This window comes from Rossellomorea marisflavi, from assembly GCF_022170785.1.
Classification (GTDB): Bacteria; Bacillota; Bacilli; order Bacillales; family Bacillaceae_B; genus Rossellomorea; species Rossellomorea marisflavi_B.
Genome location: NZ_CP081870.1, coordinates 2712247 through 2827589, shown reverse-complemented (window position 1 = coordinate 2827589; position 115343 = coordinate 2712247). Strand labels below are relative to the sequence as shown.

Here is a 115343-nt window from a genome sequence, read left to right as displayed (position 1 = left end):
CGCTGGAGGGGATCATTGTATCGACGAAGGCTGCTATGTGATCGATAACCATTGTGTGCGCACGATCCACGCAGAGATGAATGCCCTTCTCCAATGTGCGAAATTTGGCGTCGGTTCAGGACAGTCCGATATATATGTGACACATTTTCCTTGCCTGCAATGCTGCAAAGCCATTATCCAAGCGGGCATCACAACGGTTTATTATGCGAAAGATTACAAGAACCATCCTTATGCAATCCAGCTATTTGAACAGGCAGGGGTCAAGGTGGAAAAGGTTCAATTCGATGAAAACAGCATCGATGTGCACCACCGTGAAAAAGCAGACATGATCACCGGGATGATTGCAGATCTAAAAGCATGCGGAGCTGATGAAGAAAAAGTCAGCCACTATGAACAGGAATATATGAAACTATTCAATGAATAGAGTCGATAGGGAGTTCTTTCTGTACGGAGGGATCTCCGTGTTGGCAGGGACGCTTCTGGCACTTCAATGGGTTTGGGGTGCTTTCGTTCTTTCCCTTCTGTTTCTCTCCTTATTCTTGCGGAAATCCCCCCGGATCTTCTTTTGTTGCTTCCTTATCTTCCTCTCATACCTGAACGGACTCTACCAACAGAACAGCCGCTTCAGCATCCTTTCTCCAGATCAAACCAACTTCCTGATCACCTTCACGAACATCCCATCCATTGATGGAAACCGCTTTTCTTCTCCCGTTGACACAGGAGGGGAGTCGGTAGCCCTCACCTATTATTTGTCATCCCTATCAGAAAAAGAACTATTCTCATCGATATCCCCAGGAACATCCTGTACCGTGTCGGGAGAACTCATGGCCCCAAACGGGAGCGGGAACCCCAACTTATTCGATTACAAGAAGTATCTGTATCAGCAGAAGATCTATTGGACCCTTAAAGTCGATTCTTTCAGCACCTGCGTGCCAGCAAACAGTTGGAGTGACAAGCTTGTGCAGGTCAGGTCAGAGGGATTGAAGTTGATTGCTTCAGGCTTTCCCCCTGAAGCGGTCGGCATCACCCAGGCCCTGCTATTCGGGGAAACGGGGGAGATAGCAGAAGAGACTATGGAAGCATACAGGGCCCTTGGAGTTGTTCATCTCCTTGCGATCTCGGGCCTTCATGTTGGGCTCATCTCGGCATGTGTATTCTTCCTGCTTCTCCGTGCGGGACTGCGGAAAGAACGTGCAGGGTGGGTCGTGATCGTGTTCCTTCTTGGTTATATGGTACTTACGGGCGCCGCACCATCTGTCGTGAGGGCTTCGTCCATGCTCATCGTCATCCTCCTCGGGCAAAAAGCCTTCCTTGGAATCAAGACTCTCGATAGTCTCAATATCATCTTCAGCGTAATGGTCTTTTATGACCCCTTCCTCTTGTTTCATGCCGGATTCCAGCTGTCCTTCTTTGTCAGTTTTTCACTCGTGCTCTCCTCCAATCGGATCCTCTCGAGCTCTTCGACCCTTCTTCAGGCCTTTAAGGTGACCTACGTTTCCCAGGTGGCATCTTTACCTTTCATCCTCCATCATTTCTTTAAGTTTTCCATGATCGGATTTGTGACGAATTTATTGTACGTTCCACTCTATTCCCTCGTCATCCTCCCTGCGGCTTTCATTCTGTATGCTGTCACGATCATGGGCATTCATCTTCCTTTTGCCATGGATCTTTATCAATCCTTGCTTGGATGGACGGATCGATTCTCTTTGTTCCTTGCGTCCTTCCCGTTCAGTACGCTCATTCTTGGCAGGCCCCACGCAATCGTGACGGGCGGTTATTTCGGCATCATCTGGGTTGGTTTCATGCTCATGGAAAAGGGGAGACAGATCAAATCCGCTGTGATCCTTGTTTTGTTTATCAGTCTCCATCTCATGTGGAATACCTTTCGCCCGTACGGTGAAATCTCGTTCATTGATGTCGGGCAGGGGGATTCGATCCTTATCGATCTCCCTTTTAACCAGGGGACATACCTGATCGATACAGGAGGGAATCTGATGTTCCCTCAGGAAGAGTGGGAGGAGAGGAAGAAGACCTTCTCAACGGGGAAGGATATCGTGGTGCCTTATTTGAAAAGCAAGGGCATCGGGTCGATCGACAAACTGATTCTTACCCACGGCGATCTTGATCATGTAGGCGGGGCGGTGGATGTACTGGAAGGGATGAAAGTAAAGGAAGTGTGGATTTCTCCGGGAAGTGCTCAAAAGGAAGTGATGGAGGAAGTCATGTTGGCTGCAAAAGGAAGTGAAGTCCGGGAGGCGAAGATGGGAGACGAGTGGCAGGCGGGTGAAAGCTCGTTTTCGATCCTTTCACCCGATGACGCTGTGTATGAAGGGAATGATGACTCCCTTGTGATTTATGCCCATATCGGCGGGATGAAATGGCTCTTCACCGGAGATTTGGAAGAAAGCGGGGAACGGAAGATGATCCGCCGGTATAACGTTGAAGCGGACGTCCTGAAGGTCGGTCACCACGGAAGTGCATCAAGTACGTCGGTTGAATTTTTGGAAACGGTGGACCCAAAAGTAGCGATTATTTCAGCCGGCAAGGATAATCGATTCGGACATCCGCACCCCGATGTGGTGGCTCGCCTGGAGAAGGGGGGCGTAATAATCTACAACACAGCGGATGATGGGGCGGTGACCTATCGTTTTTGGAGGGGAAGCGGAACGTTTTCTGCCCACCGGCCATAGGATGGGAGTATGAAAAAAAGGCAGACCGGTAAAAGCGTCATGGAGCTTCAAGTCATGTGTAGGATACTTCGGTGAGTACCATATACGGGAATTGAAGAACCGTGACCCTTTTTGGTCTGCCTCCTTCCTGTTCTTTTATGAACCGATGAGTTTGATAACGGTTGCAATTACGAACATGACAGCGAAGAAGCCAAAAGAGACAACAAAGCCGACGCCTGAATCTACTGCATCATTACGTTTCGATTGTACGTTCTTTTCGAATTGATTCAACTTTTACCCCTCCTATTTCTATTTTAGTATAGAGCATCACCCGGTAAAAATCTATACTTTCACTTTACATTTTCCTTTACTGACAAGAGTTGTCACCCATAAGACCGAGGCATGGGGTGACACTAATCTACAAGAGGGAAATACCGCTGCAGCTCAAGGTTCCTAGGTCTTCTGCTGTCGCGTTAATATAGATATAGGGGGTGTCCTTTACGGCGGGCGTCCCCTTTTCCACTTGCCAAATGGGTAAAGCTTTTCTACCATAGAGGGATAGAAAGAAATATTGGAGAGTGCTGTCTTGGTTATCGATATCTGGAAGAAAATAGAGAATGCCCGATTCTCCCCGATTTACTTAGTTTACGGAAATGAATCATTTATTATTAACGAAACCCGGCAAAGGATCATATCCCATGCCATCACGGAAGAAGAAATGGACTTCAACTTTTCAACCTATGATTTGGAAGAAACACCGGTGGAAGTAGCGATTGAAGATGCCGAAACCTTTCCATTCATGGGAGAGAGGAGAGTCGTGATCCTTCAGAACCCTATTTTCCTCACATCTGAGAAATCAAAGGGGAAAGTGGAGCATAACGTAAAGCGCCTGGAAGATTACATACAGTCACCGGCCCCATACACGATCCTTGTCATCACAGCCCATTATGAAAAGCTAGATGAGCGCAAAAAGATCACGAAAGCCTTGAAAAAAGCCGGAGAGGTGGTCGAGGCAAAAAAACTGTCGGAACAGGAGCTGAAATCGTGGATCCGGGAGCGCGCCACGACGCACGGGGTCCAGATCGATGAAGAAGCAGTGGAACTCCTCATCAACCTTGCGGGGACCAATTTGATGATGCTCACTCAGGAATTAGACAAGCTGTCCCTCTATGCAAGTGACACGAACCTCGTTGATGCAGCCGTCGTAGAAAAGCTCACGGCCCGTTCTCTTGAACAAAATATCTTCGCCCTCGTCGACAAGGTCGTCCAAAGGCGTACCGATGAGGCACTCAGGATCTATTATGACCTCTTGAAGCAGAACGAAGAGCCCCTAAAGATCCTGGCCATCCTTGCCGGTCAGTTCCGCTTGATCTATGGAGTGAAGGAGCTATCGAGAAGAGGCTACGGCCAACAAAAAATCGCCACCAACCTAAAAGTCCACCCATTCAGGGTGAAGCTCGCCGCAGGCCAGGCAAAACACTTCGACGACGCGCAGCTATCCCGCATCATCGACCTCCTCTCACAGGGAGATTACGAAATCAAATCCGGAAAAATCAAAAAAGAACTCATGATCGAGCTCTTCCTCTTGAAGCTGCATGCGCTGTGAAAAGGAAAAAGCATGACAAGCACAATATGAATACTTAACACGATCCATTATTAAGACGCCAGTAAAAATGAAAATGAACGTACAAGAATTGAATGGAAGAATGTTTCATTCATGGGAAACCCCATCAACAATCACAGAGTGGATTGAAGCGGAAGGGGCATGACTCCGACGGGAAAAGAGAAATGATCGAGACCCCGGAAGCGCAGCTGAGGAGGCTCGACTTCCTCCCCGCGGAAAGTTGGCCCCTACAGCGGAAAGGAACGATCAATGTTCCAATGAGCCTCTCCTCATATAAAGAAGGGAACGTTCAAGACTCGAGGCAGGATGTTGACTTTATGGGGACCCTCATCAACAATCACAAAGTGGATTAAAGCGGAAGGGGCATTACTCCGACGGGAAAAGAGGAAAGCTCGAGACCCCGGAGGCGCAGCCGAGGAGGCTCGACTTCCTCCCTGCGGAAAGCAAGCGCCTGGAGCGGAAAGGAACGGTCAACGTTCCACCTCAATCCCCATCTTCACAAAATAAAAGAACATATAAACACAAAAAAACCATTCCGATCGTAAAACGGAATGGTTTTTTCATTAGTTCGCTTTTTTCATTAGGCGAGCTTTTTGGCGATCCGCAGTGTTTTTGTGGATCAAACCTTTTTGAGCTGCTTTGTCAAGCTGGCTCACGGCTACTTTCGCTAGTTCTTGTGCGTTATCTTCGTTATTAGTAGCTGCCGCTTCTGCTTTCTTGATCGCAGTACGCATTGAAGATTTCACAGCTGCATTTTTAACGTTGCGTTCGTTGTTTGTTCTCACGCGTTTGATAGCTGATTTAATGTTTGGCATTTCTGTCACCTCCTACAAAAGGTTCGAGATTCTATTTGACTCGTGTATATTCCTAACTAATAAGAACAAGTGATATTTTATCAAACGCACCGGCAGATTGCAATACTCAGGATGAATTTAAACGGGTGAATGAAGCGGCGGCCTTAAGGAAAATATAATAGCAAGAATCCAGACGTGGAGGTACGCGCGCATGAAAAAGGAAGAAAAACTCGATTTAAGCGTTTATGAAGTCCGAACTGATCTCGCCGTTGAAGCAAGGGAGATGGCACTCGTCGACCAGGGGGAGGATCAATCTGAAATATCCGGGGTCATTATCAAAGAAAAGGAAGAAGACGATGTGAAAGTCTCCCTCGTGTCCGTTTCAAAGGAAGGCGAAGAGAAGATCGGAAAAAAGGCCGGGAACTATCTGACCATTGAAGCCTTTGGCATTCGTGAAGAGGACACAGAGCTCCAGCAAAGGGTCGAGAAAATATTTGCAAGGGAATTTTCACGATTCATCGAGAACAAGAACATCGCGAAAGACGCCAGCTGCTTGATTGTAGGGCTGGGAAACTGGAATGTGACGCCGGATTCTCTCGGACCAAGGGTGTGCGAAGATGTCATCGTGACCAGGCATCTGTTCAGACTTCAGCCTGAATCCGTCGAGGAAGGGTATCGCTCCGTGAGCGCCATTGTCCCAGGCGTCATGGGGCTTACAGGAATCGAGACGAGCGATATCATCTTCGGTGTGGTGGAAAAGTCAAAACCGGACTTTATCATCGCCATCGATGCTCTTGCCTCGCGATCCATTGAGCGTGTAAATGCGACCATTCAGATCTCGGATACGGGAATACATCCAGGTTCAGGTGTGGGGAACAAAAGGAAAGGCTTGGATGAAGAGACGCTAGGGGTACCCGTCTTTGCCATCGGTGTTCCGACAGTACTCGATGCCGTCACGATTGTCAGCGATACAGTGGATTTTCTACTGAAGCATTTCGGCAAAGAGATGAGGGAAGGAGACCGGCCGTCCCGGTCCCTTGCCCCGGCCGGACTCAGCTTTGGCGAAAGGCGTAAGCTTACCGATGATGACCTGCCGGAGGAAGCTCACCGGCAAACATTTTTGGGAGTTGTCGGAAACCTCGATGATGATGAGAAAAGGAAGCTGATCCATGAAGTCCTGGCCCCGATCGGCCATAATCTCATGGTCACGCCGAAGGAAGTGGATGTGTTCATCGAGGATATGGCCAACCTGATCGCCAACGGGCTGAACGCCGCACTCCATGAAGCAGTCGACCAGGACGATACCGGATTCAAAACGAGATAGCCCCCTGCCCAGAGGGGGTTTTTTGCATGGGGGTTTAAATCCGAGGGGAATTCCCGATAATGCTACTAATTGCCGTTCTATCATCTCTATCAGATGAATAGAAATACTAGTGAGAGGCATGAAAGAAGGTGCCTGATGATGGTAGAAAGTAATCGGAATTGTTCTCTGATACGGTTTTTCAAAAAGCCTGCCCTACTCTTGTTTACCCTTACCCTCATCCCGGCCGGTCATTTCTACAGTCATTTGCCGGAAGGAAAAGTTTTCTTGTATTTCACCCATTCGGAGGAGGCCTATGGGGACGGAAGTACGGTCATGGACGCAGGGGTCATGATCAAGAAAGAGCTGGGAAAAGAGCGTGTCCAAGCGGAACTCGACCGTACGGATGTGATCCAAAAGCTACTTGAACAAAACATTCCGTACGGCAGGGCCTATGAAAAGTCGCGGGAGATCCTCATCCCAGTGATCCTCAGTCATCGACAGCCAGTCACACTCCTGGATATTCATCGTGACGCTGTGGGCCCTTCCGTCTCCACGGTCACCATCCATGATAAACCCTATGCGAGGATTGCTTTTGTCATCGGCCAGGATCAACCAGGGTATAAGAAGAACCTTGAATTTGCCCAGTTAATGGTCTCAGAACTTGAGTCTGCTTCCCCCGGTATCACCCGTGGGATCATCCTCAAAAGCGGTGCAGAGACAAACGGAGTATTCAATCAGGACTTGTCGGGTCACTCCCTTCTACTGGAGTTCGGAGGGGTAGATAATACGGCCGAAGAGATCGGACGGTCTGCCCGCGCTTTTTCAAAAGCATACGCTGATTACCTGAACGGTGAAACGAAAAGATGAAAGGAGAAGGGCGTTCATGAAGATGTTCACATTGAAATGTCTTGTTTTGGCGGTGGCCTTATTCCTCGGCGTGCTGATCGGAATGCAATATGCCAATGATGGGATCGTAGAAACGAAAGGCGCACAGCATGAGGATGCCTTCTCCGCACCGGTAAAGGTTTCGGAGGATAATGAAGGGAATATTGAAGCAACCGTATTGGGTAAAGATGTCGAGGGGAAGACACTAAAAGAAAAGAAGGAAAAGCTTGAGGAAATGAAGGCCTATAATTTCTTTTCGTCCATCGGTAAGACCATCGCAGGACTGGTGGAGGGCATCACCAATAAGCTCCTCGACTTCCTTAGTTCACTCATATAATCTGGCGGCTTCAGTTTACATTGAATATTGCAGATGGTACTGCTATAATTCAAACTAGTGTATATGTGTGGAATTTACAGGAGTTGAACATAGAATGAATCGTGAAGAAAAATTGAACAGACAGTCCAGGATCAGGAACTTTTCCATCATCGCGCATATCGATCATGGGAAATCGACCTTGGCTGACCGAATCCTTGAAAAGACAAAAGCGCTGACCGCCCGTGAAATGAAAGAGCAGCTGCTCGATTCCATGGACCTTGAGAGAGAGCGCGGAATTACTATCAAACTGAATTCAGTTCAGTTGAAATATGCGGCGAAAGACGGCGAGGAGTATATTTTCCATTTGATTGATACTCCGGGACATGTCGATTTTACATATGAAGTATCCCGAAGCCTTGCAGCGTGCGAAGGGGCCGTACTCGTTGTTGACGCAGCACAAGGGATCGAAGCACAGACCCTTGCCAACGTGTACCTGGCTTTGGACAATGATCTAGAAATTTTGCCGGTCATCAATAAGATCGACCTCCCTGCGGCAGATCCTGAAAGGGTCAGACAGGAAGTGGAAGATGTCATCGGACTGGATGCATCGGATGCGGTCCTCGCTTCTGCCAAGGCGGGAATCGGAATCGAGGATATCCTAGAACAGATCGTGGAGAAAGTACCTGCTCCACAGGGTGATCCCGATGCGCCACTGAAAGCCTTGATCTTTGACTCCCTCTATGATGCATACAGGGGCGTCGTCGCTTACATCCGTGTGATGGAAGGGAGCGTCAAAGTCGGGGATAAGGTCCGTATGATGGCAACCGGCAAGGAATTTGAAGTCACAGAGGTCGGCGTTTTCACACCGAAACCAACTGGACTAAAGGAGCTTACCGTCGGGGATGTTGGCTTCCTGACCGCGTCTATCAAGAATGTTGGGGACACCCGTGTGGGGGACACCATCACCCTTGCAAACAACCCGGCTGAAGAAGCACTTCCAGGTTACCGCCGCATGAACCCAATGGTTTACTGCGGTCTGTACCCGATCGATTCCAATCGATACAATGATCTACGTGAAGCCCTTGAAAAGCTTGAACTGAATGACTCGGCCCTGCAGTATGAACCTGAGACCTCCCAGGCACTCGGTTTCGGTTTCCGCTGTGGTTTCCTTGGACTCCTTCATATGGAGATCATCCAAGAACGTATCGAGCGGGAATTCAAGATCGACCTGATCACGACGGCGCCGAGCGTTATCTATCATGTACAACTGACAGATGGAGAGAGCCTGAGCGTCGATAATCCATCCATGATGCCGGATCCTCAGAAGGTTGATCATGTACAGGAGCCGTACGTAAAGGCGACCATCATGGTACCGAATGATTATGTCGGCGCGGTCATGGAGCTATGCCAGAATAAGCGTGGGAACTTCATCGACATGCAGTACATGGATGATACGCGCGTCAACATCGTCTACGAAATTCCGCTGGCGGAAATCGTCTATGACTTCTTCGATCAATTGAAGTCCAATACGAAAGGGTATGCCTCCTTCGATTATGAACTCATTGGTTATAAGCAATCCAAGCTTGTGAAGATGGACATCCTCCTGAACGGAGAGAACGTCGATGCCCTGAGCTTCATCGTCCACATGGACTTTGCCTACGAACGAGGGAAACTCATTGTGGAAAAGCTCAAGCAGCTCATCCCGAGACAGCAGTTCGAAGTGCCGATCCAAGCGGCGATCGGACAAAAAATCGTTGCCCGCTCAACCATCAAGGCCATCCGCAAGAACGTACTGGCTAAATGTTACGGCGGGGACATCTCCCGTAAGCGTAAGCTTCTCGAGAAACAAAAAGAAGGTAAAAAACGAATGAAGTCCGTCGGTTCCGTAGAGGTACCACAGGAAGCATTCATGGCCGTCCTGAAAATGGACGACACAGATTCGAAATAATGACCGACCCCCAACGTATGGGGGCGCACACATACAGGGGGAAGGGGGAAAGTGTCCGATGAATCGGCGCTTGCCCCCTTTCTCTATGAGTTGAAATAGGAGAGATATCAATGGCAAAATCAGCCTATATCCACATCCCTTTCTGCGAACATATCTGTCACTACTGTGATTTTAATAAGGTGTTCCTTGAAGGCCAGCCGGTCGATGAGTATTTGATGCGGCTTGGAGAAGAAATGAAACTGCGCAGGCAGGAAGGGAAGCTTGATACGATCTTCGTTGGCGGGGGTACCCCGACATCCTTGGATGCACGCCAGCTTGCATACCTATGCGAAAAAATCAATGAGCATCTCCCGTTCTCAGGAGGGGAGTTCACGTTCGAAGCGAACCCCGGAGATCTGGGGGAAGAGAAGCTGAAGGTGCTGAAGGACCATGGGGTAAACCGATTGAGCTTCGGTGTACAGTCGTTCAATGATGACCTGCTGAAGTCGATCGGGCGGACGCATAAGAGTGAAGATGTGTACACTTCCGTCAAAGCAGCTGAAAAAGTGGGCTTTGAGAATATTAGCATCGACCTGATCTACAGCCTGCCGAAGCAGACGGAAGAAGATTTTAAGGACACCCTGACGAAGGCCCTCGATCTTGGTTTGCCTCACTACTCGGCATACTCTTTGATCGTGGAACCGAAGACGGTGTTTTACAACCTCATGAGAAAAGGAAAGCTGTCACTGCCTTCACAGGAGCAGGAGGCCGCCATGTACGATGTTCTCATCCAGACGATGGAACGCTATGGCATCCACCAATATGAGATAAGCAACTTTGCCAAGGAGGGCTTTGAAAGCCTTCATAACCTCGTTTATTGGGATAATGAAGAATATGTTGGTTTAGGAGCCGGTGCACACGGTTATATAAACGGAGTGCGCTATTCCAACCATGGTCCATTGAAGAAATACATGGAGCCTGTGAGCCTGGGTGAGGTACCGACGATCCAATCCCATGATGTGACCAAAGGAGAAATGATGGAAGAAGAGATGTTCCTCGGTTTAAGGAAGACTGCAGGCGTCAGCAGGAAGAGATTCGAAGAGAAATTCGGTGCGGCAGTCGAAAGCATCTTCCCGGATGCACTGGAGGAGATGACAGGTAAGGGTCTCCTAGAGGTTGAAGGCGATCGGATCCGCCTCACGAAGCAGGGACGTTTCCTGGGGAATGAAGTATTTCAATCTTTCCTTGGTGTGATCTAAAATATTGACATCCCTATCATGATTTGATAATTTATTATTAGATTTAGCACTCAGTATCAAAGAGTGCTAACAGGGGTGATGAATGTTGTTAACAGATCGACAACTTCTTATTCTGCAAGTCATTATCGACGACTTTATCATGTCGGCTCAGCCGGTCGGCTCCCGGAGCCTGTCGAAGAAGGATGAAATCTCCTTCAGCTCGGCAACGATCCGGAACGAGATGGCTGATCTAGAAGAACTCGGGTTCATCGAAAAGACCCACACTTCTTCAGGCCGCGTCCCTTCCGAGAAAGGGTACCGGTACTATGTCGATCATCTTCTATCTCCGCAAAAGCTGGAGAAGAATGAAGTGAATGCACTGCGTTCGATCTTTTCCGAGAGGATTTATGAGCTGGAGAAAGTGGTTCAGAAATCAGCCAAGATCCTTTCCGATTTAACCAATTATACTACGATCGTCCTCGGGCCTGATGTGAAGGAGAACAAACTCCGTAAAATCGAGCTCATTCCGCTTAACCGTGAAACGGCGATCGCCATCATCGTGACTGAAAACGGTCATGTGGAGAATAAAACGGTGGCCCTGCCGCCGGGCATGGATGCAAGTGACCTTGAAAAGCTCGTCAATATCCTGAATGATCGCCTCACAGGCGTTCCCCTCAGTGAGCTGAACGACCGCATCTTCAAGGAAGTTGCCATCCTGCTGAAACGGCATATCGAAAGCTATGATAGCATCCTGCATTCCATGCTCGATGACTTCCATCTGTCAGGAACGGATAAACTGTTCTTCGGCGGGAAGACGAACATGCTGAACCAGCCTGAATTCAACGATATACAAAAAGTTAGGCTCCTCCTTGAGATGATTGATCAGGAAGACAGCATTTACGATCTGATCCGTCCTTCAGGGTCCGGGCTCAGCATCAAGATCGGGAAAGAGAATAACAATCTCGCCATGGAAAACTGCAGCCTTATCACCGCGACCTATTCGATCGGGATGGAGCAGCTGGGGTCGATCGCCATTATCGGTCCGACACGGATGGATTATTCCCGTGTGATCAGCCTCCTCGACTTCTTTTCAACGGATATGTCCAAGGTGCTGACCAAGCTGTATCAAAGCAAAAGCTAGTGGCTATATTGTAGAAGTCACATTTATTTTAAGGAGGTGAACGAATTGTCTGAAGAAACGAAGAATGATCAAGAATTGAACGAAGAACAGCCGAAAGTGGACAATGAAGAAACAGTGGAAGAGGTATTCGCTGAAGAAGCACCTCAGGAAGACCAAGCAGCTGATGAACTGTCCGAGCTCCAGGCGAAGCTTGACGAATCCGAAAATCGCTATCTTCGCCTCAGAGCGGATTTCGATAACTTCCGTCGCCGTATAAATGCTGAGAATGAAGCGAAGGAAAAGTATCGCTCGCAGGCATTGATCACTGAATTATTGCCGGCCCTCGATAACTTTGAACGCGCTTTGAATATAGAAGCGGATAACGATCAAACCAAAACCCTCCTGCAAGGGATGGAAATGGTCCACAGAAGTCTGATCGAAGCCCTCAAAAAAGAAGGCGTAGAAGCGATCGATGCTGTAGGACAGGAGTTTGATCCGCATATGCATCAAGCCGTCATGCAGACTGAAGACGAAGCATACGGCAGCAACGTGGTTGTCGAAGAGTTCCAAAAAGGCTACAAGCTGAAGGACCGTGTCATCCGTCCATCTATGGTGAAAGTGAATCAATAATACACTACATATGAATACAGGGAGGTTTTTCTACGATGAGTAAAATTATCGGAATCGACTTAGGTACAACAAACTCTTGCGTATCCGTACTTGAAGGCGGAGAACCAAAAGTTATCGCCAACGCTGAAGGTAACCGTACGACACCTTCTGTTGTCGCATTCAAAAATGGAGAAAAACAAGTTGGGGAAGTAGCGAAACGCCAAGCAATCACAAACCCTAACACCATCATTTCCGTTAAGCGTCACATGGGTACTGCCCACAAAGTGGAAGCGGAAGGTAAAGACTACACGCCTCAAGAAATCTCAGCCATGATCCTTCAACATCTGAAATCATACGCTGAAGACTATCTTGGTGAAACAGTTGATAAAGCGGTCATCACTGTACCTGCTTACTTCAACGATGCCGAGCGTCAAGCAACGAAGGATGCGGGTAAAATCGCTGGCCTTGAAGTGGAACGCATCATCAACGAGCCGACGGCAGCAGCACTTGCTTACGGACTCGACAAAATGGACGAAGATCAAACAATCCTTGTGTATGACCTTGGTGGCGGTACATTCGACGTATCCATCCTTGAACTAGGCGATGGAGTATTTGAAGTCCGTTCAACTGCAGGTGACAACCGTCTAGGTGGAGATGACTTCGACCAAGTCATCATCGACTATCTTGTAGCTGAATTCAAAAAAGAAAACGGCATTGATCTTTCAAAAGACAAAATGGCTCTTCAACGCTTGAAAGATGCGGCTGAAAAAGCGAAAAAAGACCTTTCTGGTGTTACGTCCACACAAATCTCCCTTCCGTTCATCACAGCTGGGGAAGCTGGACCACTTCACCTTGAAGTGACTCTATCCCGTGCGAAGTTCGAAGAAATCTCTTCTGACCTTGTTGAGCGTACAATGGGACCTACTCGCCAAGCGATGAAAGATGCCGGTCTATCTGCAAGTGAAATCGACAAGATCATCCTTGTTGGTGGATCAACTCGTATTCCTGCCGTTCAGGAAGCGATTCGCAAAGAAACTGGAAAAGAGCCTTCAAAAGGCGTTAACCCGGATGAAGTTGTGGCAATGGGTGCTGCCATCCAAGGTGGAGTCCTGACTGGTGACGTCAAAGACGTTGTCCTTCTCGACGTAACCCCACTTTCACTCGGTATTGAAACAATGGGTGGCGTATCAACAAAACTCATCGATCGTAACACAACAATCCCGACATCTAAATCACAAGTGTTCTCAACAGCCGCTGACAGTCAGACAGCCGTTGATATCCATGTCCTTCAAGGTGAACGCCCGATGGCTGCGGATAACAAAACGCTTGGCCGTTTCCAACTTGCGGATATCCCACCGGCACCACGTGGTGTTCCACAAATCGAGGTTAAATTCGATATCGATAAAAACGGAATTGTGAATGTAAGCGCGAAAGACCTTGGAACAGGTAAAGAGCAAAACATCACAATCAAATCATCAACCGGCCTTTCAGACGATGAAGTGGAACGCATGGTAAAGGAAGCAGAAGAAAATGCCGATGCGGACAAGAAGCGTAAAGAGGAAGTTGAACTTCGTAACGAAGCAGACCAACTTGTCTTCCAAACGGAAAAAACGCTGAAAGACCTTGAAGGTAAAGTGGACGAAGAAGAAGTGAAAAAAGCGGAAGAGGCGAAAGTTGAACTGAAGGAAGCGATCGAGAAGAACGATCTTGACCTGATCCGTGAGAAGAAAGATGCACTTCAAGAAATTGTTCAGAACCTTTCCATGAAGCTTTATGAGCAAGCCCAAGCTGAAGCCCAGGCTGCACAGGGAGCTGAAGGCGGAGACGCAAAGAACGATGATGTCGTAGACGCTGAGTACGAAGAAGTAGACGACGAAAAGAAATAAATTAACCATTGAAAAAAGTCAAAGTCAGGACGGTTCTTGGCTTTGGCTTTTTCTATGGGGAGGGATCCGAGGGTTTCTATTGATAATGGATCTCCCCCAATGTTAAAATAACCTTTATGCAAAGGATTCGGGAGTGGTGTTTGAATGAGTAAACGGGACTATTATGAAGTTCTCGGTGTCGATAAAGGCGCCTCGAAAGAAGAAATGAAGAAAGCATACCGCAAACTCTCCAAAAAATATCATCCTGATATTAATAAAGAAGCGGATGCTGCAGATAAGTTCAAAGAAGTAAAAGAAGCGTACGAAGTACTGAGCGATGATCAGAAACGGGCACAGTATGACCGATTCGGACATACCGATCCGAACCAGGGATTCGGCGGCGGAGGAGCAGGAGACTTCGGAGGCGGCTTCGGAGGCTTCGAAGATATCTTCAATACGTTCTTCGGAGGCGGCGGAGGCGGTGGCAGAAGACGCGATCCGAACGCCCCAAGGGCAGGAGCCGATCTGCAGTACACCATGACACTTTCCTTTGAAGAAGCGGTTTTCGGAAAAGACACGGAAATCGAGATTCCGAGGGAAGAAGAATGTGATACCTGCCATGGTTCAGGGGCGAAGCCCGGGACGAAAGTGGAAACTTGTTCCCACTGTCAAGGTTCCGGCCAGCTGAATGTGGAGCAGAACACCCCATTCGGACGGATTGTCAACCGACGCGTTTGTCACCACTGTAATGGAACGGGTAAACAGATCAAAGACAAGTGCAGGACATGTGGAGGAGACGGCAAAGTGCAAAAACGCCGTAAAATCTCCGTCAAGATCCCTGCAGGAATCGATGATGGACAGCAGCTGCGTGTGAGCGGTCAAGGTGAACCGGGCATCAACGGTGGACCGGCTGGAGATCTCTATGTTGTGTTCCACGTGCGGAACCATGATTTCTTCGAACGTAATGGAGATGACGTTTACTGCGAAATGCCGATTACATTCGCACAGGCAGCACTCGGGGACGAAATCGAGGTGCCGACATTGCACGGCAAGGTGAAGCTCAAAGTTCCTGGAGGCACGCAGACGGGGACCCGTTTCCGCGTAAAAGGAAAAGGTGTTCCGAATGTAAGGGGCTACGGCACAGGGGACCAGCACGTCCTGATCAAGGTCGTCACTCCGTCCAAGCTTACGGAAAAACAAAAACAGCTGTTAAGGGAATTTGCCGATATCAGCGGGCAGGTACCGGATGAACAGCATGAAAGTTTCTTTGATAAAGTGAAAAAAGCCTTCAAAGGTGAATAACTCAGAACGGAGTTGGTAGAGAAACATGAAATGGTCAGAAATCAGTATCCTTACAACGAACGAAGCAATCGAACCAGTTTCCAATATCCTTCATGAATCAGGCGCCAGCGGTGTCGTGATTGAAGATCCGATGGAGCTGATCAAAGAACGGGAAGACGTATTCGGGGAGATCTACCAACTCGACCCTGAGGATTATCCGAATGAAGGTGTATTGGTCAAAGCCTATCTGCCGGTCAACAGCTTCCTTGGTGAAACCGTTGAGGAAATCAAGCAGGGCATCACCAATCTCGTCACATATGACATCGATATCGGTGAGAACAAAGTGGAGATTTCCGAAGTAAACGAGGAAGAGTGGGCCACAGCATGGAAGAAATATTATCATCCGGTGAAGATTTCTGATAAGGTGACGATCGTGCCGACGTGGGAAGAGTATACCCCGGTCAACAGTGACGAACTCATCATCGAGCTCGACCCGGGCATGGCATTCGGTACGGGAACGCATCCCACCACGGTCATGTGTATCCAGGCCCTTGAGCGGACAGTGAAGGAAAACGACTACGTACTCGACGTCGGAACGGGATCCGGTGTGTTATCCATTGCTTCAGCCCTCATGAAGGCACAACGTGTGAACGCTTATGATCTGGATGAGGTAGCCGTGCGCTCGGCACGCTTGAATGTCAAGCTCAATAAGGTTCAGAACATCGTGACCGTAGATGAGAACAACCTGCTTGAAGGCATCACAGAAGAAGCGGATGTGATTGTAGCCAATATCCTGGCTGAAATCATCCTTCGATTCACAGAGGATGCCTATCGCCTCACGAAGCCTGGCGGAACGTTCATTACGTCAGGAATCATCCAGCCGAAGAAACAGCAGGTACGTGACGCCCTTGAAGAGGCTGGATTCCAAGTGGAAGAAGTCATGGTGATGGAAGATTGGGTGGCCATCATTGCGAAGAAGCCGGTGAATTGATATGCAGCGCTATTTTGTAGAGCAATCCTATCAGGATGGGGAATGGATCTCCATTTCAGGAGAGGATCATCATCATATCGTACGTGTGATGAGGATGCAGGAAGGCAACGAGATTTTCGTTGTTTTTCCTGACCAATCCTCTGCCATCGGTAAAATTGAAAGGATTTCCAGTGACGCTGTCGATGTATCGATAGTAGAATGGGAGTCGGACAAGAAGGAATTGCCAATTTCAGTCACCATTGCGAGCGGTTTGCCGAAAGGGGATAAGTTGGAATGGATCCTTCAAAAGGGAACCGAGCTTGGCGCCTCGGGATTTATCCCTTTTAAAGCAGAACGCTCCATTGTGAAATGGGATGAAAAGAAGGGGAAGAAGAAAGTCGAGCGCTGGGAGAAGATTGTCAAGGAAGCGGCCGAGCAGTCGCACCGGACACTGATTCCCGACCTCTCTTCCCCGCTTACGCTAAAAGAATTGCTTGTGGAAGCCGAGGGGTATGATTACAAGCTAGTGGCATATGAAGAAGAATCAAGAGCGGGAGAAAAAAGCAATCTTTCAAACGTACTCTCGAAGGTGAAGCCTTCACAAAGGGTCCTGATCCTATTCGGACCGGAAGGCGGTTTGACCGATAGTGAAGTGGAATTATGCAAAGAGAACGGGTTCATCCCATGCGGCCTCGGACCGAGGATCCTACGGACTGAAACCGCCCCTCTTTATGCTCTGTCCGCTATCAGCTATCAATTAGAATTAATGAGGTGAAGGCAATGCCATCAGTAGCGTTCCATACGTTAGGATGCAAAGTGAATCATTATGAAACAGAAGCGATCTGGCAGCTGTTCAAAGAAGAAGGATACGACAGGGTGGAGTATGACTCCATTTCAGACGTGTACGTGATCAATACGTGTACGGTTACGAATACGGGGGATAAAAAGAGCCGTCAGGTGATCAGGAGGGCGATCCGTAAGAATCCCGATGCGGTCATCTGCGTGACTGGATGCTATGCACAGACGTCCCCTGCAGAAATCATGGCCATCCCTGGAGTGGATATTGTAGTCGGTACTCAGGACCGCAGGAAGATGCTCACATACATTGACGAGTATAAAAAAGAACGCCAGCCGATCAACGGCGTGACGAATATCATGAAAAACCGTGTATACGAGGAGCTCGATGTACCGGCATTCACGGACCGTACCAGGGCTTCGCTCAAGATCCAGGAGGGCTGCAACAACTTCTGCACATTCTGCATCATTCCATGGGCCCGCGGACTCATGCGCTCCCGTGACCCAGAGGAAGTCATCCACCAGGCGCAGCAGCTGGTTGACGCAGGATACAAAGAAATCGTCTTGACCGGGATCCATACTGGAGGATACGGAGAAGACATGAAAGACTATAATCTTGCCATGCTTCTCACCGACCTCGAGAAGAAGGTGAAGGGGCTGAAGCGGATCAGGATCTCATCCATCGAAGCGAGTCAGCTTACGGATGAAGTCATCGATGTGATCGACCGATCCAATATGGTCGTGAGGCATCTCCATATTCCGCTTCAATCCGGTTCCAATACCGTCCTGAAGCGGATGCGCAGGAAATATACGATGGAATTCTTCGCTGAAAGGCTTGAAAAGCTCAAGAAAGCTCTGCCGGGCTTGGCCGTGACTTCAGACGTGATCGTCGGATTCCCGGGTGAAACGGAAGAAGAGTTCATGGAAACGTACAATTTCATCAAAGATCAAAAATTCTCAGAGCTTCATGTGTTCCCTTACTCTCAGCGGACCGGTACACCCGCTGCCAGAATGGATGATCAAATTGATGAAGAGGTAAAGAATGAACGCGTTCATCGCCTCATCAATCTATCTGATCAGCTGGCGAAGGAGTATGCTTCCCGTTTTGAAAACGAAGTGCTGGAAGTGATTCCTGAAGAACAGGTGGACGGGGATCTGTATGTCGGATATACGGATAACTACCTCAAAGTCATCTTCCCTGCTAGCGAAGAGATGATCGGGAAACTCGTGAAGGTGAAAATCACCAAGGCCGGTTATCCGACCAACCAAGGTGAATTCGTGAGGGTCCTCGAGGATCAAAAAGCTGCTATCTGATAAAAAGGCTGCCATTAGGCGGCCTTTTTTCATGGGTGAGGTATGGGGATTTCAGTAGGTATAAGCATATTTATAAATTAGATATTGATATGGTCCGTGGAAGAAGGTAAACTAAACGTAGCTGGAATAATCTCTTCCAGTACTTTTTTTCTTTGATTGTGCAAACGATTGCATATTAGATGAAAGCGTTTAATCTAAAAAACATAGATAAGGTGTGATGAGATGGAACGATCATGGCGTAAGGAAGCAGTGGGATATCAGATTTACCCCCGGAGTTTTCAAGATTCCAACGGTGACGGAATCGGTGATATTCAAGGTGTCATCCAACGGCTCGACTATATCAAGGACCTTGGTATCGATGTAATATGGATCTGCCCGGTATATGAATCTCCGAATGATGATAATGGGTATGATATATCAGACTATCAGGACATCATGAAGGATTTCGGCACGATGGAGGACTTCGATCAGCTCCTATCCGAGGTGCATAAGCGGGATATGAAGCTGATCATGGACCTCGTGTTGAATCACACGAGCGATGAACACCCATGGTTCATTGAATCCAGGAGCGCTGTCGATAGCCCGAAAAGGGACTGGTATATCTGGAGGGACGCTAAGGATGGGGAGGAACCGAACAACTGGGAAAGTATCTTCAATGGTTCGGCATGGGAATTTGATGAAGAATCAGGGCAATACTATCTTCACGTGTTCTCGACAAAGCAACCAGACTTGAACTGGGAGAATCCGGATGTCCGCGAAGCGCTGTATGATACGGTGAACTGGTGGCTTGATAAAGGAATCGACGGATTCCGAATCGATGCCATCAGCCATATCAAAAAGCGACCAGGTTTTCCGGATATGCCGAATCCTGATGGGAAGAAATATGTTTCCTCATTCGATATGCATATGAATCAGGAGGGGATCCACACCTTCCTCAAGGAATTCAAAGAAAAGACCTATGCGAACTATGATGTGTTGACGGTAGGCGAAGCCAATGGCGTAAGCGCAGATGAGGCAGGTCTTTGGGTCGGGGAGAAGGAAGGAAAGATGGACATGATCTTCCAGTTCGAACATCTTGGACTGTGGGATGCCGAGTCTGATGCCGATCTCGATATCGTGGAATTGAAAAAGGTCCTCAGCCGTTGGCAGAAAGGACTCGAGGGCGACGGCTGGAATGCCCTGTTCATCGAAAACCATGATAAGTCGCGGGTGGTATCGACATGGGGGAATGACACCGATCTATGGAGGGAGAGCGCTACTGCCATGGGAGCGATGTACTTCCTCATGCAGGGGACCCCGTTCATCTATCAGGGACAGGAAATCGGCATGACCAACGTCCAGTTCCCTAACCTCGAGGACTATGATGATGTGGCTGTGAAGAATCTGTACCGCGCCAAGCGTGAGGAAGGATTGGAGCATGACGCCATCATGGAGATCATCTGGGCTTCATCACGTGATAATAGCCGTACTCCGATGCAGTGGTCTGCTGCTGAACAAGCAGGCTTCTCCTCGGCGGAGCCGTGGATGAAGGTCAATCCAAACTACAAGGAGATCAATGTATCCGCACAGGAAAAGGATCCAGAATCAATCCTTTCATTCTATAAGAAAATGATCGCACTTAAGAAATCAGAGCCGGTGTTCACATATGGTGTCTACGAGCTGCTTCTTGAGGATCATCCGCAGATCTATGCGTATACCCGAAGCGTTGAAGACACTCGTGTCGTAGTGCTCACGAATTTATCGACGGAAGGTGCGGAAGTGGATCTTGGAGACATCCAAGTGATGTCCTCCCAGCTGCTCTTGGCCAATCATGAAGTGGAAGCGCATGAAGAATCGAGCACGATCACGCTCAAACCATATGAAGCAAGGGTATACAAGATCTAGAATGCAATGTCGGAGAAAACGGTCTCATCGTTATGATAGGTGGAATGGTGCGTGATCTTCCAACAAGAAATACTCGTCTTTTTCAGAGGATTTTGGTATGATGATGGAGGTACGGACAACTGCTTAAAGGAGAGATTGGAATGGCTCAACAAATTGCTAATATGATCGACCATACATTACTGAAACCGGAATCAACAAAAGAACAAGTCGAAATCCTCTGTCAAGAGGCAAAAGAATATACATTTGCATCAGTATGTGTGAATCCTACCTGGGTGTCATATGCACACGAACTGCTTGAAGGCACTCAAGTGAAGGTCTGCACAGTGATCGGATTCCCGCTTGGAGCTTCCACCCCAGAAGTGAAGGCATTTGAAACGAAGGATGCCATCGCCAATGGAGCGACGGAAGTGGATATGGTCATCAACATCGGCGCGCTCAAGAGCGGGGATGATGCATTGGTGAAACGGGATATGGAAGCGGTCGTGGCAGCTTCTAAAGGAAAAGCCCTGTCAAAGGTCATCATCGAGACATGCCTTCTGACCGACGAAGAAAAGGTTAAAGCATGCAAGCTTGCTGTTGAGGCAGGTGCCGATTATGTGAAGACGTCTACTGGATTCTCCACTGGTGGGGCAACGGTAGCCGACATCACCCTCATGAGGGAAACGGTCGGACCTGATATCGGCGTTAAAGCATCTGGTGGAGTACGCTCCCTTGAAGATGCCCAAAACATGATCGAAGCAGGAGCTACAAGACTTGGTGCGAGCTCCGGCGTGAAAATCATGCAGGGACTGGCAGCAGAATCGGACTACTGAGTTAATATGTAGGAACGAAGCTTGAACAAAAAAGTACAGTAAAACCCGAAAGAATCTGCCTATGATAAGGCAGATTCTTTCGGGTTTTTACTTTGTTTCATGAGATGCGATTGTTTCCAGCGGTTGCTTGGAGGGCAAGGCGATGACTCTAGTGGGAAGAGTAGCTCATGTGAGACCCCGCAGGCTTGCCGGGGAGGCTCTCACGGGCTACCCGAGGGGCGGTATAAACACTAATATTGATTGTGCTTTAATCGTATCTAATAGTGTCTTACCTTTTTTATTCTCATTCTTTAGGACCGTGAATTCGTTCAACAAATCGGGCAAATTTTCCTGCGAACGGAAGGACCATGAGCGAGCAGACAAGGTTGAAGATCACACTGGCATGGGCAAGCTGCATATCCCCTGAAGAAGCCAAAGCTTGGACGCCTCTCGTTAAAAGGGGGATAAGGGGAATGAAAAGTCCGACACCGATGACGTTAAGCCACACATGTGCATAGGCCGTGAGCTTTGCCTCCCGCCCTCCTCCAATGCTCGCCATGATGGCAGTGATGCATGTCCCCACGTTTGCCCCAAGCATCACTGCGATGCCCGTATCGATCCCGATTGATCCTGCTGCAAGAAACCCCATGGCCACTCCTGTCACCACCGTGCTGGACTGGATGATGGCCGTGAGAAGACAGCCGACCAACAGGGCGAGGAAAAGATGGCGATCCATGTTTTCCATGTATCCTTTCACCGCCGGATGATGGGTCAGGGGTTCAGCGAGGCGCTGGATGCCCATGATGGCGGTGAAGATCAAGCTGAAGCCCACCAAGGTCATCCCGAAGCTCCTGCCATTCGTAGATCCGAACAAGAGGAGGATGGCCCCCACGACGGCAGCAGGGATGATGAGCATATTCAGGTTGAGTGTGAACATCTCCAACGTGAAGGTGGTTCCGATATTTGAACCCAGCATGATCCCGATCGTCTGTCTGAAGGGGATCATACCCGAGGAAGCAAGTCCGACTGTCAACACCATGACCGCAGAGCTACTGTGAATCAATGCCGTCAGGAGCGTCCCGGTCAAAACACCCCTGAACGGTGTATGGGTCAGGTAGTGGAGCCATCTCCGGATATTATCACTGGCGAGGTTGAACAGGCCGGTCCTCAGCCAGGTCATGCCGAATAGGAAGCAAGCGATGAAAAGAATGAAAGCCAACATATATCCCATGATAGGATCGTCTCCCTTCCGCCTTGTATAGAAGAGCATACTCAAATCTATGGGGAAACCGCGGAGGACATGCCTATTTATGTCCTGATTCGGGATAAATTGTTGACCTATCACATAGGATATATTATAATGGCAAAGTACATGGATTCCTTTTAGTACTTTATGGGATTCATCCAAGAAAGACATACACTTTCTGTCCCCTTGTGACAATTCAGCAAGGGAAGATCTTAAGTAAAGGGACATCCAATGTCCTTGGATTTGGTACAAACCATTTCTGACTTGAACATGTAAGTGTAGTGTGTTCGGAGGGAGGGAAAGAGAGATGTCAAAAACAGTTGTTCGTAAAAACGAATCGCTTGAAGATGCTCTTCGTCGCTTCAAACGCTCAGTTTCTAAAACAGGAACTTTACAAGAGTTTAGAAAGCGCGAATTCTATGAAAAACCAAGCGTAAAACGCAAAAAGAAATCAGAAGCAGCAAGAAAACGTAAGTTCTAAGAGAGGGTGTAACCATGAGTCTTCTCGATCGTTTAAATGATGATATGAAACAAGCGATGAAAAACAAAGAAAAGGAGAAGCTGTCCGTCATCCGCATGCTGAAGGCTTCACTTCAAAATGAAGCCATCAAGCACGGAAAACAGCAGCTCTCTGAAGACGAAGAGTTGACAGTCCTTTCTCGAGAAGTCAAACAACGGAAAGACTCCCTCCAGGAGTTTCAAAACGCAGGTCGTGACGATCTCGTGGAGAAACTCCAAGCAGAACTGACTTACGTCGAAATATATATGCCTAAGCAGCTTTCGGAAGAAGAAGTTTCAGCCATCGTCCAAGAGACGGTAGCAGAAGTGGGCGCTTCATCTAAAGCTGATATGGGTAGAGTGATGGGAGCGATCATGCCCAAAGTAAAAGGGAAAGCTGATGGGGCTCTCGTCAATAAACTTGTTCTTCACCATCTATCATAGGAAAAAGCCGGGAAGCAGTTGCTTGCCGGCTTTTTTAGTAATTAGCATGCATCAACAGCCCCGCGGATCTCTCCTGCAGATGTGTGCCCGTCATACCGCCTAGCCGCCCTGAACACGTTCTGTTCTTTCAACCAGAATATTCCACATGGAAAAACTCAAAAAAGATGAAACCTGATCCCCAACTCAAACGTACATAAGTCAGGGAATCATTTTAATGAAACGAGGGGGTCTGTTTGAAAAAAGGATTATTGGTTTTGTTCCTGTTCCTTTTCGGTTATTCGCTGATCCAGCCGATGACAGGTGCCGCCGCCAAAGAGGCCTATGTGATACCCGTCCACAAAGAAGTGGAACGCGGTCTGCATGCTTTCCTTGAACGTGCCGTCAAGGAAGCGGAGGATGCCGGTGCCGATGTGATCATTTTCGATCTCAACACACCGGGTGGTCTTGTGGATGCCGCGGGTGATATCGGTCAGCTCATGGATGGAATCGATACAAAGACTGTCGCCTTCGTTAATCATAAGGCGTTGTCTGCCGGAGCGTTCCTGGCCCTTCACGCCGATGAAATCTATATGGTGCCGAATGGGCAATTCGGTTCTGCAGCTGTCATCGACCAAGAGGGGAACGCAGCAGATAAAAAAGCACAGAGCTATTGGCTGTCTTCCATGAAAAGCGCTGCAGAATCCAAGGATCGTGATCCGAAATATGCCATTGCGATGGCTGACGACTCTATGTCCATCCCCGAAGTCGACCTTGAAAAGGGTGAGCTGTTGACCTTGGGATCAAAAGACGCTGAGAAAATCGGATATTCCGACGGTACTGTAAGCACTATGGATGAACTGCTTCAAAAGATAGGCGCTGAAGATGATTCTGTTGTGAATGTGGAAGAAACATTTGCAGAAAAGCTTGCCCGCTTCTTGACGAATCCGGTAGTCGTTCCGATCCTCCTGTCACTTGCAAGCCTGGGATTGATTGTAGAACTTTATTCTCCGGGATTCGGGGTAGCAGGGACAGTCGGTATCAGCTCGCTCCTTTTATTCTTCTATGGTCATATGGTGGCGGGTCTCGCAGGTTATGAAACCCTAATCCTCTTCATCATAGGGATCGCATTGTTGATAGCAGAGTTTTTCCTCCCGGGAGGAATTGCCGGCACGCTCGGGGCCGCAGCCGTCATCGGCAGCATTTTTATGGCAGGAGGCGATTTTGTGCAAATGGGTTACTCGATTCTAATAGCCATCGCTGTAGCGATCGCCGCCATCATTCTGTATGTAAAGGTGTTTGGTAAAAAAATGAGACTATTCAATAAGATGATTTTGCGAGATTCAACATCCACGGAAAGCGGTTACGTTTCAAACGCCAACAGATTGGAACTCATCGGACGCGAAGGCATAACCAAAACGCCACTCCGACCATCTGGCACCATCCTCATCGACGATGAGCGGATCGATGCCGTCACCGAAGGAAGCTTCATCAAAGCAAATGAAAAAATCAAGATTGTAAAAGTGGAAGGTTCCCGTATCGTCGTAAGGGAAATCACCTAAATTATTGGAGGTTGTGTAAATGGTCATTGATACAAGTTCAATTCTCTTGATTGCCGCCATTGTGGTGGGAATCATCATCCTATCCATCCTATTCACGTTCGTCCCTGTGATGCTGTGGATTTCAGCACTAGCAGCAGGTGTAAGGATCAGCATCTTCACGCTGATCGGTATGAGACTGAGAAGGGTTATCCCGAGCAGGGTCATCAATCCGTTGATCAAAGCTCATAAAGCTGGTCTGCAAGTATCCATCAATCAGCTTGAGAGTCACTATCTTGCAGGGGGGAATGTCGACAGGGTCGTCAATGCCTTGATCGCTGCCCACCGTGCCAATATCGAATTGACATTCGAACGCGGAGCCGCCATCGACCTTGCAGGAAGGGACGTACTCGAAGCCGTTCAAATGAGTGTTAACCCTAAGGTTATTGAAACACCATTCATCGCCGGTGTAGCGATGGACGGGATTGAAGTGAAAGCGAAAGCGCGTATCACGGTGCGTGCCAATATCGACCGACTCGTAGGTGGAGCTGGAGAAGAAACCATCGTTGCCCGCGTAGGGGAAGGGATCGTATCAACGATCGGTTCTTCCGACAATCACAAAAAGGTACTTGAAAACCCTGATTTGATTTCGCAGACAGTCCTATCGAAAGGATTGGATGCAGGAACGGCTTTTGAAATCCTGTCCATTGATATCGCGGACGTGGATATCGGTAAAAACATCGGTGCCGAGCTTCAAACAGAGCAGGCTGAAGCAGATAAAAAGATTGCCCAGGCAAAAGCAGAAGAAAGAAGGGCAATGGCCGTAGCAAACGAGCAGGAAATGAAAGCAAAAGTCGAGGAAATGAGAGCGAAGGTTGTGGAATCCGAGGCGGAAGTACCACTTGCCATGGCAGAAGCTTTGCGTTCTGGCAACATGGGCGTCATGGATTATATGAATCTTAAGAATATCGATGCCGATACGGATATGAGAGATTCCATCGGTAAAATGACCGGGGACAAACACGATACGGATAAGTAAGTCCCTGAAGGAAAGGAGATGCCTTCATGGAAGGACTGATATTTGCGATCGTCATCGGTCTGATCTCCGCCTTTTTCGGCCGTAATAAAGAAAAGGGAAAGGATCAGACGAACAGACCCCGTACGCCGAACCCGGGCAGCAATCCTTCCCGGTCACCTGAAATCGAACAAACAAAAGCCAGAGTCGAAAAACAAGTCAAAAAGAGTGCTACAAACCTTCAGACTCGTTTTGAAGAGAAGAAGGCAACCGCTGCTAATACGATTACCAATACCTGGCAAGAAGAGGAAAAACGGTTATCGAAGCAGATGGAGAAAACATTGGCAAAGGCTGAAACCATTCGGAAGAAGCGCATCGACCTTGATTTTCACAGTCAGGATGATGTAGTGAAAGGGTTCATATACTCCGAAGTTTTCGGAGCGCCAAGGTCGAGAAGAAGACATCATCGAAAATAATAAACTGTGAACAGTGCGCCACCTTCATTTCGTTAGGTGGCAAGTTCAGAGTACGGGTCACAAGCGGTGGTCCACTTCATAGGAATCTCGAAAGGGTGAGGTGCAATATAAACCTCACCTTTTTCTTATGGCGAAATGACCTTGAGAATTTCTGGAAAACAATTGGTTCTTAAATGAGGGAGGGAGTGTGATTATTCTTATAATCGCACTCCCTTTTAGTATGAATGGAGGAGAACAGGAGGGATTACTAGGGCAAAATCATACCTTTACATGTTTTTGCTTTGCTGAAGAAGTTTCGATGCACCTGTTCGTTCCCATTCTTCCACCGTTTTATATGCTTTTTCTGGAGTGTACCCTTTTCCCACAAGGACGCCCATTAAAATGAATTCCTGAAGAATGTGGGTGGCATTTATTCCCCTTTTGACATCTTCCAGCCCTTCATTGACCAGAAAGTTCGTGTGAGTGATCCACTCATCAGGTGTTCGGCCGAAATACACGGCATTATTATTGCTGTTTTCATTCCTGTGTTCTATAGCCATGTCCCTTTCCGGCACAGGAACAGGTAGGTGGTAAGTGGTTGAGGCACTCATGGACGGTCCAGGGCCATAGTAGTGAAGAGGATGGGCGGGATCACCATGATGATGGTACGGTGGATGATATGTTCGTCTTTCTACAGGACCGTTCACATAAGAAGGAATGGACCCGGCATTCCAGGAGTAGACGTGTGTATGGTGGATCCTTTTTGGATCGTAATACATGTTTCTCAATCCCTTCAACGTTTTCGGAATATCCTATGCTATTCGATGGGTGAACGTACTTCATTCCGAAAGGCGGGGTGATCTTGGTTGAATTGGTGGTTCAACGCTTTTAGGAAACCCGGTTTTTATACAATGGCCATACATATATCTCCCGATTCATTCATACCTATGAGATGAAAGGGGGTTCTTTTTTTATGGCAAAAAACTGGCTCCAGGAGATGCGCAAATGGATGACGGAGAAGATGGATCTACCGGAAGATGTCATGATGGACCTACCCCGCATCACAATGATTGGACAAATCCATATTTATATAGAAAACCACAGGGGGCTCCTGACCTTTGCGGATAATGAAGTGAGATTGCTCCTAAAGCAGGGGCAACTTCTGATCAAGGGGGAACAATTTGTGATCAAAATCATCCTTCCTGAGGAAATCCTCTTACAGGGGAAAGTCGTTGAAGTAATCTATTTAGATGAGTAGGAGGAATGGACTTTGAAGAATCAATGGGTCACCTTTATCAATGGAAAGGTCATGGTCAAAATCGAAGGCAGGGTAATGGAGCCTGTCCTCAACGCCTTATTAAAGACGGGGGTCCCAGTGTGGGATGTGAAAAGGAAGACCCCGGAATCCATCACATTCCAGATTGCATTCAGTGATGTACATAAGCTGAGGCATGCTGTGCGACCGTTCGACTGCAGGGTTTCCTTCCTGAAAGGGGAAGGGGGGCCGTTCCTTTTGAAACGGATATGGAAGAACTCGGGTTTCCTCGCGGGAGCCCTCGCTTTCTTCGCCATCATCTTCGTCCTCTCGAATATGATCTGGGGAATCGAGATCAAGGGGGCGTCCCCGGAAGTCGAGCATCAAATGAGGAAAGAATTGAAGTCGCTGGGACTGTCTACTGGTAAAATGCAGTTTACCGTGCCGGATGTGGAAACCATCCAGAGGGAATTATCGTATCGCATGGATAATATCACATGGGTCGGTGTGGACCTTAAGGGGACAACCTTCCACTTCCAAGTAGTGGAGAAGAACGCTCCTGAGCCAGGGGAAGTAACGGGTGCACAGCACCTTGTGGCTAGCAAGAAAGCGGTCATCGTCCGTATGTTCGTCGAAGAGGGCGATCCGAAGGTGGCAGTCACCGATTATGTTGAAAAGGGACAGCTGCTTGTATCCGGCTTGATCGGTACTGAGGATAAACCAAAGGGCGTACCTGCTAAAGGCGAAGTCTTCGGGGAAACTTGGTATAAGACGAGCGTCGATCTGCCCCTCCATTCAACATTTTCCGTCTTTACAGGAAACGAGAAGAGACGTTTCCACGTGGGGATATCCGGGTGGAAGCTTCCTGTATGGGGATTCGGGGATCCGGAATATAAGGAATCCGTAAAAGAAGTGAATACAAAACGGCTCCGCTTTTTGAAGTGGGAAACGCCGATTGCCATAACCGACACTTCCATCAAAGAGAAAGAAGTGGTGGACCGCACATATACAAAAAAACAAGCTCTTGCAGAAGCAAGGAAGCTTGCACGGAACAACCTTCTATCCCAACTTCCGGACGATGCGGAAATAAAGGGAGAAAAAATTTTGCATGAGAAGTTCGAGAATGGTAAAGTTAGGGTAACCATTCACTTTAAGGTAATAGAAAATATTGCAGTAGGACAACCACTCATTCAAGGAGACTAGCGAATGTCAGACGAAATCTTAATGAAATTGCAGCTTGAGAACCCGAATGAAGCCGTCGCGCTCTTTGGGGTATCGGATTCACATTTAAAATTGTTGGAAACGGAACTCAGCGTTTCAATCGTCACCCGGGGAGAGGAGCTTCTCGTATCCGGTAAGGACGAAGAGGTGCGCCTGACGGTCGAAATTGCCGATCAGCTTGTTGCCATTATCCGAAAAGGCATCAACATCAGTTCAAGGGATGTGCTGTATGCCATTGAAATGGGGAAACAAGGGACGCTTGAGTATTTTGCAGACCTTTATCAAGAAGAAATCACAAAGAATGCCAAGGGTAAATCAATCAGGGTCAAGACCCTTGGTCAACGACAATATATCCAAGCAATCAGGAAGAAAGATCTTGTCTTCGGCATCGGCCCTGCCGGTACAGGGAAGACCTATCTCGCAGTAGTCATGGCCGTACATGCCATGAAAAACGGTCAGGTGAAGAAGATCATCCTCACACGGCCAGCGGTGGAAGCCGGAGAAAGCCTCGGCTTCCTGCCTGGTGACCTGAAGGAGAAGGTGGATCCCTATCTGAGGCCGCTCTATGATGCCCTTCACGATGTGCTGGGAGCGGAGCATACTGCCCGCCTCATCGAGAGAGGCACCATCGAGATTGCCCCCCTTGCCTATATGAGGGGGCGGACCCTGGATGATGCCTTTGTCATCCTGGACGAAGCCCAGAATACGACCAAGGCACAGATGAAGATGTTCCTGACTCGATTAGGGTTTGATTCCAAGATGGTCATCACGGGTGACCGTTCCCAGGTAGACCTTCCTCGTGGGAGTGAATCGGGCTTGATTTCGTCGGAAAAGATCCTTAAGGACGTCAGGGGAGTGGAATTCATCTACCTTGAGCAGGCAGATGTGGTCCGCCACCCTCTTGTGGCTAAAATCATCGATGCGTACGAAAAAAACGAACAACAAGGATAATACCAGGATTGATCTCGCGCGTCATGTCGCCATGCGCGGCGAGGATCAATCTTTTTTGTACCCTTTTATACATAGATAAATAAGTAAAAAACTGCTATCATTTTACATATGTATTTCCTGGACCGGCTGTATGTTGCCGGTAACCGTTACAACAGGGGGGTCACTATGCGCACGCACCCGTTATTGAACAAGATAAGAAGCATCCTAAGCTACAGACTATTCACAAATCTGCTATTCATCCTCCTGGGGCTCATCGTCTTCGGGGTCCTATATGGAAATGTAAAACCGAAAACCCTGGATATCCATTTGTATGAAGAAGCACAGACGACCATCAGGGCGCCGAAGAAATTCGTCGATGCCGAAGCGACGGAGAAAAAGAAACAAGAAGCGGAAATGGAGGTCGGGAAGGTGTATACCCCGAAGGAAGGGGCTATCGACAATTCCAATACTCTGGTCCATTCCATGATCGAGAGCGTCAAGGATGTGAAAAAACAATACGAGGAAAAGAACCAGGATGATCTGAAGCCTCCTTCCAAAAAAGAACTGAACGATCAGCTCAATCAGCTGAAAGAGAAGCTGCCGAAGGAAAACGATGCAGCGGATACGCTCAAGGATGATCGATTGTTGACCATGCTCGAAGCATCAGGCGAAGACCTTGACCGCGTCGAAACGGTGGTATCTACCCAGATGCAGGTGATCATGCAGGACCACGTCAAGGAAGAGGACCTGAAGGAAGCACGATTGGAACTCGAACAGCGGATTTCCAAATTTTCATTTAACGGCAATCTCCTTCAGGTGGCCATCGATCTCGGGAACCTGGCCCTCGAGCCAACGGAATATTATGATAAAGAAAAGACGGAAGAACTGAAGAAACAGGCGGTTGCCAATGTCAGCTCCGTGGAAATCATTGAAGGCGGTGTCATCGTAGAAGACGGAGAACTCGTGACGCCGAAAAAATACGAAATCCTGAAGGCGCTCGGGATGGTCGACAACAGTTTCTCTGTTAAACCATTCCTCGGTCTCGCGATCTTTGTGATTGTCATCATCGGGTCATTGTATTACTTCTTCTACACCCTTCAGATCACGGAAGAAAGAAAGCAGAATTATCTGTTGCTCACAAGCATCATTTTCGTCATTTCCCTGCTGATCATGAAGATTGTCGGACTTCTTGAGCAGCTTCAGTTCAATGATATTGCCTACATACTCCCTGCAGCGTTCAGCGGCATGATCCTCAGGATCCTGTTGAACGAGCGAATCGCCATGATGATGGTCTTCATCCTGTCTGCCTGCTCGAGTGTGATTTTCCACCATCCGTTCACGGGTGCAATCGATTTTGAAATCGCCATTTACACCCTGTTCAGCGGAGTTGCAGGGGTATTATTCCTTGTGAGTAAGAATCAACGGTCCAATATCCTCCGTGCCGGTCTTTTTGTTGCGCTGGTGAACGTCTTGGTCCTTGCGTTCCTGATCCTGCTTAGTGGAACATCCTATACGAATACGGAGTATCTCTACTACTTCATATTTGCATTGATCTCAGGAGTGGGTTCATCCATTTTCACAATCGGATTCCTTCCCTTTTTCGAAGCAGGCTTCGGAATCTTGTCTTCCATGCGACTCATGGAGCTCTCGAGACCGACCCAGCCACTTCTGAAGAAGCTGCTGACTGAGGCTCCTGGTACCTATCACCACAGCGTCATGGTGGCCAATCTCGCCGAATCTGCGTGTGAAGCCATCGGAGCCAATGGCCTTCTTGCACGCGTGGGATGCTATTATCACGATGTCGGTAAATCGAAGCGTCCCCAGTTCTTCATCGAAAATCAGATGAACCGGAAAAATCCCCATGACCGGGTATCGCCTGAAACGAGCCGGGATGTTATCATTAGTCATACGACGGACGGAGCAGACATGCTGAGGAAGCATAAGCTTCCTAAAGAGATTATTGATATCGCAGAGCAACACCACGGTACCACCCTGTTGAAATTCTTTTATTATAAGGCGAAGGAACAGGGGAAAGATGTGAAGGAAGAGGAGTATCGTTATCCTGGTCCGAAGCCGCAAACCATCGAGGCGGCGATCATCTCGATCTCAGATAGCGTGGAAGCTGCCGTACGCTCAAAGTCGTCTCCCACACAGGAGGAGATCAAGAACCTGATTCATTCCATCGTCCAGGACAGGCTCCAGGACGGGCAGTTCAATGAATGTGATATTACACTGAAACAACTGGAGCAAGTGAAAAGGGCCCTGTGCGAGACATTGAACGGGATCTTCCATCCAAGGATAGAATACCCGGAAGAACAAGCAAAAGGAGAATGAACATGATCTTGAATATTGATATGATAGATGAAACGGAAGAGATATCGGATAAGGATTCGGAGCTCGTCTTGTCCATCCTGGATTTTGCCGCCGGCAAAGAAGGGATCGAAGAAGGAAGTGAAGTGTCCGTCACCTTCGTGTCCAATGAACGGATCCGTGAAATCAACCGGGATTACCGAGAGAAGGATCAGGCGACGGATGTCATTTCCTTCGCACTCGAAGAGCTTGGAGAGGACGAAGTGGAAATCATCGGGGAAGGGATGCCGCGGATCCTCGGAGACATCGTGATATCTATCGAACGCACGCGTGAGCAGGCAGAAGAATACGGTCATTCTTTCGAAAGGGAACTGGGCTTCCTCGCCCTTCATGGTTTCCTCCATCTGCTTGGATACGACCATATGGAGAAAGAAGACGAAGAGAGGATGTTCCAGAGACAAAGGGATATCCTGGACGCATATGGACTCCAAAGGGGCTAAGGGCGGCTTCAAGAAGCTGATGAGGTCATTCGGCTATGCATCGGAAGGGGTGGTGAGCGCTTGGAAGTCCGAGCAGAACTTCAGAATCCATACATGCATGGGCATGATTGTCCTCGTCATGGCGGCGTTGCTCCACGTGTCAAAAGTGGAATGGATGGTCATCCTCATCTTGATCTTCCTGATGCATTCCCTCGAAATGGTGAATACGGCCATCGAGAAAGCGGTTGACCTTTCGACCCCGGATTATCATCCTCTAGCCAAGTTGGCCAAGGACTTGGGTTCGGGGGCCGTGCTGCTTTTTGCCATCTGTTCCGCCATTATCGGCTTGATCATTTTCATACCGAAAATAGTGGCGATTTTCTAAATCAATGTCCCCTTTTTGGGGACATTTGATTTTCCGGGCTGAAAGCGTTTTAATGGAGGAAGGGAAAAGAGAACAGAAAGAATAAGTTATTTGAATTATCTAACTATTTATTAACAATTTGATAACATCCCATGTCATTTCAGAAAAAGTGTAGTAAAATGAAGGGGTAAGGGAAAAAGGAGAGAATCAAACGAATGAATGTTGAACAAATGATAATAGAAGCAAAGGCAGCAAGAGAACTAGCATACGTCCCTTATAGTCGGTTTCAGGTAGGGGCAGCCCTCCTCACAAAGAACGGGAAGGTCTATCGTGGATGCAACATCGAGAACGCGGCATACAGCATGTGCAATTGCGCTGAGCGGACCGCCTTATTCAAGGCGTACTCAGAAGGCGATAAAGATTTCTCCATGCTTGCCGTCGTAGCGGATACGAAGAGACCGGTCCCTCCATGTGGAGCGTGCCGTCAGGTTATTTCGGAGCTTTGTCCGAAAGACATGCGGGTCGTCCTTACCAATCTGAACGGAGATGTTCAGGAACTGACAGTTGCAGAGTTGTTGCCGGGAGCTTTTTCACCGGAGGATTTACATGAGTAATCAATACAAATCAGGTTTTATTTCCATCATCGGAAGACCGAACGTCGGAAAATCGACATTCTTGAACCGTGTCATCGGCCAGAAAATTGCCATTATGAGCGATAAGCCACAAACGACCCGTAATAAAGTACAGGGAGTTTATACGACCGATGAAGCGCAGATGATCTTCATCGATACACCGGGAATCCATAAACCAAAGCATAAGCTTGGGGATTTCATGGTCAAGATCGCACAGAATACCCTGAAGGAAGTCGATGTGATCCTTTTCATGATCAATGTCGAAGAAGGCCTAGGCAAGGGTGATCACTATATCATCGAGAAGCTCAAAGGAGTCAAGACACCCGTCTTCCTCATTTTGAATAAGATCGATCAGGTTCATCCAGATGAGCTTTTACCGATCATCCAGAAATATAACGAACTGTATCCATTCGCGGCCACCGTGCCGATTTCAGCCCTTGAGGGGAATAATGTCGACCAGCTCCTTGGATTATTGAAGGACCGTCTGCCGGAAGGGCCTCAATTTTATCCAGCCGATCAGATCACGGATCATCCGGAGCGTTTCATCGTATCCGAGCTCATCAGGGAAAAGGTGCTGCATCTGACCCGTGAAGAGATTCCGCACAGCATTGCGGTCGTCATCGACAAGATGGAGAGGAAAGACTCCAATAACCTCATCGACGTCCTTGCCACGATCATCGTCGAACGTGATTCACAGAAGGGGATCGTCATCGGTAAACGCGGAGCCATGCTGAAAGAAGTCGGAAAGAGAGCCAGGATCGATATCGAAAATCTCCTGGGATCGAAGGTTTATCTGGAACTTTGGGTGAAGGTCCAGAAAGATTGGCGCAACCGTGCTTCGAACCTGAAAGATTATGGCTTCAATGATGATGAATATTGATCTCAGGATTAACAATATTTAGAACACATCAAATCTGCGGGAAATGCTCACTCTAATCACATGAAAGGTCTTACTAGCTTAAATCCAGAAAGGTGGGTTTTAAATGTTAGACTTAACCTGGAAGTTCTTTTCGCAAACAGGAAGTATCGACACGTATCTGCTTTTTAAAGAACTCGAAAAAGATTCAAGTGATGAAATAACAGGATTTGATGAGGAGAATTCAGAAGCGGATTTTCCCATAACGTAAACGAGTTTGTCATCACCCGGACAAATGGACGTCGGGAGGTGGCCTTATGCTACAGAAATGTGAAGGAATCGTCATCAGGACGAATGACTACGGCGAAACGAATAAAATCGTTACCGTCTTTTCAAGAGAATTCGGTAAGGTGGGACTGATGGCTCGCGGTGCTAAGAAGCCCAACAGCCGTCTTTCCGCCATATCACAGTTATTTACATATGGCTATTTCATGTACATCAAAGGAAACGGTCTCGGTACCCTCCAGCAGGGGGAGATGGTCGAGTCACTCCGTCATATCCGGGAAGATTTATTCAAAACCTCCTACGCCACATACATGGTGGAGCTGCTCGATAAGGCAACGGAGGACCGGAAGCCGAATCCTTTCCTGTTCGAGCTTCTCCACCAATCCCTGCATTATCTTGATGATGAAGTGGATCCAGAGATCCTCGTCCATATCTTTGAAATGAAGATGCTGCCGGTCTTGGGGCTTTATCCGAACCTCGATGGATGCTCTGTGTGCGGCGAGAAGGAAGGGACCTTCTCCTTTTCATTCCGGGAAAATGGTTTCATCTGCCACCGGTGCGTCCACAAGGACTCCCACGCCCTCCCTTTGAAACAGGGGACGGTCAAGTTACTCAGGGTCTTTTATTACTTTGATATCAACCGGTTGGGGAATGTATCGGTGAAGGATGAAACAAAGGCCGAATTAAAAAAGGTGATCCGGACCTATTACGACGAATACTCCGGTTTGCACTTGAAATCAAGAAGATTTCTGGACCAGATGGACAACCTGAAGGATTTATTCTAGTGTGATGTGAATAGAGTGAGAAGGACCGCCCCCTTTTGCCGGGAGCGGTCCTTTCTTTTGTTGGATTGGATAGAAAAGACCCCCATGCTCAGGCGTGGAGGTCTTGTTTCATTTAGAAGTTAATTTTACCATCCAGGAAGCTTTTTACTTCGCTGATCGGCATGCGAACCTGCTCCATTGTATCACGATCGCGGACCGTCACTTGGCCGTCTTCAGCAGAATCAAAGTCATACGTAATGCAGAACGGCGTACCGATCTCATCTTGGCGACGATAGCGTTTCCCGATGGAAGCCGTCTCATCGAAATCGATCATCAGGTCTTTGGAAAGCTCTTCATACACTTTGAACGCTTCATCCGATAGCTTCTTCGAAAGTGGAAGCACGGCAGCCTTGTATGGTGCAAGTGCAGGATGGAAGCGGAGGACGGTACGGGAGTCGTTTTCAAGCTCCTCTTCTTCGAATGCATCACATAGGAAGGCAAGTGTCACACGGTCTGCTCCGAGGGAAGGCTCGATGCAATAAGGCACATATTTTTCATTGGTTTGCGGGTCCATGTAATGGAAGTCTTCATTCGAATGCTCCATATGGCGCTTCAAATCGAAATCTGTACGGTCAGCCACACCCCACAGTTCGCCCCATCCGAACGGGAATTTGTACTCGATATCGGTTGTTGCGTTACTGTAGTGGGACAGTTCGTCTTCGTCGTGATCGCGAAGGCGCATATTGTCTTCGTTTAGACCAAGGTTCAGCAACCAGTTCTTACAGAATTCGCGCCAGTAAGAGAACCATTCAAGATCTTCACCGGGCTTACAGAAGAATTCAAGCTCCATCTGTTCAAATTCGCGTGTTCTGAACGTGAAGTTACCCGGCGTGATTTCATTTCGGAAGCTCTTACCGATCTGTGCAATACCGAAAGGCATTTTTTTACGCATGGAACGCTGTACGTTCTTGAAGTTGACGAAGATCCCCTGGGCCGTTTCCGGACGAAGGAAGATTTCATTCGTTGAGGATTCAGTTACACCTTGATGCGTTTTGAACATCAAGTTGAACTGACGGATTTCTGTGAAATCCTGCGCTCCACAGTCAGGGCAGACGATTTCATGTTCTTTCATGATCTCTTCCATCTTTTCGAACGGGAGGCCGTCGACGATCATCTCCATCCCTTTTGCTTCAAGGGCATTCTCGATCAATTTATCGGCACGATGACGGGTTTTGCATTTTTTACAATCGATCATCGGATCATTGAAGTTCCCAACGTGGCCGGAAGCTTCCCATGTTTTGGGGTTCATCAGGATGCTGGCATCCAGACCGACATTATAAGGGGATTCCTGAACGAATTTTTTCCACCATGCTTTCTTGATGTTGTTCTTCAGCTCCACGCCAAGGGGACCGTAATCCCATGTGTTGGCAAGGCCACCGTAGATTTCGGATCCTGGGAAGACGAATCCGCGGTGCTTGGCAAGGTTTACTACTTGTTCCATCGACATAATCTGTCACTCCTTTTTTGGATAAGGGTGCCGGCCAATAAAAAAAGCTCGTCTCCAGGCACTATAGGCCTAGGGACGAGCTTTGGCTCGCGGTTCCACCCTAGTTGATATGCAAAAGGCATATCCACTTTCGATTGTATGAGCTCGGGATCGCCGTTTCTCCGCTGTTCCGGGCTTCCACCATCCCCGGTCGCTTAAGGCTGCGGTTACTTATCTATCCGTCATTGCTTACGTTATGAATGTGTTAGCTATTTTATCATGGGATTTTCTTCTTGACAACCATTGTTCGCTCAAAGTGAAAAAGAGTTGATGTTTCCCTGGAAACAGGATACTCTTTTACAGGTCTAATATTCCGATATAGTTTACACATAAAGGGAAAAGATAATACTCTTTTCATTTTGACTCATTAGTATATAATATTTAGTATACAGTATAACATTTTGAAAAAGGGTCGTTAGGTGGTGAAGGAAAATGGAACTGAATAAACGTCAAGAAACGATTTTGCAGATCGTGAAAGATAATGGGCCCATCACGGGAGAACAGATCGCCGACCGACTCAACTTGACCCGTGCCACCCTGAGACCGGATCTGGCCATTCTGACCATGGCGGGTTACCTTGATGCAAGGCCCCGGGTGGGGTATTTCTATACCGGTAAGACGGGAACCCAGCTGCTGACAGAAAACCTGAAGAAAATCTACGTGAAGGATTATCAATCCATTCCTGTGGTCGTGAATGAAAATGTCTCAGTCTATGATGCAATCGTGACGATGTTCCTCGAAGATGTGGGGACACTGTTCGTAGTTGATGCGAATTCCTATCTGGTCGGGGTCCTCTCCCGGAAGGATCTTCTAAGGGCAAGCATCGGAAAGCAGGAATTGAGTACGCTTCCGGTGAATATCATCATGACGAGGATGCCGAATATCACGACATGCGAGAAGGATGATCCGTTGATCGGCGTCGCGAAGGATTTGATCCATAAGCAGATCGACTCCGTCCCTGTTGTCCGGAAAACGGATAATGGAGATCTTGAAGTAACAGGGCGGATTACAAAGACGAATGTCACAAAGGCGTTCGTTGCACTGGCAGATGAATATTAACAGGTGGTGAATGATCGTGAAAGAACCGATTATCTATGTGGTATCAGACTCCGTCGGGGAAACGGCCGAACTAGTGACCAAGGCAGCCATCAGCCAGTTCGATGGTTCTAAGAATACGGTCATTAAACGCTTCCCGTATATCGAAGAATTGGAAAATATCGATGAAGTAATCTCCCTTGCAAAACTGACGAAAGGGCTGATCGTCTATACCCTTGTGAAACCTGAAATGCGCGCCTATATCAAGGCGAAGGCGAAGGTGGAAGACCTCCATGCGTTCGATATCATCGGACCCCTCATGGATACATATCAATCGTCATATCAAAAGGAACCGCTGTTTGAACCGGGTACGGTCCGGAAACTGGACGACGATTATTTCAAAAAAGTCGAGGCCATCGAATTTGCCGTGAAGTATGATGATGGAAGGGACCCAAGGGGCCTTCTCAGGGCGGATATCGTTTTGGTGGGCGTATCAAGGACATCCAAGACGCCATTATCACAATATCTGGCACTCAAACGTTATAAGGTGGCAAATGTCCCCCTTGTGCCTGAAGTCGATCCCCCCGAGGAGCTTTTTAAGGTTCCTCCAGAAAAATGCTTCGGGCTGAAGATCAGTCCGGACAAACTGAATACGATCCGAAGGGAACGGTTGAAATCCCTCGGATTGAACGACCAGGCAAGCTATGCAAACATTAAAAGAATCGAAGAAGAACTTACATACTTCGAAGCGATCACCGGACGCATCGGTTGTCATGTCATCGACGTGACGAATAAAGCCGTTGAAGAGACGGCCAATGTCATCACGAATATCTATCAGAAATCCTGAGTGTTTTTACCCGGACCATCATGATCGTGGTGGTCCGGTTTTTCTGTGCTTGGGGACTTCAACCTAAAGTGGAGAAGCAAGAAGGTGGAATCGTGAAGAGAATGAGTTTTATGGGTGGTCAAATAGCCGGGGATATACTATAATAAAAAATTGTGATAAAAATATTTAAAATAGGTTTAGACTAAACTCTTAAGGAATAAACTAATTATTGTGATATGTCAAGTCCTGAAGAGGGTTTTTTTCGACAAATTCTTCCTTGATCCCAAGGAAAGTTATCCGGGAGAGAAGGATTACATGGAGTGATGTAGAATAGTTAGGTATGACCCATATCATCCTTGTGTATTCGTGGATGCTGATGCTTGTCCTGTCAAGGAGGAAATCAGCCGGATTTCAAGAAGATACGGATTCGGGGTTGTATTCGTCGCTTCCCATGCCCACCGGAAAAGTGAGCCTGAAGCAGGTGAATGGATCTATGTTGATAGTTCTAAGGAATCAGCCGATCTGTACATCATGAATCACGTCCGATCTTCCGATGTGCTCGTCACCCAGGATATAGGGCTTGCCAGTCTTGTCCTGCCCAAGCACGTTTATGCACTGTCCCCCAGGGGAAAAGCATACAGGGAAGAAACGATTGCCACGGCCCTCGATTACAGGTATCTTGCCGCTAAGGAACGTAGAAAAGGGAAGTATGGAAAAGGTCCCAAGGCATTTACCCAATCAGACCGGGAAACTTTTTCCGCAAACTTCGAGAATTTATTGTCGCAAATTGCAGGAGATTGATAAAATTTATCGAATCAACTTATGAGGGACATTTATAAAACAGGTGATGAATAGTGTCAGAAAGAATCCCTGAAGAGAAGCTGAATAAAATTTTATCATCCACGGACATCGTGGATGTTGTAAGCGACTATGTGCAACTGAAGAAACAGGGTCGAAACTATTTTGGGCTCTGCCCATTTCATGGAGAGAACACTCCATCTTTTTCTGTTTCACCTGATAAACAAATCTTCCATTGCTTCGGCTGCGGTGCGGGGGGTAACGCCTTTACATTCCTTATGGATGTAGACGGCATGTCCTTCCAGGAAGCAGCTCAAAAGCTTGGTGAGAAGGTTGGAGAGGAAATTGACGTCACGCCTTCCACCCCGAATGTAGATCATGCTCAACTTGAAGACGAGAAGAGGATGATCGAGGCCCATGAACTTTTGAGTAAATTTTACCATCATTTGCTCCTTAATACAAAAGAGGGTCAGGATGCACTGGAATATTTGCTTGCCAGGGGGTTCACAACCGAAAGCATCCGGAAGTTCAAAATCGGTTGGTCGCTTCCCAATTGGGATTTCACAGTCAAGTTTCTGGAAAAGAGGGGATATCCCCTCGAACTCATGGAAGAGGCCGGGCTCCTGGTCAGAAGGGAAAGGGACCAATCCTTCCTGGACCGGTTCAGGGGCAGGATCATGTTTCCCATCCAGAACCCCAAAGGAGACACGGTCGCCTTTTCGGGACGGAGCCTCCAAAAAGGCGATGAACCGAAATACTTGAACAGTCCGGAGACGAAAATCTTCAATAAGAGTAAAATCCTCTATCATTACCATGGTGCTCGGGCCTCAATCAGGCGGAAACAGCAGGCGATCCTCTTTGAAGGGTTTGCAGACGTCATTTCCGCAAACGAGGCGGAAGTCGAGAATGGGATCGCCACAATGGGGACCTCCTTGACCGAGCAACAGATCGGACTGATCAAACGACTCACGGATACCGTCGTGATTTGTTATGACGGCGACTCTGCGGGGATCGAAGCCGCGTTCAGGGCAGGAAATCTCCTGACGAACCACGGCATGAATATCCGCATCGCCGCCATTCCGGAGCAGCTCGACCCCGATGACTACATCTCCACCTATGGATCCGAAAAGTTTCAGCAGGATGTAATAGGGGCGGCTCTGACATTCATGGCGTTCAAACTCCGCTATTACAAGCTGAATAAAAACCTGAATGATGAAGGAGATCGGCTCGCCTATATCGAAGAGGTACTCAAGGAAATCGTCGGCTTGAGCAGTGCCGTTGAAAAAGACTTCTATCTGAGAAACCTCGCCGATGAGTTTGATCTATCGCTGGATGCCCTGCAGCAGCAGATGGGGCAGACAGGAGCACCCCGGTCAAAGAAGGTACAACAAAGCCCCGCACCCGTGGCTGCTCCCTTCAACCGGAAGTCACAGCTCCTTCCTGCATATCAAAATGCCGAAAGGCGCTTAATCGCCCATATGATGAGGGACCCCAACATTGCGTATAAGGTTCAGGATTGGCTTGCAGGTGTCAGTCTCAACGTAGATGAGCACCAGGCGATCATCACCTATCTTCTCGGGTATTATGAAGAAGGCCTGCCACCAGGCGCCCGCGGATTCATTGGCTATCTGAGCGATGAGCGTTTGAGGCGGGTGGTGACGGAGATCGAAATGATGTCCATCAGCGAAGAATGCACCGATGATGAACTGATGGATTATGTGAAACAGGTCTTAAAACATCAAAAGATGTTGAAGATAAAGGAAAAAGAACAGGAAAGAAAAGAAGCTGAGAGAAGAAATGATTATCGCAAGGAAGTAGAGATTGCGATGGAAATCTTACAGCTGCGTAAGTCTTTATAGTTTTGCCAGGAAGTTGGAAGGAGGGGAACACATGGCTGAAAAGTCCGCGCGTTCCAAACAAATAGCGTCTGAATTGACCGTTGATCAGGTGAAAGAATTTTTAGTGAATCAGGGTAAGAAGAGAGGTGTCCTCACGTATGAGGATATCGCCGATAAACTATCGGGCTTCGAATTGGACTCTGATCAAATGGATGAATTTTACGAGCACTTAGGTGAACAAAGCATCGAAATCATCAAAGAAAGTGATGAAGATGACGATCCGAGTGCCCCTGAATTGGCAAAGGAAGAGGAAGAGGAAGAGGAATTCAATCTGAATGACCTCAGTGTCCCTCCCGGCGTCAAAATAAATGATCCGGTCCGTATGTATCTGAAAGAAATCGGAAGGGTCGACCTGCTATCAGCAGAAGAAGAAATCAATCTTGCCGAAAGAATCGAAGAAGGGGACGAAGAGGCGAAGCGCCGCCTTGCAGAAGCCAACCTTCGACTTGTGGTCAGTATTGCGAAGCGTTATGTCGGTCGGGGTATGTTATTCCTTGATTTGATCCAGGAAGGGAATATGGGCCTTATTAAAGCGGTTGAGAAATTTGATTACCGCAAGGGGTTCAAATTCAGTACGTACGCCACTTGGTGGATCCGTCAGGCCATCACCCGTGCCATCGCTGACCAGGCCAGGACGATCCGTATCCCTGTCCATATGGTGGAGACCATCAATAAACTGATTCGTGTCCAACGCCAGCTTCTTCAAGATCTCGGTCGGGAGCCCGCGCCTGAAGAAATAGCAGAAGAAATGGACCTTACACCGGAAAAAGTAAGGGAAATCCTGAAAATTGCCCAAGAACCTGTTTCATTGGAAACACCGATCGGGGAAGAGGATGATTCACATCTCGGCGACTTCATTGAGGATGCAGAAGCACAGTCACCATCAGAGCATGCTGCTTACGAACTTTTGAAGGAACAGCTCGAGGATGTACTCGATACCTTGACAGACCGTGAAGAAAACGTTCTGCGTCTTCGCTTTGGACTTGATGACGGAAGGACCCGTACCTTGGAAGAAGTCGGAAAAGTTTTCGGTGTTACCAGGGAACGGATTCGACAGATCGAAGCGAAAGCTCTGCGCAAACTACGCCATCCAAGCAGAAGCAAACGTTTGAAAGATTTCCTCGAATAGGAACCAGAACCGTCTCGCGTACGCCGAGGCGGTTTTTTTTTCGGCAAAAAAGGAATTTCGACAGGCTGTGACGAAGTTTATACATATACTTGATAGGTTAGGCAGTGATTGGAATCAAACAACAGGATAAAGAAACAACAATCATCATAAACGAAATCAAACGGTGGAAAGAAAGTAGCATGCTTCCGGAGCACTACTGTGACTACCTTCTCAACCTTTACACCAAAGGGGAAAGTGAAAGCGTTTCCTCTCGGGGGTACACACATCTTGCAGCATCGGCCCTGACTCTCGGCCTCACCGTATTTGTCATTTATTTTACTGAAATGTCACCGCTTTTGCAAACAGCGATTTTGGCAGTATTTGTCGTTTTCCTTGTGGTCATGGCAATTCATTATAGCAAAAAAGGAATCCCTACCCTTTTTGTGTATGTGGTTGCAGCTCTCATCCTTCTTTTTATGACGGTTCACATCGTGGATGCATTTTTTGAAGGGAAGAGAGGCGTCCTGATACCGCTCCTATATTTGCATTGTTTTGTATGGTCGGTTACGGGTTTCGGGCGCAAAATCCTTCCATTTTCCATCGGAGGGACTCTGGGAGCGATCCTGTTGACTATTTATATTGTAATATAACTACAGAAAATTATAAAGTTTTTTAAAGTTGAGAAAATTCATTTAATCCTTTTATAATGGAAATGATAGCGCATACATTTCTGCTTTTGGCAGGAAGCCAGACAGATAAGGGGGATGGAAATGAATTTTGATTTGACACAGGAACAGGCAATGATCAAAAAAACCATTAAAGAGTTTGCAGATGAAGAGGTGGCGCCGGGTGCCCTTGACAGGGACCGGGCCAAGGAATTCCCTGCTGACGTTTTTAAAAAATTGGCGGACCTCGGACTGATGGGTCTTCCGTTTTCAGAAGAATACGGCGGAGCCGGGGCGGATACGGTCAGCTTTGCCATCGTGACAGAAGAATTGAGCCGGGCATGCGCATCGACAGGAATCACGTACTCTGCCCACATTTCCCTGGGAGGAGCACCGATCTCCATGTTCGGTACGGAAGAGCAGAAGGAGAAATATCTGACGCCGATTTGTACGGGCGAGAGCTTCGGAGCTTTCGGGCTGACCGAACCGAATGCGGGATCAGACGCTGGTGGAACCCAGACGACGGCAGTGGAGCAAGGGGACCGCTGGGTAATCAATGGGAATAAGTGTTACATCACAAATGCCAGCTATGCGAACCATCTGGCTCTGACTGCTATCACCGGTAAAAAGGACGGCAACAAGGAAATCAGCGCAATCATCGTACCGACAGATGCCAAAGGCTTCAAGGTGATTGATAATTATGAAAAGATGGGGCTGCACGCCTCGAACACCACTGAACTTGTGCTGGAAGATGTGGAGGTTCCTGCGGAGAACCTCCTTGGTAAGCGAGGAGAGGGCTTCAAGCAGTTCCTGGTCACTCTTGACGGCGGAAGGATCGGGATCGGTGCCATGGCTGTGGGGGTGGCTCAGGCAGCCTTTGATAAGGCCCTGCAATATGCCAAAGAGCGAAAGCAGTTCGGAAAGACGCTCTCCCAGTTCCAAGTGACCCAGTTCAAGCTGGCCGACATGGCAATGAAGATCGAATTGGCCCGGAACATGGTGCACAAGGCAGCGTGGCTGAAGGATCAGGGCAGACCATTTTCCAAGGAAGCGTCCATGTGCAAGCTCTATGCATCCGAAATCAGTATGGAAGTGGCCGATGAAGCGATCCAGATCCACGGAGGATATGGGTATATGAGGGAGTATCATGTGGAGAGGTACCTTCGCGATGCGAAGCTCCTCGAAATCGGCGAAGGAACGTCGGAAGTCCAGCGCATGGTGATCTCAAGGCTGATTGGATGTCACTGATGCCCGGGGACCCTTGGTAACGGGTCCCTTATTTTGGGAAAACAACTGGAAATGAGAGAGATTCATGTTAGCGATACCAAATCAGAACAGGATGATAGTCCTGTGAAACGGATTGCTTTTGTGTCAATAATGAAAACGGTTAAGAGAATTCGACGTAAAATCGAACATAATGTGTCTAAATTGTGAGAAAGATGGAAAAGTTAATTCGTAGGACTTTTACTTTCCCTGTTTTTACAGTAAAATATAAATTGTTAAATAGGGTACTATTTGGATGGTATACATACGAAGGAGGGTTAAGCCATGAATCGCAATCCAATCATTCCGTTCATTCTCATTATGGCACTTGGTATCGGACTTGTTTTCTTCTTATCTCTTGAAGGATTGAATAATGCTGAAGAGAAGGCTGACAAGGCAAAGGAAGAAGAAAAAGGCGGAGAGCAGGCTTCAAGCGGTGAATTCGATCCTGAAGCACACTACAAGGAAAACTGTATGAGCTGTCACGGTGGCGACTATGAAGGCGGAGCTGGACCTGCATTGAAAGGAACGGATCTTTCCAAAGATCAAATCAAGGAAACGATCAAGAATGGTAAAGGCATCATGCCGGCAGGACTTGTGGAAGATGAGAATCTTGATGCCATGGCAGACTGGATCTTGTCACTCAAATAATAGGGAAAGCTTCTTTGCCTGATGGGCAGGGGGCTTTTTTTATGCCTGGAAATTGGGTAGAATGGTATCGAAGCGGAAAAATCCTTCCCGGTACAGGGAAGGGAAGAATGAATCCAGATTGATAAGGTGAAATGATGAATAGCGAAAAATTATCCAAACGACTGGAGACAGTTGTATCCTACATACCAAAAGACAGTACCATTGCAGATATCGGGTCGGATCATGCCTATCTCCCATGTTATGCGATCCAGACAGGAATTGCGGCTTCGGCCATCGCCGGTGAAGTCGTGAAGGGACCATTCGAATCAGCTCTGAAACAGGTCAAACTGAATGCCCTCGAAAACAGGGTGGATGTCAGACTGGGAGATGGCCTTGATGTGCTCCGTCCAGGAGAAGTGGAATGCATCACCATTGCTGGCATGGGTGGGCCCCTGATTGCCTCCATTCTCGAGAAGGGTAAGGCTAAAGTAGAAAATGCACGACTCATCCTACAGCCGAATATCAGCGCCGTGTCCATCCGTGAATGGCTGATGGATAATGGCTGGTCCCTTCTGAGAGAGGAGATCTTGGAAGAGGACGGTAAGATCTATGAAGTTCTCGTAGCGGAAAAAGGAGATCCGAAGGCAGGATATACAAGCGGAAATCTTGAAGCAGAGCTCCTCATGGGTCCGTTACTAAGTACTGAACGCAGTGCGCCGTTCAGAAAGAAATGGACACATGAAATGACCCAGTGGAAGGTGATCTTGAAAAACATGGAACAGGCTGAGGAAACTCCAGCACTCGAGGAGCGCAGAAATGATTTACTTGTAAAAATCAAACTGGTAGAGGAGGTTCTGAATCGATGAAAACACCAAATGGTCATGAGATCATTCAGCTATTTGAACAATTTTCACCGAAGCATCTTGCAGAGGAGGGCGATCCGATCGGACTTCAGATCGGCAAGCTGAATGAAAAGGTGGAAAATGTCATGGTGACCCTGGACGTTCTTGAAAATGTGGTGGATGAAGCGATCAAGAATAATGTGAAGCTGATCATCGCCCATCACCCTCCGCTGTTCAGGTCCCTTAAATCAATCCATACCGATACCTATCAGGGGAGAATGATTGAAAAACTCATCAAACATGATATTGCCGTTTATGCTGCCCATACCAACCTTGATGTGGCGGAAGGTGGAGTGAACGATCTGCTCGCTGATGCCCTTGGACTGGTTGAGCCATCCGTCCTTGTACCGACGTACTCCGAAGAGCTCAGGAAATTGGTGGTCTTTGTACCGCAAGAGCACGGTGAACGCCTCCGCGGGGCCCTGGCCAAAGCGGGAGCGGGGAATATCGGTGCCTACTCCGATTGCAGCTTCACTACAAGAGGAGAAGGCAGATTCTTGCCGGGGGAAGGAACCGACCCTTACCTAGGGGAACAGGGTAGCCTGGAAGTAGCAGAGGAAGAAAGAATTGAGACAGTTTTTCCTGCTTCTTTGGAGGGCAGGGTACTGAAAGCCATGCTCACCAATCATCCTTATGAAGAAGTGGCCTATGATATCTATACATTGGAGAACAAAGCGCCCGCTATGGGTCTCGGCAGGATCGGAAGGTTACCTGAGGGCACGACCCTGAAAGAATTTGCCCTGCGGGTCAAAGCGGTCTTCGGGATGGATGGTGTCAAAGTGACCGGTGACCTTGAGGCGCCCGTGAACAAAGTGGCGATCCTCGGTGGCGACGGGAATAAATTCATCCATGCTGCCAAGCGACAAGGAGCAGACGTTTTCATTTCGGGTGACATCTACTATCATACAGCCCACGATGCCATGATGCTTGGCTTGAACGTCATTGATGCGGGACATCATATCGAAAAAATCATGAAGGACGGCGTGGCCCGGCACTTGGCCAAGACGTGCGCGGAAAAAGGATATGTCGTGAATATCTTTCCTTCTACCTCTAACACGAATCCATTTACGTTCATGTAAAAAAAAGCCTTGTTTGCACTCCTTATTATAAGGGGTGCGAACGGGGCTTTTCTTTTTGCTCCAGAAACTCCATAATGATGGGTTGATCTGGCGGGCTCAGTTCGAGAGGAAGGGAATCCAATGGGAAGAAGTGCAATTCGGATCCTTCCGCTTCATTCAGACAACATTCTCCACTGTAAGACCTGCATAGATAGGCGGTCACGACATTGTAGACCTCGTCGCCGTGTGGGTACTGGTAGTAGAATTCCTGCCCTGAATAGATACCCCATAAAGATAAAGCTTCAGCTTTGATGCCGGTCTCTTCATAAAGCTCCCTTTCGGCTACTTCCTGCAAGGTTTCCCCGGGTTCCATGGAACCTCCCGGCAGGCCCCAACATTGATTGTCCGTGCGCTTCATCAATAGGAGTTCCTCTGAATCATTGATGACGAGGACGCATGATCCAACCATGATGAGGGGGAGGGTCCCGACATGTTTACGCAAATTCAATATATAGCCCATACAGCCTCCTGTAAATGTTTTCCTTAATTATAGCATTCACGAGTCAAGTGATCCACAGTAGGAAAGGACAAAGAAAACGCCTATGCATGAGAATCCCTGCATAGGCGTTTAGATTTATTTAGAAGAACCAAGTTTTGCCTTGCGTACTTTTGGAAGAATCTTATTGAGCGGGACATTGCGTTCCCTTGTCCACGTCTCTTCATCAGCCGGGTCATATGCTTCCAGGAAACGGATGACTTCTTTGACGATCGGAGTAGGGGTGGAAGCACCTGCAGTGACGGCGGCTACTTTAGCACCCTTCAGCCACTCCAGCTCCAACTCACTTATGTCAGAGATCCGGTAGGCAGGTGTTCCGGCGATTTCTTTTGACACCTGTGCCAACCGGTTGGAGTTATTGCTCTTCGGGTCACCGACAACAATCAGGACGTCTGCCGCCCCAGCCTGCTCTGCAACGGCTTCCTGACGCACCTGCGTCGCCAGGCAGATTTCTTTGTGAAGTTCCACATGTGGGTACATTTCCCTGACTTTCTCCATCGTATCGAGAACATCCCATTGACTCATCGTCGTCTGATTCGTCACGATGATCTTTTCATTGTCGATGGTGAGCTTTTCGACATCCGCGGCGGTTTCCACGAGGTGTACGATATCAGGTGCGACACCGACGGCCCCTTCTGGTTCTGGGTGGCCTTTTTTACCGATGTAGATGACGTCATAACCTTCGGCTTCCTTTTCGCGGATGAGGTCATGTGTCTTCGTGACATCGGGGCATGTTGCATCCAGCGTCACCAGTCCTTTATTCTTGGCGATTTCCTTCACTTCTGGGGATACCCCATGTGCTGTGAAGATGACAGTCCCTTCATTGACCTGGTCGATGATTTCTTTTCGGTTATGACCATCCAGGGTGATGATGCCTTCTTCTTCAAATGCATCGGTCACATGTTTGTTATGGACAATCATGCCCAATATATATATCGGACGGGGGAGTGACTTGTCGAGCGCCGCATTCCTGGCGATGACCATGGCATCGACGACTCCGTAGCAGTACCCCCTCGGGGTGATTTTAATAATATCCACTGATAATCCTCCTACATGGGAAAGGTTGTACCCCCATTATAAAGGAGAACGTCCTTTATGACAAAGAGTATGGGTACGGAAAGGGTTGAACCATTGGGAATAGCCCTCCAGATAGGCATTCTGCAGGGCATTACAGGTTTAAATATAAAGCTTTGGTGAAGATTGCCCCGTTTTCCTGGGGGCTTTCGGTCTGACAGGAGGGGCAGGCTCTGATTCTTCGTCGAGTGCGGGTGTTTCCACAGTTTCCTCGGAGTCCTGATCCTTTGGTTGGGGAGTAGCCTCTTCTGCATCTGCTTTTGTTTCTTCATCCCCTGTTACATCTTTCAGTCCCCTGTACAACTTCCATAATGCTGGGATATTCTTGACCATGGGACCATACTGGGAAACCATCGGTCCGAGCTGCTGAGCGGTTTGCAGGACCTGTTGGGTATTCGTGAGGAAAGAGCCAATATTCCCCGGATTCATCAGCCCTTGAAGGATGCCTCCGGCTGCTTGTGGAGACCGGTCCATCCCCGAGTCGGATACAGACCGTGTGAACTGTTCGAGAAGGCCTGCTCCACCTTCAGGGGTCCCGCCTCCTCGATTTTCGCCTTTTTTCAATAGTTTGGAGAGCAGACCTTTCTTTTTACCGGGCTGTCCTCCTGACATCTGGAACGGAGAAGGTGAAGTGCCGCCCATAGTAGGTTGATTCCTTCGGTTTTGTTGCATCATGAATGGATTCCCCTGTTGCATGCGGAAGTTGCCCTGTTGCATCCCGAACGGATTCCGCTGCTGCATGCCGAATGGATTTCCTCCGCGCATTCTCATCATTCCGCGTGGCGGCATGATGATCGCCTCCTTTCAAATGGAATCGCCATCTTTATAACGTATGCAAGCAGATTGAAAAGGGTATTGTGTAGAGGGAGAAATGATTTTGTCCTGATAGGCTAGATGTTTCTCCGAAAATTGATTATAATGATTAGATGTTCTTATTTTAAATGACAACTGACGTTTTATATAGATCTTCACCCGCTGAACACCGGGTGGACCCTTCAGTATGGGGTGTCCATGCATCACCATGAAATAGGTATAATGAGATGTCGATATAAAGGAGATGAAGAGACATGACAAAGAACGCCTTCACACAGTATGAATTCAAAACGTTCATTCAGCATGCTATTGAAGAACGGGGGTTTCATGAGCCGACGGAAATCCAGAAAAAGATGATCCCGATGATCTTGAAGGGCCAAAGTGCCATCGGTCAATCCCAGACCGGTACAGGAAAGACCCATTCTTATCTGCTTCCGATCATTGAAAAGATCCATGAAGCTTCTGAAACGGTCCAGGCGGTGATCACTGCCCCTACGAGGGAACTTGCCCAGCAGATCTATCAGGAAATCTTGAAGATTACAAAAGATACCGACATCACATCGCGCTGTTTCATCGGGGGAACGGACAAGCAGAGGACAATCGAGAAACTGAAGAGCCAGCCACATATCGTCGTAGGTACACCGGGAAGAATCAACGATTTAGTGAAAGAACAGGCCCTGTTGGTGTACACGGCAACCATGCTTGTCATCGATGAAGCCGACTTGATGCTTGATATGGGGTTCATCGAGGATGTGGATCAAATCGCCGGCAAAATGCCTGAAAACCTCCAGATGCTGGTATTCTCTGCAACCATCCCAGAGAAGTTGAAGCCATTCTTGAAGAAGTACATGGAAAACCCTCAATTCGCCCATGTAGAGCCTGAGCGTCTATCGGCGAAGAACATCGAGCACGTCATCGTCCCGGTGAAAAGCCGTGACAAAATCAACCTGCTTTACAATATACTAACTGACATCAACCCGTACCTCGGGATCGTGTTCACAAACACGAAATCGAAAGCGGATGAAGTGGCGGATGCCCTGATTGCCAAAGGATTGAAAGTCGGGAGGATCCACGGTGGCCTCTCTCCGCGTGAACGGAAAAAGGTAATGAAACAAACAAGAGGTCTTGAATTCCAATACATCGTTGCAACGGACCTTGCTGCCAGGGGGATCGACATCGAGGGAATCAGTCATATCATCAACTTTGAATTGCCGCAGGACCTTGATTTCTACATCCACAGGACAGGCCGTACGGCTCGCGCCGGTAACAGTGGGATTGCTTTCACCATCTATGAGGCATCCGATGAAGATGCCATCAACCGACTGGAGAAAAAGGGCATTCAGTTTGCCCATAAAGATATTAAAAAAGGCGAATGGGTAGAGCTCCCTGCGCTGAATAAGCGGAAGAACCGCCAGAAAACCAGTGCAGATGAAGCGGATGTAAAAGCCAAGTCCATGGTTCGGAAGCCGAAAAAGGTGAAACCAGGATACAAAAAGAAAATGAAATATAAAATGGAGCAGATCAAGAAACGCGAAAGAAGAATCAAAAGCAGGAATAAATAATCTGCAAGCGTCGTAAAGGAGCTGAGACATGTGTTGAAGATCGGATCTCATGTATCAATGAGTGGGAAAAATATGCTGCTGGCTTCGAGTGAGGAGGCCGTTTCATATGGGGCGAATACGTTCATGATCTATACGGGTGCACCCCAGAACACAAGAAGGAAGAAGATCGAAGACTTGAATATCGAAGCGGGAAGGGCCCATATGAAAGAACATGGCATCGACGATATCGTTGTCCATGCTCCATATATCATTAATATCGGAAACACCACCAACCCTGCGACATTCGAGCTTGGCGTCAACTTCCTCCGCTCGGAGATCGAACGGACAGAAGCCCTTGGTGCAGGACAGATCGTCCTACATCCGGGAGCGCATGTCGGTGCCGGAGCGGATAAAGGGATTGAAAAGATCATCGAAGGATTGAATGAAGTCCTTACGAAGGAGCACAAAGTTCAGATTGCCCTTGAAACAATGGCAGGGAAGGGCTCGGAATGTGGACGTTCATTCGAAGAGCTCGCTGCAATCATCGAAGGCGTCGATCTGAATGACCGTTTATCGATCTGCTTCGATACGTGTCACACCCATGACGCGGGCTATAACATCGTGGAGGACTTTGACGGGGTGCTGGACGAATTCGACCGCATCATCGGCATCGATCGCCTGAAGGTACTGCATGTGAATGATAGTAAAAATCCTACTGGTGCCCGGAAGGACCGCCATGAAAACATCGGATTCGGACATATCGGATTTGATGCGATCAATCGGATCGTCCATCATCCGCAGCTTGCAGACATTCCGAAAATACTTGAGACCCCGTATGTGGGAGAAGACAAGAAAAACAAAAAGGCACCTTATAAATTTGAAATCGAAATGCTCCGGAACGGAGAGTTCGACGAAGATGTGCTGAAAAGAATCATGGAAGCATAAAGGAAAGGAGGCACCCCTTGAGGGGCGCCTCCTTCTTTCATTTCATCAGCTTCAGGAAGAGTCCGTTGATCTCTTTTGCCTTGGAAGGTCCGATCACCCTCGCCAGCTCTTTCACCAGTTGACTTCGCTTTGCATCATTGAAGATGTCGATGTTCTTCCCTTTGACGCTCTTCACGATGCTGTCGGCCTGTGCAGGGGTGAGGGAGACCTGGTACTGACCGGCATACTTCATGAGCTCCCCCTGTGAGATCGTGTTGATCTTATGGTTGATCACATTTTGCAGCAGTTTCATCCTAATCACTCCTCACAAGATACATATGATGTGAACGCAGAGAAAGTGACAACGATTTTTCTCGATACCCCATGGTTTACAATCAAATTCCCATGTTGTATACTACCCTATGGACATAAATCGTAACGATTCTTAAAAAGAGAGTTGATAGCCATGAATGGAGAGACACCAGTCATTAAAATAGAAGATGTAAGCTTCCGATATGAAAGGGAGCGTGTGCTTGAGGACATCAACCTGAGCGTTCCACAAGGGGCATTCCTAGGGATCGTGGGACCGAATGGGTCCGGTAAATCAACCTTGTTGAAACTGATGCTTGGCCTCCTCAGGCTACGGCAGGGAAAAATCGAGCTTTTCGGGACACCACTTCAGAAATTCAAGGATTGGAGCAGGATCGGGTTTGTTTCCCAAAAGGCAAATAGCTTCAATACTGGGTTCCCCGCAACGGTTTTCGAGGTTGTCGCGAGCGGGCTCACAAAGAAAGCCGGCTTATTCCGGCGGATATCCCATCAGCATAAACAAGATGTGCTTGAAGCCATTGAATCAGTTGGAATGGGGGCTTTTGCCCGCCGGAACATCGGGGAGCTTTCAGGTGGTCAGCAACAAAGGGTTTTTATTGCCAGGGCACTTGTATCAAAGCCTGACATCATGATACTGGATGAGCCGACCGTCGGGGTCGATTCACAAAATGTCCAGACATTTTATGAAATGTTGGAGCGTCTCAATAGAGATCTTGGCATCACCCTGGTTCTGGTCACCCACGATATCGGGACGATCACAAGCAAGGTGACCCACGTCGCCTGTCTAAATAAACAACTGCACTTTCATGGTGATACAGAAGAGTTTGAAAAGCAAAAAGATGATGAGCTTTCCTCTTTTTACGGTCATGACGTCCACGTTTTGAACCATGATCATCAGCATGCTTAAGGGGAGAGGGAACGATGATAGAAGCAATATTTCACTATGAGTTTTTACAAAATGCATTTTTGACGGGGATTCTGATCGGAATCATCGCACCGCTCCTAGGGGCTTTCATCGTCGTGAGGAGGCTTTCCCTCATTGCGGATGCCCTTAGTCACGTGACCCTTTCGGGGATCGCGGCGAGCCTGTATGTGAGTCAGACGGTCCCTTCACTTGCGACCCTTAATCCGTTGTACTTCGGAATGGTGTTCTCAGTATTGGGTTCCGTATTCATCGAGAGGCTGAGGACGCTTTACAAGCACTATCAGGAATTGGCCATTCCCATCATCCTCTCAGGTGGTGTGGGAATTGGTGCAATCTTCATTTCACTCGCCGACGGCTTTAACACAGATCTATTCAGCTATCTATTCGGAAGCGTCAGTGCAGTAAGCAGGGGGGACCTGTATCTGATCGGCATCATCAGCGTAGTGGTGATCACGGTCATCTTCCTCTTATACAAGGAGCTGTTCCTCCTTTCGTTTGATGAAGAGCACGCAAAGGCGTCAGGCATCCCTGCCAAGGCGATTCATTTCATCTTCATGATCATGGTCGCGCTAGTGATTGCAGCTTCCATGAGGATCGTGGGGATCCTCCTTGTGTCGTCCTTGATGACCCTGCCCGTCGCCGCAAGTATCCGGGTCGCGAAGGGATTCAAGCAAACCATTGGTTTTGCAGTGCTGTTCGGTGAGATATCTGTTATTGTAGGATTAGTAAGTGCCTTCTATCTAAATCTTGCGCCAGGTGGGACCATCGTGGTGACCGCCATCATCATCCTGATGGTGACGATCCTCATCAAGAAGGTACGTTCGAATAAACCTTCGAAAGTAGAGGTGCATTGAGCATGAATGTATCACAAGCATTGGAGTTATTGAAGGAAGAAGGATATAAGCATACGGGGAAAAGGGAACAGCTTTTGGAACTTTTCTCGTCTTCCAATAAATACTTGACGGCACGTGATGTGTTGGAACATATGAAAGGCGATTATCCTGGGTTGAGTTTTGATACGATCTACCGAAATCTCAGTTTGTTCGTAGACCTCGGTATCCTTGAGGAAACGGACCTGTCCGGTGAACGCCATTTCCGTTTCACCTGTGCGGCCAACCACCACCACCATCATTTCATCTGTATGGACTGCGGGAAGACGAAAGAAATCCACAGCTGCCCGATGGAAGCCCTGAAGGAAGATCTATCGGAAACCGGTTATGATATTTCAGGACATAAGTTCGAGATTTACGGAAAATGTCCTCAGTGTCAATGAGGACGGGACAATAAAAAGGATCATGTCATAACGGGCACGATCCGTGCAGGTTCTTTATACGCTCATGGTTAGGGTTGAGCCTCCCCGGATAGCCTGAAGGGTCTCACATGAGCCTGCGTCTTGTACCCCAATCAACAATGAACGATAAATGTTCAGTAAACATATGAGAAACCCGCATTCATTTTCCTTGTCACAGGGTAAATGAATGCGGGTTTTATTATGATTGAAAAACAGTTGTCCTGCTTCTTCTTTATCCTCTTACGGGTGACTACGGTAAGTTAAACATATGGGACTTCGTTTAAAAAAGGGAGAATGGGGAAAATAATGAGCGAATTCAAAAAACAGGGAGCGATCTGCTGTGGATAAAGTACCGTTCAACCATTGCCCATCAAATAAGAAAAATTGTGTGAGCACCATAGACCTTACTTCCTACCATCGGATTTCACCCATTCCCATTGAAGAGAGTTCTGAAAGGGTGAAGGAAAAGATCCATGTGGCCCTTGCCCACTTTGATCAAACAGAGGTGAAGGAGGAAACCCCGAAATACATCCATGCCGTATTCAGTACAAAGTTTTTGAAATTCAAGGATGATGTGGAGTTTTATATAGATGAATACAATCATCTTCTTCACATCAGATCGGCATCCCGGCTGGGCTACTATGATTTCAAGGCGAACAGGAAGAGAATCGATCGCTTCAAGCATTTATTTCACTCGTTATAAGAATATAAAAAAGCGGCCCACGGGCCGCTTTTTTATATTATGACAACCAATTCTTCACCCATGCTTCAGCTTCTTGCCAATCGTTTACACGGATGACACCGTCAGGAATTGGATCCTGATTGTATGGGGTATTGAAGAGAAGGACAGGAATCTTCAGTGCTTCATGGATCGCGACGGCATTGTCATGTTTATCTTCGAAGAAGAGGTCGACATCGTATTTTTTGGCCGTCGAAACTTTATCGTGCGACCCGATCAGTTCGATGTGATGGTAGGTCAGGTCACTTTCCGAGAACCAGTCCTTTGTGACTTGTAAAAGATCCGATCTCCTTGCGCTGATGAAGAACAATTCATGAGATTCCTTCCACTGATCCAGTACCTGTTTGGCTCCATCTGCAATGGGGGAGTCCTTGTAGATGATAGGCTCAGCATCAGTGAACCATGATCCGAATTCAGCAGGAGTGATATTGAGGACCTCCGTCAGTTCATATTGGGTGATATCATCAAGCGTCAATGACAAATCAAAATGATCATTTATATGAGGCAGAAGGGAGGCAGGGGACGTAACCGTACCGTCTATATCAATTCCAAAGCGTTTCATTTTTTATCAAGCTCCTCTGTATCAAAACTCCTTCAAGTTTATCATACTCCGCGCTTGCCCGTAAGCGGATTTTCATTTTCCTTCCACCACTCGCACATAAATAGCAAACATTAGCATAGTAAAAAAACGGTCGTAACGAACACTAAGAAGGCTCCCATACTCAGAAAGTGAGGGATTGCAGTATGAATGAAGAAGAGAAGCATGAGCTAATGAAGATTGAGCGTGAAGATGAAATCGGTTTTCACGACACTCAGGCGACAAATCTTGTGACAGAAGACTATCGTGAAGAAACAGCGACTGAAATCGCTGCTCCGCTTTCCATCCGTGATGTAGATGCTTATGAACGGGATGAAGTAGAGGAGCGATCTACTTCTGGAAGTGTAATGGGATATTCGGCACTTGCCCTTTCCATCTTGTCGTTGTTCATCCTCCCGGTAATCCTTGGAGCGGTGGGCATCGTATTGGGATTCGTGGCAAGGCGACGAGGCGCAGAAACGCTGGGAGCGTGGGCGATCGGAGTCGGAGCCGTTTCCCTGATTATCGGGATATTCGTACTGCCGTTCTTTTAACATGATCTTGGAAGTGGGAGCATTTCAAGATACAAAAAAGAGAGGACTGATGAAAATCAGTCCTCTCTTTCTCATTTACACTTCCAACTGTTTCTTCTCTTCTTCCTGTTTGGCAAAGTATTCTTCAGCAATTTTGTCGATTTCCTTTTTCAACTCTTCGACCATGGTTTCCTCAGGTACTTTACGGACCGTTTTTCCTTTACGGAATAGAAGTCCTTCACCACGGGCTCCGGCGATACCGATATCGGCTTCCCTTGCTTCTCCGGGACCGTTCACGGCACAGCCGAGTACCGCAACCTTGATCGGGGCCTTGATGGTCGAGATATACTCTTCCACTTCATTGGCAATCGAAATCAGGTCGATTTCGATACGACCGCATGTAGGGCAGGATATCAAAGTCGCAGCGTTGGCTGCAAGACCGAATGATTTCAACAGTTCGCGTGCGACCTTTACTTCCTCGACCGGATCCGCACTTAGTGAGATCCTCACGGTGTTACCGATACCGAGGCTGAGAATGGCACCCAGACCTGCGGCACTCTTTACAGTACCGGCAAACAGTGTGCCTGACTCGGTGATACCGAGGTGAAGCGGATAGTCAAAGGCTTTGGCTGCTTTTGTATATGCTTCGATCGCCAGGTTCACATCGGATGCCTTCATGGAAACGATGATATCGTGGAAGTCAAGGTCTTCAAGGATCTTGATGTGATGCAGGGCGCTTTCCACCATGCCGTCCGCTGTCGGATAGCCGTATTTATCAAGGATTTTCCGCTCAAGGCTTCCGGCATTGACACCGATACGGATCGGAATGCCTTTTGCTTTAGCCGCTTTGACGACAGCTTCCACTTTTTCACGGCGTCCGATGTTCCCAGGATTGATCCTGATTTTATCAGCTCCACCTTCGATTGCTTTAAGTGCAAGCTTGTAATCAAAATGGATATCGACGACAAGCGGGATGTTGATTTGTTTTTTGATATCCGCAATGGCTTCTGCTGCGCGTTCGTCAGGACATGCGACGCGGACGATCTGGCATCCTGCTTCTTCCAGGCGGTGGATTTCTGCTACTGTTGCTTCTACATCATGGGTTTTGGTGGTCGTCATACTTTGGATGACAACTTCATTATTTCCGCCAATTGTCAGATTTCCGACTTTGACGGGGCGTGTTTTTGTGCGATGTATGATTTCACTCACGTGTGATTCGCTCCTTTAAAAAGCTTATTCAGCTATTCATAATACGAAATTATTGTAACAGTGTTTGCACGGTATTGACAAGAAATAGGTGTCAAAAAGCATATTCATGAGGGGTATTTCGGAAACTTGTAGGTTTTTCCCGCTTGAATTTCGGAAGCCCCGATCCCGTTCAGTTCTTCAAAGTCTCGGATCACTTGATCGACAGACACGGGCAGGGGACCGCCAACCGCATCCTTCACTAAGCTCAGCACGGTATCCCCTGAGGAAACCTTTGTCTCGATATAAGGCACCTCCCTGACGTCCGGGGTGATGGGCTCCTTCATTGGAGCGGCAGTCTCTACTGATTCTTCATGTAGTAAGGTTAATGTTCCTTTATTCAAGTCATAATACACACTGTATAACAGAATGATCACACCTACAAAAACCGCGAGCCTCTTCATGATCAACATTCCTCCTGGTTTTGTTCGTTTGGAAAAGGAGTTTCTTATGATGAAAATGACACGTCTGGAGTTTGTCATCCTACTACTTCCACTATTGATGGTGCTTGGAAACTCCATGCTCATTCCGCTATTGCCTGAAATTGAACAATCACTGGGCTTGGAAGGAGCGTGGAGTGGATTTATCTTAAGCGCCTTCACGATTCCTGCAGCTCTCGTCATTCCGGTGGTCGGAGTCCTTTCCGACCGTTTCGGCAGAAGCTTCATGGTGAAGTGGTCCCTTTATCTGATGATGTTGGGGAGTCTGATTTGTGTGATGAGTGGTCGGGGCTCAGGACTTCTATTCATGACGGGGCGCATGATCCAGGGGCTGGGTGCCGCGGGGACCACTCCTCTTGCCATGGCCCTCACAGGGGACCTGTTCAGCGGTGAGAAGCGGACGGGTGTTCTCGCTTCTCTAGAGGTATCCAATGGGGCCGGGAAGGTGCTTGCCCCCATATTCGGAGCCTCATTGGCATTTCTGCTCCCTTGGAACCACATCTTCTGGGTCTATATCCTGGTAAGCTTCATCATCCTTGCAGGTATGCGAAAAGAGCTTTCAGTAGAGAAAAGAAGCTCCGGCTCCATCCGAGGTTTCCGCTGTTATATGCAGGATGTTCAGTCAACATTGAAGCGGAACTGGAGGCTGTTAATTCCTCTTTATGCGATGGGCGGAACGGGTCTGTTTGTATTATTCGGCATCCTTTACTTCCTTTCCTACCATATCGAAAATATCTTTCATATCGATGGATTCTTCAAAGGGTTTGCCTTTCTTTTTCCCTTGGGTGCCATGGTAGTGACGTCCTATTGGTGCGGAAAGCGTCTGAAGGAAGGGGGGGGAGGCCTATTCATGGGTACGGGTACTGTGCTCATGCTGGTTGCTTCCGGTGGATTGTTCTTATGGCATTCCTTGAGCGGGCTCATGTTTCTTCTGACAATCTGTTTTGGTGGTCTAGGGCTCATATTGCCTGTCATTAACTCCGAAGTGACCGGGGCAGTGGGAGAGGAAGAGAGGGGACTCGTGGTCAGTTTGTACGGAACGAGCCGATTTGCAGGTGTCGCCCTTGGGCCGATTGCATATGGAAGGTGGAAGGAGGACGTTGTGAGTATGTACGGGTGGACGTTCGCCTTCATCGCCCTTCTGACACTGACGCATATGTATGTGATCCACTATAAAAAAAGGAACGCCCATTGATGGGCGCTCCAGCTGGTCAAGCCTTTCGCTGAGGAATTTCTTTTACCGAAAGGTAGATGATGACGGTGATAACGAACCAATCGACGAACGGCGCAGCCGGAACCGGGGTCTTCAAGAGTTCCATGATTGCGAAGAACAAGGTTGAGAGCGTAGCGGCATACGCTGTGACGCGGAAGCCTTGGCGATAATTGACCCGCTTTTGCATGGCCGTTGCAAATGCCGTTGCGATGAGTGCAAAAATCAAGATCTTCAGGAACATCACAGCAGAACTGAACAGGTAGACGCTGACCATAGCCACTGGGAGGAAGATCCATTTCAGGTTATCCATCATCCTTACAGTGGATAGCGCCTTCTCCTTGGTTGTGTCTTCTGCACCAATTGTGGAGTAGCTCCATTCAACGCTTCCCGACATATTGACTACGATGGAATCTTTCAGAAACGCGATGGATTTATCTTCATCCACATCCGCAGCCTCCGTATCGCCGGTACTATCGAATACGATGGTCATGTCGGATTTTTCTACGATGATGGGTTCTTTGGAATCGGATATGAGTTCCCCATCCTTGATGGTGAATGAAGGAATGTTATGCTCCAGGGCATCCTCCACGTCATGGATGGCATCCGTAGAAAATGAAGTCAGCTCGATCACCTGAGGAATGACCGACAAGAAAGTCAGTAGGAATATGTATAAAATGGTTTTCCCGATTCCCTGAAAGCGGAAAGCGGCTATATGTTTTGGGGAATGAATACTTTTTATCAGCTGTTTGAAAATATTCAAAACCTCAACTCCTTTCTCGGCATATCTCTTCTATTTTAATCGTATACATCACTGCGTTACAAGTTGGAATCGGACAACTTTATGAACATTCCTTTGATGGTAGAAGAACAAAAGGTCTTTTTGTAATCAAAATGTAACAAAAGGGTCATATTATTAATCTATTGTAAATTCGGACCGTAAACTATTTACCTGTTCTTTAAAATAATTTATAAAGGTGATGGGGTTTTTGTAAATCAGTGTCGAAATTAACGCTTAGGGGTTGAAGGAATGGAATTGAATTGGCAAGAAATGTTGTTTCAGTTTATAGGAGGACTTGGGATCTTCCTATTCGGAATAAAATACATGGGGGACGGACTTCAAAAGTCTGCCGGGGACCGATTGAGGGAAATCCTTGATAAGTTCACGACGAACCCATTCATGGGCGTATTGGCAGGGGTCTTTGTGACCGTCCTGATTCAATCGAGCAGTGGGACGACCGTCATTGTCGTCGGTCTGGTAAGCGCAGGCTTCATGACCCTCAGACAAGCTATCGGTGTTGTCATGGGGGCCAATATCGGAACCACGGTCACAGCCTTCATCATCGGGATTGACATCGGCGAGTATTCACTGCCGATCATCGCCCTGGGAGCCATCCTTCTGTTCTTCTTTAAAAATAAGAAAATCCAGAACATCGGCCAGATGGTATTCGGATTCGGAGGCCTCTTCTACGGTCTCGAATTGATGAGCGGAGGAATGAAGCCGCTTCGTGAACTTCAATCATTCCATGAACTCACGGTCAGCCTGAGCGACAACCCGATCCTCGGTGTAGTCGTCGGGACAGTATTCACCTTGATTGTCCAAAGTTCTTCTGCAACGATCGGAATCCTTCAGGAACTGTATGGCTCTGGTCTGCTCGATCTTGATGCAGCCCTTCCTGTCCTGTTTGGTGATAATATCGGTACGACGATCACAGCTGTCCTTGCAGCACTTGGAGCGAGTGTAGCGGCAAGAAGGACTGCAGCCGTGCACGTACTCTTCAACCTGATCGGTACGACAATCTTCCTGATCATCCTGCCGTTGTTCACAAAGGTCATTATGTTCATGCAATCATCATTGAATCTGAACGAACCGATGACGATCGCATTCGCCCATGGTACATTCAATGTCACCAACACCATCATTCAATTCCCGTTCATTGCAGTGCTTGCCTATATCGTGACGAAGCTGATACCTGGTAAGGATGCCATCATCGATTACAACGCACAGCATCTTGATCCTGTCTTCATCCAGCAGTCTCCGGCCATCGCCATCGGCCAGGCCAAAGAGGAAGTGTTGCGGATGGGCCAATTTGCCGTGAAGGGTCTTGAAGAAACGAACGAATTTTTGAAAACGACGAACTCCAAAAACGCTGAGACTGCGTATCAGATTGAGGGAGCCATCAATAATCTGGATAAGAAAATCACAGATTATCTCGTCGACCTTTCTTCTGCTTCATTATCAGAAGTGGAATCAGAGCGTCATTCGATCCTCATGGATACCGTCAGGGACATTGAAAGGATCGGGGACCATTTTGAAAACATCGTGGAACTTGTGGAATATCAACAAGCCAATAAAGTGAAGATCTCCGAGGAAGCGATGAATGACCTTGAGGAAATGTTTGCCCTTACGATTTCCACTGTGAGCCAGTCCATCGAAGCGTTGGATGTAAATTCCTTGGACATGGCACGTGAAGTCATCGAGAAAGAGGACCGCATCGACAAGATGGAGCGTAAACTCAGAAAGCAACATATCCTTCGAATGAACGAAGGCAAATGTACGGGGCAGTCCGGTATCGTGTTCGTTGATATCATCAGTAATCTTGAGCGGATTGGTGATCATGCCGTTAATATCGCTGAAGCTGTGCTAGAATTAAAATAATGAAGAACAAAGGGGACCTCGCTTGAAGGTCCCCTTTCTAACGAATGGAGATGGATAGATGGACGTGTTGTATTGGAGCTTGATCATAATGGCATTTGTTGTCGCGTTTGCCGGATTGATTTATCCGATCATTCCCGGAGTGTTGTTTTTGCTCATCGGTTACATTCTTTATGGGGTCTTCTTCTCATTTGAACCGTTGAACTGGTTGTTCTGGACCATCCAGATCCTGTTCGTGATCCTCCTGTTTGGTGCCGACTATGTCACCAATCTCATCGGCGTCAAGAAGTTTGGCGGTTCGAAGGCCGGTGTGTGGGGAAGTACGATCGGGCTCCTTGCAGGACCATTCGTCATCCCGGTCCTTGGAATCATCATCGGCCCGTTCATCGGGGCGATTCTTGGTGAGTGGCTCGTCAAGCGGACGTCATTCACACAGGCCGTGAAGGTGGGGGTCGGTTCTGTGATCGGTTTCATATCCAGCGTGATCACAAAAGGGCTCATCCAGGCCGTCATGCTTGTCTATTTCTTCTGGGTGATCTGAACTTTACCCGGAAGCGGGGGATTAAGTTAAGGAAGAACGGGTATTTTATAGAAGTATCGGTCACGGAGGTCCAAGCAAATCAGTTGAACCTGCTGTGGAGATTTGGTAATCTTAAACTGAAACAGGCCGGAACTAGAAGTCCGGACAAACTTACATAGGGAGGAATTTAATCATGGCTTACGAATTACCACAACTGCCTTACGCGTATGACGCATTGGAACCTCATATCGACAAGGAAACAATGAATATCCACCATACGAAGCACCATAACACATATGTAACAAAATTGAATGATGCCCTTCAAGGTCACGACGACCTTCTCAGCAAATCTGTCGAGGAGCTTGTAGCGAATCTTGATGCCGTTCCTGAAGGTGCACGTACTGCTGTGCGCAACAACGGTGGCGGTCATGCCAACCACTCTCTATTCTGGACGCTTCTTTCACCTAATGGCGGAGGCACTCCATCAGGCGAACTGGCTGATGCCATCACATCTAAATTCGGTAGCTTCGACAAATTCAAAGAAGAATTCGCAGCTGCAGGTGCAGGTCGATTCGGTTCAGGATGGGCTTGGCTTGTTGTGAACAACGGAGAATTGGAAGTTACAAGCACACCGAATCAGGACTCTCCTCTAATGGAAGGCAAAACGCCGGTCCTTGGTCTTGATGTTTGGGAGCATGCTTACTACCTCAATTACCAAAACCGTCGTCCTGACTATATCTCAGCGTTCTGGAACGTAGTCAACTGGGACGAAGTGGCTAAGCTTTACAGCGCTGCTAAATAATTTCATGATGTCTGCAAGGGGGTTCCCATTACCGGGAGCCCCCTTTTTTCCTGCATAACTTCCCTTCCTTATTCAAAGAATAGGTGTACATCAAAGGGGAGTTTTGCTATGAGCTATAAACGATTTTTAGGTGATATTGATTTAACGAAAGAATTGACGCTGCTCTTATTGATCGGCGGCATGTACTCATTGAGCATCGCCTTGTCGAATACGTTCGTCAATATTTATCTGTGGAAGCAATCGGGTCGATTTCTCGACCTCGGGATCTACAATCTGACTGTCGTCATCCTTCAGCCACTGACATTCATCCTGGCAGGAAGGTGGGCCAAGAAGGTCGACCGGGTGATCGTCCTTCGAATCGGCGTCATATTCCTTGCGCTTTTCTATATTTCGGTCCTGTCGTTCGGTTCCCTGGCTGAGCATTACCTAGTTGTCCTAGGTGCACTGCTTGGAATCGGGTATGGGTTCTACTGGCTTGCCTTCAACGTGCTCACATTCGAGATCACCGAGCCGGAGACGAGGGATTTCTTTAATGGATTCCTCGGGATCCTGACTTCTGCAGGTGGAATCATCGGACCGATGCTTGCGGGATTCATCATTTCTCGATTTGATTCATTCCAGGGCTATACCATCGTCTTCGGGCTTTCACTGTTCCTGTTTGCGGTGGCGGTCGTACTGAGCTTTTTCCTGAAAAGGAGACCGGCAGACGGACAGTATCTGTTCTGGAGGATTTTTCAGGAAAGGGGCAATGATCCGAACTGGCGGAGGATCACGAATGCCCATTTCTTTCAGGGAATCCGGGAAGGGACGTTTATATTTGCCATTTCCGTCTTTGTTTACATCAGTACAGGAAGTGAATTCGCACTGGGGACATTCGGATTGGTCAACTCCGGCATCGCCTTCATCAGCTACTACATCGCCTCGAGGGTCATTAAAAAGGAATTCAGGAAAAAAGCGATATTGATCGGCGGTATCCTTCTCTATCTCGCTGTTTTCTTGATCGTCTTTGATGTGACGTACACACGCCTCCTGATTTATGCTGGCTTGATCGCTATTGCTTATCCCATCCTGCTCGTCCCCTATATCTCCATGACTTATGACGTCATCGGTACCGGCTGGAAGGCGGCTGAAATGCGTATTGAGTACATCGTCGTCCGTGAGCTGTTCTTGAACGGTGGGAGGATTATTTCAGTCCTTGCTTTCATCGCAGCTGTGACCCTATTCGACCAGGACGTGAGTATCCCGATCCTCCTATTGCTGCTTGGTGCCGGGCACAGTGTAATTTACTTTTTCATCCGGAAGATTCAATTCCAGCAGTCCTAGCCAATTTCCTCAAAGGGAGGGAAAATATCCCTCCCTATAGTTACAGCTAGAAACTCAGACGCTTTTTTTATACACTATACATAGATAGAATTTCTACATAGAGGAAGGGTTGGAAGGATTGAAAAGGAGTAAAAGGAAAAAGAAAACGCACGTCCCCATTCGGATGAATATGCTGTTTTTTTCTGTTTTTCTGTTGTTCTCCATGCTGGTGCTCCGATTGGGCGTAGTCCAGATCGTGAATGGGGAAAGCTACAAGAGTGAAGTGGAACGGACCGAGGATGTGGTAGTGAATACCGGTGTTCCTCGTGGGAAAATTTATGATCGATATGGCAATGTCATCGTGGATAATGTCCCGTTGAATGCCATCACATATACGAGGACGAATACAACAACGACGGAAGAGATGATCGACGTCGCCACCAAGCTTTCAGAGTTTATTGACAAAGACCCGGAAAGTGTGACGGTCAGGGATAAAAAGGATTATTGGATCATCAAAAATAGCGACGAAGCAGAGGGATTGGTATCCGCTTCTGAAATCAAGAAGCTTCAGGCGGATGAAGAACTCTCTGAAGATGATGTGAATGCCAAGGTATACAAGATGAGGCTGGACCGCATCACCGACGACAAACTTGAATCCCTATCAAAAAAGGATCTTGAGATCATTGCCATCTACCGGGAGTTTGCCGGCGGCTACGCCTTGAATCCACAGATCGTGAAAAATGAAGACGTGACGCCCGATGAGTTTGCCAAGGTGAGTGAGCACCTGAACGAACTGCCCGGAGTGAATACGACCACGGATTGGAAGCGGTCCTATGTATTCGATGATACGCTGAGAACCATCCTTGGGAACGTATCCTCTGCCAGGGAAGGTCTTCCGAAAAATCTCGTCGATGCGTACCTTGCAGAAGGATATAATCGAAACGACCGGGTAGGGAAAAGCTATCTGGAACTTCAATATGAGGACCTGCTCCAAGGTCAAAAAGAGCAGATGAAGAACATTACGAAAAACGGAAGCATCATCGAATCCCTCCTTGTCCAGGAAGGGCAGCGTGGAAAGGATGTCGTCCTTACCATCGACATGGAGCTTCAACGAGAAGTGGAAAAAATCATAGAAGATGAGCTTACGAAACAAATACAGGATCGGGGGGCATCCCCGAACCTCGACCGTGCCTATGTGGTGATGATCAATCCGAATACAGGTGAGATCCTCTCCATGGCAGGAAAGCAATATATGAAGAATGAAGAGACGGGCAAGTATGAGATGAGGGATGCGGCACTCGGTACCTTCACCTCCTCCTACGAGGTCGGCTCCGTCGTGAAAGGGGCCACGGTCCTGACGGGTTATATGACGGGGAACCTGACACCGGGTGAAACCTTGATCGATGAACCCCTGAAGATCAAAGGCACGCCTCCGAAATCATCCTGGTTCAACAAATATGGCCAGATGCCGATCACCGATCTGTTCGCATTGGAAAAGTCATCAAACTCCTATATGTGGAAAGTGGCCCTGCGGATTGCAGGGGGACGTTACGTACCGAATCAGCCGATCGTGAATAATCCTGAGGCATTCGATACCTTCCGCACGCATTTCGCCCAATTCGGTCTCGGTGTGCCGACTGGCATCGACCTTCCTGGTGAGTCTCCGGGTCTGAAAGGTACAGCAACAGACCCAGGGTTCCTCCTTGATTACGCAATCGGGCAGTTCGATACCTACACGACCATGCAGCTCGCTCAGTATGTGTCGACGATCGCCAATGACGGGTACAGGGTTCAGCCCCATATGATGAAGGAAATCCGGGAGCCGACCAATGATAAGAAGAGTCTCGGTTCCGTCCTGTTCGAAGACGAGACGAAGGTACTGAACAGAATCGATGCCACACAAGATCAGATTGAACACGTCCAAAAAGGATTCTACCGCGTTTATCATAACCCAGATGGAACGGCCTACAATGAGTTCAAGGACGCCCCGTATAATGCGGCAGGTAAATCAGGTACCGCCGAAACGTACGTGGACGGCAAGCTGAATTACAATACGACGATCATTGGATACGCGCCGTTTGACAACCCGGAAGTGGCCTATGCAACCGTCGTCCCATCCTCCCACATCCAAGCTGGTGGGGTGAGTGATCCCTATACGAACAAAAAGATCGCCAAGCGGGTCATGGACAAATATTTCGAGTTGAAGAAGGAACGTGCGAAGACCGTGGGTGATACAAACACCGTGGATAAAAAAGTCGAGAATGCAAAAGATGCAGAAAAGCAGCAGGAAAAAATAAGGGAAGAGAGCAACTGATCCCAAAAGGGGGTGGAGAAATCCACCCCCTTTTTTCTATGCTTCGGGTCGGACAGAAAAGAAGCGAACAAGCCGTAGGATGGGAGACCCTACAAGGTAATAGGGACTATGCTACGGGGAGGAATGAGGTGATATTCCTAGAAAAAAATATCCTTCAGCGGAGAGTACTCTCTCCGATCAAGTCATGCTCGCATGCTTATAACATCAGGAACATACACGATTTACAAAAGCTTTACAATCGATTAAAACCCCATTAACACTTATCCCTTAATCTAATTCATGTAGGACAAAACAACCAATATTCTAGGGGGAATCAACGAATGAAGAACTTCAAGAAAGTAGGACTGCTTACAGTACTAGCAGCAGCTGTCACATTCTCGGCGGCGTGCGGAAATGGAAGCAGCACCGACGAAGGAAAAAGTGATGACAAAGCATCAGGTTCCATCGTCATTTCAGGTTCTTCTGCCATGCAACCACTAGTTGCAGCAGCAGCTGAAGAATTCATGGCTGAAAATCCAGAAGCCGATATCCAAGTGAATGCCGGTGGATCTGGAACAGGACTATCCCAGGTAGCAGAAGGTTCAGTCCAAATCGGTAACTCCGATGTGTTCGCCGAAGAAAAAGAAGGAATTCCAGCCGACGAGCTAGTTGATCATAAAGTCGCTGTAGTTGGAATGACGGCTGCGGTGAATCCGAACGTTGGAGTCAAAGACATTTCCAAAGAAGACTTGAAGAAAGTATTCACGGGAGAAATCAAGAACTGGAAAGAGCTTGGCGGTAAAGATCAGAAGATCACCCTCGTCAACCGTCCTGATTCTTCAGGTACCCGTGCCACTTTTGTAAAATATGCACTTGATGGAGAAAACCCTGCTGAAGGAATCACAGAGGACTCCACAAATACTGTCAAGAAAATCATCAGTGAGACCGACGGAGCCATCGGTTACATGGCATTCTCTTACTTCACGGATGACAAGGTACAAGCACTTTCAGTAGATGGTGTAGAACCGACTGATGAAAACGTGCAAAAAGGCGACTTCCCGATCTGGGCTTACGAGCATTCGTATACAAAGGGAGAGCCTGATGGTCTGGCAAAAACATTCCTTGATTATATGATGAGCGACGATGTCCAAGGCGGTCTAGTCAAAGATCAAGGGTATATCTCCTCTTCTGACATGAAAGTGGAACGCGATGCAGAAGGGAAAGTCACCAAGAAGTAATGCATGAAACTGATAGGGTAAATGCATAGGCATTTACCCTATTATCTCGTAACTAGGGGTGTTTAACGATGATGTCAGAAAAGCAACTGCCGGCCTCCAAAAGGCTACTGAAGAATAACCGATCTTGGATGAGCGGGGAATTCAAAGGGAAATTTCTTGTCACACTCAGTGCCGTCATCATGATTGTGGCGACCATCTCCATCACGATTTTCTTAACCACAAAAGGGTTGCAATCATTCATAAAAAATGGTGTAAGCCCCATTGAGTTCTTAACCAGTACAAAATGGAATCCCACAGGGGAAAACCCCTTATACGGTGCTTTTCCGTTCATATTTGGATCATTCGCTGTCACGATCTTGGCCGCCATTGTGGCCGCTCCACTCGGAATAGGTGCCGCCATCTTCATGACGGATATTGCCCCGTCATGGGGACGCAAGATCATGCAGCCGATCGTGGAACTTCTCGTCGGGATTCCTTCCGTCGTTTATGGATTTATAGGGCTTACAGTATTGGTCCCATTCATCAGGGGGACTTTCTCCGGCATGGGATTCTCATTATTGGCAGGGACCATCGTCCTTGCCGTCATGATCCTGCCGACCATTACGACCATCGCAACAGATGCCATGAGCTCACTGCCTAAAAACCTTCGTGAAGGTTCATATGCCCTCGGTGCGACGCGCTGGCAGACGATCAGGAAGGTGTTGATCCCTGCTGCGTTGCCGACGCTTTTGACGGCGGTGGTACTAGGTATGGCCAGGGCGTTCGGTGAAGCCCTTGCTGTGCAGATGGTCATCGGTAATACACGTGATCTGCCATCCAGCCTTCTGGATGCCTCTGCGACATTGACGACGATCATTACGCTGAATATGGGACATACCACTTACGGAAGCGTAGAGAACAATACGCTATGGTCCATGGGACTAATACTTCTGATCATGTCCTTCCTATTTATCCTATTGATCCGTTATCTCTCTTCAAGGAGGAAAATCTAATGAACAGCAAACAAGCAGATAAACTGGCAACAGGCGTATTCGTCGGAATTGCAGCACTCATCATTGCCCTGCTGGTTGCCCTATTCGCCTATATCCTTGCCAAGGGTGTCCCGTATATCACATGGGACTTCCTCACGACACCATCAAGCACAGTACGTGAAGGGAGTGGGATCCGTGATCAGCTATTCAATTCCGTTTACATCCTGTTTATCACGATGTTGATCACCGTCCCCCTCGGAGTAGGCGGTGGGATCTACATGGCTGAATATGCAAAACCGGGTAAGATCACCAACACCATCCGTTCATGTATTGAAGTACTTGCATCGCTCCCATCCATCGTCATCGGGATGTTCGGTCTATTGGTATTCGTAAATATCACCGGATGGGGGTACACCATCATCGGGGGTGCCCTGGCTCTGACCGTTTTCAACCTGCCTGTCATGGTAAGGGTAAGTGAGGATGCCATCCGTGGCGTTCCGCGTGAACTGAAAGAAGCAAGCCTGGCACTTGGTATCACGAACTGGCATACAATCAAGACCGTCATGATCCCGGGTGCGTTCCCATCGATCCTGACGGGTGCGATCTTGGCATCGGGACGCGTATTCGGTGAAGCGGCGGCCTTGTTATTCACAGCCGGATTATCGACGCCGCGACTGAATTATGGAGACTTGAATCCATTGTCGCCGACTTCTCCACTAAATGTTTTCAGGCCGGCTGAAACACTCGCCGTCCACATCTGGTCTATCAATACACAGGGAATCATTCCTGACGTAGCAGAAAAAGCAGCAGGCGCATCGGCAGTCCTGATCATTGTCGTTCTGATCTTCAATCTCGGCGCAAGGATCCTTGGAAGCTATATTCATAAAAAAATAACGGCGACTAAATAAGTGAAGGTGGGAATGATATGACGATTGAAATGCAAGCTAGACCCGTTGGAAAAACCTTCAACCCTGGAAATGATACGATTTTGGACGTTCAAAATCTTGACTTTTTCTACGGTGACAATCATGCCGTCAAGGACATCAACATGAAAATCGAGAAAAATGCTGTCACGGCACTGATTGGCCCTTCCGGATGCGGTAAATCGACGTTTCTGCGCACCATCAACAGAATGAACGATCTTGTCCCGATTGCAAGGGCGGAAGGCAAAATCATATATGAAGATGTCAACCTACTTGATAAGAATATTGACGTCGTAGCCCTTCGCAAAGAAATCGGTATGGTATTCCAGAAGCCGAATCCATTCAATAAATCGATTTATGAAAACATTACCCACGGCCTGACTTTCTCTGGCATCAAAAAGAAAGCTGTACTGGAAGAAATCGTAGAGGAAAGCTTGACCAAGGCCGCTCTCTGGGATGAAGTAAAGGACCGCCTTCACACATCGGCACACGCTCTCTCAGGAGGACAGCAACAACGTCTCTGTATCGCGAGGACCATTGCCATGAAGCCAACGGTCATGCTTTTAGATGAACCATGCTCGGCGCTTGATCCGATTTCAAACGCCAAGATCGAAGAATTGATAGCCGACTTGAAGAAGGATTATTCTATCGTAATCGTCACCCATAACATGGGGCAGGCGTCACGTGTGTCGGACAAAACAGCTTTCTTCTACAATGGAGACCTGATCGAATTTGATCAAACCGAGAAAATTTTCACCAATCCTTCAGAGAAAAGGACGGAAGAATACATTTCCGGTCGTTTCAGTTAAGGGACGAGAGATCCAAAAGAATTAAACTGGATGGAGGGGTTTCATATGGCTTTAGCAACAGCTGCCAAGACGGCATTTGACATCAACGATCTGAACCTGTGGTACGGGAAGAATCACGCACTGAAAAATATCACCTTCCCGATTTATGATCAAGATGTAACAGCGATCATCGGACCGTCGGGGTGCGGAAAATCGACGTTCATCAAGACGTTGAATCTGATGAATCAGTCGGTCCCGGGCATCAAGATGTCAGGGGAGATCAATTACGATGGTGTGAACATCCTGTCAGACAAAGTCGACCTTGTCGACCTTCGCAAAAAGGTGGGGATGGTCTTTCAGAAAGGGAATCCATTTCCTCAAAGTATTTATAACAACATCACATTCGGCCCCAAGGTTCACGGTGTTAAAAAGAAGGCGGAGCTTGATGAAATTGTGGAAACGACCTTGAAAAATGTCGCACTCTGGGACGAAGTAAAGGATCGGTTGGATGCTCCGGCCATGGGGCTATCCGGTGGTCAACAGCAAAGGCTCTGCATCGCAAGGGCGCTTGCGACAAAACCTGAGATCCTTCTCATGGATGAACCGACGTCGGCCCTTGATCCGATTTCAACGGTCAAGATCGAGGAGCTCATATCTGAACTCAAGAAGAAATACACCATTGTCATTGTCACCCACAACATGCAGCAGGCTGCCAGGGTGTCTGATAAAACGGCTTTCTTCCTTCTTGGAGATCTTATTGAACTAGATGAGACGGATAAGATATTCTCCAATCCCGAAGATAAGCGTACAGAGGATTATGTTTCAGGACGATTTGGGTAAGCGTGACATCAATCTGACAAAAGGGGTGTTCCATAGATGGTAAGCAGAAGTAATTTTGATTTGAACCTCAAGGAATTGAAGGATAAATTATTCGCCATGGCTACTGAGGCAAGCCAGTCCCTCCATGCGTCAATCGAAGCATTGAAAACGCAGGATATCGAGAAGGCCAAGGAAATCATCGCGCACGATAAAGAAATCAACCGCATGGATAACAGCATCAATCAGCAAGCTATCCTATTGATTGCAAAAGAATCTCCGGTTGCAACTGATCTGAGGAAGATCATCTCTGCACTGAGGATTTCTTCTGAGATTGAACGCATCGGTGATTTGGCCACGAATATTGCCAAATCGACGCTCCATATCGGTGATCAAAAATTGATCAAACCGATAGAGGAAATCCCGAAGATGCTCGGAATCGCCGAAGAAATGCTGGAAGGGGCGCTTGAAGCGTTCAGGGAAGAAGATGCAGCATTGGCAAAGAAAGTAGCTGATCGCGATGATGAGGTGGATGAGATGTATGGCAAGCTTGTAACCGAGCTCATGACCTATATTCCAAACTACCCAAATGAAATCAGCCAGATCACGCAGCTTGCCTTCACCTGCCGGTATATTGAAAGAGTGGGGGACCACGTAACGAATATTTGTGAAAATGTCATTTTCCTCGTGACTGGGGAGCGTTTTGACCTCAATAATTGATGAGAAATCCGGACTGAAAGGTCTGGATTTTTTTATTTGTAAAGAAACGTTAAGATGCCGTTAAGTTTGCTTCAAGCCTATAGCGTTTATGGGATATTTGACCCATAGTGGAAGGAGGAGCCAGAAAAGAAGGAGGACAAATGACCGTAATGAAACCTAGACACTCAATCATGCGCAAGATTCTCTTCACCATGATGATCAACTCCCTGTTATTTCTGCTGTGTGTGGGGGTCTGCCTTGTGACCATTTATAAAATTCATTCCGACCTTCTTGATGTAAAAGAGAAGGGGCAACGTTCTGTCGGAGTGACGGATCTTTCCCGAATGGTGAACGAGAAAGATATCCGGATTGCGGATTATATTACCTTTATGAAGGAAGAGGACCTCAAGGAATATCGCAGGTTAAGGAATCAACTCCAAACGCAAACTGCGGAATGGACCCTGTTATCCTCTAACGAAGAGACCAAAAAAACCATGGAAACGTTCATTAAGAATAATAAGGCGATCGATGAGATGTTTTCAAAAGAAATCGCCCCAGCCGTCGTCAGGCTGGATGAGGGTATTTATACCGCCGCTAGAGAAAAGATATCAGGGCTGAGACAAGAAAACAACCGGATCCTTGAAACATTAAGAAAGGAAACCTCCAGTGAACAAGCAGTGATCGTAAAAAAGGCTGAGCGCTTCATTACACTTAGTCAGACACTGACAGTGGGGATGATCATCTTCACAACCATATTGAGCTATTTGATCATACATAGAACTGGAACGAGAATGAAACGTGACATAGAAGAATTATTGGCTATCACCCAATCGGTGGCAGAGGGCAATCTTACGAAAAATGTCCCCTCTACTAATGGCAGAGATGAAATTCATCTTCTCGGTGAATCAATCAGCAAGATGGTACAGGAACTGAAAGAACTTGTACAGGGAATCGAGCGGGGAACGGGGAATGTCCAGGGGAATAGCAAAAAGATGGTAGATCTGGCTGATAGCATCAAGGAATCAAGCATGGGGGTATCGACCTCCATGGAAGGGCTAACGGCTGGATCAACCCAACAAGCGGCTTCCACAACCGACCTTTCCGGTCATTACCGAACATTCAGCAACAGAATGGGACTGGTGGCAGAAGAATTCAATGCATTGAAGACTCTATCTCTATCGATTCAAACGATAACCGGTCAGTCGGGTCTCTCCATGATGAAAAATGCCGAACAGATGGAAAAAGTATATGTGAAAATAGGAGAAACAACCAACCTGATGAAGGAACTACAGGTACGGATGGATTCAATCAGCCGTCTCAGCCATTTTATAAAAGAAGTAGCCACCCGTACGGACATTCTCTCCTTAAATGCATCCATAGAAGCAGCGAGGGTGGGTGAGTCAGGACGGGGGTTCCAGGTCGTTGCCGGGGAAATACGTCAGCTCTCCCATCACATACATGAATCATTGGCAGAAATGGATAGAGATATTAAAGGTGTCCGACACATCACACAACATGTGTCGGCAAGTCTTGACGCAGGATTTGAAGAAGTGAGCATCGCAAAGACACTGACAGATCAGGTTGGCCAGGATGCTGAGAGGGTAATGGCCCTTGTGACGGGTATGGGGGAGGGGATAGGGGGAATTTCTGCAGGAATGAAACGGTTGAATGAATACAAGGATGAGATGGCCATTTCCGTTTCCATGCTTTCAGAACTCTGCCATACATTCGATGAAGGGGCAAGAGACACCCACTCTTCCATACAGGTGCAGCATAACCTGATCGACACCATGTATGATCAATCGGATCGGGTGAACGAAGAGGTGCTGATCCTCCAGCGGTTAGTGGATCGATTCCAGATGTAAACCGAAAGGGTAGACGGGGCATTTGGCCCCGTCTACCCTTTTAAATCAGGAAATCCCTTGTATGATGGAACGGACATCTTCTTTGGACAGATCGGATAGAGACCCGATTTTCTCGGGAGGCACACCCTGTTTATGAAGGGATATGACCTGGTTCCGAATGATTTCATTGATGGCTTTTTTAGGACTCGGTAATGGGCTTCCCATCATGAGCTCTTCTTCCAGCACTTTGATTCTTTTTTTTAATTTTAATTGCTCTTGATACATATTGATTGAAAGTTCTTCGACACTCTTTTCGACAGCGATCAAAGGATCTTTTTGAAGGAAGGAAGAGAGGAAGAGTACAATGGATACACCCCAAATTCCCAGCAGAACATACAACATTTTCATCACCTCTTATGCGTAACTCTCTCTATTTATAGCATAGTTTTCTTCCTAACTCTATCATCATTTGGTTCTATTTGTAGAAATCCCCAATATTATGTCAAGAAAACGATTCGAGGGAAAGAGAACCAATACAGAAACCAACCGATTTGATGATTTTTCAATAAATTTTCGTGGGGGAGATGCTACTGTGACTGAAACGGCTAGGATACGACAAAATGCGTTTATTGTAGGAATTTGAGTTGAGTGGTACGATATTTCTATACAATTGTCATAATATTTCGATACGTTCATACAGAAGTGAATCGTCTTTCTTGAGGAGGGAAATATATGCTGGAAGAAATCATCAGATTGAGGGAGCAGGGAGTTTCATTCAGGAAAATAGCCAAGGAACTTGATATGACCGTCGGCAAAGTACAGTATCAATGGGTGAAATATCAAAAGACCGTCACGGTCGGACAGCCTGATGCAGGTTTTGACAAGAGCAGCGCCACTCCCAAAAGGGTAGGCAGAGTGAGGGCGAAGAAACAGCGCCCTGTATTGAAATCCCATCCTTCCGCGGAATTGATCATGACGTTCTCAAGCTTTACCCGGATTTATTGTTACTGGATGATACCTGAAAACTGGCTCAAGCATACAAGTGAACAATTATCAGTGTCAGGGGAGGATCATCCTTTCGTATTAAGGTTATATGATGTGACGTCCATTGCATTTGACGGTCATAACCAGCACTCTCACATGGATACATATGTACCGGCCAAAGAAAATGGGTGGTTTGTATCGGGCCTTAGGGAGAACAGGAGCTACTGTATGGATATCGGCTGGAAGCTTGAAGACGGAACATTCCTGGCATTCACACGATCCAATGTGATCCATACGCCAAGGACCGAAGAAACCCAGGAACATCATCGCCTGCAGGACCTGCACGATTTTGAAGCCGGCAGGATCCGCACGCCGAACTGGGTTGAGCATGTGAGCACCTATTCATACTACGTGAAGGAGGTCAAGTCATGAAGCAGATCACCTATCCAGCATTCAATGAGTCCATCCTATCGGGTTGGAACACCCCTCAAGGGAGGGAGGAATGCATCACCTCGATCCTGATGGTAACGGGAGCACTTCTGTCATCAAAAGATCGCAACCTCGTCGTCGTGAACCCCATTGTCTTCCCGATCTGTTCAAGTGATGACTTCAAGGCAGAAGCCGACAGCCTGATCCAGAAAAAGCTTCTTGAACAAGGAGAAAGCGGGAAATGGCAGCAGATCTTCACGATGTGGAGCATGTATGATGGAAATCTTATCAACGTATGGCGGGAACTTGTGATGGAGGACGGACTGACAGTGGTGCCCACTACGGTCAATCCCCTGCCCCTTACACATTACAGGACATCCATGGCTATCGATTTCCAGATTCGATTGAGTGTCAGCTTGATGAAGCGATACCTCGACCATCAAGCCACCTGGTTCTGGATGCCTCAGGCCGCATATATTCCCGGTATCGATACGTACCTGGTAAAAAACCATATCCACACCTCCTTCATCTCAGGCCGTTCATTCGATCATAGTGAAAAAGAAGGATCGGGGGATATGCTCCGGACCCCGCGTGGATTGCATCTCATTCCTGTAGATGAAGGGGATGGTGCCCTGGAAATGAGACAGTTTCCGTCCAATTATGAATCATCGGAATCTGTCCTTGCGAGGGTGGAGTTCGGTTACAATGGGTCGGAGCGGAATGACCAGATTCTATCCGACGAGGCCATCAGGCAGCTGCCGCTCCTGCATCGGATGGAAGCCACCATCGAAGCTCATCTGCGTGGGTATGGTGAAGATCTTCCTCTTATCCATCTTGTGAGAGAGTGGATGGCTGCCATCGACAGAGTGATGCAGGGGAGGGATGCCGAACCTGATCAGTATGAGATGTGCCGACGTTTCATTGAAACCCAAGTGGAAAAGCACTCATTCTTCAAACAACGAGAGATCCTCATCCCGTATCCACGCGTAGAAGATATCTCAGGTACACTGCTTGTGGAAGGAGGCAAGGAGGAGAAACAGGGTTCTGTCCTGATCCTTTCCTGGGAGTACCCGCCCAATGTGGTAGGTGGGCTTTCAAGACATGTGCATGATCTTGCCACCACTTTTGCCAAAAAGGGGAGGGGCGTCCACGTATTGACAGCCCGCACTCCGGGAATGCTTCCATATGAAAAAGTCGAAGGAGTGGAGATCCACCGGGTCCATCCTCTCCATCCTTATGAAGATGATTTCTTCAAGTGGGTCATCGATTTGAATCATGCTTTCATCCGCTATGCCGGGGAATTGATGACGCACGAACACATCACCCTCCTTCACGCTCACGATTGGATCGTCGGAACGGCTGCACGCCATCTCAAATCGACCAGGGCCCTTCCGCTGATTACAACAATCCATGCGACGGAACACGGGAGGAATCACGGAATCCATACCGATCTTCAGCGGAAAATCCATGAAGAAGAAGAGAGGCTGACCAGGGATTCCGATCATGTGATCGTCTGCAGCGATCACATGAAGGAAGAAGTGAAAACTCTCTTTCCGGCAGCGGAGGCGTGCACGGTCATACCGAATGGAGTCGATCTCGATCATGGGTCGGAACCGGAAACATCCAACGAGGATGGCTACTTCTTTGCGATTGGCAGGATGGTCAGCGAGAAGGGATTTGAAACGATCATCCATACAGCTGCCAGGATGAAGGAGGAAGAGCGGGATTTTTCCGTGGTGATTGCAGGCAAGGGCCCGCTTCTCGATGATTACAGGGTTCGCGTAGGGGAAGCCGGACTGTCGGGTATGATCAACTTCGTCGGATTCATATCGGATGAAGAACGAAACCGCTACTTGAGAGGGTGCCGGGCCGTTCTTTTCCCAAGTCTCTATGAGCCTTTTGGAATCGTAGCCCTTGAGGCCATGGCGCATAAGAAAATGGTTATCGCCTCGAACACAGGAGGATTGAAAACGATTGTGAAGCATGAACAGACGGGGCTTTTATTCCAGCCGGAGGATGCTGATGATCTGTATGGTCAGATCCTGCGGGTCATGGAAAACCGTCAACAGGCCGAGGAGTGGGGGAGAAACGGTCATAAGCTGGCAGAGAGCATGTTCAGCTGGGAACGAATTGCCGAATTGACCTGGCAGATTTATGAGGATGTGAGATTGGAAGCGAAAGTGGCAGGTGGTGCGCAATGAAGGCTGTCATTCTTGCAGGTGGGGAAGGGCGAAGACTGCGCCCATATACCCTTACGGTACCAAAACCGATGGTCCCGATCCTGAATAAGCCGCTACTGGAGTACACAATCGATCTCTTGAAGTCTCAAGGAATAAGGGATATCGTGATCACCACCTGCTACAAAGCGGATACGATCCGATCCCACTTCCAGGATGGGCGCGGACACGGTGTCAGCATAACGTACCTGGAGGAGCCGTTTCCCCTTGGGACAGCGGGCGGGCTCTTCCGGGCCAGGGTGAGGTTCAAGGAACCCATCCTGATCATGAGCGGCGATGCCTTTACCGATCTCAAGCTTCAGGATGTCATTTCGTATCACTTTCGTAGAAAGGCCCGTATGACCATGGTCACCAAGGAGGTAAACGATCCAGCTGGATACGGGGTGTGTCACACAGATAGCATGGGAAGACTGATTGAATTCAGGGAAAAGCCCGAAAACTGGCTCGGGGATGAAGTCAATACTGGCATCTATGTGATGGATCCGCTCCTACTGGATGAGTATCACCGGGAAGGACAGGTGGACTTCAGCAAGGATTTGATCCCGGAGCTCCTTGCTTCCAATGAGAGGGTGTTTGCTTACAGAACGAACGCATACTGGCGGGATATCGGAAGTCCCGATCAATATAAGCATGCGAGGGAAGATGTTATGGCAGGGACGATTGCCGCCCCTTTTCTCAGTGACCTGTCCATGAAAGGAGAGCCGTTCATGACCAAAATACGCGTTTCCTGTCCAAAAAAGAAAAAACCGATCGTGTTCGCAAAATTGATGGAAACGGTCCCTTCTTTTTGGAGCAGTGGGGAAGTGGTATTCAGGGATCAGGGCGGGGGCAGGACTAAAATCATTAATGACCCGGAACGAGGATTCATCATTTACTCAAAAGCCCAGCGAAAGCAACAATCAAAGAAACTGGCCGAATACTATGGAGAAAAAATAAAAAATATGGCTAAAGGTGTCGAAGCATATGAATGAGTACAATCGGACATTTCATATACAGGGAATCGCATGGGACTCCGGTAAGAACCGTACCCTTGACAGGGGGAAGGAAAGTGTCGTGAACGGCATCGGGGTGTCGGTTGAGGGGAATTGTGAGGAATGGGGAGAATCCCTTTCGTTCCGGCTGCATAATACAACGGATAAGCACAGGAAGCTTAAGATGTTTTTCTTGGTGGAATGGCTCTCCTGCAAAGAAGATACAATCGGGATCGTATCCTTTGGAAAGGACATTTTTTGGAATTATGGGGGGAGGAATCTCGCTGCGACGAATATCGTATCAACAGCGGATTCGGTGAAAAAGACCATCTATCCCTTGAACTTGAAGGGTCTGCAATTATGGAGGAAATCCCTGAAGGAAGGCAGTTTGTACTACTACCCCATCACCAACGGCCAGAATATGATGGTCTACATGCTGGACTTTTCCATGGACCCATTCGAACGGAAGAATGGGAGCGTTTATGGAATCGAAGGAGCCTTGAAGGAAGAGGTAATAAATTTGGATGAGAGAATGAAAAACAGACTAGCATTTCCTTCAGAAAAGTGATATTATAGAAAAGTCGTATGATGAGAAGAACATGTTAATGTTTGGAGGGAAATTATAATGCGTGTAAACATTACTTTAGCTTGCACAGAAACTGGTGAGCGTAACTATATTACAACGAAGAACAAGCGTAACAATCCAGACCGTCTTGAGCTAAAAAAATACTGCCCGAAATTGAAGCGTGTTACATTGCACCGTGAAACAAAATAATGTAAGGAAAGAGACCGGATCCCTAAAGGATACGGTCTCTTTTTTTTGTCCGAGCAAATGTGTACCTTGTATTAGATGGGTGTTCTAACCCGCAGGATTCTATATAATGAAAGTACAACATACAGGAAGGAGTGGGACCATGAAGCAAATCATGAGGGAGAGACAGCTTGAGAAGCTTGCGAATATCCCATTCGTCACGGGGAAACAAAAAGGGCACAGGGTTGAACAGAACCTGTTTACTTCCCGCGATTGGACCGGCAGCCGTGTGATTGCCGTCACCGTGTCGAAACCACCTGAGATCGATACATGGGGGATTGTGAAACGGGGATGGGAAGAAGGGAAGAGGATGGTGGTGCCAAGGTGCCTGCCTAAGACGAGGGGGATGGATTTCTATGCCCTGAGCGACTTCGGCGAACTTGAACAAGTCTACTATGGCCTTTACGAACCGCGTAATGGAGAAGCTGAACCTATCTCGTTAGATCAAATCGATATGATGATCGTCCCGGGACTTGCCTTCACCACGGGAGGGTATCGCCTCGGTTTTGGTGGGGGCTATTACGACCGGATCCTGACGGGATACAAAGGGACGACCATCTCACTGGCAGTAGACGAACAGCTGGTGGAGGAAATCCCCGTGGAGTCATTTGATCTCCCTGTCCAAAAGATCATCACAGAATCCGGGATCATCCACTGTGGGGATTGAATCCATCCTATCATTCATAGGGATCGTGGCTGGAGCAGCGGCAGGCTGGAAGTTGAAATTCCTGACCGCTTCGGGTGCAGGGATGGCCTTCTTGGTTGGTTCTTTGATTGTACTCGGTAGCGGCATTCAAGGCCTGATGCTCTTATTCCTTTTCTTCATCACTTCTTCTTTGTTTTCTGCCTTCAGGAAAGAAGAGAAGGCTGGTGTAGAAGAAAAACTGGCCAAGTCGTCAACTCGGGATTGGGAGCAGGTTGCGGCAAACGGTGGGGTCCCGGCACTATTTGCCATCCTGGCCCTCTGGACGGGTGATGCTGGGTGGATCTTGGGATTCGCTGCATCCATCGCCGCTGCCAATTCCGATACATGGGCTTCTGAAATCGGCCCCCTGTCGAAAGAGGCACCCCGTCACTTCCTCACCTTATCGAAGGTGGAGAGGGGAACCTCAGGCGGTGTTTCCATCGTCGGTACCGGTGCATCAGCCGGGGGCGCCTTGTTGATCGGTGGAGCTTCTATCTTCCTCTTTCCTGGCATCTCCATTGGGGAAGCTTCAATGATTGCAGCCGCAGGCTTTTTGGGTAGTATTTTTGACACGGTGATCGGAGGGACGATCCAATCCCGCTCGGTGTGCCCTGAATGCGGGCTGGAAACGGAAGCCCGGGCACATTGTGGCACCGCTACGGTACACACAAGGGGAATACCCTGGATGACCAATGAAATGGTGAATTTCCTCTCCTGTCTCCTTGCGGGCGTGCTACCTGTGTTATTTTTCTGGTGAAAATGAAAAGTTCTGGCATAAGTTCAACCGTATTCATCCAAACTATCATCAGGAGGGATCAAGATGAACGGATGGATGAAATGGTTGATAGCAGGACTTGTCTTATTCATGCTTGTTCCCAATCGTTACAGATTGCTTAACCTCATCCTCGGAAGCAGTTTCCTGAGGAAATGGGCGGTCAGGTGGACGATGGGGATACCGGCAATTCGCTCAAAGTTCATACAGAGTACATTCCGGTAATGCACGGCCCGTATCCAGTGGATACGGGCTTTTCTATTTCTTTATTTTCCCGTGTCCGGTATAGTATGGGTAATATCTATACTCAATGAAAGTAGTGAAGGCGAGTGGAGTTGACGAATCACTATCTATTTTGGAAAATCGTCCATCATCTGGTGGAAGGTAAACAGTACAGACTCATCCATCAATCCGACGAACACGAGGAAGTGTGGCTTGAAAATACGGCGGTGAAACAAGCCGGCATCGTCCGCGTCCGGTTGAAGGATCTGGATTTCTTCCGTTGGATGGAGCGGGATATGGAGCTTGTCCTCCAGAACGGAGAGAATTTGCGTAAATCACTCCGTAAGAGCAAGCTCAACATCAAAACGATTTATGTATCCACCTATCCTCCTGTGGATGATGGAATGGACACTGTTAGCAGGGGGACTGTGACGGTCACACCCTTGGTTGTCGAGTCCGCCCGCTTCAAGGAAACGCTGAGTAACGATTCTGTGCTCTGCGAAGGGGATTGGGAGCTGCCCGAGGAGATCGAGGACCGCGATGTAGAGTGGATGAGAGACCTTGCCCTCACCTCTGCACGGAGGCGGATTCAGGCTGAACAAAGTCTTTTCCAAAAGGGAAAACCCTTTTTTACATATCTTTTCATCGCTATGCAGGTGATCATGTTTGCGATTTTGGAACTGAATGGGGGAAGTCACAACACTGAAACCCTCATCCGTTTCGGTGCCAAGTACAGACCGCTCATGCTTGAAGGGGAGTGGTGGCGTCTGATCACCCCGGTCTTTTTGCATATCGGCATGATTCATCTGCTTTTGAACAGTGTCGCCCTGTTCTATCTGGGGGGAGCAGTCGAGCGGATTTACGGGAGGTTCAGGTTTATCCTGATTTACCTTGTTGCAGGGGTCATGGGGTCACTCGGTAGTTTCCTGTTCACCGATACGGTTTCTGCGGGTGCCAGCGGGGCAATCTTCGGATGTTTCGGAGCCTTGTTGTACTTCGGTACCATACATCCAAAGATCTTTTTCCGCACGATGGGCAACAATATCCTCGTTGTATTCGCCCTCAATCTCGTCATCGGATTCATTCTCCCTGGGATCGACAACGCCGGGCATCTTGGTGGAGTGGTGGGAGGTTTCATCATGGCAGGTATTGCAGGTGTGCCGAAGTCTGGTAAGAGGATAAGGCAGCTGTTGTTTCTTGTCATCATGATCATCATCCTTTCCCTGGCAATCAATAGGGAGTGGAGTGACGATCCACTAAAGATGAGTGTGGACCATGTGAATGCCCTTGCTGGAGATAAGCTCGCAATGGAGAAATGGGAAGAGGCGGAAGCGCTTTTGAAGACGGTGGCCGAAAAAGGTGATCCCGATGCCATTGTTTATTTTCAACTTTCCTATGCCGAAATCCAACTGAATAAGATGGATCAGGCAGAGGAACACCTCAAAAAGGCCATTCAGGAGGACGAATCTCTTCCGGAAGCCCATTATAATCTAGCCTACCTCTTACAAGGTGAAAACGGGAAAAGGGAAGAAGCCCTCAAGCATGCCAAGAGGGCTTACGAACTATCGGATTCCAATCAGAAATACAAAGATCTATACGATTACCTAAAAAGCGAAAATCAATAGGAAATCGATTGGCGAAGGAGCGCAGCCTCACCTTTTTTGTCGATGATCAATACAAGGACTTCCTTCCGGTCTTTTTTCAGGAGGATGAGGGGGATGGTGCTGTCCACTGGATTCTGGATGGCTCCATCCTCTTTTTTTATGCCGATCGCATAATTCTTATAGAGCCCTTCCCATAGATTTCCTGTTACTTTTGCCCACTGGGCAGGGGTGAATCCGGGATAGGGGCGGCTTGAATAAGCCGGTAGTTCTGTCAGGGGGAGTGCATTGTAATCCCCCCCGTTGATCTGCAGCTCTCTCAGTCCCTTGGCCCATGACGTTTCAATGGTCTTTGTGACCAATCCATCGAGGCTTTTCTTCCATTCGGCCTGCATATCCGTCGTCGGCGTTTTGAATGAGCCCAGGGGATTGAAGGCGGAATCGATGATATAAAGCCGGTCACTGGACATGGTTTGTGCACTCTTGAATGTGTCTTCCCCTTCATGGATTTCGGCGTAGTGATAGGCCACTGCCTGAAGGAGATTGCTCTCATCGCCCTCTACTTTCATTTTCTGATACAGGCTGGAGGTGTTCGGCTTCCATTTGTTCAATACGCCTTTCAACTTCCCATTACTGAACAGAAGCCCCACATCCTGTCTGAGATAAGACGGGGAGTCAAGTTCCGAGGCTACAGTCCAATCCACAACCTGATCTTTCTGCTGCGTGAGGTTCATGGAAGTCGAGGCTGCAAGGAAGGAGGCATTTTGGTCAATAGGGAAGAAGATGATGCTTTCCCTTGTCTCGGGCTTGTATAGCATTTGAATCAATAGAATGGCAGATGCCAAAATGATGAGGAACGGCAAAACGTCTTTTATCCGGTTTTTCATGATCATCCACTCCATAAGTTTGTCCCTTTCATTCAATCTATGAAGCTGAAGAGTGGATTATGAAAGGTATGACTAATGGGGAATGTGTCAAAGATGGTGAGGATACTGTGAAAAATGGGAAGTGAACGCTATGGCCATGCAGGAAAAGAAACCTGTTTCAATTGTGATTGAAGAAAATACGAGCTATTTAAGGGAAGTCCTTGCTGTCGATAAGAGTTTTGATGTCATTCAGCTCGATGTGGAATATGCCGAAAGGAAGATGGGTCTTTTCATGGTGGACGGCTTTGTAAAAGATGATATCATGCACTATCTGATGAAGATCCTTTCGGGCCTTGATCCGGAACAGCTTCAGGAAGATACCCTCCAAAAGCTTTTGAAAACGTATATCCCTTATATTGAAATCGAGCAGGTTGATGATTTGAATCAGGTGGTGGACCTTGTCCTGGCCGGACCGACGGCACTCGTGGTGGACGGTGTCGATAAAGTCATCATGATCGATGCCAGGACGTACCCTGTCAGGGGACCACAGGAGCCTGATATCGAGCGGGTGGTCCGTGGTTCACGTGACGGATATGTGGAAACGATCGTATTCAATACGGCATTGACAAGGAGGAGGGTAAGGGATCCTTCCCTGAGGATGGAGTATATGCAAGTGGGAAGAAGGAGCAAAACCGACATCGTGGTAAGTTATATCGAAGACATAGCGGATCCTGAGCTTGTCCATCGCATCAAGGATGCCCTGTCCAAGATCGATACTGACGGGCTTCCCATGGGTGAGAAGACCCTGGAGGAATTCATCTCCGGCCGTCACTGGAATCCCTATCCCATGGTGCGCTATACAGAGCGTCCCGATACGGCGGCCGCTCATTTATATGAAGGCCATATCATCATCATGGTGGATGGATCACCGAGTGTCATGATCACTCCAACGACGTTTTGGCATCATCTCCAGCATGCGGAGGAATATCGCAACAAACCGTCCGTTGGGGCGTATTTACGATTTGTCCGGTTCATTGCGGTCTGGTGTTCCATATTTTTATTGCCGCTGTATTATCTGTTCACGATCCATCCTGCTCTCCTGCCTGATTCTCTCTCGTATATAGGGGTGAATGAGTCTGGGGAAGTCCCTTTATTCCTACAGTTCCTCATGATCGAGGTGGGAATCGACATCCTCAGAATGGCAGCGATCCATACGCCTTCTTCCCTTGCGACGGCACTTGGTCTCGTTGCTGCACTGATGATCGGTCAAGTAGCCGTGGAAGTCGGCCTGTTGGTGAATGAAGTCATCCTGTATCTTGCCATTGCAGCCATCGGCACGTTCTCGACTCCGAGTTATGAGATGAGTCTTGCCAATCGCCTGGTGAGGATCTTCCTGCTGATCATGACCTCCCTGTGGGGTGTTTACGGCTTTGTTATCGGGGTCTTCTTATGGCTCATGATGCTGTCGAGGATGAAGTCTTTCGACATTCCCTACATGTGGCCGTTCATCCCCTTTAACTTCAGGGCCTTCAGGGATGTGTTCCTCCGTTCTCCCATGCCCCTTAAGAATCGGAGGCCGCGTTTCCTTCACCCTAAGGATCCGGATCGATGAGGTTGGGACAAAGCTAAAAAGGGACCATTTCATGACGAACACGATCAGTGTAGGTTCTTTAGAACGCTCAGGATTTCCGTACAAGACTACGCTTTACGCGGGTAGCCCGCAAGCCTATCCCGGGCGGGCCATCAGCTGTAACTCACAGAGTCTTCGTCCTGCACGCCAATCAACCGCTGGAAAACAGTTGGTCATGAACCAATTAAAACCCGAATGGATTTGTCTGAATGTAGGCATGTTCATTCGGGTTTTACTGTGGGTAAGACACTTTTGTCTCTGCCCCTTCTATTTTATTGAGAAGAGGCAGATTTTCATTTATACTTCTAAAAGTGAACGTTTGAATCGGGGTGTGGATATGAAAACAATCTATGACATTCAGCAATTACTGAAACGGTTCGGTACCATCATCTATGTGGGGAATCGTCTCTCGGACCTCGAGTTGATGGAGGGCGAACTAAGGGAACTCTATGTTTCCAAACTGATCGAACAGAAGGAATTCCATTCGGCCCTGCTGCTGCTGCGCAGTGAGATGGAACGGGAAAAACATAAACAGGACAGGTGATGTTATGACAGATAAATGGCTCGTGGGAGTGGACCTGGGGGGAACCACGACGAAGATCGCATTTCTAAGTACATACGGTGAAATCCTATATAAATGGGAAATACCGACGGATAAATCGGATAGCGGTAAACATATTATCGCCCATATTGCAAAAAGCATCGATGCCAAGCTGGAACAACTCGATGTTAAAAAGGAACAGCTCATTGGGATCGGCATGGGTGCACCGGGACCCGTCGAGATGAGACGGGGAATCATCTATGAAGCCATCAATCTCGGGTGGAGTGAAAATACGCCTCTCAAGGATCTTATTGAAATGGAAACCGGCCTGCCTTCTGTCATCGATAATGATGCCAACTGTGCGGCACTCGGTGAAATGTGGAAAGGTGCCGGAAACGGGGCCAAGGATCTTGTGTGTGTCACTCTCGGTACCGGTGTTGGTGGAGGTGTCATCACCAACGGGGAGATTGTTCATGGTATCAGGGGTGCCGGCGGTGAAATCGGCCATATCACCGTGGTTCCGAAAGGCGGTTATTCATGTAACTGTGGTAAGACCGGTTGTCTTGAAACCGTCGCATCTGCCACAGGAGTCGTCAGGGTCGCCCGTGAGAAACTCAAGTCATCCACAGAGGACTCTGTACTACGCGATCTTAAGGTCATTGGATCAAAGCAGGTATTCGATGCGGCAAGGACAGGAGACAGCCTTGCTCTTAAAATCGTAGATCAGCTTGCCTATTATTTAGGTTTGAGTTTGGCGAATCTCGGAAACGCCGTCAATCCGGAGAAGATTGTCATCGGTGGGGGCGTTTCAAAAGCCGGAAAAACCCTTCTGGAGCCCGTAATGAACTATTTCAAACGGTTTGCTTTTCCAAAGGTGCGAACGTCTACTACCATTGATATTGCAACACTTGAAAATGATGCAGGCGTGATCGGGGCCGCTTGGCTTGTCAAAAACGCCCTTTAGTAAGTATATGAACATCCGGCCTTCTAGGTCGGATGTTTTTTTGCATGAGCACGTTTCTAAATCACTCACGAGAATTTTTTTGAGAGAAAAGGAAAATACAAGATTATACATCAAAGCATCATATTTTATTCTTATGATACTAAAAGGATATTGACCTTCAACTTACATGAAGCTGTATCATATGAAATGAGAGGGGTGACAGAATGTCCTTAATGGGGATACAAGAGTTTTCACATAAGACAGGTATATCGAAGAGCGCTCTTCGTTTTTATGAAAAGAAAGAACTGCTCATGCCCACGAAGAAAAACGAAAAGGGATACAGATTTTACGATCAAGAACAAGTAAAAGAGGCTCATATGATTGCAAACTTGAGGCTTGCTGAGGTGCCACTTGAAAGTATCAAAGAGTGGAAGGGAATTGTGGAGCCGGCAAGAAGGAAGGACTATCTCGACAGTCTACTTCATTCTATCCAAAAAAGAGTAGAAATCCTTCAAAATAGTATTCGCTTTCTTAAAGGAGATTTTCAAGACATTTCATTAATTGAAAAGGAGCCAGATGAGATCCTGTGGTACGAAGCAACAGCACAGGTTGGGAAATTTGGACCGCTGTTTCAAGAAAGGTTGCGTGAGTTCGACCGTCTCGGTGTTCCTGTACATGCACTGTATTTGAAATATATATCTGGAGAAAACCCAGTCCATGCCCACATGGGATTCGGTATACAAGCATGTACAGGAGTCGACATTCCTCAAAATGCAAATGTAGAAACCATGCAAGGGGGACTATGTATTGCATTACCAGGAAGATCTGCTGACAACCATATCAAGCAGCATTATCATCAACTGTTAGATTACGCCTCGCAAAACCGGTGGTATCCGGCAGGGCCAATCGTAGAGTGGTATAGAGGACCATCTTTTTCTCACTTTGATTTGCTTTTGCCGGTCGTCAATTGGAGGGGAAATAATGGATGAAAAAGACTTATTAAAGGTAAATATTCTTAACATTGTTGGAACTGATTTTCAAAAAGGCAAGCAGATGGGTTGTGAGTTTAAGAAAACAGTTTCCTATAGTGAACTTGATACCATACAGAAATGGAGCAATTCTGTAGATTCAGTAATGGCGAGGGCAGCATTGAATGAAGTTGCCCCACACCTTTTAGAGGAACTGGCCGGCTTTGCGGAAGGAATGGAGTGGAATCTTGAATCGGTACTCAAAACGTTCAGTGGTTTTGACCTTGAACTGCCGCCAATGGGCTGTACAGCCTTAGTGGACCATTCCGGAAGGTACTACCGGAACTATGATTTTCATCACACGCTGTATGATGCCAGAATCATCGTCAATCATTCGGAACAGCATCTTACATCAATCGGATTCAGTCAGCACCGGCTGGGTAGATTGGATGGCATGAATGATAAGGGTTTAGTGGTGGGCCTTCACTTTGTAAACAGTGAGCGTGGTGGAAGAGGCTTCTTGGCACCTTCTATCGTACGAATCATATTGGATTTATGTTCGAACGTCGATGAAGCATGCGACTTTCTTTATCGTCTCCCCCACAAATATTGTTACAACTATTCCATGACGGATGCATCAGGGAAATCCATCATTGTTGAAGCAGGTCCTCAAGGATGCAACACGATAACAGAATCTCCACTGGCTTGTACAAATCACTTTCGTTCGGAAGGTATGCGGGGGTGGAATCGAGAGAACATAAAAGGCTCAATGAATCGGTGGCATTATGCAAATCAACTCTTGGAACCTTCCCTTCAGCCTGGTGACATGTTTCAGCATTTCAATCAACCAACCTCACCTTTGTTTTTCAAAGATTACGACCACTTCTTTGGCACTCTGCATTCAGTCGTGTATTCTCCTAAGGAGCAGACTGCTAAGATCAGTATCGGTGCGAATCATGAAACGAAAACCATTTCCCTTCAAAAAGTCATGAAAGAACATACCCTGCCTTTCACAGAAATAGAGGGTGTGATTGAACCTGGCGAATAGAACTTCCCTCTACATCATATGAGTATAGAAAGGCATGAAGTGGGAGGAGTCTCATGAAGGTAAAGGCGAGGAAAGGTGATTCCCTGTCGTACTATGCAAGTCTGTTCCACATTCCTGTAGAACTGCTCGTTGATTCAAACCCCGAGCTCGACCCCGATCATCTTGATACAGACGAGATGGTGGAGGTGCCGGGTTTCATCAAAGAGACCTGCGTGGTCCGGGAGGGAGACAGCCTTTGGGGGCTTTCGGGTGAGCGTAATATCGGTGTAGATGCCTTGTTGCTGATCAATGAGAACATTGATCCAAATGAAGTGGAGACAGGTGTTGAGCTGTTCCTCCCCAGGCGTGTGGTCACGCCCATTGTGAATGGGAAGCAGCCTTACGATTCTGTGAGCTTTCAGAAGGATTTGACCCTTTTACAGGAGCTTTATCCATTTATCAGGGTGAATGCAATCGGGAAAAGTGTACTTGGTAAAGACCTGATGGAATGCAAGATCGGGCGCGGTGCCAAGAAGGTCCACATGAACGGTGCATTCCACGGGAACGAATGGATCACGAGTGCGGTCCTGATGACCTTCCTGAACGACTATCTCCTTTCCTTAACGAATTCCAAAGATTTGAGGGGCATTCCAATCCTGCCATTGTATCGGACGGTGTCTCTTTCCCTTGTTCCCATGGTCAATCCGGATGGTGTTGATCTTGTCCTGAATGGTCCGCCTGATGGGATGGCCGAGGACTTGATCCGTCTGAATGGGGGGCGGGTGGAATTTACCGGCTGGAAGGCGAACATCCGGGGGATCGATTTGAATAAACAGTATCCTGCTCGCTGGGAATTCGAGAAGAGGCGCATGGAGGTGAGCACACCTGGCCCACGTGATTTTACCGGAAACCTGCCCATATCCGAGCCGGAATCGAAGGCCATGGAACAGCTCGCAAGAAATGAACGCTTCCACCGGCTGGTCGCGGTCCATACCCAAGGGAAGGAGTTCTACTGGGGCTACGAAGGGCTCGAATCAAAAGAATCAGAGCGGCTCGCTGGAGAAATAAAGAGGGCAAGTGGATATGCATCGATCCGCTACGTTGACAGCTATGCAGGTTTCAAAGATTGGTTCATCCAAGAATTCCAGCAAACGGGCATTACACTGGAGCTTGGCAAGGGAATCAATCCACTCCCTCTCTCTCAATTCGATACTATATACAGGGATACACTTGGGATCTATCTCATTATGTTATATAAATGGTGGTGACCCCCTTCGCTACAGGAGAAAAATGGAGTATGATAAGAATAGGAACGTTTATCGGCGTTTTATAGATGGCATCCTGAGCCGTCTTTTTTTTATCTTTTTGAAACGTTTCCCGATGTGGGACGTACTAATAGAGAATGCAGTCGAAGGGAGAGGGGTCAGTGTGGAATAAAGCCGCAATTGCAGGTGGTATCATCGGGATGATGGTGATTTTGTCGGCATGCACTTCTTCGGATGGGGTGAAAGCCCCTCACAAGGAGCCTGAAAAAAGAATCATAGCAGAAAGCCTTGAAGAAGAAGGATTTGTGGAAAACGTAGGATGGCTCACTGATTCGGAAATCCTGACGGTGGCCACGAAGGATGAAACCACCCGCTTATCTAAATATAACATCTATACCGGTTCTCAAAAGACGATTTTCGAGACCGGCTCATCGTATGTCACTTCCAGTATCTCTCCTGATAAAAAAAGCATTTACGTCCAGACCTCCCCTGGTTCTTATCTAGCAACGGTCACCTATATCGATCCTGATGGACGCTCTATATTCGAGCAGGATATCCCCTCCTATGATATCTCTTTCGCTTGGAATGAATTCTCACCTGGGGAAATGCTCCTCACAAGCTTTGCCGAGGACTGGAGCTTCGAGGTCTCACTGGTGGACATCAACAATAAGAATGTGAGCACCCTTGATATGGATCAACCATTCGTGCAGTGGAAATCGGATGATGCCGTCATCTTCCAGGATTGGCCAACAGAAGATATCGCCCTCAACGCTCCCCTGATGGAGGAATCCTTGCTCGACGGAAAGCGGGCGATGATTGCAGAGAAACTGATCCACTTCAATCAATTTTCCGATTCCCTCATGACGATCAAGGGAACAGATGAAAAAGGAATCTTTGAATACCGCTTCCTATCTCCAGAAGGGGACGAGCAATCGACCTTTACCCAATCACTTCTGAGCCGCTATTCCGACTGGCTGGTCCCATACTATGATATGATAGAAGGGAAAGGTCGCTTTCTTACGTTCACTGCGAACGGGAAGGGGGCCGCAGATACAGATACAGACGGCTTCTCGTTGAAGGAGTGGGATATTTTCAGCGGCAAGGAGAAGGTATTGTTCACCGATCTCCCTCTCGAGCCATTGACATGTGCTCCGAAAGGGAATGCCTGTTTGTACGGGAACCAGCTGGAGAAGGTCATCTCCCTGGTCAATCGCAACATCATCCATCTACTCAGTGTGAAAGGAGTACAACTATAATGGCTATCGTAGACGTCACGGTCATCCCCATCGGCACGGAATCCCCAAGCGTCAGTTCCTATGTGGCTGATCTCCAGAAGATCTTGAAGCAGTATGAAGCGGAGGGGAAAATCCGTTATCAGCTCACTCCGATGAATACCATCATTGAAGGGGAGCTTCCCATCCTGTTCCAAGTGATCCAGGATATCCATGAATCACCGTTTCAACAGGGGATTCAACGTGTTGCTACAAATATCCGAATCGACGACCGGCGCGATAAGGTCTCGACCATGGAAGGCAAGCTTTCTGCCGTCCAGAAAAAGATGGACTCATGATCAAAAAAAGCCTCGTTCAGCTGAACGAGGCTTTTTCCTTGAATTAATGTCCTCCGGGATAACCGGAGTGAAGGACGGTCATGACCGTGAACCACCCAAATACCCCTAATGTGGCGAGGGAAAAGAAGATCCCAAGGGCGTTTTTATTCTTAAACGTACTGACGACGGCGAATAATGCCAAAAGTGTAACCAATGCTGTGATGATGACAAGACCCATTAATCCTACCCCTTTCCGTTCGGTTTAACGCTTTCATAATACCACAAAATATGTACAAATATGCACGCATTTACATTTTATATTTTTTTGCTTCGTTTGTCGAGGTCAAAAAATTGACTTTTTTGATTCGACAGAATCTTTCTATGACGGAAGTGCTTCTGATACAATGAAGCATACGAAGTTGAAGGAGGTGATAACATATGGAATGGAAACAAATTCCTCTCGGCCCGCTTCAAACGAACTGCTATGTTTTTTGGAATGATAAGAAAGACTGCCTGATTTTCGATCCGGGAGGGAACGGCGATACCCTGATCCGCTGGTTGGAAAAAGAAGACCTCAATCCGGTGGCCATCTTATTGACTCATGCCCATTTTGATCATATCGGGGCAGTGGATGATGTACGCGATCGCTTCGGCATACCGGTCTATGTACATGAAAAGGAAGCGCAGTGGTTGATCGATCCTTCATTGAATGGTTCAGTCCTATTCATGATGGAAGAGAAGATAAGCTCGAGAGCAGCCGACTACATATTGACGGATGAGCAGAAGTTGGTGATCGGCTCCTTTCATTTGACCCTGTTCCACACCCCGGGCCATTCTCCGGGAAGCATCTCCTATTACCTGCGGGATGAACACGTCGTGGTGGCAGGCGATACGCTCTTCATGGGAAGCATCGGAAGGTCGGATCTGCCTGGAGGGAACCCTCAGCAGCTCCTAGCGAGCATTCACGACCATCTACTATCATTGCCGGAAGAGACAATCGTCCTGCCAGGCCATGGGCCAGAAACGAGTATCGGTCATGAAATGGATGGGAATCCCTTTCTCAATGGATATTAAAAAAAAGCCTTTAGCATTTGAGCTAAAGGCTTTTTTTTAGTGGCCTCCTGCGCCTGGAGTCATCATAAAGGTGGTCCAATATGTGAAGCCGGCGAAAAACACGGTAAGGTAGGCACCGAAAACATAGATATACATACGTTCGGATAGCTTTAAATAACTAAGCATAATGAAAAAACCTGTTTGCCCTAAGAATAGCAATGATGTCTTTGGCATGTCGCCAAGGTAGAAAAATACCGCAAAGATACCCGTCCAAAATCCTAAAACTCTGAACATTCGATCCATATGTAAACCCTCCTTTACCCTCTGTCCGTCGTAAGTAATTATAAATGAAATCTACCATAAAAGTAAATATCAGTTTATTGGGACTTTGTGACGGAAAAGTGATATTCATGCCTCTTAACAAGAAGTATAGTACATATCGTTCCACTTTGAAAGGGATTTCAAACGTATTGGATTTGGAAATGCGCAAGCCCTTTCATTTTATTTTCCAGATAGGTCGGGAGACTGTTAAAAAAATGTTCACAACTTTCGAGGGATAATACTGTACATATGTTGTACAAGTGATATACAATATGTTTAACAAAGATTGAACAAACGATTTCAAGGAGGATGAACCAATGAATCATTTAACATTTTATACGTATCCAAGCTGTACATCATGCAGGAAAGCGAAGAAATGGTTAACTGCCAATGCTGTTGATTTCAATGAAAGACATTTATTCAGGGAAACGCCAAGCCCGGAAGAACTCATGCATCTCCTCGCCCTCACGACAGAAGGACTGGATGAAATCCTTGCAACCAGAAGCCAGACTTTCAAGGATCTCGGCAAGGACGTCAACGACCTTCCACTTTCCGAAGTCATCCAACTGATTGTCAAAGAGCCAAAACTTCTAAGAAGACCCCTTCTCACAGATGGTAAGAAATTGGTTGTCGGCTACAATCCAGAGGGGCTCCAGGGACTTGCGTCAAAGAAGAGAGCACTGAAAAAGAGCAGCTAGAGGTAAATGGCATGAAGAGAATCCAATATGAATAGCCAAGCAGACACCCGAGGGAGTGCCTGCTTTTTTATGTTGTGTTTGGCTATGAAAAACAGGTGTGAATGAAGGGGGAGGGGGGCTTGGGTCCAGTCGAAGCTTTTTTGGTGGTAAGCTCCGGGGGCTTGAAGCTCGAGGGTATTGGTGCTTTAGGGCGAGCCCCCTCCGCTTTTCTTGACGTCTAGCTCCGGCGGGTTGAGGCTCGAGGGTATTGTCGCCTCAGAGCGACCCGCCTCCGCTTTTCTAACTGGGCTAGCTGGATTCGAACCAACGCATGTCGCAGTCAAAGTGCGATGCCTTACCGCTTGGCTATAGCCCAAGGTTTGCTTGTACAAAGGTTAGTATGGGAGGTATGAGAGAATTTATACATGAAAAGGGAGCAAATCTGAAAAGATCTGCTCCTTTTGATCAAGAGTCACATATTTGAACGTTGCTGTACTTAATGAAAAGCTTCTGTCCGACATAAATTTTGTCTGGATTCGAAATGTTGTTGTTCTTCATGATGGTGTTAACAGATACACCGTGCTTGGCTGCGATGCCGGAGAGGGTGTCACCTGATTTTACATAGTGATAGATTTTGGCATACTCACATTTGGTCGTTCCATTGCTTGCGGCTTCCGCAGATGGAGCATGAAACCCTCCTACACCTGTTAACAGACCGAGAGAAAGAGCGGAAGCAACGACGACTTTACCTATTTTTTTCATATACATCTCTCCTCATTTCATGATTCTTGCTTGTTTAGTGTAAATAAAAATCAAATTATGTAAAAGTTTAGAATAAATGGGTAATTAGGGGTGGTTGGGGCGGAAGGTGTAAATATATGGGGTTTTAATAGTTTTTTGACAAATTTCATTCTTATGGGCATAAATGACAAAAAACCCGCTTCGCGTGTCGAAACGGGTCGATACTGCAACACTTATAACGAAGTAAGGCCACCATCGATCGGATACACGGCACCGTTAATGATGTTTGCTTCGTCGCCTAATAGGAAGACGACCAGGCTTGCCACTTCCTTGGCGGTACCGTACCTTCCGGCAGGGATGCCAGATTCTACGGCTTTTTTCGCTTCTTCTGATCCTTAGTGAAGCGATCCATCATTCCGGTCGCTGTAGGACCTGGGGCAATGGCATTCACACGGATGCCCTGGGACGCGTACTCACCGGTTGCTGTTTTGGTCAAACCGATGACACCATGCTTTGTAGCTGCATAAGGGCTGACTCCCGGAGAACCGACGAGCCCCGCGTTGGATGCTGTATTCACGATGGAGCCGCCACCATTCTCGAGCATCACCTGCAGGACATATTTCATCCCGTAGAAAGCCCCCTTCAGATTGATATCGATCACTTTCTCGAAGATATCCTCTGGATATTCAGCCAGTGGGGAAACGGCCCCTTCGATCCCTGCATTGTTGAAGAACATATCAATTGTTCCGTATGTATCTACTGTTTTTTCAACATAATGTTTCACGTCTTCTCTTGACCCTACATCCGCCTGGATGAAGAATGCTTCAAAGCCTGCCTCCTTGATCAGCCTCACGGTTTCGTTCCCGCCTTCCACGGAAAGGTCCACCACTGCCACACGGACACCTTTTGCTGCGAGCTGGATGCTTGTCTCCCGGCCAATGCCGCTTCCGGCACCGGTTACGATTGCTACTTTATTTTCAATATTTGGAAAATCTCTCCTTTCTGTTCTCAGAAGAACTGTCCGCCACTACGGAACAGATTTCAGAAAATACGAAAAGTACAGTGGAGCAGTCAACGAAAATAACCGATGTGGCCACTACGATAAAAGGAATCAGTGATCAAACAAACTTACTCGGACTGAATGCCGCCATCGAAGCAGCCAGGGTTGGAAGTGCAGGGGCAGGGTTCGGAGTCGTGGCGACAGAAGTAAGGAAACTCGCGCTGGATGCCAAGAATGCCACTCTGTCCATCGAAGAGACGTTGTCTTCCATCAAGATGTCCATGAGCAGGATGCAGGAAGACTTTAAGGAAATCGCGCAGTCCACCAGTGAAGAAGCCAAACTTGTAACGGAGTTCATGACAGAAATCGAGAGTCTCACCGCCACGTCGAATAAACTGAAAGAATTGATGGACTCCTTTTCAAGATGAGGATTCAACAGGCTCCCTCATAAAGGGAGCTTTTTTCTGTTTCCTAGGAAAGTAAAAAAATCCTAAATTTGTATTGTAATTTTTAGAATATTAAATATAATAAAAACTGAGAGGTGATTCATATGTCAGAAAAAATCATGATCGAAGAGAAACAACTGACACCGAAAGGAATTGAAACAAGGGAAAAACTACTGAAGGCAGCAGAAGAAATATTCGGGACGAAAGGCTTTTATGAAACATCCATCGTGAATATTTCTCAGGAAGCCAAAGTGGCTCAGGGGACCTTTTATAACTATTTCCCTTCTAAAAAAGATATCTATGACGAGCTGATCCGGAACTACAGCCGTGATCTGAGGCTGGCCATCAAGGAAGGAATGACCGCTGCTTCTACATACGAGGAAGCACAGCGAAAGGGATTCTACTCCTTCTTCACCTGGGTCAAGAATCATCCGAATTTGTACAGCATCGTCCAGCAGGCGGTCGTGGTGGACCGAGACTTATACAAATGGTATTACGGAAAGCTTGCCAATGGGTTCTTGAAAAGTTTGTCCGAAGGGATGGAGTCCGGTGAGTTCAAGGTGCTCGATCAGGAAACGGTCGCTTATTGCCTGATGTCCATCGGACAGTTCCTCGGAATGAGATGGGTGTACTGGGAACGCTCTGACGTACCGGATGAAGCATTCGAATCAGCCATGAGCCTGATATTCGACGGGTTGAAAAATTAAAGGGGGAGGAATCATGGAAGGAATATCATATTGGATCGGGAAATGGGCGTATCTGCGTGGTGAGAAGACCGCCATCATAACCGATCAGGAGTCCATCACCTACAAAGAATTGAATGAGAGGATCAATCGTGCCGCCGGTAAGCTGCAACAGGAGTTGAAGGTCGGCACAGGGGAACGGGTGGCCATCCTGTCGCAGAACCGGATGGAATATATCATCCTGTTATTCGCCACAGCGAAAATAGGGGCGGTTGCTGTTCCACTTAATATCCGGTTGAGTGCAAGTGAGCTGGTGTTTCAGCTCATGGATAGTGGCACGAAGGTCATTGCAGCCGATGAAGAGCATGTCCCGCTTGCCAAAGGACTACTGAGGGATACGAAAGCAGAAACGGTCCTACCTTTGGATGAGTTGCTGGATGGCCCCCTCTTATCTTTACAGGAAGAGAAAAATGTAAGCGCTCCCTTTATTATCTGCTATACATCGGGGACTACGGGTAAGCCGAAAGGAGCGGTCCTTACGCAGGAAAATATGTTCTGGAATGCAGTGAATAATACACTCGCCGTAGAGCTCACGTCTGAAGACCGGTCGATTGTGTTACTGCCCCTTTTCCATATCGGGGGCATCGGGTTGTTTGCCCTTCCGACTCTCTTTGCCGGTGGAACGATTGTGATTCCGGGAAGATTCGATCCGGAAAAGACCCTTGAGATGATCGAGGGACACAGGGTCACTATCGTCATGGGGGTACCGACGATCCACCAGGCGCTCCTCCATTCACCATCCTTTGATGGGACGGACCTATCATCCGTGCGCTGGTTTTACAACGGAGGAGCTCCGTGTCCACATGAGCTGATTACTGCATTTCTTGAGCGTGGATTCCTGTTCGGTCAGGGATTCGGCATGACGGAAACCTCGCCGACCGTCTTCATGCTCATGAAGGAAGATGCGCGAAGGAAAATCGGTTCGATCGGAAAACCGGTCATGTTCAATGATTTTAAATTGATGGGAGCGGATGGGCAGACGTGCCGTCCGGGTGAAGTGGGTGAGCTTACCGTGCGAGGGGCAAACGTCATGAAAGAGTATTGGAACCGGCCGGACGCCACGAAGGAAACGATCGTGGATGGGTGGCTTCATACAGGTGACCTTGCCCGTGTGGACGAAGAAGGCTTTGTGTATATCGTCGGGCGCAAGAAGGAAATGATCATTTCCGGAGGGGAGAACATTTATCCTCTCGAGGTGGAGCAGGTGATCAATCAGATCGAGGATGTGGAGGAAGTGGCCGTCGTCGGTGCAGCCGATCCACGGTGGGGGGAAGTGCCTGTTGCCTTCATCGTGAAGAAGAGGGGAAGCTCCCTCAGTGAAGAAGGGGTCCTCGGTCACTGCACCAGTCAGCTTGCACGATACAAACTGCCGAAGGTGATAACATTCCTCGAGGAACTGCCGAAAAATGCTACGGGGAAAATTCAAAAAACTCAGCTGGTAAGGAGCGGATCGTAAATGAGTACGTATACAGTCGGACAGCAAGCCGCATGCAGTAAGACCATCACGGAATCGGATATAGTCATGTTTGCCGGATTGAGCGGTGATTTCAATCCCGTCCATATTGATAAGGAGTATGCCCAGACAACAAGGTTCAAGGAGCGGATCGCTCATGGCATGCTGACGAGCAGTCTCTTATCTCAGCTTCTCGGTGTTCATCTCCCTGGGAAAGGGTCCATCTATATGGAGCAATCGATCCGGTTCAAGTCACCGGTCTACATCGGTGATACGATCACGGCAAAGGCAACTGTACAAGAGTTCAATGAAGAGAAGCATGTCCTGACCCTGTTGACCGAGTGCTTTAATCAAAATGAAAAAGTGGTGTTGACCGGGACCGCCAAGATGATGGTCCCAAGTGAAGGAGGAACGGTGTGATGGCAATCGGCATTCAATCGACAGGAACCTTCTTTTCCCCTGAAGTAGAGACTGCTGCAGACCTGGCGATCAAGACAGGTATTCCGGAAAACATCATCATTGAAAAATTCGGGCTGTATGAGAAGCATGTGTCGGATGACACCATGCATGCATCCGACCTGGCGATTGCTGCCGGGAAAGAGGCGCTGGGGGCGATGGATCCTGCCGAACTCGACGTGGTCATCTACTTCGGCAGCCCCCACAAAGATTATCATGTCTGGTCCAGTGCACCGAAAATCCAGCACGAGCTGGGAGCCAAGAATGCGTATGCGTTTGAAATCATGAATGTGAGCTCATGTTTTCCCATCGCCCTCAAAGTGGCGAGGGATATGATCAGGTCGGATGAATCGATCAACCATATCCTGCTTGTCGGAGGATGCAAGGAATCACAGATCCTTGATCATGGAAACCCGAGGGCACGCTTCATGTTCAACTTCGCTGACGGCGGGGCGGCAGCCCTCGTTTCCCGTGAGGCCACCCAGAGTGAGATCCTCGAGAGTGCGATCATCACCGACGGTTCCTTCCATGATGACGTAAGGATCCCAGCGGGAGGCTCCAAGCAGTATGCAAGTCATGATTCGGTCGATGCCAATCAGCATTATATCGACGTCAAGGATCCTATGTCGATGAAAGAACGTTTGGATCCGGTATCGATTCCCAACTTTGCCAAAGTGGTGAAGGATGCCCTCACAAAAAGCGGATATCAAACGGAGGACGTCAAGGCACTCCTTCCCCTTCATACGAAGCGTTCCATGTTCAGGGAGCTCCTCGATACGCTGGAGATCAAGGAAGAAAATGCGGTGTACCTAGATCATCATGGTCATATGTCGTCCCTCGATCCATGCATCGGCCTTCATTTCGCCCATGAAAGGGGTCTCCTCGAGCCGGGTGATATCGCCGTTGCGGTCAGTGCAGGCACCGGATACACATGGGCGGCAACCGTCATTCGCTGGAACGGTCCATCTCATGCTTAGAAGAGCCGCCGTGGTGGTTGTGCTGCTCTTGACCCTTCTGGCGCCAACACAGGCGGGGGCTGCCTATTCCTTCAAGGGGGCGTTCGGCAACGGGGTGGATCCCGGTAACCTCTTCAGGACACCGGTTGCCATGGCAAAAGATGAAAACGGATACATTTATATGGTGGATATGGGGAACAGCCGCATCGTCAAGATGGATGCAGGAGGGAAGGTCGTGAAGACCATCGGCTCCCTTGGCAGCTCCCCTGGGAAATTCAATATGCCCTTCGGTATTGCAGTCGATCGTGAAGGGAATTTCCTTGTAGCGGACACAGGGAACTACCGTATCCAAAAATTCGACCGGAACTTCAACTTCCTGAAGAGCTGGGGAACAAAAGGAGACGGTCCTGAGGAGTTCGGATTCCCGAGGGAAATCGCCGTCGACAAGGATAATCGTTACTATGTCACAGATGAATTCAATCACCGGATCCAAAGATTCAGCAGTGAAGGAACATATGAAAAGACGATCGGTTCCTACGGACGAACGGACGGCAAGCTCGCGCTTCCACAGGGAATTGCCATCAATGACCAAAACGAAGTGTACGTAGCCGATACCTATAACAATCGGATCCAGGTATTTTCTAAAGATGGGGCCTTCAAGCGTAAGATCGGTGGAACACAGGGTGTGGGACCCTACCAATTCTATCACCCGAGGGGGTTGAATTTCGATGACAGGTCCGGCGCCCTCTATGTGGCTGATACGTACAATAACCGCATCATGAAGTTCGATTCCAGTGACCGTTTTCTCTATACGACGGGCGCATTTCCGACGCTTGCCTTCCCGAACCAGATCATTTCCGATGGGACAGGGGATCTATACGTCACGGATACGGGAAACAACCGGTTGATGGTCTTCAAAGAAGTCGGGCTGACGGTCTCATTCAAGATGGCGATTGGTGACGGCCGCTATGGGGATAAGACGTATGCAGGGCCATTCGATGTCGAGAGTGATTCAAAAGGCAATACCTTCGTCACCGATTCTTTCAATCACCGAATCTTAAAGTATGACTCCACCGGTAAGGTAACAGGTAAGTGGGGGAGTCTACTGGGAACGGGCGGTCCGATTGCATACGGAAGCCTGGCTGGCCAATTCTTCGTGCCGAGGCAGATGGCCGTCGACAAATACGATAACGTATACGTCGCCGATTCCGTCAACAATCGCATCCAGAAGTTCTCCAACAATGGAACCTTCCTGGCGGCATACGGCTCATTGGGCACACTGAGCGGATTCTTCCGACTTCCAAGTGGCATTGCCGTTGACAGCAAAGGGAATATCTTCGTCTCAGATTCAGAGAATAACAGGATCCAGAAGTTCAACTCCTTCTTTGTATACCAAAAGGAATGGGGGAGAAAAGGGACGGGGAACGGTGAATTTTCACAGCCCATGCAGCTGGCCATAGACTCAAAGGATAACGTGTATGTGGTCGATCGCATCAATAACCGCGTCCAGAAGTTCGACAATAATGGAACCTTCCTGGCCAAATGGGGGACGGCAGGAGGATCGGGGAATCTGGATCCCCTTGAAAACTGGGGAGAGGAACCTGGTGACCTCTTCCTGCCGACGGGTATCGCCATCGACCAGAATGATAAGGTCTATGTGACGGATACCTCCAACAATCGAATGAATGTGTACAGTGATAAGGGTGCGTTCCTCGAGCAGTTCGGCTCATTCGGGGGAGAAGATGGGAACTTTTTCTCACCTCAAGGACTCGATATCGATTCAACAGGAAAAATCACCATTGCAGACGGTCTTCTTCACAAGCTTCAGTTCTTTAAAAAAGATGAATAATGGGGGAATAAGAAGATGAAGAAATCTAAGTGGGTCAAAGCAAGCTTCCTGGCGGCGTGTTCGGTCATGTTGATGGCGGGTTGTTCCGGGAAAAGTTCAGGTTCCAGTGACGATACAATCAAAGTGGGTGTACTCGCCTCCCAGACCGGAGCGCTTGAAACGTACGGAAAACAAACGATCCAAGGCTTTGAACTCGGCCTTGAATATGCAACGGACGGTACGAATCAAGTGGATGGGAAGAAAATTGAATTCATCGTGGAGGATACAGAAACAAAGCCTGACGTTGCGGTGAAAAAAGCGACGAAGCTACTTGAAGAAGATGAGGTCGATTTCCTGGTGGGGTCTTCGAGTTCGGGAGATACCCTCGCTGTCCTTCCACTAGCTGAAGAATACGAGAAAATCATGGTGGTTGAACCTGCCGTGGCAGATAGCATCACAGGTGAAAACTGGAATAAATACATCTTCCGGACCGGGCGGAATTCCTCCCAGGATGCGGTCGCAGGTGCTGCATCCATCGCCGAAAAGGACGTGAAGATCGCTACGCTCGCACAGGATAATGCCTATGGGCGGGAAGGGATTGAAGCCTTTAAAGAAGGTGCAGAGAAGCTTGGTGCAGACATTATCAACGAACAATATGCAGATCCGAATTCCACTGACTTCACCGCTAATATCCAAAATATCATCAAGGATAAGCCCGACTACCTCTTTATTGTCTGGGCAGGATCCAATGCGCCCTGGAAACAGCTTAAGGATATGAAAGTCGAAGAGCAGGGCATCAAGATCTCCACGGCCGCTCAGGATATCAATTCCCTGAAAACGATGGACTCCCTCATGGGGATGAGCGGATATTCTATCTATTATTACACGCTGCCTGATAATGAAGTCAATGACTGGCTCGTTGAGAAGCACAAGGGAAAATATGATGGCGAGGTGCCGGATCTGTTCACTGCAGGCGGCATGAGCGCGGCCATCTCCATTGTGGAAGCCATCAAAAAAACCGATGGTGATACCGAAGCAGAGACATTGATTGAAGCCATGGAAGGAATGGAGTTCGAAACGCCTAAGGGGAAGATGAAGTTCCGTCCGGACGACCATCAGGCACTTCAATCCCTCTATGCCATCACGCTTGAAGAGGAAGAAGGGGTCGACCACCCGGTACCGGTCCTCATCAGGGAATTGGATATGAACGAAACGGAGCCACCGGTACGTAATAAGTAACAAAATCAGAATATTCAGGGAGTTTCCCTCCCTGGATGCTATCCATAAAGGAGGTACCGGAATGGACACGATATTACGCACGGCCCGTCTATCCGTTTCATTCGGGGAACATGATGTGATCAAAGAAGTAGACTTGGAGATTGAAAGGGGGAAGCTTGTATCGATCATCGGCCCAAATGGTGCCGGCAAGACGACCCTGTTCAATCTGATCAGCGGGCAGATCAGCCCGACGAGAGGGGAGATTTTCTTCAAAGACGGGAATGTCACGGGATTATCGATCCCCATGAGAGCGCGTGCCGGCATTGGCAGGTCCTTTCAGCTCACTAACATCTTCCCTGAATTGACCGTACTTGAAAATATCCGCCTCAGTGTTCAATCGGCAGGGAAGGATTACTATTCCATCTTCCCGAAACCAGGGTTGAAAAGACGGCAGGAAGAGGAAGCAAGAGAGCTGATGGAGACTTGCATGCTGAAGGAAAAGGGTGATGCCCTTGCCATCGACCTGGCACATGGTGAGAAACGGAAGCTTGAGCTTGCCATGCTTCTGGCCCTCAAAACGGAGCTGCTTCTCCTTGATGAGCCGACTGCCGGGATCTCCATCGAAGACATCCCGGCAATCCTCGAAGTCATCAACAGGATCAAGGCAGGAGGTCACCATACCATCGTCCTCATCGAACACAAGATGGACATGGTGATGCACCTGTCTGATCGGCTGGTCGTCCTTTTCAACGGAGAGCTGCTCGCAAGCGGGGACCCACGGACGATCATCAAGGATGAGCGTGTACAGACGGCATATCTTGGAGGGATGCATAATGAATCTATTAAAAGTGGATGATCTTCAAACCTATCTCGGTCAGTACCATATCCTGCAGGGTGTGTCCCTTGGAGTCAAGGAAGGGAGCATCACGGTCCTGTTCGGACGGAACGGGGCAGGGAAAACAACCACGCTCCGCTCGATCATGGGATTCAATCCGAAGAGCACGGGGTCGATCCGCTATAAAGACGAATCCTTGAGAGGCGCCCCGACCCATCAGATTTCGAAGAAAGGGATCGGTTATGTTCCTGAGAATCAGGGGATATTCGGCAGCTTGACGGTGGAAGAAACCTTGAGTCTTGCAAAAGTGAAAGGGGACCAAGGGGCTGAGGAAAAGGCAGAATGGATGCTGGACCTGTTCCCGGACCTGAAGACATACTGGCACAAGAAGAGCGGTCTACTATCAGGAGGGCAGAAGCAGATGCTCGCCATCTCCAGGGCATACATCAATGGGGACGGTCTCCTCCTGATCGATGAACCGAGTAAGGGGCTTTCCCCGATCATGGTGGAAAAGCTGATGGAATCGATCCTGAAGATGAAAGAAAGAACGACGATTCTCCTTGTGGAACAGAACTTCATGATGGCAAGCAGGATCGGGGATTATTTTTATATCATGGATGACGGGAAGATCGTCCATGACGGCCGGATGAACGAACTAGTGGAAGACCGTGAGATGTGCCGGAAGTATCTTGGGATAGCATAGGTGTTTAGGGAGTGGATCAAGTATGGACGTAATCATTAATCTATTGGTGAACGGCATCTCGACGGGACTGCTGATTTTCCTCCTCGCAGCGGGTCTGACGCTGATCTTCGGCTTGATGGACGTTTTGAATTTTGCCCATGGGGGGCTCTTCGTATGGGGAGCATTCATGGGGGCTTGGGTTTTCAATGGAACAGGGAATTTTTTCTTGTCGGTAGCGGCGGCGATTTTGATCGGAATGGTTCTCGGCCTCGTATTGGAACGATTTTTGATCAGGCCGGTCTATGGAAACCATGTCAGGCAGCTCCTCATCACCCTTGGAGGGATGCTTGTCCTGACAGAGAGCATCAAGATCTTATGGGGACCGAATCCCATAAGAGTGAATCTTCCGGAGTGGCTGCAGGGAAGTTTTCAATTTGACGGGGGAGTGATCCTCATCAAATACAGGTTGTTTGTAATCGTAGTGGGAGTCATCATGTACGCCGCACTTTGGCTTTTATTAAGTAAAACGCGGATCGGCCTCATGATCCGGGCCGGGGTCATCGATAAGGAAATGGTGCAGGCCATGGGGATCAACGTCAAAGCCATCTTTACATTTGTGTTCCTTCTCGGATCTGCCATGGCGGCAATGGGCGGTGCCCTCCTAGCCCCGTATTCAGGTGTCGTATTTGCCGAGATGGGGATGCAGTATGCCATCCTTGCATTCATCGTCGTGATCATCGGAGGGATGGGAAGCCTCCAGGGGTCTGCCCTCGCCTCCTTGATCGTCGGGGTCCTGGGCGCGTTTATGGCCTATTACATTCCAGACCTTTCCCTTGCCCTTAACATGCTGCTCCTTGCCTTCGTCTTACTGGTGAAGCCCACCGGACTCATGGGGGAGAAGGGGGGAGCCGTATGAAAAGCATGACGAATCGCATCCCTCTTTACGGGGGGATGGCAGGCTTGGTGGCCTTGATGCTGTTTCCCTTTGTCAATGATTCGAGGAGCATGCTCATCATGTTCACGCAGATCTTCATTTTCGCCATCTTCGCCATGAGTTTCGACATCCTTCTTGGCTATACAGGGATCGTTTCCTTCGGTCACTGCATGTTCTTCGGCCTGGGTGCCTACAGCGTGGCCCTCATGTTCAATAATCATGAGGCCACACTGGGGAACTTCATCATCGGACTACTGATCGGCATCGCCCTTTCAGCCGCGGTGAGCTATGTGATCGGTCTCCTGTCCCTTCGTCTAAAGAGCCATTTCTACGCCATGCTCACCCTGGCCGTTTCTCAGCTGTTCTTGGTTCTTGCCGAGAAGTGGAGGGGGCTGACCATGGGAGGGGACGGCTTTACATTCTCTGTGCCAGATGTGTTCAAAGATCGCATGAGCTTCTATTATGTAACCTTGATCGTCATGGCGTCCATCTTCATTCTGTTGAAGTTATTCACCTCCTCATCGACGGGGAAGGTCCTGAAGGCCATTTCCCAGAATGAGTACAGGACGGAAGCGCTTGGGTTCAAGACGCTTCATTACAAGCTTATGGCGAGTGTCACGTCCGGCATGGTGGCCGCATTGAGCGGGGCCCTGTATGCGGTTTCGCTACGGTTCATCAATGTGAGCGTCTTCTCCATCGAAGTGACACTCGATGCCCTGCTCATGACCATGATCGGCGGTCTCGGGACGCTGATTGGTCCCATCATCGGGGCCGGCATCATCGAGTTCCTGCGCCACTATCTCTCGGAGCTGGCATCGGTCTACCCGATCTTCGAGCGCTGGACGATCTTCCTCGGCTTCCTCTATATCGTCGTCCTCTTGGGCTTCCCGAAAGGATTGGCAGGTGTGGTGAAGTCCCTGAAGGGGAAAAAGAGGAAAGAGAGAAAGAACGACGAAGTGAAGAAAGCAGCCTGACCCAAAGGCCCCGTCTAATCGGACGGGGCCTTTCGAATTGATCATAGCAAACGAAAAAAATGGGAGAGCGTTGCAGGATTTTCGGATTTTTTGTCGTATATATATCTTCAAGACTACTGAAAGGTGGTGTGATTCATCATTTACTCTGTCGAAACCTTCTCCGAACGGATGATTTCGGAAGCATTTCGCAGTCATGCAACAGATGTCCATCTCGTCCCCCGTAAGAACGATTACCTCATTCAGTTCAGAAAGCTCGGAACACTCGTCCCCTTCAAGACAATCGACGAAGACCAGGCCGAGCGCCTCATCGCCCATCTGAAGTTCATGTCCTCCATGGATATCGCAGAGAAGCGAAAGCCCCAAAGCGGCTCCTACACTCATTTCATCTCACGGATCCCACTGGCACTGCGGGTATCCACCCTTCCGACCACCCATCTCAAAGAAAGCCTCGTCATCCGGATCCTGCCCGAACGCTATCAAATCCCCATCGAGCATATGTCCCTCTATCCGTCATCAGCTAAAAAACTCGTCGCCCTGCTCATGCACTCCCACGGTCTTATTCTATTTACCGGACCGACAGGCAGCGGTAAGACGACCACCCTTTACTCCCTTGTCCACCATTGTGCCGTTTCCCTCAACCGCAACGTCATCACCTTAGAAGATCCTGTTGAGAAGGCCCACGAAGAAATGGTCCAAATCCAGGTGAATGAAAAGGCAGGCATCACGTATTCGACCGGTCTTAAAGCGATTCTCCGCCATGATCCGGATATCATCATGGTCGGGGAGATCCGGGATAAAGAAACCGCTGAGATTGCCGTCAGGGCAGCCCTCACTGGACATCTCGTCCTCTCATCTGTCCATACGCGGGATGCGAAGGGTGCCATCTACCGGCTCATGGAGCTCGGGATCAAATGGCATGACATTGAACAGACCATTTTGGCGGTTTCTGCTCAAAGGCTGCTTCGATTGAAATGTCCGGTATGCGGAAATGATTGCTTCGGGGAATGCCTCGCTGAAGGGAAGAGGACCAACCGGGCTACGGTTTTCGAGATCCTGACGGGCAAAGAGCTGAAGAATGTGCTGATGGAAGCAAAGGGTGATAAGGTCGACCATCGATACCTGACGCTGAAACAGCTCATCCGGAAGGGGGTGGCCCTCGGATATGTTCCGGAATCTGAGTATCGGAAATGGATACATGAAGAAAAGGGATGAGCAGGGAAAGTTCCTGAAGCGTATGGGTTCCCTCCTCGAGAAGGGATATACGTTCAGTGAGGCCGTGGACTTCCTTTTCATACCCGATCATCCTGCTGCCACGGTCTTGAAGACCCGGATCCTCCATGCCCTGCAGGAAGGCGTGCAGGTTTCCAAGGTCATCACGAAAGAACTCTCACTCCCCACCCATGTGAGCGCCCAGATCTATTTTGCTGAGTTCCACGGGCAGATGGGAGCAACCCTTATGGGTGCAGGGGATTACCTCCTGCAGAAGCAGAAAAATCAAGAGAGGCTCAAGCGGGTCATCCAGTATCCCTTGATGCTCATTATCATCGCTGGAATGATGATGGTCCTCCTCCGGAATGTGCTTTTCCCGAAATTTGAAACCCTCTATAGCTCCATGGGCTATGAACCTTCCACTGGCGTGCAGCTTTTACTCTCGTTCGTAAAAGCCGTCCCCCTCCTGCTCGCGGGAATCCTTGCTGTCCTTCTATCAGCGGGGGTCATTCTTTTCTTTTTCCGTCACCGGATCTCCCCCGTCACCATTTCCATCCACACGAGTAAGATCCCTTTCTTTTCCCGCTTCTTCAAACTTGCCCACACCCACTTCTTTGCAAGGGAACTCGGATTTCTACTGAGCAATGGTGTGTCCATCACCGAATCCCTCAGGATTATTGAACAACAAACCTTCCGACCGACCCTTCAATATGTATCCGGCGAGCTCATACAGGGCTTGAAGTCGGGTATGTCCCTCCATGAGTGTGCAGGTGCCATCCCTTTTTTTCAGTCGGAGGTCGCCTATATCATCCACCACGGTCAATCGAACGGACGGCTGCCGGAAGAATTGCAGCTCTACGGGGATATGTGTTTTGTGGAACTCGAAGAGAGGAGCGGTGCCCTCCTTAAATATATCCAGCCAGTCATCTTCAGTTTTGTCGGCTTATTCATCATGGCCATTTACTTTTCAATCATGATGCCCCTGTTCCAAATGATGCAGGGAGTATGAGTTCAGAAAGGGGAATAAACGTGAAACACCTATTAAAAGATGAAAGAGGGTTCACCCTCATTGAGATGATGATCGTACTCCTGGTCATCTCGGTGCTGTTGTTCATCGCAATCCCGAATGTGACGAAACAGAGCGGTTCCATCAATGCGAAAGGCTGTGAGGCCTTTGTGAATATGGTGGAAGGACAGGTAGAAGCGTATAAAATGGACGGAAATACGGGGCAAGTCACGATCCAGAATCTTGTGACAGAAGGGTACTTGAAGGATGAGTACAAGGCATGTCCCGATGGGAGGGCCATCACGATCAGTCAGAATGGTGATGTAGAGGTAAGCGATTCGTAGGATGCGGGAGGAAAAGGGGTACACCCTTGTGGAGGTGCTCCTCGTCCTATTCATGACGGGCGTCCTGCTGACATGGGTTGTGTTTTCCGTGAGTCCGACGAAGGCTTCAACGGATGAAGAGGTCTTCGTCTCCCAGCTTCAATCCGACCTCGCCTACGTTCAAAGCTATGCGTTCCGCTACCAGATTCCCGTCCGTCTTACCTTTTATCCCGAGAATGGGTCCTATATCGCGAAAAATGTCCTGAATGAAACGTTATTCAATCGAAAACTCCAGGAAGGTTTCGAAATCAAATCCAGCACGTTGTACGATATCACGTTCTATCCGAACGGAAATACCAATCGATTCGGCAGCGTCAATTTTGCGCGTGGCGGGACCAAGTATCAATTGACCTTTCAAATCGGACAGGGGCGTTATTATGTTCAGAAGAAATGATGGATTCTCCTTCCCCGAAATGCTCGTGGCATTCAGCTGTCTGCTGCTGATCACCGGCATCTTCCTTCCCCTATTGATGAACCAGGCCGTCCTGCTCAGGGAGAAGCAGTCCGAGGTGGAAGCGTTGAAGTGGATGGAGGAGGGGGTTGAACGTGCCATGGTCACGAAAAAGTATGAAAGGAGCTCGAAATCCTATGGAGGTGTCGACTATACGAGGTATTGGGAAGGAGGAGCATCATCGATCTGCGTGGAAATGCAGAGGGGTGGTGACGTCAAGAAAGTATGCAGCTCTGTGGAATGAGCGTGGATTCACCCTGCTTGAAGCCTTGTTTTCCTTCTTTATCGTATGTCTGATTTCGTTTTCCATCCCGTTGGTGATCAAGGGCTTCTCCCTCGTCCGGGAGGAGATGCTCCCGCCTCCGTATTACCAATGGACATTATTCAACGAGAGTGTAAGGCAAGAGACGTGGAAATCCCGAGGGATGACTGTAACAAATTCAGGGTTTTCGTTCATTCTGAATGGAGAGAAGGTCACGTATGAAAAATATCAGGATTCCATCAGGAGACGGGTGAATGATAAAGGCCATGAAGTGGTCCTTCAGAAGCTTTCCGGACTCAGTTTCAATGCGATAGACGGCGGTGTCAGGATAGAAGGAGTATTCCTTGATGGGAAGAAGCTTGAAGGAGAGTTCTTTTATTATGGGGAATGAGAAAGGATTCATCTTGCCGTTCACGCTGTTGTTCTTGTCTGTCATCTTGACCGTGGCCGTCGCTTCAAAAGGTCTTTATGTGAGTAAATACCGGTACTTGACCAATATGCAGAACGTGTACGAACGAAAAATCAGCTTGTACCAGACCGTCCTTTATGAAATGGAAGCAGGAGGTGGTGTCGATGGACTGCGGAAGGGAAGCTTCGGCACGATGAGCGTGGACTATCTGGAGGATTCTGGTGACCTCAAGCAAATGGAAGTGAGATTGAATCAGCCCGGTGAGGTTTTTCTTCCGGTCGTAGTCGTGTATAATAAGGACACAAAAAAGATAGTGGATTGGAAGTAGATTATGGAATCAATTGTGCTTATCGGATTTATGGGAGTAGGAAAAACGACAATCGGGCATATACTCTCCGAAAAGGTCGGCCTTCATGTTGTGGACATGGATGAATACATCGTAGAGCAGGAGGGGATGCCTGTCCGCGAGATTTTTGAGCGTTTCGGCGAAGGGCATTTCCGTGATCTCGAAACGGGTGTCCTGTCAAAGCTGCTGAAAGAAGCGTGCATCATCACGACGGGAGGAGGGATCGTTGAGAGGAAGGAGAACCGCAAACTGCTTGGAGAAAGCGGGTGTGTGATCTATCTGTCCGCTCCGTTCGAAAGCCTGTGGGAGCGGCTTGAAGGAGATCACGACAGACCCCTTGCACAGAATCCCCGTCATGAAGTAGAGAGTCTGTTCAGTCGTCGCCTTCCCCTTTATGAGGAAGCGAGGACCCATGAGGTGAACACCGGCGGAAAAGATGAAGAGGCGGTCACACGCGAGATCCTCTCCCTCCTCGACAGGAATTAAAGCATGGAAACCTGGGCATACTGGATGGGTGAAGGTGGTGGCAGGATGTCTGTAAATGACTACGTCAAATTCTTGACCCAGACCGTGGTTCAGCATTATAACAAATCACCCCAGGAGCGGAAAACAATCAGGAAGCAGCGCAAGACCCGGAAGGAACCATTCCTGTATCGGTGGTTCGGCATCATTCCCTATGCGGTCGGGCTGTTTTTCAAAAAAAATAGGAATCAATAAAAAGTGGCTGAGACAAACATCTTCTAGTCATAGTAAAACCCGAATTCATTTGCTGATGATCAGGCAAAATAATTCGGGTTTTTACTTTGTTTCATGACCATTACGCTTATATTGTTTCCAGCGGTTGATTGGAGTGCAAGACGAAGGAGCCGGCGGGAAAAGTGGTGCTGGGCAGGCTCGCGAGGATCACGAGCTACCCGCGGAAAGCAAAGTCTTGCACGGAAATCATAAGGGTTACTAGGAATCAGTCCTACTATTGTTTGTCATTACATGGTCCTTTTTTCGTTTTGACCTAATCTCTTTATGTGTCACTGCTGAAGGTAAAAGATCCCCCCATTGATGATTTCGATTTCGATCTTCGGTTCGTATTGATCCTTTAGGGCAGCTTGTTCAAGGAAGTAGGATTCGGGCTTTTCTTCGACCTCTTTATAAAAGTGGTCCAACAGCTCCCGGTCTTCCTTCCATGAGGCAAGGGCTGATTCTGCCCATTCCGTCGACTCCCGGCTGATTTCATCCCGCAGTTGCTGTTGGATGCGTCCGATCCCGCTTTTGGGGCGGATGATCGGGGTCAGGGTGAAGCAGAGATCCGGTATCTTCGGCGTCAGCTTGAGGGTGAGGAGTTCATCGTGAAACCCTTCCTTCATCATGCCGTTGATGAGATTGAGGCCGATGCTGCGGAACGTATCCTTCTTGCGATTCGATTGATAGGAGATTTTGACGTTCATGCCGAGCCACGGATGAAGCGGGATTTGCTGCTGGCCATACCCCGCACGGTCCTCATAGAGCCGGGTATATCCTGCCAGACTCCGGGTGGAACGGAAGATCTGGTGCAGTCGGGGTGAACCGAAATGGATGACCTCCCCCTGTAGTCCTTCCGGCGCCTTTTCCTGATCGGTGATGAGGTTTAGTGCCATGGGATTCGGTTCCCCACCGGTCTTTTCGAGATAATGCCAGTAGAATGGGCGATTCATGAGCTCTTTATCCATCTCGATCGTGAGCTGGACGGTCATATAGCCATCACCGCTTGCCTTCAGCTCACACCCGTTCGCGTGAAAATACCGCTCAAGAAATCGATGTATTTCGTGCTGCTGCATCGGCCTTCTCCTCCTTCATCTGTTCTGCAAATTGAATCATGCTCGTCAAATTTTCCATTTTGATCTTCATTTCACCCTCGGTTCTTGAGGAAGCGAAGATATCTGTCATGTGATCTTCAAACTCTTTGAAATCGAGTCGGGTCAGGATGTCATCAAGTTCGCCGATCACACGCTCGAACAGGTTGATTTTTTCATAAAGCAGGGTGAGGATATGTTCTTCGACGGTTCCTTTCGTGGCGAAATTGTAAATATGAACATCCTCGGTCTGTCCCAGGCGGTGCACCCGTCCGATCCGCTGCTCGAGTCTCATGGGATTCCACGGAAGGTCGAAATTGATGACGTGATGACAGAATTGAAGGTTGATTCCTTCCCCGCCGGCTTCCGTGGCGATGAGAACCTGGGCGTGATTTTGGAACAATTGTCTCATCCAGTCCTTTTTCCCGCGCTTGAACCCGCCCCGGAAAGGAACCGATGTGATACCATGCTGCTTCAGGAACCATTGAAGATACATCTGGGTTGCCCGGTATTCAGTGAAGATGATCACTTTATCGTCGATGGATTGGATCAGCTCCAGGGCTTTCTTTGCCTTGGAGTTGACGGAGACGTTCTCGACCTTTTGCATGAGCGTTCCGATGACTTGCTTGAATCCCTCTGAAGGATCTTCCTTTTTGGCGAGCATATTCTTTAACGTGAAGTACACCGCTTCTCGGCTGGAGCATGCTTCCCGCTGCAGGGTGAGGAGGGAGAAGGAGCTGGATGTGGCCCAGTCATCGTAGCGGCCGCGCAGAAGATCGAAGCTGTCGTATAGGTCCCTCTCTCCCTGTGAGAAGTCGATCAGGACCGTTTTTACATGGCGCTTCGTCCATTCGATACCGGTGTCATTCCTTCGGTTCCTGATCATCACCTTGTTGATCAGGTTCTTCAGATGGTCGTCATCCTCAAGGGACCGATCCCCATTTTTATACCGGTCGGTAAAGCCCGATTCGCTTCCAAGATGCCCGGGCTTCAGGAGGGAAACAAGATGGAAGATTTCCTCGATTCGGTTTTGGATGGGAGTAGCCGTCAGAAGAAGGCAGAATTTTTTCTTCAGGTTCTGCACAAATTCATAGTTTTTCGTTTTGTGATTCTTCAGTTTGTGAGCTTCATCGATGATGACGAGATCATAATCCTGTTCATACACCTTTTCCCGGTGAGGGCTTCTTTTGGCTGTATCCATGGAAGAAACGACGATATCACACTGGTCCCAGACGTAACTTTTCCTTTGGGGGACGGCAGGGATGAAGAATTTCGTATTCAACTCATAGCACCACTGGGATACCAGGGACGCCGGCACGAGTATGAGCACCTTCTTCACCAGTCCACGGATCATGTATTCCTTCAACACAAGCCCCGCTTCAATTGTTTTTCCGAGTCCGACCTCATCTGCAAGGATCGCTTTTCCGTTCATGGTCTCCACCACCTGCCTCGCAGCTTCGAGCTGATGGGGGAGGGGAGTGACATTTGCCAAATGTTTCGGTGCCTGAAGCCCCTCAAAGTTCGGAATTGCGAGATGGTGCTCGAATTCGACGGCGAGTTTGTAGAGGTCGAAACTTCCCCATGGCCCGTCATTTGTGATAAGGCTTTCAAGATTTTCTCCCCATCCCTCATCGAATATGATATCTACATTCATATAAAAACAACTCCTTTTTTTCTGCAAAAATTGATTGCCCGGAACAATTGATTAATGGTAGGATGAAAATAGATTTACAATCTTACAAAAATGATCTAAATCCGAACATTAGCATCTGCTGCATTTCTTTTATATCTTTAGTATGACCAATTATTGCAAGGAATATTGGCGAATGATGACAAGGGGAGAGACTGCAGTCTGCAGCGCCGAAGGAGCAAGCATCACGATGTGAATCTCTCAGGCAAAAAGACTCTTGTCGGACGCAACTCTGGAGAGCGTCCCGGATGGGGACCACCAAAGGGGAAAGCCGTATGAATCGGTAAACTTTCAGGTGCCAGGACAGAGAAGCCCACTTATTGAAAAGGGGCTTCTCTGTCCTTTTTTCATGCAAAAGAATGCAGTGTAACCACTAAAGGGGGAATCGCCATGTCAGAACTGAAGCAAACGCCTTTACACGATCTTTACCGCGAGTATGGAGGAAAGACGATCGATTTTGGAGGATGGGCCTTGCCCGTACAATTCTCCGGGATCAAAGACGAGCATGAAGCCGTAAGGAGCCGTGCAGGTCTTTTCGATGTCTCCCATATGGGTGAGATCACGGTGAAAGGGGAAGGTGCCCTTGAGTACCTTCAACGGATGATGACCAATGATCTGTCCAAATTGAAGGACGGAGGCGCTCAGTACACCGCCATGTGCTACGAAGACGGAGGGACGGTCGATGACCTTCTCGTTTATAAAAGGAAAGATCACGATTATCTCCTTGTGGTCAACGCATCCAATATCGAGAAAGATTACGAATGGCTCATCCATCATGCAACCGAAGGGGTCGAGCTGACGAATCGTTCAGGCGAAATCGCCCAGCTTGCCATTCAGGGGCCGCTCGCGGAGAAGATCCTCCAGAAGCTAACCGAGACAGATCTCGGCAGCATCGGGTTCTTCAAGTTCCAGGATGAGGTCATGATCAGTGGTCACGAAGCTCTCGTATCAAGAACGGGTTACACAGGGGAAGACGGGTTTGAAATCTACTGTGCATCGGATTCCGCACCGGCGCTGTGGAAGGAAATCCTTCAGGCGGGTGAAGAGGAAAGAATCGTACCTTGTGGCCTTGGTGCCCGTGACACTTTGCGATTCGAAGCGAATCTCGCACTCTATGGACAGGAGTTGTCGAAGACAATCACGCCCATCGAAGCGGGAATCGGTTTTGCGGTGAAGGTGAATAAAGACATCCCGTTCATCGGCCAGGAAGTCCTTCGCAAACAAAAGGAAGAAGGGGCACCTCGTAAGCTGGTCGGGATCGAAATGATCGACCGCGGCATCCCTCGTCATGGATACAGTGTATTTTCAGGGGAAGAGCTGATCGGGGAGGTCACAACCGGTACCCAGTCGCCGACACTGAAGAAGAATATCGGTCTTGCACTTATCAAGAAGGAATTTGCCGAGCCCGGCACTGAAGTGATCGTAGAGATCCGGAATAAACAATTGAAAGCCGTTGTAGTGAAGACACCATTCTATAAGAGAACTGGCAAATAGGGAGGACTGACGTTCAT

The 115343-nt window shown here is 48.2% G+C and carries 125 protein-coding genes, 1 tRNA gene, 1 pseudogene and 2 riboswitches (2 of these 129 only partly in view); of the genes and pseudogenes, 104 read left to right on the top strand and 23 right to left on the bottom strand.

Features of this window, described 5'->3' with window-relative positions:
• Positions 1–424, top strand: the 3' portion of a protein-coding gene (locus K6T23_RS14840) for a ComE operon protein 2 (protein WP_056535230.1). Its footprint begins 140 nt before the window's first position; the window shows 424 of its 564 coding nt (coding positions 141–564); the start codon falls outside the window, past its left edge; its stop codon occupies positions 422–424.
• Positions 417–2690, top strand: a complete 2274-nt coding sequence (locus K6T23_RS14835; RefSeq protein WP_238281552.1) for a DNA internalization-related competence protein ComEC/Rec2 — start codon at positions 417–419, stop codon at positions 2688–2690. The genes K6T23_RS14840 and K6T23_RS14835 overlap by 8 nt, the downstream gene beginning before the upstream one ends.
• 135 nt (positions 2691–2825) lie before the next feature.
• Here K6T23_RS14835 and K6T23_RS14830 read toward each other — a convergent pair whose 3' ends face one another.
• Entirely contained in the window at positions 2826–2960 is a 135-nt protein-coding gene (locus K6T23_RS14830) for a YqzM family protein (protein ID WP_048006155.1), read from the bottom strand.
• Between the two features lie 295 nt (positions 2961–3255).
• Between K6T23_RS14830 and holA the strand changes: the two genes are divergently transcribed.
• Together holA and K6T23_RS14820 are read left to right on the top strand one after the other, a co-directional pair.
• A complete protein-coding gene (gene holA, locus K6T23_RS14825) occupies positions 3256–4275 on the top strand; it encodes a DNA polymerase III subunit delta (protein WP_048006154.1) in 1020 nt (339 codons plus the stop codon).
• 92 nt (positions 4276–4367) lie between these two features.
• A complete protein-coding gene (locus K6T23_RS14820) occupies positions 4368–4646 on the top strand; it encodes a hypothetical protein (RefSeq protein ID WP_238281550.1) in 279 nt (92 codons plus the stop codon).
• Between the two features lie 210 nt (positions 4647–4856).
• On the opposite strand, the gene rpsT is transcribed toward K6T23_RS14820, so the two are convergent.
• Positions 4857–5108, bottom strand: coding sequence for a 30S ribosomal protein S20 (gene rpsT / locus K6T23_RS14815; RefSeq protein ID WP_238281548.1), 252 nt, complete (start codon positions 5106–5108; stop codon positions 4857–4859).
• Between the two features lie 190 nt (positions 5109–5298).
• On the opposite strand from rpsT, the gene gpr reads away from it, so the two are divergent.
• The 14 genes from gpr to deoC all read left to right on the top strand — a co-directional run bounded on the left by gpr (position 5299) and on the right by deoC (position 21406).
• Positions 5299–6411 carry a GPR endopeptidase gene (gene gpr / locus K6T23_RS14810; protein WP_238281547.1) on the top strand — a complete coding sequence of 371 codons (1113 nt, stop codon included), beginning with the start codon at positions 5299–5301 and terminating at the stop codon, positions 6409–6411.
• Positions 6412–6546: 135 nt separating this feature from the next.
• On the top strand, positions 6547–7257 hold the full coding sequence (gene spoIIP, locus K6T23_RS14805) for a stage II sporulation protein P (RefSeq protein ID WP_238281545.1): 711 nt from the start codon (positions 6547–6549) through the stop codon (positions 7255–7257).
• A 16-nt stretch (positions 7258–7273) separates the two neighbouring features.
• A complete protein-coding gene (locus K6T23_RS14800) occupies positions 7274–7612 on the top strand; it encodes a DUF3679 domain-containing protein (RefSeq protein WP_056535243.1) in 339 nt (112 codons plus the stop codon).
• Positions 7613–7706: 94 nt separating this feature from the next.
• The gene (gene lepA, locus K6T23_RS14795; protein WP_056535245.1) at positions 7707–9539 is read left to right on the top strand and encodes a translation elongation factor 4; all 1833 of its coding nucleotides are present in this window, start codon (positions 7707–7709) and stop codon (positions 9537–9539) included.
• Positions 9540–9649: 110 nt separating this feature from the next.
• Positions 9650–10777, top strand: coding sequence for a radical SAM family heme chaperone HemW (hemW, locus tag K6T23_RS14790; RefSeq protein WP_238281543.1), 1128 nt, complete (start codon positions 9650–9652; stop codon positions 10775–10777).
• An 85-nt stretch (positions 10778–10862) separates the two neighbouring features.
• A complete protein-coding gene (gene hrcA / locus K6T23_RS14785) occupies positions 10863–11897 on the top strand; it encodes a heat-inducible transcriptional repressor HrcA (protein ID WP_053427739.1) in 1035 nt (344 codons plus the stop codon).
• A gap of 45 nt (positions 11898–11942) precedes the next feature.
• Positions 11943–12506, top strand: a complete 564-nt coding sequence (gene grpE, locus K6T23_RS14780; RefSeq protein ID WP_148984580.1) for a nucleotide exchange factor GrpE — start codon at positions 11943–11945, stop codon at positions 12504–12506.
• A gap of 35 nt (positions 12507–12541) precedes the next feature.
• The gene (gene dnaK / locus K6T23_RS14775; RefSeq protein WP_238281541.1) at positions 12542–14371 is read left to right on the top strand and encodes a molecular chaperone DnaK; all 1830 of its coding nucleotides are present in this window, start codon (positions 12542–12544) and stop codon (positions 14369–14371) included.
• A 144-nt stretch (positions 14372–14515) separates the two neighbouring features.
• Positions 14516–15652, top strand: coding sequence for a molecular chaperone DnaJ (gene dnaJ, locus K6T23_RS14770; RefSeq protein ID WP_056535259.1), 1137 nt, complete (start codon positions 14516–14518; stop codon positions 15650–15652).
• A gap of 25 nt (positions 15653–15677) precedes the next feature.
• On the top strand, positions 15678–16622 hold the full coding sequence (gene prmA / locus K6T23_RS14765; protein ID WP_056535261.1) for a 50S ribosomal protein L11 methyltransferase: 945 nt from the start codon (positions 15678–15680) through the stop codon (positions 16620–16622).
• A 1-nt stretch (position 16623) separates the two neighbouring features.
• Complete coding sequence (locus tag K6T23_RS14760; RefSeq protein ID WP_148984577.1) at positions 16624–17376, top strand: 16S rRNA (uracil(1498)-N(3))-methyltransferase; 753 nt, start codon at positions 16624–16626, stop codon at positions 17374–17376.
• A gap of 5 nt (positions 17377–17381) precedes the next feature.
• Positions 17382–18710, top strand: a complete 1329-nt coding sequence (gene mtaB, locus K6T23_RS14755; RefSeq protein WP_238281539.1) for a tRNA (N(6)-L-threonylcarbamoyladenosine(37)-C(2))-methylthiotransferase MtaB — start codon at positions 17382–17384, stop codon at positions 18708–18710.
• A 222-nt stretch (positions 18711–18932) separates the two neighbouring features.
• The gene (locus K6T23_RS14750) at positions 18933–20594 is read left to right on the top strand and encodes a glycoside hydrolase family 13 protein (RefSeq protein WP_238281537.1); all 1662 of its coding nucleotides are present in this window, start codon (positions 18933–18935) and stop codon (positions 20592–20594) included.
• A gap of 140 nt (positions 20595–20734) precedes the next feature.
• Positions 20735–21406, top strand: a complete 672-nt coding sequence (gene deoC, locus K6T23_RS14745; RefSeq protein ID WP_056535270.1) for a deoxyribose-phosphate aldolase — start codon at positions 20735–20737, stop codon at positions 21404–21406.
• A gap of 283 nt (positions 21407–21689) precedes the next feature.
• Here the strand turns inward: deoC and K6T23_RS14740 are convergent, their stop codons facing one another.
• Positions 21690–22616: a Na/Pi symporter gene (locus tag K6T23_RS14740; RefSeq protein WP_238281535.1), complete on the bottom strand. Its 927-nt coding sequence runs from the start codon at positions 22614–22616 to the stop codon at positions 21690–21692.
• A gap of 322 nt (positions 22617–22938) precedes the next feature.
• Between K6T23_RS14740 and rpsU the strand changes: the two genes are divergently transcribed.
• From rpsU to K6T23_RS14715, 5 genes are all read left to right on the top strand, one after another.
• A complete protein-coding gene (gene rpsU / locus K6T23_RS14735; protein ID WP_032087602.1) occupies positions 22939–23112 on the top strand; it encodes a 30S ribosomal protein S21 in 174 nt (57 codons plus the stop codon).
• 14 nt (positions 23113–23126) lie between these two features.
• Positions 23127–23573 (top strand): GatB/YqeY domain-containing protein, encoded by a 447-nt coding sequence (locus K6T23_RS14730; protein ID WP_056535276.1) that lies wholly within the window; start codon positions 23127–23129, stop codon positions 23571–23573.
• Between the two features lie 233 nt (positions 23574–23806).
• Positions 23807–25111 carry an NfeD family protein gene (locus K6T23_RS14725; protein WP_238281533.1) on the top strand — a complete coding sequence of 435 codons (1305 nt, stop codon included), beginning with the start codon at positions 23807–23809 and terminating at the stop codon, positions 25109–25111.
• A gap of 19 nt (positions 25112–25130) precedes the next feature.
• Positions 25131–26126, top strand: coding sequence for a flotillin-like protein FloA (floA, locus tag K6T23_RS14720; RefSeq protein ID WP_048006137.1), 996 nt, complete (start codon positions 25131–25133; stop codon positions 26124–26126).
• Between the two features lie 26 nt (positions 26127–26152).
• Positions 26153–26578, top strand: coding sequence for a hypothetical protein (locus K6T23_RS14715; protein ID WP_056535281.1), 426 nt, complete (start codon positions 26153–26155; stop codon positions 26576–26578).
• A 266-nt stretch (positions 26579–26844) separates the two neighbouring features.
• On the opposite strand, the pseudogene K6T23_RS14710 reads toward K6T23_RS14715, so the two are convergent.
• Positions 26845–27075, bottom strand: a pseudogene (locus K6T23_RS14710) (cupin domain-containing protein); the annotation flags it as partial.
• A 455-nt stretch (positions 27076–27530) separates the two neighbouring features.
• On the opposite strand from K6T23_RS14710, the gene yqfC reads away from it, so the two are divergent.
• The 10 genes from yqfC to recO all read left to right on the top strand — a co-directional run bounded on the left by yqfC (position 27531) and on the right by recO (position 35674).
• Positions 27531–27815, top strand: a complete 285-nt coding sequence (gene yqfC, locus K6T23_RS14705; RefSeq protein WP_056535282.1) for a sporulation protein YqfC — start codon at positions 27531–27533, stop codon at positions 27813–27815.
• Between the two features lie 12 nt (positions 27816–27827).
• A complete protein-coding gene (yqfD, locus tag K6T23_RS14700; RefSeq protein WP_238281531.1) occupies positions 27828–29015 on the top strand; it encodes a sporulation protein YqfD in 1188 nt (395 codons plus the stop codon).
• Positions 29016–29018: 3 nt separating this feature from the next.
• The gene (locus K6T23_RS14695; protein ID WP_148984574.1) at positions 29019–29984 is read left to right on the top strand and encodes a PhoH family protein; all 966 of its coding nucleotides are present in this window, start codon (positions 29019–29021) and stop codon (positions 29982–29984) included.
• Positions 29985–30149: 165 nt separating this feature from the next.
• On the top strand, positions 30150–32297 hold the full coding sequence (locus tag K6T23_RS14690; protein WP_238281529.1) for an HD family phosphohydrolase: 2148 nt from the start codon (positions 30150–30152) through the stop codon (positions 32295–32297).
• Between the two features lie 2 nt (positions 32298–32299).
• Positions 32300–32773 (top strand): rRNA maturation RNase YbeY, encoded by a 474-nt coding sequence (ybeY, locus tag K6T23_RS14685; RefSeq protein WP_053426529.1) that lies wholly within the window; start codon positions 32300–32302, stop codon positions 32771–32773.
• Positions 32754–33137, top strand: a complete 384-nt coding sequence (locus tag K6T23_RS14680; RefSeq protein ID WP_053426530.1) for a diacylglycerol kinase family protein — start codon at positions 32754–32756, stop codon at positions 33135–33137. Before ybeY ends, K6T23_RS14680 begins: the two co-directional genes overlap by 20 nt.
• Positions 33138–33331: 194 nt before the next feature.
• The gene (locus tag K6T23_RS14675) at positions 33332–33730 is read left to right on the top strand and encodes a cytidine deaminase (RefSeq protein WP_056535292.1); all 399 of its coding nucleotides are present in this window, start codon (positions 33332–33334) and stop codon (positions 33728–33730) included.
• Positions 33723–34628, top strand: a complete 906-nt coding sequence (gene era, locus K6T23_RS14670; protein WP_048016263.1) for a GTPase Era — start codon at positions 33723–33725, stop codon at positions 34626–34628. Before K6T23_RS14675 ends, era begins: the two co-directional genes overlap by 8 nt.
• A gap of 103 nt (positions 34629–34731) precedes the next feature.
• On the top strand, positions 34732–34875 hold the full coding sequence (locus tag K6T23_RS14665; RefSeq protein ID WP_079516415.1) for a YqzL family protein: 144 nt from the start codon (positions 34732–34734) through the stop codon (positions 34873–34875).
• A 46-nt stretch (positions 34876–34921) separates the two neighbouring features.
• Positions 34922–35674 (top strand): DNA repair protein RecO, encoded by a 753-nt coding sequence (recO, locus tag K6T23_RS14660; RefSeq protein WP_056535293.1) that lies wholly within the window; start codon positions 34922–34924, stop codon positions 35672–35674.
• A 112-nt stretch (positions 35675–35786) separates the two neighbouring features.
• Here recO and K6T23_RS14655 read toward each other — a convergent pair whose 3' ends face one another.
• Positions 35787–37163, bottom strand: a complete 1377-nt coding sequence (locus K6T23_RS14655) for a glycine--tRNA ligase (protein WP_156450624.1) — start codon at positions 37161–37163, stop codon at positions 35787–35789.
• A 468-nt stretch (positions 37164–37631) separates the two neighbouring features.
• On the opposite strand from K6T23_RS14655, the gene ccpN reads away from it, so the two are divergent.
• The 10 genes from ccpN (at position 37632) to K6T23_RS14605 (ending at position 47403) form a co-directional block, all read left to right on the top strand.
• A complete protein-coding gene (gene ccpN / locus K6T23_RS14650) occupies positions 37632–38258 on the top strand; it encodes a transcriptional regulator CcpN (protein ID WP_048006125.1) in 627 nt (208 codons plus the stop codon).
• Positions 38259–38268: 10 nt separating this feature from the next.
• The gene (locus K6T23_RS14645) at positions 38269–39081 is read left to right on the top strand and encodes a pyruvate, water dikinase regulatory protein (RefSeq protein ID WP_179125838.1); all 813 of its coding nucleotides are present in this window, start codon (positions 38269–38271) and stop codon (positions 39079–39081) included.
• Between the two features lie 345 nt (positions 39082–39426).
• Positions 39427–39861 carry a YaiI/YqxD family protein gene (locus K6T23_RS14640; RefSeq protein WP_079516412.1) on the top strand — a complete coding sequence of 145 codons (435 nt, stop codon included), beginning with the start codon at positions 39427–39429 and terminating at the stop codon, positions 39859–39861.
• Positions 39862–39914: 53 nt separating this feature from the next.
• Positions 39915–41717: a DNA primase gene (gene dnaG, locus K6T23_RS14635; RefSeq protein ID WP_053426536.1), complete on the top strand. Its 1803-nt coding sequence runs from the start codon at positions 39915–39917 to the stop codon at positions 41715–41717.
• A 31-nt stretch (positions 41718–41748) separates the two neighbouring features.
• A complete protein-coding gene (gene rpoD, locus K6T23_RS14630; protein ID WP_238281527.1) occupies positions 41749–42885 on the top strand; it encodes an RNA polymerase sigma factor RpoD in 1137 nt (378 codons plus the stop codon).
• A 104-nt stretch (positions 42886–42989) separates the two neighbouring features.
• Positions 42990–43514, top strand: coding sequence for a hypothetical protein (locus K6T23_RS14625; protein ID WP_238281525.1), 525 nt, complete (start codon positions 42990–42992; stop codon positions 43512–43514).
• Positions 43515–43634: 120 nt separating this feature from the next.
• Positions 43635–44777, top strand: a complete 1143-nt coding sequence (locus K6T23_RS14620; RefSeq protein ID WP_053426538.1) for an acyl-CoA dehydrogenase family protein — start codon at positions 43635–43637, stop codon at positions 44775–44777.
• A 300-nt stretch (positions 44778–45077) separates the two neighbouring features.
• Complete coding sequence (gene cccA, locus K6T23_RS14615) at positions 45078–45443, top strand: cytochrome c550 (protein ID WP_053426539.1); 366 nt, start codon at positions 45078–45080, stop codon at positions 45441–45443.
• Positions 45444–45577: 134 nt separating this feature from the next.
• Positions 45578–46288: a tRNA (adenine(22)-N(1))-methyltransferase gene (locus K6T23_RS14610; RefSeq protein WP_238284445.1), complete on the top strand. Its 711-nt coding sequence runs from the start codon at positions 45578–45580 to the stop codon at positions 46286–46288.
• On the top strand, positions 46285–47403 hold the full coding sequence (locus tag K6T23_RS14605; protein WP_238281523.1) for a Nif3-like dinuclear metal center hexameric protein: 1119 nt from the start codon (positions 46285–46287) through the stop codon (positions 47401–47403). The genes K6T23_RS14610 and K6T23_RS14605 overlap by 4 nt, the downstream gene beginning before the upstream one ends.
• A gap of 25 nt (positions 47404–47428) precedes the next feature.
• On the opposite strand, the gene K6T23_RS14600 is transcribed toward K6T23_RS14605, so the two are convergent.
• From K6T23_RS14600 to K6T23_RS14590, 3 genes are all read right to left on the bottom strand, one after another.
• Complete coding sequence (locus tag K6T23_RS14600) at positions 47429–47902, bottom strand: NUDIX hydrolase (protein WP_238281521.1); 474 nt, start codon at positions 47900–47902, stop codon at positions 47429–47431.
• Between the two features lie 114 nt (positions 47903–48016).
• A complete protein-coding gene (locus tag K6T23_RS14595; RefSeq protein ID WP_053426543.1) occupies positions 48017–48976 on the bottom strand; it encodes a 4-hydroxy-3-methylbut-2-enyl diphosphate reductase in 960 nt (319 codons plus the stop codon).
• A 138-nt stretch (positions 48977–49114) separates the two neighbouring features.
• Complete coding sequence (locus tag K6T23_RS14590) at positions 49115–49801, bottom strand: YqfQ family protein (protein WP_238281519.1); 687 nt, start codon at positions 49799–49801, stop codon at positions 49115–49117.
• Positions 49802–50079: 278 nt separating this feature from the next.
• On the opposite strand from K6T23_RS14590, the gene K6T23_RS14585 reads away from it, so the two are divergent.
• The gene (locus K6T23_RS14585) at positions 50080–51387 is read left to right on the top strand and encodes a DEAD/DEAH box helicase (RefSeq protein WP_053426545.1); all 1308 of its coding nucleotides are present in this window, start codon (positions 50080–50082) and stop codon (positions 51385–51387) included.
• Between the two features lie 30 nt (positions 51388–51417).
• Positions 51418–52311 carry a deoxyribonuclease IV gene (locus tag K6T23_RS14580; RefSeq protein WP_056535305.1) on the top strand — a complete coding sequence of 298 codons (894 nt, stop codon included), beginning with the start codon at positions 51418–51420 and terminating at the stop codon, positions 52309–52311.
• A gap of 37 nt (positions 52312–52348) precedes the next feature.
• Here K6T23_RS14580 and K6T23_RS14575 read toward each other — a convergent pair whose 3' ends face one another.
• The gene (locus tag K6T23_RS14575) at positions 52349–52603 is read right to left on the bottom strand and encodes a DUF2624 domain-containing protein (protein WP_048006116.1); all 255 of its coding nucleotides are present in this window, start codon (positions 52601–52603) and stop codon (positions 52349–52351) included.
• 153 nt (positions 52604–52756) lie between these two features.
• Here K6T23_RS14575 and K6T23_RS14570 point away from each other — a divergent pair, with 153 nt between their 5' ends.
• From K6T23_RS14570 to K6T23_RS14555, 4 genes are all read left to right on the top strand, one after another.
• Positions 52757–53527 carry a metal ABC transporter ATP-binding protein gene (locus tag K6T23_RS14570; RefSeq protein ID WP_079516404.1) on the top strand — a complete coding sequence of 257 codons (771 nt, stop codon included), beginning with the start codon at positions 52757–52759 and terminating at the stop codon, positions 53525–53527.
• Between the two features lie 14 nt (positions 53528–53541).
• The gene (locus tag K6T23_RS14565) at positions 53542–54399 is read left to right on the top strand and encodes a metal ABC transporter permease (protein WP_056535311.1); all 858 of its coding nucleotides are present in this window, start codon (positions 53542–53544) and stop codon (positions 54397–54399) included.
• Between the two features lie 2 nt (positions 54400–54401).
• Positions 54402–54818 carry a Fur family transcriptional regulator gene (locus K6T23_RS14560; protein ID WP_053426549.1) on the top strand — a complete coding sequence of 139 codons (417 nt, stop codon included), beginning with the start codon at positions 54402–54404 and terminating at the stop codon, positions 54816–54818.
• A gap of 358 nt (positions 54819–55176) precedes the next feature.
• The gene (locus tag K6T23_RS14555; protein ID WP_056535312.1) at positions 55177–55539 is read left to right on the top strand and encodes a DUF1499 domain-containing protein; all 363 of its coding nucleotides are present in this window, start codon (positions 55177–55179) and stop codon (positions 55537–55539) included.
• A gap of 37 nt (positions 55540–55576) precedes the next feature.
• On the opposite strand, the gene K6T23_RS14550 is transcribed toward K6T23_RS14555, so the two are convergent.
• Positions 55577–56137 carry a 5' nucleotidase, NT5C type gene (locus K6T23_RS14550; RefSeq protein WP_079516403.1) on the bottom strand — a complete coding sequence of 187 codons (561 nt, stop codon included), beginning with the start codon at positions 56135–56137 and terminating at the stop codon, positions 55577–55579.
• Between the two features lie 182 nt (positions 56138–56319).
• Here K6T23_RS14550 and K6T23_RS14545 point away from each other — a divergent pair, with 182 nt between their 5' ends.
• On the top strand, positions 56320–56706 hold the full coding sequence (locus K6T23_RS14545) for a DUF4190 domain-containing protein (protein WP_238281515.1): 387 nt from the start codon (positions 56320–56322) through the stop codon (positions 56704–56706).
• A 75-nt stretch (positions 56707–56781) separates the two neighbouring features.
• On the opposite strand, the gene ispG is transcribed toward K6T23_RS14545, so the two are convergent.
• Positions 56782–57894, bottom strand: coding sequence for a flavodoxin-dependent (E)-4-hydroxy-3-methylbut-2-enyl-diphosphate synthase (ispG, locus tag K6T23_RS14540; protein WP_048006111.1), 1113 nt, complete (start codon positions 57892–57894; stop codon positions 56782–56784).
• A 104-nt stretch (positions 57895–57998) separates the two neighbouring features.
• Positions 57999–58334, bottom strand: coding sequence for a hypothetical protein (locus tag K6T23_RS14535; RefSeq protein WP_238281513.1), 336 nt, complete (start codon positions 58332–58334; stop codon positions 57999–58001).
• Between the two features lie 46 nt (positions 58335–58380).
• Here K6T23_RS14535 and K6T23_RS14530 point away from each other — a divergent pair, with 46 nt between their 5' ends.
• Positions 58381–59565, top strand: coding sequence for an MFS transporter (locus K6T23_RS14530; RefSeq protein WP_238281511.1), 1185 nt, complete (start codon positions 58381–58383; stop codon positions 59563–59565).
• Positions 59566–59581: 16 nt separating this feature from the next.
• Here K6T23_RS14530 and K6T23_RS14525 read toward each other — a convergent pair whose 3' ends face one another.
• A complete protein-coding gene (locus tag K6T23_RS14525; protein ID WP_238281509.1) occupies positions 59582–60343 on the bottom strand; it encodes a DUF1189 domain-containing protein in 762 nt (253 codons plus the stop codon).
• A 267-nt stretch (positions 60344–60610) separates the two neighbouring features.
• Between K6T23_RS14525 and K6T23_RS14520 the strand changes: the two genes are divergently transcribed.
• From K6T23_RS14520 to K6T23_RS14465, 12 genes are all read left to right on the top strand, one after another.
• Positions 60611–62239, top strand: a complete 1629-nt coding sequence (locus K6T23_RS14520; RefSeq protein ID WP_056535322.1) for a Na/Pi cotransporter family protein — start codon at positions 60611–60613, stop codon at positions 62237–62239.
• A 58-nt stretch (positions 62240–62297) separates the two neighbouring features.
• Positions 62298–62777 (top strand): DUF456 domain-containing protein, encoded by a 480-nt coding sequence (locus tag K6T23_RS14515; RefSeq protein WP_238281507.1) that lies wholly within the window; start codon positions 62298–62300, stop codon positions 62775–62777.
• Positions 62778–62949: 172 nt separating this feature from the next.
• The gene (gene sodA, locus K6T23_RS14510; protein WP_056535324.1) at positions 62950–63558 is read left to right on the top strand and encodes a superoxide dismutase SodA; all 609 of its coding nucleotides are present in this window, start codon (positions 62950–62952) and stop codon (positions 63556–63558) included.
• Between the two features lie 108 nt (positions 63559–63666).
• Entirely contained in the window at positions 63667–64881 is a 1215-nt protein-coding gene (locus tag K6T23_RS14505; protein WP_238281505.1) for an MFS transporter, read from the top strand.
• A gap of 163 nt (positions 64882–65044) precedes the next feature.
• Positions 65045–67174: a peptidoglycan D,D-transpeptidase FtsI family protein gene (locus K6T23_RS14500; protein WP_238281503.1), complete on the top strand. Its 2130-nt coding sequence runs from the start codon at positions 65045–65047 to the stop codon at positions 67172–67174.
• 320 nt (positions 67175–67494) lie between these two features.
• Positions 67495–68391 carry a phosphate ABC transporter substrate-binding protein gene (locus K6T23_RS14495; RefSeq protein ID WP_056535328.1) on the top strand — a complete coding sequence of 299 codons (897 nt, stop codon included), beginning with the start codon at positions 67495–67497 and terminating at the stop codon, positions 68389–68391.
• A 128-nt stretch (positions 68392–68519) separates the two neighbouring features.
• Positions 68520–69383, top strand: coding sequence for a phosphate ABC transporter permease subunit PstC (pstC, locus tag K6T23_RS14490; protein ID WP_370295458.1), 864 nt, complete (start codon positions 68520–68522; stop codon positions 69381–69383).
• Positions 69383–70270, top strand: coding sequence for a phosphate ABC transporter permease PstA (pstA, locus tag K6T23_RS14485; protein WP_053426561.1), 888 nt, complete (start codon positions 69383–69385; stop codon positions 70268–70270). The genes pstC and pstA overlap by 1 nt, the downstream gene beginning before the upstream one ends.
• A gap of 17 nt (positions 70271–70287) precedes the next feature.
• Positions 70288–71094: a phosphate ABC transporter ATP-binding protein PstB gene (gene pstB, locus K6T23_RS14480; RefSeq protein ID WP_079516396.1), complete on the top strand. Its 807-nt coding sequence runs from the start codon at positions 70288–70290 to the stop codon at positions 71092–71094.
• Between the two features lie 45 nt (positions 71095–71139).
• Positions 71140–71913 carry a phosphate ABC transporter ATP-binding protein PstB gene (gene pstB, locus K6T23_RS14475; RefSeq protein WP_053426563.1) on the top strand — a complete coding sequence of 258 codons (774 nt, stop codon included), beginning with the start codon at positions 71140–71142 and terminating at the stop codon, positions 71911–71913.
• Between the two features lie 36 nt (positions 71914–71949).
• Positions 71950–72609 (top strand): phosphate signaling complex protein PhoU, encoded by a 660-nt coding sequence (gene phoU, locus K6T23_RS14470; protein WP_238281502.1) that lies wholly within the window; start codon positions 71950–71952, stop codon positions 72607–72609.
• Between the two features lie 170 nt (positions 72610–72779).
• The gene (locus tag K6T23_RS14465) at positions 72780–74453 is read left to right on the top strand and encodes a methyl-accepting chemotaxis protein (RefSeq protein ID WP_238281500.1); all 1674 of its coding nucleotides are present in this window, start codon (positions 72780–72782) and stop codon (positions 74451–74453) included.
• Positions 74454–74498: 45 nt separating this feature from the next.
• On the opposite strand, the gene K6T23_RS14460 is transcribed toward K6T23_RS14465, so the two are convergent.
• A complete protein-coding gene (locus K6T23_RS14460; RefSeq protein WP_056535335.1) occupies positions 74499–74834 on the bottom strand; it encodes a hypothetical protein in 336 nt (111 codons plus the stop codon).
• 330 nt (positions 74835–75164) lie between these two features.
• Here K6T23_RS14460 and K6T23_RS14455 point away from each other — a divergent pair, with 330 nt between their 5' ends.
• The 9 genes from K6T23_RS14455 to K6T23_RS14415 all read left to right on the top strand — a co-directional run bounded on the left by K6T23_RS14455 (position 75165) and on the right by K6T23_RS14415 (position 83168).
• Positions 75165–75848, top strand: coding sequence for a DUF4912 domain-containing protein (locus tag K6T23_RS14455; RefSeq protein WP_238281498.1), 684 nt, complete (start codon positions 75165–75167; stop codon positions 75846–75848).
• Positions 75845–78046, top strand: coding sequence for a glycosyltransferase (locus K6T23_RS14450; protein ID WP_238281496.1), 2202 nt, complete (start codon positions 75845–75847; stop codon positions 78044–78046). The genes K6T23_RS14455 and K6T23_RS14450 overlap by 4 nt, the downstream gene beginning before the upstream one ends.
• Positions 78043–79053 carry a nucleotidyltransferase family protein gene (locus K6T23_RS14445; RefSeq protein WP_056535342.1) on the top strand — a complete coding sequence of 337 codons (1011 nt, stop codon included), beginning with the start codon at positions 78043–78045 and terminating at the stop codon, positions 79051–79053. Before K6T23_RS14450 ends, K6T23_RS14445 begins: the two co-directional genes overlap by 4 nt.
• Positions 79046–79621 (top strand): hypothetical protein, encoded by a 576-nt coding sequence (locus K6T23_RS14440; RefSeq protein WP_056535344.1) that lies wholly within the window; start codon positions 79046–79048, stop codon positions 79619–79621. Before K6T23_RS14445 ends, K6T23_RS14440 begins: the two co-directional genes overlap by 8 nt.
• A gap of 57 nt (positions 79622–79678) precedes the next feature.
• The gene (gene rpmG, locus K6T23_RS14435; protein WP_064091498.1) at positions 79679–79828 is read left to right on the top strand and encodes a 50S ribosomal protein L33; all 150 of its coding nucleotides are present in this window, start codon (positions 79679–79681) and stop codon (positions 79826–79828) included.
• A gap of 139 nt (positions 79829–79967) precedes the next feature.
• Positions 79968–80531, top strand: a complete 564-nt coding sequence (locus K6T23_RS14430) for a 5-formyltetrahydrofolate cyclo-ligase (protein WP_056535345.1) — start codon at positions 79968–79970, stop codon at positions 80529–80531.
• Positions 80521–81306 (top strand): DUF92 domain-containing protein, encoded by a 786-nt coding sequence (locus K6T23_RS14425; protein ID WP_238281494.1) that lies wholly within the window; start codon positions 80521–80523, stop codon positions 81304–81306. The genes K6T23_RS14430 and K6T23_RS14425 overlap by 11 nt, the downstream gene beginning before the upstream one ends.
• Positions 81307–81369: 63 nt before the next feature.
• A complete protein-coding gene (locus K6T23_RS14420; RefSeq protein WP_162838943.1) occupies positions 81370–81546 on the top strand; it encodes a hypothetical protein in 177 nt (58 codons plus the stop codon).
• Positions 81547–81650: 104 nt separating this feature from the next.
• Positions 81651–83168, top strand: coding sequence for a rhomboid family intramembrane serine protease (locus K6T23_RS14415; RefSeq protein ID WP_238281492.1), 1518 nt, complete (start codon positions 81651–81653; stop codon positions 83166–83168).
• Here the strand turns inward: K6T23_RS14415 and K6T23_RS14410 are convergent.
• Entirely contained in the window at positions 83162–84031 is an 870-nt protein-coding gene (locus K6T23_RS14410; protein ID WP_238281490.1) for a hypothetical protein, read from the bottom strand. The two genes, K6T23_RS14415 and K6T23_RS14410, sit on opposite strands and share 7 nt — an antisense overlap.
• Before the next feature lie 130 nt (positions 84032–84161).
• Between K6T23_RS14410 and K6T23_RS14405 the strand changes: the two genes are divergently transcribed.
• From K6T23_RS14405 to K6T23_RS14370, 8 genes are all read left to right on the top strand, one after another.
• A complete protein-coding gene (locus K6T23_RS14405; RefSeq protein ID WP_056535361.1) occupies positions 84162–85622 on the top strand; it encodes a spore germination protein in 1461 nt (486 codons plus the stop codon).
• Positions 85623–85977: 355 nt separating this feature from the next.
• Complete coding sequence (locus K6T23_RS14400; protein ID WP_079516769.1) at positions 85978–86184, top strand: YqgQ family protein; 207 nt, start codon at positions 85978–85980, stop codon at positions 86182–86184.
• 4 nt (positions 86185–86188) lie between these two features.
• Positions 86189–87145 carry an ROK family glucokinase gene (locus K6T23_RS14395; protein WP_238281488.1) on the top strand — a complete coding sequence of 319 codons (957 nt, stop codon included), beginning with the start codon at positions 86189–86191 and terminating at the stop codon, positions 87143–87145.
• 212 nt (positions 87146–87357) lie between these two features.
• A complete protein-coding gene (locus tag K6T23_RS14390) occupies positions 87358–88113 on the top strand; it encodes a MerR family transcriptional regulator (RefSeq protein ID WP_238281486.1) in 756 nt (251 codons plus the stop codon).
• Entirely contained in the window at positions 88106–89140 is a 1035-nt protein-coding gene (locus K6T23_RS14385) for a C45 family autoproteolytic acyltransferase/hydrolase (protein WP_238281484.1), read from the top strand. The genes K6T23_RS14390 and K6T23_RS14385 overlap by 8 nt, the downstream gene beginning before the upstream one ends.
• Positions 89141–89193: 53 nt before the next feature.
• Positions 89194–90387 carry a M14 family metallopeptidase gene (locus tag K6T23_RS14380; RefSeq protein ID WP_079516383.1) on the top strand — a complete coding sequence of 398 codons (1194 nt, stop codon included), beginning with the start codon at positions 89194–89196 and terminating at the stop codon, positions 90385–90387.
• A gap of 158 nt (positions 90388–90545) precedes the next feature.
• On the top strand, positions 90546–91640 hold the full coding sequence (locus K6T23_RS14375) for a YqgU-like beta propeller domain-containing protein (protein WP_238281482.1): 1095 nt from the start codon (positions 90546–90548) through the stop codon (positions 91638–91640).
• The gene (locus K6T23_RS14370; protein WP_056535370.1) at positions 91640–91954 is read left to right on the top strand and encodes an MTH1187 family thiamine-binding protein; all 315 of its coding nucleotides are present in this window, start codon (positions 91640–91642) and stop codon (positions 91952–91954) included. Before K6T23_RS14375 ends, K6T23_RS14370 begins: the two co-directional genes overlap by 1 nt.
• A 43-nt stretch (positions 91955–91997) precedes the next feature.
• On the opposite strand, the gene K6T23_RS14365 is transcribed toward K6T23_RS14370, so the two are convergent.
• Complete coding sequence (locus K6T23_RS14365) at positions 91998–92171, bottom strand: DUF2759 domain-containing protein (protein WP_048006082.1); 174 nt, start codon at positions 92169–92171, stop codon at positions 91998–92000.
• 200 nt (positions 92172–92371) lie between these two features.
• On the opposite strand from K6T23_RS14365, the gene K6T23_RS14360 reads away from it, so the two are divergent.
• Positions 92372–93007 (top strand): MBL fold metallo-hydrolase, encoded by a 636-nt coding sequence (locus tag K6T23_RS14360; protein WP_238281480.1) that lies wholly within the window; start codon positions 92372–92374, stop codon positions 93005–93007.
• Between the two features lie 36 nt (positions 93008–93043).
• Here the strand turns inward: K6T23_RS14360 and K6T23_RS14355 are convergent, their stop codons facing one another.
• A complete protein-coding gene (locus tag K6T23_RS14355) occupies positions 93044–93289 on the bottom strand; it encodes a DUF2626 domain-containing protein (RefSeq protein WP_048006080.1) in 246 nt (81 codons plus the stop codon).
• 335 nt (positions 93290–93624) lie between these two features.
• Between K6T23_RS14355 and K6T23_RS14350 the strand changes: the two genes are divergently transcribed.
• Positions 93625–94005, top strand: coding sequence for a Spx/MgsR family RNA polymerase-binding regulatory protein (locus K6T23_RS14350; protein ID WP_053426580.1), 381 nt, complete (start codon positions 93625–93627; stop codon positions 94003–94005).
• A 283-nt stretch (positions 94006–94288) separates the two neighbouring features.
• Here the strand turns inward: K6T23_RS14350 and K6T23_RS14345 are convergent.
• The 4 genes from K6T23_RS14345 to K6T23_RS14335 form a co-directional block, all read right to left on the bottom strand.
• Positions 94289–94360: transfer RNA gene (locus tag K6T23_RS14345), tRNA-Gln, on the bottom strand.
• Between the two features lie 89 nt (positions 94361–94449).
• Positions 94450–94746, bottom strand: coding sequence for a LysM peptidoglycan-binding domain-containing protein (locus K6T23_RS14340; protein ID WP_056535374.1), 297 nt, complete (start codon positions 94744–94746; stop codon positions 94450–94452).
• 212 nt (positions 94747–94958) lie between these two features.
• On the bottom strand, positions 94959–95084 hold the full coding sequence (locus tag K6T23_RS22310) for an SDR family oxidoreductase (protein ID WP_337946949.1): 126 nt from the start codon (positions 95082–95084) through the stop codon (positions 94959–94961).
• 8 nt (positions 95085–95092) lie between these two features.
• The gene (locus tag K6T23_RS14335; protein WP_337946948.1) at positions 95093–95647 is read right to left on the bottom strand and encodes an SDR family NAD(P)-dependent oxidoreductase; all 555 of its coding nucleotides are present in this window, start codon (positions 95645–95647) and stop codon (positions 95093–95095) included.
• A gap of 62 nt (positions 95648–95709) precedes the next feature.
• Here K6T23_RS14335 and K6T23_RS14330 point away from each other — a divergent pair, with 62 nt between their 5' ends.
• From K6T23_RS14330 to K6T23_RS14235, 20 genes are all read left to right on the top strand, one after another.
• Complete coding sequence (locus K6T23_RS14330; protein WP_238281478.1) at positions 95710–96153, top strand: methyl-accepting chemotaxis protein; 444 nt, start codon at positions 95710–95712, stop codon at positions 96151–96153.
• Positions 96154–96275: 122 nt separating this feature from the next.
• Complete coding sequence (locus tag K6T23_RS14325; RefSeq protein WP_056535380.1) at positions 96276–96878, top strand: TetR/AcrR family transcriptional regulator; 603 nt, start codon at positions 96276–96278, stop codon at positions 96876–96878.
• Between the two features lie 13 nt (positions 96879–96891).
• Positions 96892–98370, top strand: a complete 1479-nt coding sequence (locus K6T23_RS14320) for an o-succinylbenzoate--CoA ligase (protein ID WP_238281476.1) — start codon at positions 96892–96894, stop codon at positions 98368–98370.
• On the top strand, positions 98371–98787 hold the full coding sequence (locus K6T23_RS14315) for a MaoC family dehydratase (RefSeq protein WP_048012604.1): 417 nt from the start codon (positions 98371–98373) through the stop codon (positions 98785–98787).
• Positions 98787–99800, top strand: a complete 1014-nt coding sequence (locus K6T23_RS14310; RefSeq protein WP_238281475.1) for a 3-oxoacyl-ACP synthase — start codon at positions 98787–98789, stop codon at positions 99798–99800. Before K6T23_RS14315 ends, K6T23_RS14310 begins: the two co-directional genes overlap by 1 nt.
• Positions 99793–101628: a 6-bladed beta-propeller gene (locus K6T23_RS14305; protein WP_238281473.1), complete on the top strand. Its 1836-nt coding sequence runs from the start codon at positions 99793–99795 to the stop codon at positions 101626–101628. Before K6T23_RS14310 ends, K6T23_RS14305 begins: the two co-directional genes overlap by 8 nt.
• 15 nt (positions 101629–101643) lie before the next feature.
• Entirely contained in the window at positions 101644–102846 is a 1203-nt protein-coding gene (locus K6T23_RS14300) for a substrate-binding domain-containing protein (RefSeq protein ID WP_238281472.1), read from the top strand.
• A 61-nt stretch (positions 102847–102907) separates the two neighbouring features.
• Positions 102908–103681, top strand: coding sequence for an ABC transporter ATP-binding protein (locus K6T23_RS14295; RefSeq protein WP_238281470.1), 774 nt, complete (start codon positions 102908–102910; stop codon positions 103679–103681).
• Entirely contained in the window at positions 103659–104363 is a 705-nt protein-coding gene (locus K6T23_RS14290) for an ABC transporter ATP-binding protein (RefSeq protein WP_159644093.1), read from the top strand. Before K6T23_RS14295 ends, K6T23_RS14290 begins: the two co-directional genes overlap by 23 nt.
• Before the next feature lie 22 nt (positions 104364–104385).
• The gene (locus tag K6T23_RS14285) at positions 104386–105258 is read left to right on the top strand and encodes a branched-chain amino acid ABC transporter permease (protein ID WP_238281468.1); all 873 of its coding nucleotides are present in this window, start codon (positions 104386–104388) and stop codon (positions 105256–105258) included.
• Positions 105255–106250, top strand: a complete 996-nt coding sequence (locus K6T23_RS14280) for a branched-chain amino acid ABC transporter permease (RefSeq protein WP_420493475.1) — start codon at positions 105255–105257, stop codon at positions 106248–106250. The genes K6T23_RS14285 and K6T23_RS14280 overlap by 4 nt, the downstream gene beginning before the upstream one ends.
• Positions 106251–106388: 138 nt before the next feature.
• Positions 106389–107462: a competence type IV pilus ATPase ComGA gene (comGA, locus tag K6T23_RS14275; protein WP_179125869.1), complete on the top strand. Its 1074-nt coding sequence runs from the start codon at positions 106389–106391 to the stop codon at positions 107460–107462.
• On the top strand, positions 107413–108468 hold the full coding sequence (gene comGB, locus K6T23_RS14270; protein WP_238281467.1) for a competence type IV pilus assembly protein ComGB: 1056 nt from the start codon (positions 107413–107415) through the stop codon (positions 108466–108468). The genes comGA and comGB overlap by 50 nt, the downstream gene beginning before the upstream one ends.
• A 20-nt stretch (positions 108469–108488) precedes the next feature.
• On the top strand, positions 108489–108809 hold the full coding sequence (comGC, locus tag K6T23_RS14265; RefSeq protein WP_273546582.1) for a competence type IV pilus major pilin ComGC: 321 nt from the start codon (positions 108489–108491) through the stop codon (positions 108807–108809).
• 1 nt (position 108810) lies between these two features.
• Entirely contained in the window at positions 108811–109242 is a 432-nt protein-coding gene (gene comGD / locus K6T23_RS14260; RefSeq protein WP_238281465.1) for a competence type IV pilus minor pilin ComGD, read from the top strand.
• Positions 109226–109543, top strand: coding sequence for a hypothetical protein (locus K6T23_RS14255; protein ID WP_053426596.1), 318 nt, complete (start codon positions 109226–109228; stop codon positions 109541–109543). The genes comGD and K6T23_RS14255 overlap by 17 nt, the downstream gene beginning before the upstream one ends.
• The gene (comGF, locus tag K6T23_RS14250) at positions 109509–109952 is read left to right on the top strand and encodes a competence type IV pilus minor pilin ComGF (protein WP_160316477.1); all 444 of its coding nucleotides are present in this window, start codon (positions 109509–109511) and stop codon (positions 109950–109952) included. Before K6T23_RS14255 ends, comGF begins: the two co-directional genes overlap by 35 nt.
• Positions 109942–110298 carry a hypothetical protein gene (locus K6T23_RS14245; RefSeq protein WP_238281463.1) on the top strand — a complete coding sequence of 119 codons (357 nt, stop codon included), beginning with the start codon at positions 109942–109944 and terminating at the stop codon, positions 110296–110298. The genes comGF and K6T23_RS14245 overlap by 11 nt, the downstream gene beginning before the upstream one ends.
• 3 nt (positions 110299–110301) lie before the next feature.
• Positions 110302–110802 carry a shikimate kinase gene (locus K6T23_RS14240; RefSeq protein ID WP_238281461.1) on the top strand — a complete coding sequence of 167 codons (501 nt, stop codon included), beginning with the start codon at positions 110302–110304 and terminating at the stop codon, positions 110800–110802.
• Positions 110803–110805: 3 nt separating this feature from the next.
• A complete protein-coding gene (locus K6T23_RS14235) occupies positions 110806–111033 on the top strand; it encodes a YqzE family protein (protein WP_317950150.1) in 228 nt (75 codons plus the stop codon).
• A gap of 308 nt (positions 111034–111341) precedes the next feature.
• Here the strand turns inward: K6T23_RS14235 and K6T23_RS14230 are convergent, their stop codons facing one another.
• Positions 111342–112127: a YqhG family protein gene (locus K6T23_RS14230; protein WP_148984547.1), complete on the bottom strand. Its 786-nt coding sequence runs from the start codon at positions 112125–112127 to the stop codon at positions 111342–111344.
• On the bottom strand, positions 112096–113796 hold the full coding sequence (locus K6T23_RS14225) for a DEAD/DEAH box helicase (RefSeq protein WP_238281459.1): 1701 nt from the start codon (positions 113794–113796) through the stop codon (positions 112096–112098). Before K6T23_RS14225 ends, K6T23_RS14230 begins: the two co-directional genes overlap by 32 nt.
• Before the next feature lie 172 nt (positions 113797–113968).
• Positions 113969–114059, top strand: a riboswitch (glycine riboswitch).
• A gap of 3 nt (positions 114060–114062) precedes the next feature.
• Positions 114063–114141: riboswitch (glycine riboswitch) on the top strand.
• Between the two features lie 81 nt (positions 114142–114222).
• Between K6T23_RS14225 and gcvT the strand changes: the two genes are divergently transcribed.
• Both gcvT and gcvPA read left to right on the top strand, forming a co-directional pair.
• On the top strand, positions 114223–115326 hold the full coding sequence (gcvT, locus tag K6T23_RS14220; RefSeq protein ID WP_056535423.1) for a glycine cleavage system aminomethyltransferase GcvT: 1104 nt from the start codon (positions 114223–114225) through the stop codon (positions 115324–115326).
• 15 nt (positions 115327–115341) lie between these two features.
• Positions 115342–115343, top strand: a 2-nt sliver of a protein-coding gene (gcvPA, locus tag K6T23_RS14215; protein WP_238281457.1) for an aminomethyl-transferring glycine dehydrogenase subunit GcvPA. Its footprint extends 1345 nt past the window's final position; only 2 of the gene's 1347 nt are visible here; only part of the start codon is in view: it crosses the right edge, with 2 bases visible at positions 115342–115343; its stop codon lies off the right edge, out of view.

Excerpts from the sequence above, each read along its gene's own strand:
- K6T23_RS14550 (WP_079516403.1), bottom strand. The coding sequence starts at position 56,137 with ATGAAACGCTTTGGAATTGATATAGACGGTACGGTTACGTCCCCTGCC.
- K6T23_RS14300 (WP_238281472.1), top strand. The coding sequence starts at position 101,644 with ATGAAGAAATCTAAGTGGGTCAAAGCAAGCTTCCTGGCGGCGTGTTCG.
- rpmG (WP_064091498.1), top strand. The coding sequence starts at position 79,679 with ATGCGTGTAAACATTACTTTAGCTTGCACAGAAACTGGTGAGCGTAAC.
- cccA (WP_053426539.1), top strand. The coding sequence starts at position 45,078 with ATGAATCGCAATCCAATCATTCCGTTCATTCTCATTATGGCACTTGGT.
- K6T23_RS14360 (WP_238281480.1), top strand. The coding sequence starts at position 92,372 with ATGGAATGGAAACAAATTCCTCTCGGCCCGCTTCAAACGAACTGCTAT.
- K6T23_RS14420 (WP_162838943.1), top strand. The coding sequence starts at position 81,370 with ATGAACGGATGGATGAAATGGTTGATAGCAGGACTTGTCTTATTCATG.
- K6T23_RS14315 (WP_048012604.1), top strand. The coding sequence starts at position 98,371 with ATGAGTACGTATACAGTCGGACAGCAAGCCGCATGCAGTAAGACCATC.
- spoIIP (WP_238281545.1), top strand. The coding sequence starts at position 6,547 with ATGATGGTAGAAAGTAATCGGAATTGTTCTCTGATACGGTTTTTCAAA.
- comGD (WP_238281465.1), top strand. The coding sequence starts at position 108,811 with ATGCGGGAGGAAAAGGGGTACACCCTTGTGGAGGTGCTCCTCGTCCTA.
- K6T23_RS14305 (WP_238281473.1), top strand. The coding sequence starts at position 99,793 with ATGCTTAGAAGAGCCGCCGTGGTGGTTGTGCTGCTCTTGACCCTTCTG.
- K6T23_RS14310 (WP_238281475.1), top strand. The coding sequence starts at position 98,787 with ATGGCAATCGGCATTCAATCGACAGGAACCTTCTTTTCCCCTGAAGTA.
- K6T23_RS14380 (WP_079516383.1), top strand. The coding sequence starts at position 89,194 with ATGAAGGTAAAGGCGAGGAAAGGTGATTCCCTGTCGTACTATGCAAGT.
- rpsT (WP_238281548.1), bottom strand. The coding sequence starts at position 5,108 with ATGCCAAACATTAAATCAGCTATCAAACGCGTGAGAACAAACAACGAA.
- K6T23_RS14325 (WP_056535380.1), top strand. The coding sequence starts at position 96,276 with ATGTCAGAAAAAATCATGATCGAAGAGAAACAACTGACACCGAAAGGA.
- K6T23_RS14410 (WP_238281490.1), bottom strand. The coding sequence starts at position 84,031 with ATGAAAAACCGGATAAAAGACGTTTTGCCGTTCCTCATCATTTTGGCA.
- K6T23_RS14820 (WP_238281550.1), top strand. The coding sequence starts at position 4,368 with ATGGAAGAATGTTTCATTCATGGGAAACCCCATCAACAATCACAGAGT.
- K6T23_RS14225 (WP_238281459.1), bottom strand. The coding sequence starts at position 113,796 with ATGAATGTAGATATCATATTCGATGAGGGATGGGGAGAAAATCTTGAA.
- K6T23_RS14235 (WP_317950150.1), top strand. The coding sequence starts at position 110,806 with ATGGAAACCTGGGCATACTGGATGGGTGAAGGTGGTGGCAGGATGTCT.
- K6T23_RS14570 (WP_079516404.1), top strand. The coding sequence starts at position 52,757 with ATGAATGGAGAGACACCAGTCATTAAAATAGAAGATGTAAGCTTCCGA.
- floA (WP_048006137.1), top strand. The coding sequence starts at position 25,131 with ATGGTCATTGATACAAGTTCAATTCTCTTGATTGCCGCCATTGTGGTG.
- K6T23_RS14240 (WP_238281461.1), top strand. The coding sequence starts at position 110,302 with ATGGAATCAATTGTGCTTATCGGATTTATGGGAGTAGGAAAAACGACA.
- gpr (WP_238281547.1), top strand. The coding sequence starts at position 5,299 with ATGAAAAAGGAAGAAAAACTCGATTTAAGCGTTTATGAAGTCCGAACT.
- K6T23_RS14285 (WP_238281468.1), top strand. The coding sequence starts at position 104,386 with ATGGACGTAATCATTAATCTATTGGTGAACGGCATCTCGACGGGACTG.
- K6T23_RS14715 (WP_056535281.1), top strand. The coding sequence starts at position 26,153 with ATGGAAGGACTGATATTTGCGATCGTCATCGGTCTGATCTCCGCCTTT.
- prmA (WP_056535261.1), top strand. The coding sequence starts at position 15,678 with ATGAAATGGTCAGAAATCAGTATCCTTACAACGAACGAAGCAATCGAA.
- K6T23_RS14645 (WP_179125838.1), top strand. The coding sequence starts at position 38,269 with ATGATCGTGAAAGAACCGATTATCTATGTGGTATCAGACTCCGTCGGG.
- K6T23_RS14545 (WP_238281515.1), top strand. The coding sequence starts at position 56,320 with ATGAATGAAGAAGAGAAGCATGAGCTAATGAAGATTGAGCGTGAAGAT.
- K6T23_RS14505 (WP_238281505.1), top strand. The coding sequence starts at position 63,667 with ATGAGCTATAAACGATTTTTAGGTGATATTGATTTAACGAAAGAATTG.
- lepA (WP_056535245.1), top strand. The coding sequence starts at position 7,707 with ATGAATCGTGAAGAAAAATTGAACAGACAGTCCAGGATCAGGAACTTT.
- K6T23_RS14675 (WP_056535292.1), top strand. The coding sequence starts at position 33,332 with ATGAATGTTGAACAAATGATAATAGAAGCAAAGGCAGCAAGAGAACTA.
- recO (WP_056535293.1), top strand. The coding sequence starts at position 34,922 with ATGCTACAGAAATGTGAAGGAATCGTCATCAGGACGAATGACTACGGC.
- gcvT (WP_056535423.1), top strand. The coding sequence starts at position 114,223 with ATGTCAGAACTGAAGCAAACGCCTTTACACGATCTTTACCGCGAGTAT.
- K6T23_RS14760 (WP_148984577.1), top strand. The coding sequence starts at position 16,624 with ATGCAGCGCTATTTTGTAGAGCAATCCTATCAGGATGGGGAATGGATC.
- phoU (WP_238281502.1), top strand. The coding sequence starts at position 71,950 with ATGGTAAGCAGAAGTAATTTTGATTTGAACCTCAAGGAATTGAAGGAT.
- yqfC (WP_056535282.1), top strand. The coding sequence starts at position 27,531 with ATGGCAAAAAACTGGCTCCAGGAGATGCGCAAATGGATGACGGAGAAG.
- K6T23_RS14835 (WP_238281552.1), top strand. The coding sequence starts at position 417 with ATGAATAGAGTCGATAGGGAGTTCTTTCTGTACGGAGGGATCTCCGTG.
- rpsU (WP_032087602.1), top strand. The coding sequence starts at position 22,939 with ATGTCAAAAACAGTTGTTCGTAAAAACGAATCGCTTGAAGATGCTCTT.
- K6T23_RS14600 (WP_238281521.1), bottom strand. The coding sequence starts at position 47,902 with ATGGGCTATATATTGAATTTGCGTAAACATGTCGGGACCCTCCCCCTC.
- K6T23_RS14430 (WP_056535345.1), top strand. The coding sequence starts at position 79,968 with ATGAAGCAAATCATGAGGGAGAGACAGCTTGAGAAGCTTGCGAATATC.
- K6T23_RS14695 (WP_148984574.1), top strand. The coding sequence starts at position 29,019 with ATGTCAGACGAAATCTTAATGAAATTGCAGCTTGAGAACCCGAATGAA.
- comGB (WP_238281467.1), top strand. The coding sequence starts at position 107,413 with ATGTTCCGGAATCTGAGTATCGGAAATGGATACATGAAGAAAAGGGAT.
- K6T23_RS14370 (WP_056535370.1), top strand. The coding sequence starts at position 91,640 with ATGGCTATCGTAGACGTCACGGTCATCCCCATCGGCACGGAATCCCCA.
- K6T23_RS14390 (WP_238281486.1), top strand. The coding sequence starts at position 87,358 with ATGGGGATACAAGAGTTTTCACATAAGACAGGTATATCGAAGAGCGCT.
- K6T23_RS14450 (WP_238281496.1), top strand. The coding sequence starts at position 75,845 with ATGAAGCAGATCACCTATCCAGCATTCAATGAGTCCATCCTATCGGGT.
- K6T23_RS14690 (WP_238281529.1), top strand. The coding sequence starts at position 30,150 with ATGCGCACGCACCCGTTATTGAACAAGATAAGAAGCATCCTAAGCTAC.
- ccpN (WP_048006125.1), top strand. The coding sequence starts at position 37,632 with ATGGAACTGAATAAACGTCAAGAAACGATTTTGCAGATCGTGAAAGAT.
- K6T23_RS14730 (WP_056535276.1), top strand. The coding sequence starts at position 23,127 with ATGAGTCTTCTCGATCGTTTAAATGATGATATGAAACAAGCGATGAAA.
- K6T23_RS14515 (WP_238281507.1), top strand. The coding sequence starts at position 62,298 with ATGGACGTGTTGTATTGGAGCTTGATCATAATGGCATTTGTTGTCGCG.
- rpoD (WP_238281527.1), top strand. The coding sequence starts at position 41,749 with ATGGCTGAAAAGTCCGCGCGTTCCAAACAAATAGCGTCTGAATTGACC.
- era (WP_048016263.1), top strand. The coding sequence starts at position 33,723 with ATGAGTAATCAATACAAATCAGGTTTTATTTCCATCATCGGAAGACCG.
- K6T23_RS14385 (WP_238281484.1), top strand. The coding sequence starts at position 88,106 with ATGGATGAAAAAGACTTATTAAAGGTAAATATTCTTAACATTGTTGGA.
- K6T23_RS14350 (WP_053426580.1), top strand. The coding sequence starts at position 93,625 with ATGAATCATTTAACATTTTATACGTATCCAAGCTGTACATCATGCAGG.
- K6T23_RS14535 (WP_238281513.1), bottom strand. The coding sequence starts at position 58,334 with ATGAAGAGGCTCGCGGTTTTTGTAGGTGTGATCATTCTGTTATACAGT.
- K6T23_RS14320 (WP_238281476.1), top strand. The coding sequence starts at position 96,892 with ATGGAAGGAATATCATATTGGATCGGGAAATGGGCGTATCTGCGTGGT.
- K6T23_RS14680 (WP_053426530.1), top strand. The coding sequence starts at position 32,754 with ATGGACTCCAAAGGGGCTAAGGGCGGCTTCAAGAAGCTGATGAGGTCA.
- K6T23_RS14460 (WP_056535335.1), bottom strand. The coding sequence starts at position 74,834 with ATGTTGTATGTTCTGCTGGGAATTTGGGGTGTATCCATTGTACTCTTC.
- pstA (WP_053426561.1), top strand. The coding sequence starts at position 69,383 with ATGAACAGCAAACAAGCAGATAAACTGGCAACAGGCGTATTCGTCGGA.
- K6T23_RS14365 (WP_048006082.1), bottom strand. The coding sequence starts at position 92,171 with ATGGGTCTTGTCATCATCACAGCATTGGTTACACTTTTGGCATTATTC.
- K6T23_RS14610 (WP_238284445.1), top strand. The coding sequence starts at position 45,578 with ATGAATAGCGAAAAATTATCCAAACGACTGGAGACAGTTGTATCCTAC.
- K6T23_RS14340 (WP_056535374.1), bottom strand. The coding sequence starts at position 94,746 with ATGAAAAAAATAGGTAAAGTCGTCGTTGCTTCCGCTCTTTCTCTCGGT.
- hemW (WP_238281543.1), top strand. The coding sequence starts at position 9,650 with ATGGCAAAATCAGCCTATATCCACATCCCTTTCTGCGAACATATCTGT.
- K6T23_RS14665 (WP_079516415.1), top strand. The coding sequence starts at position 34,732 with ATGTTAGACTTAACCTGGAAGTTCTTTTCGCAAACAGGAAGTATCGAC.
- sodA (WP_056535324.1), top strand. The coding sequence starts at position 62,950 with ATGGCTTACGAATTACCACAACTGCCTTACGCGTATGACGCATTGGAA.
- K6T23_RS14530 (WP_238281511.1), top strand. The coding sequence starts at position 58,381 with ATGATGAAAATGACACGTCTGGAGTTTGTCATCCTACTACTTCCACTA.
- K6T23_RS14280 (WP_420493475.1), top strand. The coding sequence starts at position 105,255 with ATGAAAAGCATGACGAATCGCATCCCTCTTTACGGGGGGATGGCAGGC.
- K6T23_RS14465 (WP_238281500.1), top strand. The coding sequence starts at position 72,780 with ATGCGCAAGATTCTCTTCACCATGATGATCAACTCCCTGTTATTTCTG.
- K6T23_RS14495 (WP_056535328.1), top strand. The coding sequence starts at position 67,495 with ATGAAGAACTTCAAGAAAGTAGGACTGCTTACAGTACTAGCAGCAGCT.
- K6T23_RS14230 (WP_148984547.1), bottom strand. The coding sequence starts at position 112,127 with ATGCAGCAGCACGAAATACATCGATTTCTTGAGCGGTATTTTCACGCG.
- K6T23_RS14295 (WP_238281470.1), top strand. The coding sequence starts at position 102,908 with ATGGACACGATATTACGCACGGCCCGTCTATCCGTTTCATTCGGGGAA.
- K6T23_RS14590 (WP_238281519.1), bottom strand. The coding sequence starts at position 49,801 with ATGCCGCCACGCGGAATGATGAGAATGCGCGGAGGAAATCCATTCGGC.
- K6T23_RS14575 (WP_048006116.1), bottom strand. The coding sequence starts at position 52,603 with ATGAAACTGCTGCAAAATGTGATCAACCATAAGATCAACACGATCTCA.
- K6T23_RS14750 (WP_238281537.1), top strand. The coding sequence starts at position 18,933 with ATGGAACGATCATGGCGTAAGGAAGCAGTGGGATATCAGATTTACCCC.
- K6T23_RS14245 (WP_238281463.1), top strand. The coding sequence starts at position 109,942 with ATGGGGAATGAGAAAGGATTCATCTTGCCGTTCACGCTGTTGTTCTTG.
- dnaK (WP_238281541.1), top strand. The coding sequence starts at position 12,542 with ATGAGTAAAATTATCGGAATCGACTTAGGTACAACAAACTCTTGCGTA.
- K6T23_RS14440 (WP_056535344.1), top strand. The coding sequence starts at position 79,046 with ATGAATGAGTACAATCGGACATTTCATATACAGGGAATCGCATGGGAC.
- pstB (WP_079516396.1), top strand. The coding sequence starts at position 70,288 with ATGACGATTGAAATGCAAGCTAGACCCGTTGGAAAAACCTTCAACCCT.
- K6T23_RS14585 (WP_053426545.1), top strand. The coding sequence starts at position 50,080 with ATGACAAAGAACGCCTTCACACAGTATGAATTCAAAACGTTCATTCAG.
- pstC (WP_370295458.1), top strand. The coding sequence starts at position 68,520 with ATGAGCGGGGAATTCAAAGGGAAATTTCTTGTCACACTCAGTGCCGTC.
- pstB (WP_053426563.1), top strand. The coding sequence starts at position 71,140 with ATGGCTTTAGCAACAGCTGCCAAGACGGCATTTGACATCAACGATCTG.
- K6T23_RS14445 (WP_056535342.1), top strand. The coding sequence starts at position 78,043 with ATGAAGGCTGTCATTCTTGCAGGTGGGGAAGGGCGAAGACTGCGCCCA.
- ybeY (WP_053426529.1), top strand. The coding sequence starts at position 32,300 with ATGATCTTGAATATTGATATGATAGATGAAACGGAAGAGATATCGGAT.
- deoC (WP_056535270.1), top strand. The coding sequence starts at position 20,735 with ATGGCTCAACAAATTGCTAATATGATCGACCATACATTACTGAAACCG.
- K6T23_RS14560 (WP_053426549.1), top strand. The coding sequence starts at position 54,402 with ATGAATGTATCACAAGCATTGGAGTTATTGAAGGAAGAAGGATATAAG.
- K6T23_RS14355 (WP_048006080.1), bottom strand. The coding sequence starts at position 93,289 with ATGGATCGAATGTTCAGAGTTTTAGGATTTTGGACGGGTATCTTTGCG.
- K6T23_RS14800 (WP_056535243.1), top strand. The coding sequence starts at position 7,274 with ATGAAGATGTTCACATTGAAATGTCTTGTTTTGGCGGTGGCCTTATTC.
- K6T23_RS14290 (WP_159644093.1), top strand. The coding sequence starts at position 103,659 with ATGAATCTATTAAAAGTGGATGATCTTCAAACCTATCTCGGTCAGTAC.
- K6T23_RS14255 (WP_053426596.1), top strand. The coding sequence starts at position 109,226 with ATGTTCAGAAGAAATGATGGATTCTCCTTCCCCGAAATGCTCGTGGCA.
- K6T23_RS14395 (WP_238281488.1), top strand. The coding sequence starts at position 86,189 with ATGACAGATAAATGGCTCGTGGGAGTGGACCTGGGGGGAACCACGACG.
- K6T23_RS14400 (WP_079516769.1), top strand. The coding sequence starts at position 85,978 with ATGAAAACAATCTATGACATTCAGCAATTACTGAAACGGTTCGGTACC.
- K6T23_RS14455 (WP_238281498.1), top strand. The coding sequence starts at position 75,165 with ATGCTGGAAGAAATCATCAGATTGAGGGAGCAGGGAGTTTCATTCAGG.
- mtaB (WP_238281539.1), top strand. The coding sequence starts at position 17,382 with ATGCCATCAGTAGCGTTCCATACGTTAGGATGCAAAGTGAATCATTAT.
- K6T23_RS14740 (WP_238281535.1), bottom strand. The coding sequence starts at position 22,616 with ATGGGATATATGTTGGCTTTCATTCTTTTCATCGCTTGCTTCCTATTC.
- K6T23_RS14565 (WP_056535311.1), top strand. The coding sequence starts at position 53,542 with ATGATAGAAGCAATATTTCACTATGAGTTTTTACAAAATGCATTTTTG.
- K6T23_RS14620 (WP_053426538.1), top strand. The coding sequence starts at position 43,635 with ATGAATTTTGATTTGACACAGGAACAGGCAATGATCAAAAAAACCATT.
- K6T23_RS14520 (WP_056535322.1), top strand. The coding sequence starts at position 60,611 with ATGGAATTGAATTGGCAAGAAATGTTGTTTCAGTTTATAGGAGGACTT.
- dnaJ (WP_056535259.1), top strand. The coding sequence starts at position 14,516 with ATGAGTAAACGGGACTATTATGAAGTTCTCGGTGTCGATAAAGGCGCC.
- K6T23_RS14500 (WP_238281503.1), top strand. The coding sequence starts at position 65,045 with ATGAATATGCTGTTTTTTTCTGTTTTTCTGTTGTTCTCCATGCTGGTG.
- K6T23_RS14405 (WP_056535361.1), top strand. The coding sequence starts at position 84,162 with ATGGCCATGCAGGAAAAGAAACCTGTTTCAATTGTGATTGAAGAAAAT.
- K6T23_RS14605 (WP_238281523.1), top strand. The coding sequence starts at position 46,285 with ATGAAAACACCAAATGGTCATGAGATCATTCAGCTATTTGAACAATTT.